Origin of the sequence: Oenococcus oeni, assembly GCF_020510245.1 — a bacterium.
Taxonomy (GTDB): Bacteria; Bacillota; Bacilli; order Lactobacillales; family Lactobacillaceae; genus Oenococcus; species Oenococcus oeni.
In genome coordinates, this window is the sequence record NZ_CP084701.1 from 115343 (window position 1) to 230685 (window position 115343).

A 115343-nucleotide genomic window follows, 5' to 3' on the forward strand; every position below is an offset into this window, starting at 1 on the left:
TTTTACCGTCGTCAAAAATGCTTTGATTAAAAATACCCACTTAATAGTTCTACTCAGTTTTTTTGCTTGCTTTTCTTTGATTTTAATTGCTTTTAACAGCAGTGATATTCTCGTGCATTTATCGGCTTTTGTTTTTGGTTTTACAGCAGCCGGAGGAGTTATGCAAGTTGCTCTGAATCTTTTGGTTAGTCTTTTTCCGGGGATGAAAGGCCGTGCGACTGCGATTTTTTTCACTCTCGGCAGCTTAGCGACTTTTTCGGTTCCTTTAGTAACTGGTATTTTATCGAGAATCAGCATTGTTCTCACGATGCGAAGTATTGTCGTGACGGCTTTATTGAATTTGATTATTTCTATTTTTATTAGTTTTGCTGCTTATACAAAAAAAGAAAACTCATTGAAACTGGAGACAAAATATGTTGAAAACTAATTTAAAAAAAGAGCGCCGACAGATTAATATAATTAATTTTTTTCTGATCAAACTGCTTCATCGACGTTTATTAATTGTGAAAAAAATTGGTCTCAAAAAACAAAAAACGGGCCAGGAAATTTTTGATAAAAACAGAGAAAAAGAAATCAAGAATCATTTGCTTAAGGAAATTCCCGATCAGGAGAACATTGAATATTATCAAGAAATTTTTGACATTATTCTAAAGAGTTCAAGAGAAGTACAAAAGAATTTGAAGAAAGGAAGAGCTTAATATGATTTATTTAACTGCCGGCGAATCCCATGGAAAAGAATTATCAGGGATTATCGAAGGGATTCCAGCCGGATTAAAATTATCGATTGAAGAAATCAATAGGAAGCTGCATATGCGTCAGCAAGGATACGGCCGAGGAAACCGCCAACGCATTGAAAAGGACGAAGCCGTTATTACCGCTGGTGTTCGTCACGGCCTGACATTAGGATCACCGATTTCTCTAACGATTAAAAACTACGATCACAATAATTGGCTAAAAATTATGGATCCATTCGGAGACGATGAAAGTGAGAGCTCTTCACGACAGGTTAAGTTTCCTCGTCCAGGTCATGCTGATTTGGTCGGTGGCATGAAATACCGTCACCGGGATTTAAGGAATGTATTGGAACGGTCTTCAGCTCGTGAAACAGCCATACGGGTGGCAATTGGGGCGATTTGTATTCAGCTTCTTGAACAGCTTGATATCCAAATTATTGGTTATGTCCGTCAGATTGGTCCAATTAATCTTGATAAGAAAAATTGCTTGGCTGCCAATGAAATAAATGAACTTGTCGTCAAAAACGATTTACAGGTAATCGATAGTGAAAATGTCGATGCTGTCCATAAATTAATCGATCAAACAAAAAAAGATGGCGGCACTCTTGGTGGGATTATCCGAGTGGTTGCCAATAATTTGCCTGCTGGCCTAGGAAGTTATACGAGCTGCAACGAGAAATTGGATGCAAAATTGGCCTCCGTGGTCATGGGTGTCAATGCATTCAAAGGCGTTGAAATCGGCGATGCTTTCGCTAATTCTTCTAAAACCGGCAAGGAAGTTATGGACCAAATCTTTTAGGATGAGAAACAAGGCTGGTATCGTAATAGCGATCACTTAGGCGGTTTTGAAGGAGGAATGACTAATGGAATGCCGCTTATCATCAACGCTGCAATGAAGCCGATTCCGACCCAGTATAAGCCTCTTCATAGCGTCGATATAGATAACAAAACCGAGAATCATGCCAATGTCGAACGCTCCGATGTAACCGCGATTACTGCGGCTTCGATCGTTATTGAGTCGGTCGTAGCGATCGAGTTAGCAAAAATAATTTTGGATACTTTTGACTCCTCCAGTTTTACTCGTTTGAAAGAGCAGCTTTATAGCTACCGCAAAGAAATTAAGGAATATTAAATTGGAAAGGCTCATAAAAATTCACACTCTTGGTCCCAAGGAAACTGATAGTTGCTCAGCGGCTTATTATTTTTCTCAGCAGCGAACAGGAGATGGAGATATTTCGATTATTCTTCATGATAGTTTTGAAACAATTTTCAGACATTTGGCCGAATATTGTGATGATTTATTACTTTTGCCGGTCGCTTTCAAGTCAAAAAAAATCCACTCCGCTTGGGCTGATATTCATTATCGTTTTTTAACAGAACTGAAATTAATCGATGGTTTTATCTACCCGCTTTCGGATCTGGCTCTAATAGGAAATCAAGAATATTCAGTTAATCAAACTTTTATTCACCCAGCAACCGAGAGTCTTCTAAATGCTTATCTAAATGAAAAAAAGCAAACGACAATTGTCCGGTTTTCTTCCAGCAAATATTCTGCATATCGCGATTATCGACTAAAGAATGCACGCTATGTAATTACAAACTTGAAAAATGTTCAGTTTAGAAAAACCGAAGTTATTCAAAAAAAATATCAAGTGAATATGTTGTGGAGTGTTTATAAAATTCAAGCAAAGGAATTGATCAAGTGATGAAAAATCTTAAAACAAAACAATTTCAGGGGCTGAACGGCAGCCTGCTGTTACCTGGCGACAAAAGTATTTCCCATCGATCAATTATGGTAGCTTCGATTAGTCGGGGAATTAGCCGGATAAAAAATTTCTCCAACTCCACTGACTGTCTTTCTACTTTAAATGCTTTTTTGGATTTGGGTGTTGAAATTAAAAAATACGGTCGGGATTTAATTGTTTATGGTTCTGGTTTAGATGCTTTTAAGGACCCAAAAAAACCTCTGAATATGGGAAACTCTGGCACGACAACCAGATTGCTTCTCGGCTTGTTGGCTGGACAGAGTTTCAATACCTGTTTGGTTGGAGATGCTTCTTTAAGTAAGCGGCCAATGTACCGGGTCACGAATCCAATCACTGAAGTTGGAGGAGAATTCTCGCTTACCGGGAATGGTACTCTCCCGATCACGGTGATTGGCCATCCGAGCCTTAAGGCCTTTGATTATCATTTACCGATTGCCAGTGCCCAGGTTAAAAGCGCTTTGATTTTTTCTGCCTTGCAAGCTGACGAGCCTTCGATAATTTTTGAAAAAGAAGCAACACGCAATCACTTGGAAATAATGTTGAACGATTTTGGAGCCGACATTAAAACAAATGGATTATGTATAACTGTTATGCCAAGGCCGAAACTTTCGGGTCGGACGATCTCGATTCCTGGAGATATTTCTTCGGCAGCCTTTTTTATGGTCGCTGCGAGCCTTTTGCCAAACAGTTGTATCTGCCTCAAAAAAGTTGGTTTGAATCCAACGCGTATCGGTATTATTTCTGTTTTAAAATGAATGAATGCCAACATCGAGGTTAAAAAAACTTCAAATGAAGCCGAAGCTTATGGAGACATTATTGTCCATTCTTCTAATTTACACGCTGTCGAAATTACTTCTAAAGAAATTCCGAATGTCATTGATGAATTACCAATTCTGACTCTTGCTGCGAGTCTTGCTAAAGGGCGGACGATTATTTCCGGTGCGGGAGAATTGCGAGTCAAGGAAACCTATCGAATCTCAGTGGTGGCAGCTGAACTAAAAAAATTAGGGGCTCGAATTCAGGAAAAGAGCGACGGAATGGTAATTGACGGATGTCCAAAATTACAAATCCCGGAAAATAACTTGGCTACACACGGTGATCATCGAATCGGTATGATGCTGGCTGTCGCGGCTTTATTGGTTGATACTTCAAAAACAATTACTTTAAATAATCCGGAAGCAATTAAAATTTCTTATCCAAACTTTTTTAGGGATCTTGATTATTTGTTGAATAATCCCGATATGAAGGGATGAAAATCAATATTATCGAATGAAGTTCGTTTCATGATTTTTATTTTAGTAAGCTGTCAGTCCAGGAAAATTATTCGAGGTAATTAAAAATGGCCAAATTAATTTTAATTGGTTTTATGGGAAGCGGGAAAACAACAATTGGTCGTTTGCTTGCTGAAAAACTTGCTATTCCTCAGTTGGATTTGGATGCTCTGATCGTCCAAGAAAACAAGCAGTCGATTAATGATATTTTCACAGAAGTTGGTGAAGAGCATTTTCGAAAAATGGAAACAGTTGCTTTGAAAAAAGCGATCAATCAAAACGTTATTTTATCAACCGGTGGAGGTGCGCCGATTAAAAAGTTGAATCAAACTATTTTAAAATCAGTTGATGCACCAATTGTTTTTTTGAATGCAGAGTTTAAGACAATTGAAAAAAGAATTAATCGTGACGCCAGTTGGCCCTTGCTTAAAAGAATTGCGGAGCTTAAGCAACGTTATATAAAACAGAACTTTATCTACCGGGACTTGGCCGATATTGAAATTACTACCGATCGAAAAAGCCCGGATTTGATAGTTGAAGCCATTCTAGAAAAATACGATGAAATCTGAGTTAAAGCTAAAATTTTATTTTTTCTTTATACTTAAATTATTATGAAAGTAATTATTGATATGGATCCCGGCATCGATGATGCAGTTGCTTTGTCAGTTCTTTTAAACAATAAAAATTGTCAAGTTGAACTGATCACGACTGTTGCCGGGAATGTAACGGTTGATAAGACAACTAAAAATGCATTGAAAATCGCCAACTTTTTTAATTCTGAAGTTCCTCTTGCAGCCGGGGCCAGTCAACCTTTGGTCAAGGCTTTCGAAGATGCTGCCAGAATTCACGGCGAATCAGGAATGGAGGGTTACGATTTTCCGGAAGGGAATTCCCATCTGCTTAAACAGCCTGCTGTCGAGGCTTGGCATGACGTTCTTAATAAAACAGAAAAGAAAATTACTTTAATTTTAACCGGATCATACACGAATTTCGCTCTGTGGTATCGTGAATACCCGGAAGATGTCCTTAAAATCGAACGTGTAATTGTAATGGGTGGCTCCTTATCCGGCGGCAATATGACAAGTGCTGCCGAGTTTAATGTTTTTACCGATCCGGAAGCGGCAAAGATTTTGTTAAGCTCTAATCTGTCAGTTACGATGATTGGTTTGGATGTAACTTTAAAAGCGCTCGTTGATCGAGATTGGATTCAAAAAGTCGCTGCTCTAAACGAGTCTGGCAAAATGCTTGCCGCTTTGATCTCCCACTATAACGATTGGCATGCCGACGGCTGGCCGATTCACGATGTGAATACAGTTGCTTACTTACTCCATCCTGAATTTTATAGTTCCAAGAAATTATGGGTTGATATTGCGACCGATGGACCAGCAATTGGAGAAACAGTTGCCGACATTCGAGCTGCATATCATCAAGGCAGGACAAACGCAACCGTTGCCACCGATATCGACGCCGATGCTTTTCGCAACTGGTTAAAGCAAGAAATATCTTCAATGACAAGATGAAGATAATCGTTTAAAGATCTGGCATTAAAGAAGTTGTATTTGGAAGATTAGATTAATTTTTAGGAGGTTTTTTGGCAGCTCAATTATTTGATACGAAAAAAACAAAAGAAAGAGTCATTTTAACTGCGATTGAAAATCAAAAAAATTCGCAGAATTTTGATTATGCGATTGAAGAATTCAAGAATCTTGCTGTTGCTGATAATTTGGAGGTTGTAGATGTTTTAACGCAAAAATATGATCGACCCAATGCGGCAACTTATTTTGGCAAAGGCAAAGTGGAAGAATTAAAGGAACTTGTAAATGCCAAAGAAGCCCGATTGGTCATTTCAAATGATGATTTGACAGCGACTCAAATTAGAAATCTTGAAAAAATGATTGCTTCCGACGTTCGAGTTGTTGATCGGACCGGTTTGATTCTTGATATTTTTGCTGCCCGGGCAAAAACAAAAATTGCCAAATTACAGGTTCGATTAGCTCAAAAACAGTATCAGCTACCTCGTCTGCATACTTCTTTAGCCAATGAACTCGATCAACAGGCTGGAGCCGGTGGAGCTTCTTTTACCAGTCGTGGGTCCGGTGAAACCAAACTCGAACTTAATCGACGGACAATCGAAGAACAGATTTCACAAATCAAAACAGAATTAAAATCTTTGTTGTCCTCTTCAACTGTTCAACGCAAGCGACGTGATAATTCCGGCCTGAAAAGAGTTGCTTTGGTTGGCTATACCAATGCTGGGAAATCGACTTGGATGAATCGAATCGTAGAACGATATTCTCAAATTGGCAATGATTCGGAAGAAAAAAAAGTCTTTGAAAAAGATATGTTATTTGCCACGCTGGATTCAACGGTTCGATCAATTCGTCTGCCCAATAAAAGACAATTTTTGCTGTCCGATACAGTTGGGTTTATTTCAAATTTACCGCATAATTTAGTTGCAAGTTTCCAATCTACTTTGGAAGAGGCAAGCAATTCCGACCTGCTTGTCCAAATTGTCGATGTTTCCGATCCTCATTATCGGGATATGTTGACAACAACATCAAAGACTCTCCGGCAAATCGGAGCCGAGCAAATTCCGATGGTGACAATTTTTAATAAAGCCGATAAGGCTAAATTGAGTTATCCGGAACGTAGTGGAGAGGATTTAATTGCCAGTGCTCTGGATAAAAAGTCCTTGGAAGCATTTATTGATTTGTTGAATAAAAAGCTCTTTGCCGATTTAAAAAAAGTCGAACTGCTTATACCTTTTGATCAAGGATCTGTCCTCAGCGAATTAATTGAAAATAACCAGGTTTTGCATCAGGAATACAACGATAAGGGAACAAAGATTGTTCTGGAATTATCGGAAGCAAAGATTAAACAATACCAAAGATTTGTTAATATTTGAGTGACAAAAACGAATGAATGCTGATTATTTATTCGTTTTTTTATTATTTGTTATAAAGTTAACTTGGGTGGTAATATGACAACAATTTATATTTCTTCAAAACAAGCACACAACTTTGATGACTATACCATCAATAAAATTGGTGTTCCATCATCGGTTTTAATGGAGCGGGCGGCTCTGGCAGTTTGCCAAAGACTGTTGGAGAGCAGGAATTTTAATCTAAAAAAGGTCCTTGTTGTTGCTGGAATCGGAAATAATGGCGGAGACGGAATTGCTGTCGCTCGAATGCTGTATTTAAAACAAGTACCGGTAAAAATTTATCTGCTTGGCGATCGCGAAAAAATATCCAAGGATAGTCGAATACAATTAAAAATTGCCGAAAATTATGGCGTTCCATTTGTTTCAAATATAGATGATCTCAGTTCATATACGACAATCGTCGATGCTGTTTTCGGGGTTGGTTTATCAAGGGATGTAACTGGCGAAATAGCCGGGATTGTTGATTTTATTAATAATAGTCCAGCTTCTGTGATGGCTGTCGATATGCCTACCGGTCTTAATGCCGATAATGGCAATATCATGGGAACCGCTGTGAAAGCCGCAGAAACGGTTACAATGTCCTATAACAAACTGGGTTTAATTAGTGAAACTGGTCGCAAATTTGCCGGAGTAGTGACGGTTGCCGACATTGGTATTTATGAACCCTAGTTGTTGGGATAAAATTTTCATTGAAAAATATTAATCATTTTTAAAATAAAAGAAGTGGATAATTTTCATTATGTATCAGGCATCCAACAATAGATATGACAAAATGCTTTATAGACGGGTTGGTAACAGCGGCCTTGAACTTTCGGTACTGGGCTTGGGCCTGTGGCACAATTTTGGTAGTGTTGATTCTTTTGAGAATCAAAAATCTATTGTCCATGAAGCTTTTGACTTGGGTATTACTTATTTTGATTTGGCAAATAATTATGGTCCAGTTCCGGGGAGTGCCGAAAAGAATTTTGGTCGAATTATCTCAGAAGATATGAAACCTTATCGAGATGAAATGATCATTGCCAGTAAAGCCGGATATGATATGTGGCCTGGTCCCTATGGGAATTGGGGATCTAAAAAAAGTATTATTGCCAGTGCTGATCAAAGTCTCAAACGCTTGGGTATTGATTATATTGATATTTTTTATTCTCATCGTCCTGATCCAAAAACACCATTCGAAGAAACAACTCTTGCTTTGGACCAGTTGGTAAGGGAAGGCAAAGCCCTCTATATTGGAATTTCCAATTATAACGGCGAACAGACGAAAAAAATCTGTGAAATTTTTGAAGATCTTAAGACACCTTTTATCATCGAACAACCGAGATACAACATGTTTAACCGTCAGGCCGAACAGGATTTATTCCCAATTCTAAAAGAAAAACATAAGGCAGCTGTTGGTTTTAGTTCTTTGTCGCAGGGACTTTTAACGGAAAAATATTTAAACGGCATTCCAAAAAATTCTCGAGCCGATAAAGCTTCCAGTCCTTTCCTTCAGGAAAAACAGGTTAAGGCGACAATTGAAACTGTCAAAAAATTAAACCATATAGCAGCTGTCCGACAACAAAGCCTGGCTGAAATGGCTCTCGCTTGGAACTTAAGAATTCCTGAAATTGCCTGTGTTTTAATCGGTGCAAGTCGTCCGGAGCAATTGCTGGACAATATAAAAGCACTCGATAATCTTACTTTTTCCGATTATGAGTTATTGGAAATTGACCGCGTTTTAGCTAAACAAGACAAAATTGATTGGTCTCATAATTAATTGATTTCATGCATTTATATCAATAAATTTGAACTGATCAAAATCAAATAATCCCTGATCGGTAATTTTAAGACTAGGAATAACTGGCAGAGCCATAAATGACAATGTTAAAAATGGATCGAAATCAATTCCCTTTGAAATTTTGGCAAAGGCGCCTTTTAGGCTTTTTTGTTTGGCAATTACTTCTTGATAAGGCTTATCAGACATGAGACCGGCAATTTCAAGCGGCAGTTCACGGGTAAAACCGTTTTTATCTACCAGAATCATGCCTCCACCCATTCTCTTTAGACGATCATAAGCTATGATCATTGGTTTATCGTCGACTCCGGCGATAATCATGTTATGCGAATCATGAGCGATCGTTGATCCAATTGCTCCTTCTTGCATGTTGAAACCGTGAATAATTCCCAAACCGTGTCCAAGGTTATGGTAACGTTCAGCAACTATAATCTTGGCGTAATCCTGATCGGCAACAAAGTTCCCCTGTTGATCGCGGTTAACCGATTCAATCGTATGCTTGGTCGTAATATGTTCTGGTTGAATATTGATTACATGCGCTTTGTCTGATTTCAATGGTAATTTTAAATCGTTTAATGAGAGTTCGGCATTAACTGCCGGGCTGGTAAAGGTTGTGACTTTTGATTCTAATTTATCGACCCAATTTCCTTCAGTCATGACTTTTTCCGTAACGAAATTATCAAGATTAGAGATTATTACAAGGTCTGCAATAAAACCATCAGTCAGAGCTCCAACGTTTTTAACGTGTTGGGCAACAGCTGCATTATAACTGGCCATTGTAAAAGCTCTTTCTGCAGGAATTCCTTTGGAAATTGCCAGACGAACATTATTGTCGACCGAACCTTCTTTTTGGATGTCGATTGCCGATTTGTCGTCAGTACAGAAGGAAAAGTATGATTGATTATTTTTACGAACGACCGGTAGAATTGATTTTTCATCGCGTTCAACTGTTCCTTCGCGAATGAAAACTTTCATACCAGCTTGAATACGCTCCAATGCCTCTTTTCCAGAAGTGCTTTCATGATCGGTATCGATACCGACTGCTCGGTAGACTGCCAGTTGTTCACGAGTTAAACCGGCACCGTGTCCATCAGCATGATGGCCAGCCGCTTGAGCATCTCTAATTTTTTCCAGCATATCGGGATCACCATTTGCCACAGCTGGAAAATCCATCACTTCGGCCAGGCCGTTAATTTCTGGAAAACCATAAAAAGGTTTTAAAGCATCGGCATGTAAGACCGCTCCGGCGTGTTCGAAATTAGTTGCCGGGACGGAACTGGGCAGCATGTAATGAATATGCAGAGGTGTATTTCTGGCTTCTTGAATCATATAAAAAAGACCGGAAACTCCCGATACTGAACCAATCTCGTGTGGATCAGCAAAAATGCTCGTTACACCGTGTCTTAATTCTAATTTGGCTAATTCCGATGGCGCTAATAAAGATGATTCTATGTGCAGATGGGCATCAATCAAACCAGGAACGATGTAATTTCCTTCAGCGTTGAAATTATTTTTTGCGGTTAAATCTTTTGACTTCCCACGAAAATATATAGAGCCGTTATCAATCCAAAGTTCTGTATCTTCAAACCTCTGGTTGAAGACGTCTAAAATTTTTGCATTAAATATATGTAAATAAACTTGCTTTCCCATGTTGAAAGTAATTATCACACAAGTTTATTGATAAAAAAAGAAAATGTTAGGAAAGTTAACCAATATTTGGGTTGACCAATATTTCCGGTTGTCCTTCTTTGCCGACAACAACTTCGCTAACCATGTTTAAAAACAAGCCATGTTCGACAACGCCGACCGTCTGAATTAGATTATCGGCAAGTTGGGTTGGTTCCTCGATCTTATGCAGGTGCAAATCAATTATTAAATTATTGGAATCCGTCTTGAAAGGTTTTCCTTCTTTATCAAGACGAAGAACCGGCTCATAACCTGCCTTATCGAAGTTTTGCATGACATGTTGGCTTCCAAAAGGAATAACATCAACAGCCAGTGGAAAGGCACCAATCGTATCGACGACTTTTGATTTATCAACGACCCAAACGATTTTTTTTGAATTTATCGCAACAATTTTTTCCCAGAGCAGATTACCGCCCCCACCTTTAATGCCGTTGAAATTACTATCTACCTGATCGGCGCCGTCAATTGTTAAATCGATTGAGTCGACCATGTCCAAATCAACGATTTTAATACCCAAAGACTTTGCCTGCTGGGCCGTAAAAATCGAGGTTGCCACCCCGGTAAACTGCAAGTCCTCTTCTTTGACGCGGCGACCGAGTTCGTCAACAAGCATTTTGACAGTTGAACCACTTCCGAGACCAACAACCATCCCGTTCTTAACGTAAGAGGCAGCCTTTCTGGCAGCCTCTTTTTTTAGTTTGTTTTGAAGTTCTGCGTCCATGCTTTCATTATAGTCTATGTAGTTCTATCAATTTAATTGGCTGATATACTTAAGAACAGAGGAATTTATTTTATGACTGCTAATGAACATCATATGGTCTTGATGTCGCTTTCTGCTAATAGACCTTTGGCTGAAAAAATTGCCAAGCGTCTCCACCAACCGCTGGCCGACGTCAATTTAGACCGCTTTGCCGACGGAGAGATTCGTTTAAATATTACAAATTCAGTGCGCGGAGACAATGTCTTTGTGATTGCACCGACTTCGGCTTCTCCGCATGGAAGTGTCAATGACAATATAATGGAACTTTTCATTGCTGTTGATGCGCTTCGACGTGCTTCTGCTCATGCGATCAATATCGTTATGCCTTATTACGGTTATGCGCGCCAAGATCGAAAAGCTCGCAGCCGCGAATCGATTGCGGCTCGGGTTATTGCCGATCATCTCGAACAGGCCGGAGTTACCAGAGTAATTGCTTTTGATTTGCATGCTTCGCAGATTCAGGGATTCTTTGATATACCGGTCGATCATTTAATGGGAGCACCGATTCTGGCCGATTATCTGATTTCTCATCATATTGTAGATTTGGATAACGCGGTTGTTGTTTCGCCAGATCACGGAGGAGTCCGCCGGGCTCGGGAACTTAACCAGTTTTTGGGCCTGCCCGATTCCTATGCCGTTATCGATAAACGCCGCCCAGTAGACAAGAAAAATGCGGTTGAGGTCATGAACCTGATTGGGGATGTTTCTGGTAAAACGGCGATCATTATCGATGATATGATCGATACCGGCCACACAATCGTTGAAGGTGCTAAACTGTTGCGTGCCAAAGGCGCTAAAAAAATTATTGTTGTTGCCAGCCATGCATTACTATCAGGCGATGCATCCAAACTTTTGCAAAAATCCGATTTCGATCATGTAATCGTAACTGATTCGATTGACATTCCGGAATCTAAAAGATTCGATAAACTGCAAATTGTCAGTGCTGATGATTTGTTTGCCAAAGCAATTACTGCAGTTCAAGAAAACGGCAGTGTGAGTCCTCTCTTCCAAAATAAGTATCATCGTGGATTTGAAAACGATTAAATTAATACTATTTTAATAATTTTTCCATCCGCCGATGTTGGATGCCTGCATCGAGAAAAATGTTTCCAAAAGCTTCGTAGCCAAGGCTTTCATAAAAAGAGATCGCATGAACTTGAGCTTCCAACTCAAGTTTTTTTATATTTTTTGACTCGGCATTTTTTTCAATTCTTTTTAAAATTTGTCGGGCGTAACCACGACCACGAAAAGTTTTTAAAGTAGCGACGCGGCCGATATGCCAAACGTTTTTGCCAATCAAATAGATTCGTGCTGTGCTGACAGGGTACCAATTATCTACGTAAAATACATAGTGCAGACAGCGATCGTCCCGGCCGTCGATTTCGTCTTTTTCACTCACATTTTCTTCAATCATGAAAACTTTTCTACGAATCGTCATAGCGTCGGTAAGGACCCTGCCTGTTCCGAATTGGCTGGCGATTACTGGTCTTCCTTGTTTTTCCATTAGTTGATTTTTTTGTCCCTTTTTATATTGAAATTTATTAATATCTTTTTAATTTGCATAAAGCCTCCGAAAAAACTTACTTCATTATATAATTGCCTTTATGGTAGAAGCTATTCATCGATCAACGCGTATAGAATTTTCTAAATCATCATTAGCGTATAACGTTCAATATACCAAACAGGTCTCCGGTGCCAAGACGCTTTGGCTGGCTGTTAAGTCCAATGCATATGGCCACGGTCTGCTTCAGGTATCTAAAATAGCCAGAGAATGTGGTGTAGATGGTTTGGCCGTATCTGTTCTTGACGAGGGAATTGCGATTCGCCAAGCCGGAATTGATGATTTTATTTTGATCTTGGGTCCAATTGATGTCAAGTACGCACCAATTGCTTCCAAGTACCATTTTTTAACAACTGTCTCTTCACTGGATTGGTTAAAATCTGCCGATAAGATTCTCGGTAAGGAAAAACTTTCTGTAAATTTGGCTGTCGATACCGGAATGAATCGGATTGGCGTTCGTTCAAAAAAAGATTTAAAGGATGAAATCGAATTTTTGCAGGAACATTCCGATCACTTCTCTTATGATGGAATTTTTACTCATTTTGCCAGTTCCGACAATCCTGACGATCATTACTTTCAAAGGCAAAAAAATCGTTGGTATGAGCTAATTGACGGACTAATAATGCCACGCTATGTTCATGTCATGAATTCCGGAGCTGCTATGTACCATTCAAAAGAATTACCTGGATGCAATTCGATTGCCCGTGTCGGAACAGTTGTTTATGGTGTTGAACCTTCCGAAGGTGTATTGGGGCCGATTGATAAACTAAAACCGGTTTTTGAACTTAAATCTGCCTTAACATTTGTTAAAAAAATTCCTGCCGGTGAAGGAATAAGTTATGGATCGAAGTTTGTAACAAGCAGGGATACTTGGATCGGTACTCTTCCAATTGGCTATGGCGACGGCTGGCTTGCGGAATACCAGGATTTTCAGCTTTTAATTGATGGCCAAAAATGTCGACAGGTCGGTCAAATAGCGATGGACCAAATGATGGTGGCTTTGCCGCATGAATATCCGATTGGAACAGAAGTAACTTTAATTGGAAAAAGTGGAAAGTATGAAAATACTCTTTACGATCTTCATAAACATTCCGGAGTTCCGCCGTGGAAAATTACAGTCGCTTTTTCTGATCGATTAAAAAGGATGGTGGTCGATTAATGGATAATGAAATATTTGATATTGCAATTATCGGTGCTGGTCCGGCTGGCTTATTTGCACAATTCTATGCTGGACTTCGAGAATTAAAAACAGCTCTAATTGAAGCAACACCCAGAATCGGCGGCCAGATTACAGCCTTATACCCAGGGAAAACAATTCTTGATGTTGCTGGTTTTCTCGGTATTTCTGGACGTGATCTTGTTAACGAATTAAAATTGCAGACCGATTTGGTTGATAGCAAAACTTTTCTGAATTCCGAGGTGACGAATTTGAAGAAAATTGCTTCCCACTTTGAAATAGAAATTAATCATCATGCTTCCTTTTTAGCGAAATCCGTAATTATCGCCAGTGGCAACGGTTCCTTCAGCCCACGTAAAATCGATGTTCCCGGAAGCAGTGAAGCCGAACAGTCGGGAATGTTAACCTACCTTTTACCGGGTTTAAGCGAAGTTGCCGATAAAGATTTCGCCGTTGTTGGCGGCGGCAATACAGCTGTCGACTATGCAGTTGAATTGATTGACCATGATTGCCACGTTAGTTTGATTCATCGGCGTGATAATTTTCGCGCTATGGAATCGTCGGTTACCAAACTGAAGAACAGTAGGAGAACGAATTTCTTGACGCCAATGAAGATTACCGGCCTTAGTCCTAAAAAAGAAAAATTAGAGATCGAGCTTCAATCGGTTCCGGACGGTGCTGTAAAAAGAGTATCAGTTGATCGATTAATTGGTGGATTTGGTTTCACGGCCTCATCAAGAACGATTAATCAATGGGAAGAGTTTCCTGAACAGTTTAATCAGGGTTTTTTAACCAATGAAGCGCAGATGACATCGATAGCGGGAATCTTTGCTATCGGCGATGCCAGTATTTATCCGGGCAAATCTGATTTAATCGCAACTGCTTTTGGGGAAGCTCCAACTGCTATTAATCAAGCAGTCAATTATTTTGATCCTGACCGTGGCGGTCCGCAGCATTCAACGAGTCTAAATAAAAAAGAGGTTTTCAAACATGACAGAATTAAAAGCAGATACAACTCTTAGCAAGATATTTTTGGCAGCTCATGAGACAGAAAAAGACAAAATTGCAAATCTAGCCAATGCAGCGGCTGTGTTGATGCAGTTCGTTCCCGATATCAATTGGGCTGGTTTTTATTTATTGGAAAAGGGAAGCGGCGATCTGGTTCTTGGTCCCTTCCAGGGTTTATCGGCTACTCCACGGATTAAACAGGATAGCGGTGTTGTTGGTACGACTTTTACCAAACAGACTTTAACAATTGTTCCCGATGTTCATCAATTTGCAGGTCACATAGCTTGTGATCCAGCTTCCAATTCTGAAATAGCTCTGCCGATTACAAGGAAAAACGGCGAAAAAATTGGTATTTTAGATATTGATTCGCCGATTACTAATCGTTTCGACCAACAAATAGCGCTTGATTTAGAAAATTTCATTCAGACTTTACTGGCTAATATTTAATACGGTTCTTGAACATCGGCGTTATAATTGAAAGCAATGATTTTAGCTTTAAGAAATTTTTGGAAATGGTCTTTAAAACGTTTTAATCCAAATAATAGAGTTGGTTTTCTTTGGCTTTTAACGCTTTTTTTCTGGGCAAAAACCTTACTGGCTTATTTTCTTGATTTCGGCGGTTTAGGTGCCTCTGATCCAATTCAATTTTTTATTATGATTATCAATCCCTTTGCGGTGATGATCATTGTTTTTTCTTTGTCTTCTTTTATTAAACGGAAATTGCCTTTTTACATTACTGCGATTGTAATTGATATTTTATTGACTTTACTGTTGTATGTGAACTGTATTAGTTACCGGGAAATGACTAGTTTTGTTTCTGTTAACCAGATGCTTGGATATTCGAAAATTAATCAGGGATTGGGTGGTGCTTCAATATCTTTGATGCGTATTCAAGATTTTTTTTATTGGCTTGATTTAGTCGTTATTACGATTTTATTGGTTATCAAAAAAATCAAAATGCAGGAAACGCCTATTACGAAACACAATTCGATTTTAGGTCTCTCTTTGGGCATTTTGGCTCTATTTTTCAATCTTTTTTTGGCTGATTGTTCACGACCGCAACTTTTAACCCGTGGCTTTGATGATACCTACATGGTCAAGTACATGGGCATTAATTTTTATACGATTGAAGATGCGGTTAATACAGTTCAAATCGATGCACTGAGGAGCTCGGCTAAACCGAACGATATTAGTAAAGTCAGATCCTATGTTAAATCGCATTATGCAAAGGCAAATTCCAAGTATTACGGAATTGCAAAGGGCAAGAACGTTATTATTATTCATTTGGAATCCTTCCAACAGTTTAGTATCGATCAAAAGATAAATGGTAAAGAAGTTACACCATTTTTGAATTCCTTATACCACGGCAAAGATACGATTTCTTTTTCCAACTTTTTCAACGAGGTTGGTCAAGGGAAAACATCGGATGCCGAGAATATGCTTGAAACTTCTACTTTCGGCTTACCATCTGGCTCGGTCTTCACAAAATATGCTTCGAACACTTTTCAAGCGATGCCGGCAATTATTAGTCAGCGTCTTGGTTATTCTACGGCCGTTTTTCATGGCAACGTCGCTTCTTTTTGGAACAGGGACACAGTTTACAAGTCAATGGGTTATCAGCATTTCTTTGATGCTTCTTTTTACGATGTCAGTGGGGAAAAATCTGAAAGTTGGGGCTTAAAGGACAAACTTTTGTTTAAAGATTCGGTTGCTTATCTGGAAAAGCTGCAACAGCCTTTTTACGTTAAGTATCTAACAGTTACAAATCACTACCCATTTACTTTGGACACCGTTGATCAGGATCCTAATTTCAAGACGAGCGATACCGACGATCCGATTATCAATAATTATTTCATCACCAACCATTATCTTGACCAATCGGTTAAAGAATTTTATTCCTACCTGTCCAAGGCAGGATTATTGAAGAATTCTATTATTATTATTTACGGAGACCATTATGGAATCTCCGAGTCCGAAAATAAGACATTGGCTTCGGTAATTGGAAAAAATCCAACTACTTGGACAGCAAATGACGATGTTCAATTACAGCGTGTTCCATTTATGATTGATATCCCCGGATCTAAGCTTGGTCATATAGACAAGACCTATGGCGGCGAGATAGATGTTTTGCCAACGCTTGAACATTTGCTTGGGATCTCGACTAAACGTTATATTCAGTTTGGGCAGGACCTTTTCAGTAAACAGCACAAGCAATTGGTTGCTTTCCGCGATCAAGATTTCACTACGCCGAAATATACCTACACTGCTGGCAAACTTTGGGACAATAAGACTGACAAAGTTATCCCAACTTCAAGTATTTCAAAGGCATTGGCCAAAAAAGTATCAACTTGGCAGAAAGCGGTTAATAAAGAATTGAATCTCTCTGACGAACTGATTTATAAAGACTTATTGCGTTTTTATAAACCAAAAGGATTCAAGACAGTTAATCCGAAGAATTACGATTATGGTGTCAGCGCGACCAAACGAGCTTTAAATAAGCAAAATCGAATTCTCGGTAGTAAATCGACTTCTCTTTGGTCCAGGAATGGCGATAAATCGACTGCTAGCCTTTATAAAACAGATGCTCCGGAACAATATTATCCGCGGGTCAGCTGGGGCAGAATTCAGATCCGCAACCCTGATGATAACGGTGAGTGACTTTTCGGCAGAAATTATTTCTGCCTTTTTTTATTTTCTTGAATAATTATGATCTTTTATCCAACAACTCTATCAATTAAAGAAAAAACTGCCTATTTAAAAAACAACTGTTTTTAATATCGGCGGTTATTAAATACCTGATTCCAGATTGGGCCGGTTTTTTCAGGATTATTGGGCCGTGCCACTTTGAAGATGTTTTTGATATATCGATCGTGAATTGATCTTCCATGTTCATCAATATAGCCATGAAAATTAAGTTTTCCATTTTTGGAGAACTTGTTTAATACGCGAAGTAATTCTTTTTCATCCAAACCACAAAATTTAAGCAAATCATCGTAACGCATTTGGTAGTAACTATTTCTATTTGTATCGCGAGTTGCATTGACAAGATCTCTCATTTTTAAAGCAACTAATTCCTCGTTAGTAATCATCAAATTGATTATACGAACATATGTTCGTATAATCAAGCAATAAAAACCACCTGAATAAAATTAGAATGTTTTTTATAAATTATTTATTTTTTCGTAATCCTAAACGCAGCCCAATTAATGCGAATACCAATAAGCAAAATCCGTTAGCAATTCCGATAATTGCACTTTGATCGACATTAAAATAATTAGCTAGAGGATGAGCAATAATTGTCATAAATAGCATAATTCCGCCCAATACAAACAAAGAATAATCTCTGAAGACAAATTTAAGGCCGAAGAAATGGATTGCGACAACAAAACTTATCCAAAGAGAAATATAATTTATCTGATTTTTTGAAATCAAAAAGACTGCACCGATTAGGGCTAGAACAAACTCGCTGATTAGGAAAATCAAATACCATTTCCAAGAACTGTTCTTGTCTAGGGCTGAAGCTTTGTGCCAGTTGCGAAAACTTAATATTCCACCGGCGAAACTGACCAATAGGGCAATTCCGTCCGCTAAAGCTATCCAGATACGCCAATCGGCGCGTGGATCTGCCTGGGCCCACCCGAACCAGCAAAAGCTGAACCAGCCCAAAATAGCTGCGTACATCATCTGATCGCGCTTGTATTTCATTGCATCTCTCCCAATTTATCCCTGATAAGATGTATCTAAGAGAATAGATATTTAAATACTTTTTAAATTCTTAGATACAGGCAAAGAATTAATATAAATGAAAAAAGGAATATTTTTAGAAAAATATTATGTAGGGATTGATTTCTTAGCAGCATCATAAATCTACCTTTAACCAGTCTTTAAAAACAGCTTAATCATAACATGCAAGCTAATTTTTCCTTTATCAATAGCCATAATGGCTATAGTTCCTCGAAAAGATTTTTTTGTATATCTATAATGATAATATTAATTATATCAAGGTTTATAAGATGACTGTTTTTGGAGTTTGTCCATGAATTTTATCAAGAAATTTAAAAACAAACATGTCTTTAACCAAGAAAGTAAAGACGAGTTACCTAAATTTAAAAACAATGATCTTGTTCGTTACCGAATTGTTTTTTCCGGAATTGTCCAGCATGTTGGTTTTCGTTTTGAAGCTGAACAAATGGCTGTTAAATTGCAGTTGACCGGTTGGGTTAAAAATCTTGCCAATGGTACTGTGGAAATGGAAATTCAGGGTAGTGACAAGAAAATCGATTCTCTTTTGCAATATATGAATTCGTTGAAATGGATCGAAATTGATCGAATGAGTAAAGATCCTCTCCTGGTTTTACATGGTGAAAAAAATTTTGATGTTCGACAATAGTGCTTTATTTAAAAAATATTAATTGGAAAACGATTTTTAATATCGTTTTTTGTTTTGTTGAATATTTAAAGTTAATATTTTTCAGCTGTTTTGTAATAGACTTACTTAAGATAAGACTTGTTAATTAAGCAAAACATTATTATCATGTTCTTCGTTAGTTTTTTACTTCTGTTTTAAAAATATTTTTCAGGAGAAGGTGATATGAGATGCCCTTGTTCACTACTTCTTTGCGTCAGTCCAAGCGTCCGGAGTGGAAACGAAATTTGCTTGTGCTTTGGTTTGGTACTTTTATGGCCGGGATTGGTTCTAGCTGTGTTGCACCATTTATAGCATTATTTATCGATCAGTTGGGAAGTTTCTCCAATTCGGAGAATGCCTTTTGGAGCGGCTTGGCCTTTTCGGCTCCTTTTTTAACAAAAGCAGTTATTTCACCCTTTTGGGGACATCTATCCGACAGATATGGACGTAAGCCGATGCTAATTCGTGCTTCTTTGGGAATGGCACTTGTAATGGCAGCAACGGCCCTTGTCGGCAATGTATATGAATTGATTGGTTTGCGTTTGCTTTTAGGGGTATTTAACGGTTTTGTTAGTACTGCCAATGCTTTAATTGCTATCCAAGTTCCTCGAAACCAAAGTGGCCAATCACTTGGGACGCTGGCTACCGGAAACGTTTCAGGAACTTTGATTGGCCCTTTGGTTGGTGGGACAATTGCCGATTTTGTTGGTTACCGTTATACCTTTTTTATGACCGGCATATGCCTATTTATTTCTTTTCTTTTGGTCGTCTTTTTTGTGCATGAACATTTCACTCCGGTAATTCAAAGAAAAGATCAGCCATCGGCCAATTTCTTTAAAGTTCTACCAAATCGAAGAATTATTTTGGGAATGTTTTTGACAACAATGATTATTCAGGCATCGAATAATTCGATTGAACCGATTCTGAGTCTTTATGTGCGCCAGTTAATGAACGGTGCTGGCCATGTTGCTTTAGCCGCAGGAGTAATCGAAGCAATTAATGGAATTGCGACTTTATTTGCGGCCCCTTTCTTTGGCCGCTTAGGGGATCGTTGGGGCACTCATTGGATTTTATTAAGTGGATTGATTTTTTCAATGCTTGTTTTTATTCCGATGGCCTTTGTTCAGAATATTTGGGAGCTAGGTGCTTTACGTCTGTTGATCGGCGTATCGGATGCGGCATTGATTCCAAGTGTCCAAACAATTCTTGCCAAAAATTCTCCTCACAAAATGATGGGAGAAGTTTTCAGCTGGAATCAAAGTTTCCAGGCAGTTGGAAATGTTGTTGGTCCACAGATTGGTTCTAGTGTGACAGAATTTGCTGGTTATCGAGGAGTTTTCCTGTCGACCTCTCTTTTGGTACTAACAAATTTCCTTGTCGTTTTCAAAAATACAAAGAGTCTTCATCAACGATCAAAAAAATGAATTTTTATTAAAACAAAAATTTCAATCACAATCAAAATTAAGGTAATGCCAAAAGTGATAATCCAGGAGTATTGAAGGCCGGCAAGCGGTAGATGCATATTCATGCCGTAAAAACCTGTAACAACTGTCGGAACAGCCATTAAAGCCTGAAGCATTGTCAAAGCCCGCAAAGATTTGTCCAATCTCTGATTATTCAAATTGGAGTAAGCACCGGAGATTGCCGTAATTACTTCGGCAGCTTGATTAGCCATATCGATCGCTTGTGTGTTTTCAACGAGTAGATCCGCAAAGTATTCTTTTTGATTATCATTGACCCGATTTCCGAGATAAGCCTGCAAACGAGAAATTGCCGTCCGGTCGGTTCTCAGCGAATCAAGTATATAGATCATTTGTGTTTCCAATTCCATTAAAGAAGAAATTGCACCGGATTGGATTTTATGGCGTAAATTGGATTGAATAATATTTCTTTGTCGGTTAGCCGTGCTGATAGTACTAATGTATTCCGAAACCAGTGCCGAAACAGCATTAATGAAAATATCGATTGCGGTTAAATCCGTTGGTTCCAAATGATTTTCTCGACCGACAGCAAAAAGTTTTTCGGAAATTCGAGCTGTTGTCGCACGGGAAATTGTGTAGAAATTTCCTTTTTTGTCAATTAACATGCTAACTGGTTCGGTGGCAGCCAAGCTTGAATTAGGCGTAATGATATCAAAGACAATCAAAACATTTCCGGTCGGTTGATCGATCTCGGTTCGGGCTGACTCATTAGGATCAAGGGCATAAAAAAGCAGTTCTCGGGTAATTCCGAGTTCGACTAATCGATCTTGTTCGGCTTGGTTGGGTTCCTCTGCCTCATACCAAGTTATTTTTTCATTAATTTTATGTTCTTTAAGCATTAGTTAATCCAGGAAAACAAAGCCAAACCAAGGCTGATAACCAACAACAATACTAGCACGAACAAATGCTGATGTTTTTTGATTAACAGCATTGCGGCGAATTCTCTGAACCAGCCCAAGGCTAGATAGTTCCGGGTGGTTTTTGCCGGAATGCCGAAAATTTTTAGATTATTGGAAAAAGCAATGTAATTAGCTCTTGTTAAATGATATGAATTTGTTACGAAGACCATACGGATTTGTTTGCCGAGATTGTTAGTTTTCTGGTCTTCTAAGATTTTTTCTGCTGATTTTTGAAAATTTTCTTTTGTATTAGTGGAACGATCTTCCAAAATAACTTTCGATGGAGAGTAATTGTGTTTTATAATCCAAGTCCGCATGGCTTTGGCTTCGCTTATTTTTTCGTCATATCCCTGGCCGCCTGACATTATCAATTTTGGATTGTGATGTCTTTTGGCGAAATCAAGGGTCCTTTGTAAACGACTCTCTAAATTTTTTGAAACCCGTTTTCCCTGGATTAAACCAGCTCCGAGCGTAATTGAGTAGTCGAAGCTTTGTCTATTTTTAAGGAGTTGTTTTCCCTTTAGATTAACGATAATTGTTTGCGTTATGAAGTTGGTAAAGACAAAACCAAGGTAAATGACAAATGCGGGTATAAAAGCAAAAAGATATCCGATAACCGGTGGCAAAGATATTTTGAAAAGTTTGAACAGAATCATTAAACAAAGCAGCGGAAAAATTATTGTTACCAGTCTGGTTGAGAAACGATAACGGGAACGATACTTAGTATCGGCCGACATTTGAAAACTCCAAATAACCAGAGTAATTCCTGAATAAAAGGCCAAAGCAACAATTAAAGCAACAAAGAGAAATATGATGAATCTAAAAAAGACAAAAAAATTTCCGCCCAATCTTGCTGAAATTATTAAAAGACCCAATAAAAAGCTTTCGCCAGCAAGATTGAGAGTGAAAGCAGTTTTTAAATTACGATAATCTTTGATTAGATAATAGACAAAAAGAAGCAAAAAAATTAGGCTTATTGAAAATAAAAATAAAATTGCTTTATTCGTTAAAACAAAACTCGTCTCTAGATTCTTCAACACATTCTTATTTTATCAGTGAGGCAATAATACTTAAAATTATCATGAATAAAAATTCAAGAATCTCTTTACAAGTTAATGGCTTCTGTTGATAATGGGTCCTTTTTGCATCTTCTAAAAAACCGTGTGCATACATTGCCTGACTCAAATTGTTTGACCAGACAAAAGAATTATAAATTGCTTTTACATATAATTGTGGAGAAAAGATCGTTAAGCGAACGCCACGCATTTTTCCGGAAGCCCTAATAATTTTTATTTGTCGATTCATTTTTGGCAAAAAATTCAATGCACCCAAGATGCCATAGACAAAAGTAGGATTCATATGAAGGTCTTGTTCAAAACTGCGCATCAATTGAGTTGTTGTCTGACTGTAAACGACGACTCCACCGAGAAACATATAGGCATAAACGCGCAAAGCCATAATCCAGGCAAAAGGAGCTGAATGATCGATGCTCAAATTAAAGTACATAAACCAGCTGCCTACAAATGGAACGAAACCAATCAAACCAATCCAAATAAATTTTTTGATTGAAACGCGTTTGAATAATAAATAAATCATCGCTCCAATGATTGTAAAAATATTCAGCCAAAGTGAACGAATGAAGGCTAATTCAAGACCGATAAAGAAAACTAAAATAAATTTTAAAGCTGGTTTCATGAGATATTTTCCATTTTAATAAGTTTTTTGTTCTTGATTAAATAAGCGGAACTGATGATTTTATCCAATCCAAATAGTTGGTGACTAATAAATATTTTGGTTGATCTCGATTCTTGTAAAAGACTAATTAAGTTCAAGACAGATTTTTTATCAAGACCGGAAAAAGGTTCGTCAAGCAAAACGATTTCTGGAGCCTGAATCACTAATAGCAGAATTTGTAATTTTTTTTGTTCGCCGCCTGAAAGAGTATAAACAGATGATTCCAGCAGTTTGTCTAATGAAAGTTTTTTTAACCATCTCTCAATCTGTTGTTGATCGTCTAAATAATGGTTAAAGGCTTTTTTTTTGCTTAATTGAATTTCTTCATCAACAGTGGTTTTTAAAAAACTATCGCTGGAATTTTGAAAAGCCAAGGAAAGACGACCGTATGTTTTAATTTTTCCTTCATATTTTTGCAATCCGGCAATCGATTTAAGCAGGGTTGATTTACCTGAACCATTTTCTCCGGAAATTAAAACATTTTCTTGATTCAAAATTTCTGTTTTTAAGTTATCCAACAAAAGTCGATTGGAGAAACCTACTGACAAATTTTGAATTTTTATTCTTGGATTCCCGTGAGCTTGTTTTAGATGAAAATTATTTCTATATCGAAAACCTTGGTAAAAATCATCAAAATTATTTTTTTCTAAAATTTTTACTTTTTGATTTTCGAACAAAAAAATTCGATTAGCTAGTCCTTGATAAATCAAGGGATTGTGATCGGCAACAATAATTGTTTTGCCAGCTTTTTTCAGGTCTTTGACTTTGTCCAACAGAAATGCGATATTTTTTCGATCGACACTTGCAAATGGTTCGTCTAAAATCACTAAATCGGATTTCAAATTAGCAGCCTCGGCCAAAGCCAAACGCTGTTGTTCGCCACCTGAAAGTGTGTAAACGAACTGGTTCTTTTTATCTAATAAATGAAATTCCCTTAAAATTTCGTCGATTTTTTGTCCAATTTTTTGACTGGGAAAGCGAAGGTTTTCCAACAAGAAGACTAATTCCAGCAAAGGCGTTTCCATTGTGAATTGTTGATCGGGGTTTTGAAAAACACGAGCAGCTGTCTGTTGGTATTCATCAACGATTTTATTTATAAAAGTCGTTTTCCCCGAACCGGAAACGCCAGAAAGCAAAATAAATTCCCCGGCATCGATTGATAGATTGACTTTTTTGAGAATTATTTTTTTTTCAACGTTTATGTCTTGATTGTGAAATTCTATGACTGCCAATTATTTTGCTAGCTTTGCCTTTTGGAGGATTTTGTAAATAATAAAGATGATAATTCCTGAAAAAATAAAAATTGATACAAACCAAATTACAAGGAGAGCTAAAGTGAAATTAACAGGGAATTTATTGTAAGAAGCGTTGAAGTAATTATAGCCAAAGGAAATAATCGTTGAGGTAATTGTTGAAAACCAAAGTCCGAGCATTGGCTTTTTATAACCAGTTAGAGCAAAACCAATTTCTGTACCGGCTCCCTGCATAATTCCCCAAATTAGATCTGAGACTCCCCAAGCGGAACCGATAGCCATTTCGATAATCGCTGCCAATAATTCTCCGAGCAGCGCTGAACCCGGTTTCTTAATAATTAAAGCTGCAATCGGTCCGGCCATGACCCATAAACCAATTGTTGCGGCGGTAGCTACCTGCTGGGAAATTTGTGAAGCGCCAACCGCTGCCGTAATCGAATGGGAAGCCAGAAAACTGATGATTGGTCCGCTCATTGAAACAAAAGCATTCCAAGGAAGTCCGAAAGCGAAAAACAAGGCTCCAAAAATTACGCCGATTAGTCCGACCATGATGACATCTTTAATCTTCCAAACATTTGTTGTCGTTCTCGCTGCCATATAACGAATTCCTCCTAATTCCGAATACAGAAATAATAAAAAGAGCCGAAAGATAACGACTCTTTTCGCTATCTCCCTACGCAGGTATTAACCTACAGGTTCGATGGGTAAATCTCAGCCTTAAAAGTAAAGGCACCCCAGATAGAAGTATTCAGCTCTTCATTGATTTTAGCATATGATCATTTAACCAACTTGGCTTTTTTCAAAACCTTGAAAATGATCAAATCCATTAATCCCGCAAAAATAAGAATCGACAGAAACCAAATCAAGAAAAGAATCATCACATAAGCAAAATCGAATTTATAATAAGATTTTTCGAAATAATGATAAACGAAACTTACAATGCTGCCGGTTACAATTGATAGCCAAAGACCTAATCTTGGCTTTTTATACAAAGTTAATGCAAACCCAGCTTCGATTCCAGCCCCCTGTACAATTCCCCAGATTATATCCAAAACTCCCCAAGCGGAACCGATAACCATTTCAACAACCGAAGCGATTAAATTAGATAGAAAGGCGGAACCCGGTTTTTTTAAAATTAAAGCTGCAATCGGTCCGGCCATCATGAACAAACCGGTTGTCGCAGCAGTTGTGACTTGAGCCGCGATCAGAGAAGCCGAAAGAGAACTTGCCAAAGAATGTCCAGATAAAAAGCTCGCCAACGGAGTAAACAAGCTGACAAAAGCGTTCCACGACAATCCAAATCCAAAATATAGAACTCCAAAAATTACGCCGATCAACGCGGCCAAGATAACATCAATTATTTTCCAATGCTTATTATTATTCATTTCCATCCCAACGTAAAAATTATTCAAGCGCTAAAATTTTAACATAATGCCATTCTACCAATATAGTTTTATAATCCCGAACAATTTTGTCAGTAAAAGTGTCAAGGAATTACTAACCGGTTTGCTATTTCCACGGTCGATTCGTGGTCTTTTACGGCAAAAAAAACGTCTGCTTCTTAATGGACGAAATATTCCGACTTCAGAACTTGTTTCACCGGGAGACAAATTATCTTTTTCTCTGGAAACATCTGATTTTTCCAAAGGGCAGAACTATCTCCCGAACAACGATCGGCGGTTACGAATATTATCCGAAAAAGAAGACTATTTGCTTGTCGACAAACCGGCCGGTATGAAAATGCATCCGCATTCGCCGAATGAAACGGATACACTTTTAAATTATGTTGAAGCTCAGTTAAAAGGGCACCTATCTCGATCCTGCCCGGCGCATGCTTTTATGGTGCATCGAATTGATCGAGATACTTCTGGAGTTGTGATTATAGCTAAGAATCCACTGGCAGTGGGCATTTTGGATCAACTGCTTGCTAAAAAAAGAATTAAACGAACTTATTTGGCTTGGGTCTCCGGGAATCTGGAAAATAAAAAAGGAAGCATTGATCAAGCAATCGCGGTTGATCCGATTAATCCTTATAAGAGAATTGTCGACCAAGCAGGTCAAAAAGCAGTTACTCATTGGACTAAAATTCATACTGTTTATCAAAACACACTTGTGCGGGTTAGCTTGGAGACCGGTCGAACTCATCAAATTCGTGTTCATTTTGCTGCGATTGGCCATCCGATTGTTGGGGACCATCTTTATAATGGATTGGCTTATAGCAGATTGCTGCTGCATTCGGCAACGATCGAAATTCCAGAACTTTTTTCAGAGTCACGGCAAAGCCATACTATTACGACTGCGATTCCAAAGGACTTTCCCAGACAACTCAAACTCGATTAATTTTTCCGGTTCCTGTTAAAATATTCTCCAGATTATCTCGCCTTTCGGGGAGGGATTTTTCTTTTAAGTTGGCAGTGAAGCCCGATACGACAAAAGTTAGGAATACTTTCGAGTGGCTGATTGATTAGAATTTATTTAACTTAATTTATGTTTAATTGCTTGGGACTTATACTTTAATTAATGGCTAAACGAGTTCCACCTTTTTTAACACCGCCCGCGATTGTTTCAATTGTAATTGCTTTGGGAGCGGTCAATGTTGTGACAAATGCAACGACGCATACCTCGGAAGGCGCGCCGGATGCTAAATATAGTTCAAGTTATAGTTCTTCTTCAAGTTCTGTTTCGATGTCTTCGGATTCAAAGTCGAAAAAATCCTCCAGTTCCGATTCAAGCTCTAATTCTGATCAATCCAGTTCCGATTCGAATTCCGATCAATCAGGTCCTTCTCAATCTTCGCCAACAAGTTCGAACGATCCCGACTCTTCGACATCTTCGTCGGCGGCAAGTTCGACAAGCACTTCTTCTGTTTCGAGTTCGAGCACTTCTTCCAGTGCCGCTGACACTAATACGAACACTAATACTAATACGAATACAAATACAAACAATACGAATACTACCGGTACCAATACGACAGGAGGCCAATAATGGGAGGATTAAGTTTACTAACGATCATTAATCAGTGGCTTGGTTTTTTCAGTGTACGCAATCAAGCCCGCGGCCGAATTTATTCGATAGTCGGTTTTATCGCAAATTTCTATCTTCTTTATGTCGGCGTTCGTCTTGTAATTAATAAACAACTCTGGGGCTGGCTCATTTTATTAGCCTTTTTGATCTTGTTTTATTTTTCGATTTTAAATATTATTTATTACTTTACCGACAAAGTTGTTAAGTGGGATATTTCACCTTTTATCGACAAAATTTTAGGTGGCGCAAAAGAAGAAGAGGAAGCTTTGAAGACTGTTCCCGCCAATGGTCTGTATTCCCGTGACCGGGTTTTGGACACTACTATTTTTGCGGATTATGAGCAGCGTCAGAATCTGGATCGTCTTTTTCAACAGTTGAAAGAAGCGAAATTGGTTTCCAGCAATTATGGACAGATGTCGCATTTTAAAATTAAAGATTATTTGGCCGAACATAGTTCAATCGAAGCAAATTACCCCGGGACCCTTTTGCCTTATTTTGATATAAAGTACGCTCCTAATGGATTGGTTATTTATGGTGGAATAAATGAAATATCTGCTCGGCCAATCGGCTTGATCACAAAAGTTGGTTTAAGTGATGCGATTTTAGCGGTTAGAGAGTATCACTTGTCATTGGCTTCGGTTGTTTTGCACGGCGGTGAAGGTTTGGTAGTCGACCAAGCAACCGGGAAAGCTGTTAAAAGAAATCTTCCGATTTATCTGACTGCTGAGGTTGCTTATGAAAAACGGATAAACAATAACATTTGACATCTGTATTACAGGTGTTATTATTTAAATCTATACGGAATGAATAATCATTCCGAGAGGTAAATAAATTATGCCTGAGACAATTAAAAATATCAGTAAAAAAGATGCAATTCTCAAAGCAGCTTTACAACTTTTTTCCCATCGTAGTTTTGATGGAACAACGATTCCGGAAATAGCTCGCGTTGCTAACGTTGGTGCGGGCACTATTTATCGTTATTTTATTTCCAAAGAAGATTTGGTGAACGAACTATTTGTAAGAGTTCTTGATGATTTTACAGAACATCTTCAGGTCGGTTTACATGGACAGATGGATACAAGGACCCGTTTTCATCACTTATTTAATAACGCTTGGAACTATGTTATGAATAATGTTGAAGCTTTTCTTTTTATTAATTTAAATGACGAAGCGACTTATTTAAATGATCGAAGTCGAAAAAGTTTTTCTCGAATGTGGGATTATATTGCTGAAATGGTTGAACAGGGAGCCGATAAGGGTGAATTAATCAAATTGGATCCCAAATTTGTTGCCAGCCTAGTCTATGGACCGCTAATTCCAATCTCAAAGCGTTTTAATAATGATAATCGCCAAGCATCTCAGGCACTTGCAAAGGCTTTGGAAGAAGCAACTTGGAGGGCAATCAGCACAGATTAGTTTTTTTGTTTCATTAGGAATGATTGTTCATTCCGAATAATTTTGTTTTTATTAGGGAAAGGAATTTTTGAATGAAAGAGTGGAAACGAGTATTTAGAAATAAAGGTTTGGCATTTTTGTTAATCGGAATTATGTTTGTGCCGGCTTTGTATGCCGTTATTTTCTTGTCTTCAATGTGGAACGCTTATGGGAAAGCCGGTAACTTGCCGGTTGCAGTTGTTAATAACGATAAAGGAGCAAGCTACCAAGGCAAGAAAATCAATCTCGGCAGCAAGATTAAGAAACAATTGTTGAAAAACAGCGAACTTGATTTTCGCTCTGCAAATGAAAAACAGGCGAATAAACGTTTATCAGACGGAAAATATTATATGTTGATCACAATCCCGAAAAACTTTTCCGCCAGTTCGACGACCGTTCTAAGCAAAAATCCGCAAGCTATCTCAATTAAATATGTACATAATTCTGGTCTAAACTTTATCGCTGATAAAATGACGGAATCGGCTTCGCATGAAATTACAGCAACGGTTGAAAGCCAAATTCAAAAAACTTATTCCAAGCAGCTTCTTTCCGGTTTGAAGAAAAGCAAAAACGGCATGAATAAGGCAGCCAATGGCGGTCAGACTTTATCGAATGGTCTTGGTCAACTTTATTCAGGGACAACGACTGCAACGAATGGAAGCCAAACAATTACAAACGGATTGAATCAAGCTTCCAACAATTTGCCAACCATGAGTTCGGGCGCTTCACAACTAGCATCGGGTAATTCGGAGCTTTCGAGCAGTTTGGCAGCTGTCGCAGAGTCGATTGACAGCAAACAAGCTGCCAGCAAATCACAAATTGATCAATTAACTAGCGGATTAAATCAATTAACTGCCGGACTTAAACAATTATCATCATTGCCAACAACTCTGCCACAATCTCCCGATGAACAAAAAATCGAAAACAGTATGAATCATATCAAAAGCAGTCTGACAACTACCGGTACAGCAACAAAATCGGCCGCTGCCTCGATTCAAGCAGCTGGAGCTTCGGCCACTTCGGCTGGAAGCGATATTCAAACGGCTGGGACCTCTGCGGCAAAAATAGCTGAACTAATTCCCAAGATAGCAGAAACGAATCCTCAATTGGCTTCTGAGCTTAAAAAAGATTTGGAAGATATTGATTCTTCTCTGACCTCTGCAGGAAACAATATCAAAGCGGTTGGTCCCTCTCTTTCCAGTGCCGGCAACCAATTGAGTTCAATCGGCAACAGTACAAGTTCAGCTGGTAGTTCTTTACAAACTGTCGCGACGCAGTTAAATACTTTGCAGCAGATGCTGCCTTTGCTAAAAGAACTTGAAAATAAATTGCCTGAACTAAAAAAATTAGGTACACAGGGACCGACAGCCACTTCCGGAGCAGTGTCGGCAATTGAGAACCTTGAGAGTAGTCTTTCTACAATTTCCATTGGAATAAAAACCCAGGCTGTTCCTGCAAGTAATAAACTCGCCAATGGAGCCAGCCAATTATATTCTGGTTTCAATACACTACAGTCTGGCGTTGATAAACTTTCAAGTGGTTCAAACAATTTGACAAGCGGCTTGAAGACGCTGGCTTCAAGTACGCAGACCGCTCAAAGCGGTAGCCAGAAATTGACTTACCAGCTGCGTAACGGTACAAAGAAACTGGCGACAATTTCCACTAAACAAGTTAATGTCAAGCATCTGTCCAAACCTTTGAAGGCCAAGGATTCGGATACGCATAAAGTTCCGAACATGGGAACCGGTTTATCTCCTTACATGATTGCCGTTGGTTTATTCGTCGGGGCCTTAGCAACCGGTATTTTCTATAACTTAAACGAAGTCGAATATAAACCACGTACGGTTCGCGAATGGTTTTTCCAAAAAGCCGCTGTTTTCGTCACAATTGCAGTGGCTCAGGGATTAATTGTGATTGGCGGTTTAATTATTTTTGATGGTTTAAAACCGAATCAGATAGGAATGACTTTCTTGGTTGCGATTATTTCTGCCTTGGCCTATATGCTCTTTGTTTTAATGATGAATTTGTTCTTTGGCCATGTAGGCTCGGCAGTTGCTTTAGTCTTGTTAGTCCTCCAACTTTCCGGATCGGCTGGGACATATCCGATTCAGCTCTCCAATGCTTTCTTTGAAGCAATTCATCCTTATCTGCCAATGACATATACGGTCGAGGCTTTAAGAAAGACTATTTCTTTAAATGGAAACCCTGCTTTCGATCTGATCTTATTATTGATTTTTGGCCTTGTCAGTCTTGCTCTAATGTTGATTGGTATGACGATCAGACGAAACAGATTGGTTGAAACATCCTTGGTAAATTAATGTTTTATTAAAAATTGCCAATTATAAAACAGGCGCGGGGATCTCGAATAACCGCGTCTGTTTTTATTGAAATAAACTTTCAACTATTTGAATAAATTGATAGACTCTAGCTATGAAGGAAAATTTGCTCCTCGATACCGATGCTTACAAATTGACGCATCATTTACAGTATCCAAAGGGTCTGACAAAACTGTATTCTTACGCTGAGGCACGAACGGGCAGCCGGTTTAATACTGTTTCCTGGTTCGGCCTTCAAATGATCATTGCCGATCATTTATTAGGGAAGGTTACCAATGAGATGATTGACGAAGCCGAGGAATTCAGTTTTTTGACCTTTGGTAATCATAATTTTTTCAATCGAGAAGTTTGGGAACGAGTTCGCGATTTGGGTTACCTGCCAATTAATATTATGGAATTGCCCGAGGGTATTGAAGTTCCGATCTCGACACCTTTATTAACGCTTGAATCGACCGAGCCCTGGTTTGCAACAACTTTAAATGCTTTAGAGTCGGTCCTGATGCAGGTCTGGTATCCAACAACGATTTCGACTAATTCTATGTATATCAAAAAAGCTTTGCTGCCTTTATTTGAAAAATCCGGAAGCGTGACTGGCCTTGATTTGGCAGTAAATGATTTCGGTTTGCGCGGAGCCTCTAGTTTACAATCGGCACAACGCGGCGGGGCGGCACATTTACTCCATTTTCGCGGTTCCGATAATTTAGCTGCCGATAAGGTTATCGCTGATGTATATGGCCTTAAAGGCCGTGCTTTGTCGGTTTGGGCAACCGAACATTCTGTGGCGACTTCCTATGGACCTGATCGTGGCGAAATTGATTACGTAAACAGCCAGCTGGATCGGGCAGGCGATAACGATATTATTTCAATCGTGATTGATTCTTACGATTCGATTAATTTCGTTCGCAATGTGATCGGTTCTAAAGAAATTAAGAATCGGATTATTAGACGCAGCGGAAGAATAGTTTTGCGACCGGACTCCGGCGAACCTCAGGAAATAGATCTGCAAGTACTTGATATTCTTGCCGATATTTTCGGTACCGATGTTAACGATAAAGGCTACAAAGTAATTAACCATAATGTTGGAATTATTCAGGGAGACGGTATGAACCGACAAACAATTATCGAACTATACCGCCATATTCTTCATCAGGGATGGTCGGCTGACAACTTAATCGTTGGTTCAGGCGGCGGTTTGTTACAGGAGGGTTTTGACCGCGATACGGAACGTTTTGCAATCAAAGCATCCTATGGCGAGCTTGGCGATGGCCATGGTTTTCTTATCCAAAAGCATCCCAAACAGGATCCGACAAAAAACTCCAAGTCGGGACGTTTTAAAGTAATTCGCGATTCTAATCGTCGGATTAAGACTGTCGCTATTGATGCTGAAGGCAATAATTTATTAAAGACAATTTACGAAAATGGTAATTTTTATCCTGACAGTTTTCAGGAAATTTTAAAAAGAGCAAATATTTCACTCGATTAATAATTAAAAGGGAGCATATGAAGAAAATAGTAGTTGGATTAGGAAATATTGGCGCGAAGTATGCTCATAATCGACATAATGTTGGTTTTATGGCAGTTGATGAGTTGGCGGCACGTTTGCAGGCTAATTTTTCTCTCAAGCAAAATCTGCATGCTTTTGTCGCTTCTACACATGTTGAGGAAGAGAAGGTTTATCTTGTTAAACCGACAACTATGATGAATGATTCCGGTATTGCGGTAAAAGCTGTTTTGAATTATTTTGGTGGGGATGTAAATGATTTGATTGTCTTTGTTGATGATATTGATCGTGATTATGGACAACTTCGAATTAAAAAAAGTGGTGCTTCTGGTGGCCATAACGGATTAAAATCGATTGTTTCACAAATTGCCAGCCAGGAATTTCTTCGAATTCGCATCGGGACCGGTCGCCCGGCTCATAATCCACAAGCCGTCATCAAACATGTACTTGGGGATTTTAGCCCTTTGCAATTAGAATTAGTCCAACCTGAAATTGACAACGGAGTGTCGGCAGCTCTGGATATAATTAATGGAACAGCTTTGAATGTTGTCACGAATCGCTACAATAATTGATGATGCACTCATTAACAGATTTTATTAGTCGTTTGCCTTTAATTGAGAAGATCGTTTCCAACCAGGCAGACCAAACTTCAACACAATTGATTAGCGGAGTTAACGATACCCCTAAGGCTGCTTTAGCCGCTGGGGTTTTTGTGCGTTTAAAAGCAGAAAAAAATTCGAAAAAAATTCTTCTTTTGACTGATACCCAATTTCGGGCGGATCAGTTAACAAGTGATTTGGAAGCCCTGCTTGAAGACGAAAATGTTTTTGAAATGCAGTCCGAGGAATCATTGGCAACGGAAACGGCTGTCGCATCGCGCGATGCAGATTTAAGCCGTGTTTTAGCCTTGCGAGCTTTATTATCCAAGGAAAATTCAATTGTGGTTGTCCCGCTCTCTGGTCTATCACGTCGTTATCCAGACCCTGAATTCTTTCAGCAGGCCGTTTTGGACTTTAAGATTGCAAATTCCTACCCACAAGAGCAACTGGCAAAAAAACTGATTGAAATGGGTTATAACAAACAGACCTTGGTGGCCAATCCCGGCGAATTTTCGGTTCGGGGTGAAATTGTCGATATTTATCCAATTAATTTCGATGAACCGATTCGACTTGATTTCTTTGATGATGAATTGGAATCGATGCGAACTTTTGATGCTGATTCGCAAAAATCATTGAACAAGATCAAACAGGCTTCTGTTTCGCCGGTTTCTGATTTTCTTTTGCCGCGAGCCGAGTTCAGTGATGGCCTCAAGCAGCTTGAGCAGGCTTTTGTCGATTATCTAAATAAGTTGAAGGGTGCCGAAAAGAAAAAACTGACGGAGTTTTTTAATCCTTTATTGGAAGCAGCCAAGCATTTTTCTTATGGTCATGAACTCCTGCCATTTTCTGAGTTTTTTTTGAAACATTCTATATTTGAATATCTGCAGTCTGAAGATTTGATTTTGATTGATGATTTTGCTCGAATCAATGATCAAACAAATATTCAAGAGAAAAAAAACGCCGAATGGATTACCGATCGTTTGCGTGAATTTAAGCTACTTCCTGATCTAAAAGTAAAAATCGACGGAATCAATTTAATTAAAAAATCCCAACAAAAACTTTCAAAAAAAATCCAGAAATTTGTCAATCCAAAAATATATCTCAGCAATTTAACACGTGGCTTGGCAGGAATTACATTCACCAGCCGAACTCAATTGATTACTCGACAGATGCAACAATATTTTGGCCAAATGCCGGCTTTGAAACTCGATTTGGAGTCCTATCGAAAACGCGATTTCACGGTTTTGCTCCAAGCTAGCAATCGCGAACGTTTATTATCCTTACAGAGAACTTTGCATGATTTCGGAATGAATTTTGCAATCACTGACGATATTCTTACCGGAACTGCCCAATTGCAGATTGGCAGTTTGTCTCACGGTTTTGAACTCCCGGAAGAGAAAATTGTTGTCATGACCGAGACGGAATTATTCGCCAAAGTAAAAAAACGGGTGCCTCGTCATCAAACTTTTTCCAATGCCGAAAAAATCACCAGTTACACAGAATTAAAAACAGGTGATTATGTTGTTCACGTAAATCACGGGATTGGCCGTTACGAGGGGCTAACAACGCTTGAAGCTAATGGCGGCAAACAGGATTACATTACCATCGCCTATGCTCAAAAAGCGAAAATTTTTGTTCCGGTGACACATTTGAATTTGGTGCAAAAATACATTGGTGCGGCTGACGGCAGGCCGAAGGTCAATTCTCTAAACTCAACTGATTGGGCTAAAACAAAACGTCGAGTGACCGCTAAAGTAGAGGATATTGCTGATGAATTAATCGCTTTATATTCGAAGCGCGAGGGAGAAGTTGGTTACGCATTTTCAGTCGATGACCAAAGACAGCAGGAGTTTGATGACGGCTTTGCTTACCCGGAAACAGTCGATCAGCTTCGTTCGATTAAGGAAATAAAATCAGATATGGAAAATAAGAAACCAATGGATCGCCTTTTGGTCGGCGATGTTGGTTTCGGTAAAACGGAAGTCGCTTTTCGAGCAGCCTTTAAGGCAATTGAAGACCACAAACAAGTCGCGTTTTTAACACCGACAACAATTTTGTCCCAACAGCACTATCAAACCGCAATCGAAAGATTTTCGGATTTCCCGGAAATTAAGATTGCTATGTTATCGCGTTTTAATACTGCTGGACAGAATAAAGAGGTTATTAAGAAATTAAAAGCCCATCAACTTGATATGGTTATTGGCACACACCGTTTATTGTCCAAGGACGTTGCTTTTGACGATCTTGGCCTGCTTATTATTGACGAGGAACAGCGTTTTGGCGTTAAGCATAAAGAGAAAATCAAACAGTTAAGAGCTAATGTCGACGTTTTGACTTTAACCGCCACGCCGATTCCGAGAACCTTGAATATGGCATTGGTTGGAGCCCGCGATTTATCGGTTTTGGAAACGCCTCCTGCCAATCGTTTTCCGATTCAGACTTACGTTTTGGAGGAAAATTGGCCGGTTATTGCCGATGCAATCGAAAAGGAATTGTCTCGTGGTGGCCAAACTTTCTTTTTGCATAATCGGGTTCAGGATATCGAGCGGACTGTTGGTGAAATTCAAAGAATTGTTCCCGACGCCAATGTGGGCTATATTCACGGGCAGATGAACGAAACTCAATTAGAAGATGTCCTAATGGATTTTTTGAATGGTATTTACGATGTTTTGGTTACAACGACAATTATTGAAACGGGGGTCGATATTCCCAATGCCAATACTTTGATTGTTGAAAATTCGGAACGTTTCGGCCTGTCGCAACTTTACCAGTTACGTGGCCGAATTGGTCGTTCTAATCGATTAGCTTATGCATACTTTACTTATCCAGGCGATCGTCAACCAACTGAGGATGCTCAAAAACGTCTGGAAGCGATTCGCGATTTCACAGAACTCGGTTCCGGTTTTAAATTAGCGATGCGTGATTTATCAATTCGTGGTGCCGGTGACCTTCTAGGGAAACAACAGCACGGTTTCATTGATTCGGTTGGTTACGAGCTTTATCAACAGATGCTTCAAGAGGCGGTTTCTCAAAAACAGGGAAAAGACAAAAAAGTTATGCAGACAAATGCAGAAATTGTTCTTAATATCGAGGCCCTTTTGCCGGACAGTTATGTTAATGATTCTTCTCAAAAAGTCGAGCTTTACCAGCGAATCAGAAAATCGCGGACTGACGAACAATTCAACGAGGTTCGTCAGGATTTGATTGACCGTTTTGGTCCGATTCCTGAGGTGGTAGATAATCTTTTCGCTTTGGCTCACCTGAAAAACGCAACCGATGCAGCCAACGTCATTAATCTTCATGGTGATGATTCCCAAATCAGAATTATCTTTAGTAGACGGGTCAGCCAAATTCTGGCTGGGGAAACAATCTTCAAAACCTTAAAGGGACTTCCATACAAGGTTCGTGTCAAAGCCGTTGACGATCAAAAACTGCAATTGACAGTTATTTTAAACGAGGATGAAAAACTCGTCTATATTGATAAAATAACCAAATATCTTGAATTGGTTTATAAGGAGCTAAAAAATGCGCTTGGATAAATATTTAAAAGTCAGTCGTTTAATTAAACGTCGGACCTTGGCAAAAGAATTTGCTGACCAGGGTCGGGTAACGATTAATGGAAAAATTTCAAAATCCTCTGGAAATGTCGGCGTTGGTGATATTTTGGTTTTGGGTTTTGGTGGGAAAATTGTCACAATTAAAGTCACCGATGTTTCAGAAATTGTTAAAAAGAATGATGCCGGAGAAATGTATGAATTGATTTCTTCGGAAAATCGCCAACAATGAAGTTGTTTTTCTAATTAAAGAATCTTTTATTTTTGTGGTAATTTATTAAGATTTATTTTTGATTTCATTAAGATATTTTTATCCTCCAAATCATATGAGATATTGATTTTAAGTGATGGCAACAAATACGGCGCGACAACAGAAAAAAAATGTAAAAAGGGAAGAAGGTAACCGTCCTAATTTGCATTTGGTTCAGCCGAACACTTCCGCCCAAATTCGTTCTGCACAGGCCTATAATAAAGTTCGTGAAAAACATTATCATAAAGAAATTGCCCGTCGGCGTCGTTTGATCGCCTGTGTTGGCGCGTTTCTGTTCATTTTCTTTTCTTACAACTTATTCTCTTCAGCGGCCAAGTTGTATAGTGCTTCGTCACAATTAAATCAGGTAAATCAGCAGTTGGCAAAGACCAAGGCTGAACATAAACAATTAAAAGAAAATTTAAAACAATTAAAACAATCTGATTATTTGACTCAGTATTTGCGTGACAAATATCAGTATTCCAAATCCGGGGAAGTTATTTTTAATTTCACCAATTCGAACAGCAAGAAATAGTTTTTTGGACTGCTATTTTGTATTAATGTGAAGACTCTTTATCGACAATTTCAGTTAAATGTTCAATCGCATAAACTTTTTTCTGGTAGACAGAAACTTCTTTTAGCTATCTCTGGAGGAGTTGATTCAACGGTTTTAGCAGATCTTTTGTTTAAATACGAAAGTAATCCACGATCGCATTTATTTTTGGCCCATGTTGATCATCAGCTGAGAGTGGACTCGGCAAACGAGACAAAGCTAATTGATGATCAATTCGCCAATCGGGGTCTTTGCGTTTTTCATGAAAAATGGCCGCTTGAAAAACATCCTCATAGCGGAATTGAAGATGCTGCTCGGAAGTTTCGCTACGATTTTTATAAGCGAATGGCCCTTAAGGTTGGCGCTCGAAAAATTATTCTGGCACAGCATGCAGATGATCAGGCTGAAACGACATTGTTGAAAATTATCCGTGGTGCCGATTGGCAGACTGTTTCAGCAATGGAATGGTCGCGTCCACTGGAAAAAGATTCACCAATCGAAGTTGTTCGTCCTTTGTTAAATGTTGAAAAATCGGAAATTTACGATTATGCCGAAAAAAATCATTTAAAATGGATTGAGGATTCAACTAATAAGGATCCGGACTATACGAGCCGGAATCAGATTAGAAATGTTGTTTTGCCCGCTTTGAAACAAATTAATCCAAATTCCGCTAGGAACATTGCTTCCTTTGCCGAGCAAATTAGGGAAGTCAATGAAAACCAACTGATTGAAATGCTAAAAATTTGGTTGCATGATTCAATCGGTTTTCTACCAATCAAAAGATCCCAGTTGGAGCAGTTCGAAAGGCTTTTGAAAAATGAGAAAGAACCACATGGAAAAATTGATTTGACCGACGGCTTTTCTCTAGTTAAAAATAAAGATGAAATTAAAATAAAAAAAGAAAGGTAAATATACGATCACTGTTGTAGCGGTAATATTCGTGTTAACATTAAATACAATCAAATGACTGATACAGACCCCCGTTTTTCTAAAATCCTTCATGATCATCGAGAAATTGAAACAGCCGCTAAAAGAATCGGTGCTCAAATCGATCGTGATTATGCCGGTAAAACTCCTATTTTGGTTGTGGTTTTAAAAGGAGCTGTTATGTGGGCAGGTGATCTCTTTAGAAATATTTCAATCGATGTTGAAATGGATTTCATTGATATCGCCAGTTATCATGGCGGTATTGCTTCAAGTAATGAAATCACTTTAAGGACTGACCTCACTAGCGATGTTAAAGATCGGGATGTAATCATTGTGGAAGATATTGTTGATACTGGTTTATCATTACGTTATCTAGAGTCTTTACTGTCTAGACGTGGTGCCAGATCTGTGAAAACAGCAACAATGCTTAATAAACAAAAGGGCCACAAAGTCGATATTAGAGCCGATTACGTTGGTTTTGAGATTGATAATGAATTTGTTGCCGGTTATGGATTGGATTATCAGGAAATTTGGCGTAATTTGCCTTTCATTGGTGTGGTTAACCCCGATATTTATTCATAATGTTACAATATTGTATTGGCGTGAACGAGGTATTATATGAAAAATAAGAATCGCGGTTTCTTCCGCAGTTCATTATCATATGCATTCGTAATACTGGCAGTTATATTCTTAATTTACAGTTTTTTCGGACGTAGCGATGGTAGTGTCAAGTACCTTTCAACAACTACTTTTTTGAAGGAGTTGAAGAATAATAAAATTAAAGATTTTACGATTCAACCTGGCGATAGCGGTGTTTACACGATTGCCGGAGATTTTAAAAAAGCTCAAAAATCCAGCTCAAGCAGTAGTAGTACAACAACGCTGCTTTCCGGCTACCAAAGTTCGGTAACTAAATTTACTGCTTACGTTTTACCGAACAATTCTAGTTTGAAACAGATTACAACCGCGGCTCAAAAGGCCGGTGTTGCTGTTAATCCAAAACCGGCTGCCTCCAATTTCTGGGGATCGGTGTTGACAATGATATTGCCGACTCTAATTATGTTTGCCTTGCTTTACTGGATGCTTATCGGCAGCCAGCGTGGTCAAGGCGGTTCAGGCGGACCTGGTGGAATTATGAGTTTTGGTCGTTCGAAGGCTAAGCCTGCAGACCCTAAACAGAATAAAATCCGCTTTGCTGATGTAGCCGGAGAAGAAGAGGAAAAACAAGAACTTGTCGAAGTTGTCGAGTTTTTGAAAGATCCAAAGAAATTCACAAAACTCGGTGCCCGAATTCCAAAGGGCGTTTTGTTGGAAGGTCCTCCGGGAACCGGTAAAACTTTGCTCGCTAAAGCCGTCGCCGGTGAAGCAAAGACACCATTCTTCAGTATTTCCGGATCGGATTTCGTTGAAATGTTTGTTGGTGTTGGTGCCAGCCGTGTTCGTGATTTGTTTGAAAATGCGAAGAAGTCTGCACCTTCAATTATTTTTATTGATGAAATCGATGCAGTTGGTCGTCGTCGTGGAGCCGGCATGGGTGGTGGAAACGATGAACGCGAACAGACTCTGAACCAAATCTTGATTGAAATGGATGGATTCGAAGGTTCGGAAGGCGTAATCGTTCTTGCTTCAACTAACCGTTCTGACGTTTTGGACCCGGCTTTGCTTCGTTCTGGACGTTTCGACAGAAAGATTTTAGTTGGTGCTCCTGATGTAAAAGGGCGTGAGGCGATTCTGCGCGTTCATGCAAAAAACAAACCTTTGGCGGCAGATGTCGACTTGAAAGTCATTGCCCAACAAACTCCTGGTTTTGTTGGTGCGGACCTTGAAAACCTTCTTAACGAGGCTGCTTTACTGGCCGCTCGAAATGATGAAAAAGCTGTTACAGCAGCTGATATCGATGAAGCCGAAGACCGTGTTATTGCTGGACCGGCCAAAAAGGACCGCAAAACGACTCAAGATGAACGTGAGACTGTCGCATATCACGAAGCCGGCCATGCAATTGTTGGTTTGGTTCTAAATGATGCTCAGGTTGTTCGTAAGGTTACGATCGTGCCACGTGGACGAGCTGGTGGTTATGCCTTGATGATGCCAAAGGATGAGCGTTATCTCATGTCGGAGAAAGATGCTAAAGAAGAACTTGCCGGATTAATGGGTGGCCGTGCTGCCGAAATTTTGATTAATCATGTTGCAAGCTCTGGCGCTTCCAATGACTTCCAGCAAGCTACCCAGATTGCCCGGGAAATGGTTACCCAGTATGGTATGTCCGATAAGCTCGGTATGGTACAACTGGAAGGTAGTTCGAATGTCTTTGTCGGAGATCCTAACAATCCAAATCCTCCGTATTCGCAAAAAACCAGCGAGCTGATCGATGAAGAGGTTCGACGTTTGACGAATGAAGCTTATAAGAGAGCTGTTGATATCATTAAGAGCCATCCTAAGCAGCACAAGGCAATCGCCGAAGCTCTGTTGAAATACGAGACTCTTGATGAAGCTCAGATTAGATCTTTGTTTGAAACCGGTGAAATTCCTAGCGATTTGGTCAAAGACAGTCAAAGGCCTGCTCGTCCGCTCTCATATGAAGAGTCGAAAGCTGCCTTAAAGAAAAACGGCTCTGTTGATAATAAAGAGGCCGAGGACGAAGTTAAAGAGGACAAAGATGATAAGGAAGATGAAAATGATTCCAAGTCGGGTTCCGATTCAACTTCAAAAAAGAAGACAACCAAGAAGACTTCAACTACTCGACGCAAGTCAACAACAAGTTCGACTAAGAAAAAACCTACTACAAAACGAACCAAAAAAGATGACGATAACAAAGAGAATTAAGGAAAAACGCGACTTTAGCTGGTCGCGTTTTTATAATAAATTATGGATTATTTAGCAAAAAGTATTACTAAAAATGGTCATTTTCGTGCCTATGTGGCTGATGCATCAAATGTTGTCAAGCAAATGACTGAAATGCATAAAATGAGTCCTGATGTAACAGTCGCTTTCGGACGAACCTTGATTGCAACTGCTTTGGTTGGAAGCTCTTTATTAAAGGAAGACGATCAAATGCATATCAGCATTAATGGTCGTGGGCCGATTGGACAAATTGTTACTGAGACCAATTCCAAATCAGAACTTCGTGGTTATGTTACCAATCCGAAAGCAATTGCCAAAACCAATACAAATGGTGAAGCAGATATTTCTAATCTTGTAGGTCTAAACGGCACTTTAAGGGTAACAAAGGTTCATCCGGGATTAGATCCCTATACCGGCGAAGTAAAATTAGTGACTGGCCAAATCGGTGATGATTTTACTTATTATTTGGCCCAATCCGAGCAAATACCGAGCGCTGTTGGTGTTTCGGTTTTTGTCGATTCAAAAGGTTTGGTTAAATCTGCCGGTGGTTTTTTGCTTCAAACTTTGCCTGGAGCTAATGATACTGAATTGGATTTACTGGAACAACATTTAAGAAAAATGCCGAATATTTCTTCAATGTTGGCCGAAGGGCTGAGCGCAAACCAGATTTTGGCACAATTGTTTGCCAACCTGAAAGTTGATATCCTTGAAACAATTCCATTAAAAACAGCTGATGAATTGCCAAAGAAATGGTATGCCGATGCAATTGGAACATTGCCAAAAAAAGAGATTCAAGCGATGATCGATGAAGATCACGGAGCGGAAATCGTTAGTCGTTTCACGGAAAAAAAATACAATTTTTCTAAAGAAGAATTAAAAAAGATTTTAGCCTTGAAAATGGATAAAAAATTGGGTGAAGAATAAGTTTCTGCTACACTATATAGGTATTGTTTAAGGGATTTTATGACAGAAAAAATAGATACAGAATTAAATGATCAACTCCGAGTTCGCCGCCAAAAGCTCCAAGCTTTGAAAGATGATTTAGGGATTGATCCTTTTGGTCATCGTTTTGAACGAGATTCATATGCAAAAGATATTCATTCTTTTGCTGATAACAAAAGTAAAGAAGAATTAGATGCTGCAAAAAAACATGTGATTATAGCTGGAAGAATCATGGCCAAACGTGGAGCAGGTAAAATTATTTTTGCCGATATTCGAGATGTTTCCGGAACGGTTCAGATTTATGCACGTCGTGATGATTTGGCAGATAACTATGCCTTGATTCGTCGGGCCGACCTTGGCGATATTTTAGGTTTTTCCGGTACAGTTATGAAGACCGATGCGGGCGAGACAACCATTTTAATTGATAAATTGACCTGGCTGTCAAAGGCACTTCGACCTTTGCCGGATAAATATCATGGTTTAACAGACATTGATACTCGCTACCGTAAACGCTATTTGGATTTGATTTCGAATCCAAAATCTTTTGAGGTTTTTATTAAACGCTCTAAAATTGTTAAAGCAATCCGAAATTACATGGATTCGATTGGTTTTCTAGAAGTGGAAACACCAATTTTACAAAATTCAGCTGGTGGCGCTGCTGCCCGCCCTTTTGTTACTCATCATAATGCACTCGATATCGATATGTATCTGCGGATTGCGACGGAGCTCTATTTAAAACGTTTAATTGTTGGTGGAATGGAACGCGTTTATGAGATTGGCCGTATCTTTAGAAATGAGGGTATGGACACGCGTCATAATCCCGAATTCACAACGCTTGAGTCTTATGGAGCTTACTGGGATTTGTCGGATGTGATGATAGAGACGGAAAATATTATTCGTGCCGCTGCCAAATCAATCAATGAAGATGGTTTCATTGACTATCAAGGCCATAAAATTGACCTTAGTAAGGATTTTGCCAAGAGGTCAATGACTGAATTGATTAAGGAAAAAACCGGAATTGATTTTGATAAGAAGATTGATTTAGAAACAGCGCGAAAATTGGCTAATGAAAATAATGTTAAATATGAAAGCTTCTGGGGCGTTGGCCATATCATTGCTGAATTCTTTGATACTTTTGTTGAAAAAAGTTTAATTGAGCCAACCTTTGTTTATCATTTTCCTTTGGAAGTCAGTCCGTTGGCTAAAAAAGAGGATAATAATCCAGATTTTGTTCAACGTTTTGAGTTATACATAGCCGGCGGCGAGTATGGCAATGCGTTTACTGAATTGAATGATCCAATTGATCAGCGCCAGCGTTTTGAAGCACAAGCAGCTGAGCGTGAAAATGGTAATGACGAAGCTGAATCAATTGATGAAGACTATATTGAAGCCCTTGAACACGGAATGGCGCCGACCGGTGGCCTAGGAATTGGGATCGACCGTTTAACAATGTTACTGACAAATCAGACTTCAGTTCGAGATGTTCTTTTATTTCCAACGATGAGAAACTAAAAACTTGCTTAGGCAAGTTTTTTTAATTGCTTTAGAATTATCTACATGCAAAATAATGAAAAAAAATCCGAACTGAATATTTTTTTAACCTCGATCCCAAAAGTCCTTTCAAGCAAAACTTCAATTATAATTTTTCTGCTTTTATTCGTTTATTTGGTTGTTTTTGGAATAATCGGCTTACTTCCGGCTTTGAAAGTACTTGAACCTTCTAATACGGCTCAATTAATTCTTGGTAATTACACAAACGTTCTTTCGGCATTAGGCGCTGCTATCGCTGCTGGCGTCGGTACTAGTGTACATAAACATGTTCGTGCTCATCGCCAACAGACAGCAGATTTACAGACAACCGTCGATCGTCTGGAAAAAGAAATTAAACAATTGTCAAAACAAATTGCTGATTCAAAGTAATTTGTTTGCTCGCCTATTCTTTATCCTCAGGACTAGAATTAACAGGATGGCAGCTAAAATTGCGCTGACAGCAAAGCTAGCGAGCATACCTTTCATTGACACCTGAAGTGGTTTTGAGACAAGAGTTAAGACCTGACTAATAATTAGAACGCCAATTACTCCGGCAATTTGGCGAACCGTTGTGATTAGGGCCGTCCCATGTGGAATTAAGTCTTTTTCTAAAGCATTATTTGCGTAAGTTACAGCTGGCATCATCATAAAAGCATTACCAGATTCAACAAGAGCGGCAAAAATGATTGCTAAAAGCCATAATTTTATTTGGCACGTGATTAAGAGGCCGAAAAACCCGATTAAAATCATTGCAGAACCAATCAACATTGTTGTTTTCAAACCGAATCGCTTCATTACTTCGACCGAGCGGCGATTCAAAATGCTTAAACTAATAGCAGCCGGGACCATCATTAGGCCTGACCAAAGGGCGTTTACTCCAAGGATTTTTTGGAAGTAAATTGGCATTAGAACCGTTGTTACGATTAGAGCAATATATGACCCAGCCGTTAGAAACATTCCTAAGCGAAAGGCAGCATTTTTTAAAACTCTTAAATCAAGCAGCGGTTCTTTAATTGAAAACTGTCTTTGAACAAAATATCCAAATAAAAGTAAACCAACAAAGAAAATAAAAAGCAATGAAATTGTGATTTTTGTAGTCATTGTTTGTAGGGCATAGAGAAGCATGACGAGTCCCATCAGACTTATTGAAGAAATAACATCGAAATGGTATGGCTCGTGCGGCATAACGTTTTTTATGAATTTTAAGGATAATAAAAATAAAATGATTAAAATAAGCAAAAAGAAACTGAAAACAGCCTGCCAATCAAAGATTTCCAGTATCACACCGGAAACGATTGGGCCGACGGCTAAGGCTGAACCCATTACCAATCCAACCAAACCCATTTGTGTCAAACGTTTTTCTTCCGGGGTAATTGACAGAATGACTGATTGAAAACTTGGAAAAAGCAGGCCGACGGCCGCCCCTTCCAACAGCCGGCCAATTACCAGCAGACTAAAGTTTCCAGCCGTGATTGCAACTAAGGTTCCAAAAAGGAAAATAATTTGCAAGCTCAAAAGAAAAGCCTTAAAAGGAACGTTTTTTAAGAACCAAGGCGATAAAGGCATCATCAAGACCATGACAAGCATGAAGCCGGTTGTCAGCCATTGGACGCTAGAAACGGCTACAGAAAAATGTTTCATTAGTGTCGGATAAATTGTTGTCATTGCAGATTGGCTAATTGAAAAGGTAAAACTGGTCGCCAGTAAAACGTTTATAAAAAATTTTTTTTGAATATCAGATAAATTGGACATACTCTCTCTCGTTTTCCCTGCTCAAAGCAGATAGATAACTAATTCGATTATATGACTTAGATTAAAGACTGTCTCTATCTGCTTGACCTTCATATGAAGATGTCATAAACTTAAATAGTTGTTTATTTCATACTATTCCGACTTAGCTCAGTTGGTAGAGCGCCTGACTGTTAATCAGGTTGTCGTCGGTTCGAGCCCGACAGTCGGAGTTTGCGGTCGGTCGATTTACGTCGGCTAACCGTTTTTTATTGAAAGATATAAAGTTATTTCAATTAGCCGACTTAGCTCAGTTGGTAGAGCATCGGTATCGTAAACCGGGGGTCGACGGTTCGAACCCGTCAGTCGGCAAAATCTTCGTGAAACAGCGTGATATTAAGCGAAACAAAGCTTGATATGACGCTGTTTTTATATACTTTTTGATTTGGTTTCGAAGAATATCTATAAAATTGTCTTCAATAGCATGTCTAAAGAATATAATTGTCGTTATTTTCCTTTTGTATAATAATATGTAATAATTTTAACAATGCAAAAGGCAGAAACTTTTAAAAAAGCCGGCCTGGTTTTCAAAAAGATTAGGAAGCAACGCAAGATATCGATCTCTTCTTTGTCTGAAGGAATAATTTCTCCTTCTTCGATTAGCAAATTTGAAGAAGGAAGAACGCAACTTAGTTTCATCAATTTGTCTCAATTGCTTATGCGAATGCATGTGAACTTGGATGAATTTTATTGCAAAGTTTATGCTGGACAAGTTGATAGTTATACCAGTTTTCTCAATCAAATTAATTATATTTATCAAAACAACGATCTTCCTGCCTTGAAAAAGATAGCAAATGAAAAAATCTCTCATTTTAAAGTCGATAGCAATTTTGATAATCTGATAGAATCATCTTCCGTTTGTGCCTTGATAAGAAGAGCTGATCCGAGTTTTCATGTTGATAGCGAGATAAAAAAGAGCTTATTCGATTATCTAGATAAAGTCGAACACTGGGATTTCATTGAATTTTCTGTTTTTAATAACTGCATGCTTATTTTCGATAATGAGATGATTGAGTCCGCCCTAAAAGAAATGCTTTATTTGAATTTGGATAATAATCCTAAAAATATTAGTAGAATAGTATCTGCCTTTTCCAACGCAATTGACATTTTTTATAGAAGGAAAGATTATCAAAAAGCTAAATTGTTGCTTGGACAAATTGAAAAAATTGTGGATGATCAATCCGATTTAATCAATAGATTCAAGCAGAAATTTTTTGATAATTTATTATCTTTGAATGAGAAACAGGCAGAGGAGGACAATTGTTTTTTGATTGAATTTCTTAGGCTTGTAGGATCCAATAGCTTGGCCACTTCATACGAAAAATACATTGAAAAGTATTCTTTTCGACAAAATTAGCATATGGGAAATATTAATCGCTTACATTTATAAAAAGTGGCTAATTTAGCGTTTTTTTATTTTTGCTCTAATTATCTATTAGACTTTAGTTACTAATTTGGAAGAAAGAATTGCTGCATAAAATTCTTTGATAATTAGTAAGAATTAAAAAAATTAGGAAATAAAATCAGCTTTGGAAAAAAACATTCCAGTTGGAAAATATTTTATTCCTAATAATTCTTTAAGCTTCTCACTGATTTTTTTGGATTATTATACTTGGGTTATTTGATTCGCCTATGATCATCCAATCATCGTAAAAACGTGCATATCGTATAGGATGAATTAAATGCATTTTGTTGCTTATGCTATGGTTAGTTCTCTTAAATATAATAAAAGCTGTTTAAATTGGCAATGTCTTAATTTGTTTAAAAAAAGTTATCTTTATTTACATTACCAATTCAATAGAATTGTGTCTTTCAAGCAAATAAATACTAAAAAGAGAAAAGTAATTTTATACTCTTTCGATCGTGATTTTTTGAACTCAATAAAATTGTATAAGTTGACAGTAATGTGTATTTGATAGGTTTAAATGCTTTTCTATAGTCCGTTTTGTGTTAACTGATAAATTAATAGATATTTATTAATTTATTGCTTTCTAAGTTAGCCATGCGCTTTTGGCTTTTTTTGCTTTTTCATTAGCTAAAAATTCAAATAAAACTGTAGAACTTTTACGGCTGTCTCTTTTACTCTAATGGTCACCTATGATTGCATACCCCCTAAAATCAAGCAAAGAAAAATAAATTAATTAAGGAAATATTCATTAAGGACAAATTTTATGTTAAACGCTTATAAAAAATACTGGAAGAATTATTTTAACTTTAAAGATAGTAGCAGCCGTTCCGATTACTGGTGGCTGATCTTGGCTAACGTGATCATTTTCACAATTTTACTTATTTTTTCAATCATAGCTATTATTGCTGTTTTTCCAAGTTTCTTGGAAGCGATTAGCGGAAGCAGCATTGCCAGCAAGAGTTCTTCTAATTCTTCTTCCGTTTGGATTTTTGGATCTTTATTAATTGCCGTTATTTTATTTGTTTTTGCCAATATCATTCCTGCGATTTCGCTCGGAGTTCGTCGGGTTCGGGATACCGGTCTTAGCCCTTGGTGGTATTTGATTAGTGTCTTAGCAACAATTCTTTATTATCTTGAACAGAGTACAAAACAAAGCTGGCTCTCTGGACTGTCGATTATTCTGCAAATTATTATGTTGGTTATTTTTCTGTTTCCTACTAAATATTTTCATAAGAACAAGTAGAAATCTTTTATTACGCTCAAATTTTCAGAAAGGGCCTCCATGTCAACGAAGCAAAATAAGTTTAAAAAAACGCATATCCTTGTAGCTGCTGTCCTATTATTAGCAGTTTTGATCTCTTTGATTGGGGGAGCTTTTATTAGTGGGGCTTTTAAAGTAAAGACCACTGAAACTAAAGATAGTAATCATAATTATCGGTTTTTGACTTTGTCTAATGATTCTTTATCATTAACCGGCAAAATCGTTGCAAGCCAATCGCAAACACTTGATCGACCGAATGGACGTTTAATTGCCTTAAAGATCAAAACTGGTGATACCGTCACTAAAAATCAGCTTTTAATGACAACTTACGATGGTAGCTATCATAATGTCTATGCGCCTTATAACGGTAGTGTCGTTGTAAAAGACAGTGAAGGTAACGCTAATATCGAAATTTATTCTGATCAATTGTTGTTATCGGCAAGTGTCTCTGAATATGACTATAGCAAGGTTCAAGTGGGGCAAAGCGTTCAAGTTGCTTCCATTGCAAATGGCTATGAACAGACGACGCAAATTTCCAGTTTGGCAAAAGACTCTCAGGTTTCTTCTCTTTCAACGACTGCTAAATATGCTTTATCGGCTAATTTGGATCGGGGATTTATTGATGGCCAATCAGTTAAAATCACTGTTTTAAGTAGTCAGTTTAAAATACCTACCGGAAGCGTTAAGAAGAATACTGTCTACTTGCTTAAAAATGGCAGAGCAATTAAACGAAGGATTAAAGCCGATAAGGAAAGCAGTTATTATTTGGTGACCAGCGGTCTTAAGACTGGTGACCGATTAATCCTTAATCCTGATAAGCGATTAAAAAATGGTTGCAAGGTGAATGAATAGTGATTTGCCTGTCGAATATTAACAAATATTATCATCAAGGGAAGAACGCTTATCACGTTTTAAAGAATATTGATCTAGTAGTTCGTGCAGGTGAATTTGTCGCTATTATGGGTCAATCGGGTTCCGGTAAATCAACTTTGATTAACATTATCGGTTTTTTGGATGACCATTTCGATGGTGACTATACTTTTGAAAAGAAAAATATCGCTCAAATGTCCCGCCAAGATTGTGCCCACTATCGCAATAGAAATGTTGGTTTTGTTTTTCAAAATTTTAAATTAATTAATAATTTAACAGTTAAAGAAAATATTGCCATTCCTTTGCTTTATGCAGGTCAAAGCTTTAGTCAAACTGAAGTCAAAATTGAACAGGCTTTGAATCAAGTTGGTTTGCACGGCTATCAAAATCAGTATCCCTTAAACCTTTCTGGTGGCCAGCAGCAAAGGGTTTCGATCGCCCGCGCTTTGATCAATAAACCAAAATTTTTAATTGCCGATGAACCTACCGGTGCTTTGGACAGCCAAACTTCAAAAGAGATTATTAGCTTGTTTACTCAACTGAATTTAAAAAGCAGTATGACAATTATTATGGTTACTCATGATTTAGCAGTAGCCCAAAAAAGTCAACGAATTATTCGCATTATGGATGGCACGATTGCCTCCGATCAGGAGACTGGTTATGAGAGTCGGTTAATTAATACGAACGGCACTTAAATCGCTGTTGACAAATAGAAAACGCAGTTTGTTAACTATGTTGGGTATTATCATTGGTATCACTTCCGTGATCACGATTATTTCTTTGGGAAACGGTGTTAAAAAGGCTACTTTAAAAAATCTTCAAGCCACAAAGACAGGCAAACAAACTGTAACAATCGATTACTATGTAAATGATAGCAATGATTATCAGGCTGGTTTTGACCAAGCAGACCATACTTTGTTAAAAAGCAAAAACGATTTAGGCGTGAGCAATGTAAAAATTCAAAGAGTAACCAAAGAATTCCAGATCACGGCCGTTATTTTTGATACGAACAAAAATTTAACTGCGACAGCTGTCAAAGATCGGCCAGGTGTCAGGCTGATTGCCGGCAAAAATATTAGTAGCTATGATAATAGTGTTCAAAATCAACGATTGTTGATTTCTAAGCAAACCGCTCTGAAAAACTTTAAAAGTATAAAAGGCACTCTGGGCGCTTCAATTCTAATTAACGGTCTTTCCTATACGGTTGTCGGTATTTATGCAAATAATAACGAGTCGCCTTATGACACTAATTTGATTCTGCCACAGGAAACCTATTTTCAAGGACAGGTCAACGATCAGGGCAACAGTGTTCAGATCACTTTTTCTAAGGGCAGCAAAATTTCCAAGAATACGGAGCACTTAGTTACACTCCTAAAAAAGAAAGGCAGCCATCGAAATAAAGGGGAGTATTCTTTTACCGACATGGGCGAACTCTTAAGCGGAATCGGCAAAGTTATTTCCGCTTTGACCTATTTTGTTAGTGCGATCGCCGGGATTTCCTTATTTATTGCCGGTATCGGTGTTATGAACATGATGTATATCTCGGTTTCTGAAAGAACCCAGGAAATTGGTATTCGGCTAGCAGTGGGCGCCAGTCCAAGAGATATTATGAATCAATTTTTACTGGAAGCCGTGCTCCTGACAACGTTTGGTGGCCTAATCGGCTTTGGGTTAGGTGTTGGGAGTGCCTGGCTGTTCTCACTGCTCTTGCCTTTTAAGGCTGTCACAACTTTTGGATCTTTCATTTTGGCTTTTAGCGTTTCCACGATTGTTGGTATAATCTTTGGTATTTTGCCAGCCAAACAAGCTGCTAATAAAAATTTGATTGATATTTTGAAATAAAGTTTTTTCAAAAAATTAATATTTTTCTCTCAATTTCCGTCTAATTACTATGAGTCGATCTTTATAATCTTTTTAAAAACGGTCGTCTCACAAATAAAACGAATAGAGGTTTTTATGTATAAATTGTCAATCGGAATTTTTGCTTTGACTGGAACTTTTGGAATATCTGCACAAGCCGCGAAAATGATTTATCCAGTTATTTATGCAGCTTTCGCAAGGGGATCACTCAGTATTGGACGATCAATTGCTTTGATTGCTGCAACTGGGGCCGGTTGCTTAATTGCAGCAGCAGTTATTGGAGCAGGTGGAATATTTATCAGTCGAAAATTGAAAGCGGGCAGAGGGGCAACTTTGGCTTGGTAAATAAAAAAATGTCACGTGGCCAAATTGATTTTGTGAATGCCTTTGAGGAAAAAAATGTTTAAAATTATTTATTTGGAATTGAAGGCCTATTGGCGAGAAACTTCATTTGATAAACTCTCTTTGCGATTAATTTTTCTTGTTTCTTTGACTTCTTTTTTTATTGTTTACGGAGCAGGTATTTTCTTTCAAAGTTATATTGCTTCGCATTGGATTTTTCTTTGCAATTGTTTATTATTTTCGACTGCTATTGGATGGAATGGCGGATTTGATCTTTTTAAATATTTTATTTTTTCTAAAAATAATAAATATATAGAACTTTGGCCGAGAAAAAAATATAACCTATTGATTTTAAAGTCTTTTAAATATGAAATTTTAGGCAATTCGGCTTACTTTGTTTTTCTACTAATTCTGTCGACCCCGTTATTCCATAATTTTCGTCCCTACCTACTTTGGACTATTTGCTTATCTTTGATCATTTATAATAGCGTTCGGAAATTCAGTCAGATTATTAATTTATGTTCGAAAAGTAAAGTGACTATCGTTTTTTGTTTCTCTGGAATCGTATATTTAGTCGAACTGCTAATGCTGAAGGATACTTTTTCGAATAATTCTGCTTTTGAAATTAATAATATTTTGAATGTAATTATCTCAATCGTTGAAAGAACGAGAAATCATTTTGACAAATATATTGACTATTCTTTTCTTTTTCCAATTGTGATGATCCTTCTTTCAATTTTAATATTTTTTTATTATGCCTTTGCTTCTAAAACAATAAATATTTTTAAGGTCAAGGAATTGTCAAAGCCTTCAGTTTTTTATAAAATTTTACTTTATAGTCAATTGACTAAAACTCCGCTTCATAGGAGAACGATTGAAAAAATAGAAACATCGGGTTATTGGAAAGAGATCCAGCAAGATTCACTTATGATTTTTCTAGTTGTCTTTTTTTCCTATTTGATTTCTTTTTTGCTTGGAGATTCTTTAGCGTATTCAGAGTTTGCAGTTATTTTTTTTACTGGAGTTTTTTTAATTAAAAGAATCATTTCTTTTCGAACGAATTTAAAAGGTGACTTATCCAATGAGATAATTGCACATGTTTTATCGCCTGGTTTTTTAAAAATATTAATAAAAAAATATGATTTTATAGTTTCTGTTACCGGAATCGCTGAAATTTTTGTGCTGATACTGGGAATGAATTTATTCAATTTTTCATTTACTATCTTTTTAAGAGAATTCTTTTTGCTGTCATTCCTTTTATTGGCCAATGTAAAAATTACTGGTTTATTTTCCGGACTTTTTTCAAGTTATAAAAATGAAGATTCTCTTTTGCCAATAATTGGTCTATTAATTTGTGGGGGATTTGTATCATTAATTACTGAATTTTTGGTAATGACTATATATTTTGTTCAAATAATAGATGCTAGCAATAATTGGATATTTTTCGCTCAAATGGTTTTTCTTTCTTTTATTTATTTAATTTCAGTTTTTTTGATCAACAGATACCAACGGTTTTTCTATGGAGAATACAAAAAATATGTTGCAAAATAAAATATTCATTAGACCGGATCGGGTGTTCAACATTTCAATGATTATCAGCTTATTTGTAGCGATTTTCTCTTTTATCATTGGAACTCAAATGACCGGTTTATTTCAACCGGATTTGTCTAGTGCCCAACTTACGATTTTTGAGGTATTCATTCATAATACGACGATATCCTTACTACTGCTTGTAGGAGTTTTTAGTTATGGATTTATCTCTTTTATTTTGATAATTTCAAATTTTGCTATTTTTGGCATGCAAATTAATACGATGATATCGCGCGTTGGTTTCCTTTTGATGGCTAACAAAATTATCTGGCATATTTTCTTGGAACTGCCGGCAATTATTTTGGCAGCGACTTTTGGTTTTTATTTATTTGTGTCGCAAATTATCCTGGAGAAAGATTTTAATTGGAAAAATCTCGGCCAGCAATTAAGAACGGTAATAATTTTAGTAATGCCTTTAAATTTTCTGGCAGCAGTGATCGAAACATTAGTCAGTAATCGGATTGGTGATTTATGAAAATTGATTGGCAAAAACACAAGATAAATATTTTTATTTTTGCTGTTGCTGCAATTTTTCTGCACTCAATAATTTTTGTTAGCTACGGCAACATTGGGAATACTTTTCTAGAGAATGCAATTTCGGTATCTAAGAATAGCGACTCTTCTTTGACTCAATTCTTCATAAATATTCACCGTGTTTACAATAATTTTTTAATTCAAGCTATTTTTCGTTCATTTTTATTTTTTATAAATTTCTTTTTAACTGGTCTATTTTTGAGATTGTCTTTTATATTTGAAAATAAACTAAGAAAATCTCTGCTTAAAAAAATAGTAGCCTAGAAAAAGATCTATTATTAAAGCTTGTTTTAATCAACGCTTTTGGTGAGTTATTTTTAACGTTAATAACGTTTTTATTCAAAAATCAATTAATTAATTTTTCCATTTTTGGTTACGATATATATTTACTCTTATTATTGCTAGTCAAATTAATTTACGGATTTATTCCTTATGCAAAAGAATCGAGAGTTTGTTCTTCTTTTGTTTTATACACTATTTTTAAAACAACTATTCTAATAGGGGCAATTGTTTAATGGCTTATTTATCTTTAAAAGAAATCAATAAAAGCTACGGCAGTAAAGTTGCGTTTCATCACCAGGATTTTTCATTCAGTAAAAACGAAATTGTTTTCTTTGTTGGAAAAAACGGTGTTGGGAAGACTACTTTAATGGAAATCATTGTTGGTTTGAATCAGATTGATGAAGGAGAAATCATTTTGGACAAGCGAGAGCTAAAAGTTCCATATGATTTATCGTCACGAGAAAAATTCTCTTTTCTACCTACGGAGGATCAACTAATTGATTTTTTGACTGCTAGGGAGAATCTTTCTTACTTTGCTGAGATATATCGGATAAAAAAATATCAAGATAAAATTGGTGATCTGATCAAGGACTATCAATTTTCTGATCAAGAGGGAAAACTGATCAAGGGTTATTCCAAGGGAATGAAACGCCGACTCAGTCTTGCCCTGATTGATTTGATTAATTCTCCAATCATTGTCTTGGACGAGCCTAGTCTTGGATTAGATATTTATAATGTTAATTTTTTGCGGAAGAAGTTGCCTGAATATAGAAGTGAAGGAAAGTTGGTAATTGTTACTAGCCATGATTTGCTCCTATGCCAACGCTTGGCAGATCGAGTCTATTTGTTTTCCGATAACAAAATAATTGAGTACCAAACTGGTGAGATCGACAAAATTGAACGGGGGATTTTGGATAGTTATGAAACAAACTCTTACTAGACTCTATTTCAGTGCATAAAGATAATTTTGATGAATTAAATATTACTCAATTTGAATTGGTTTTTATATCTAATAATTATTATTTTTATTAAGGCAATCTTTACATAAATAATACAAAGCCTTTCTTATTTCCTAAATCACGGTATGAAGCAACTATAATTAACCTAAAAACGTGATCGTGGCTTTTTGGGTGGGACAATAATTCTTTATGACAAGTAAATTCGATGTTTTTAAAAAAATAGCCTTGGTTTTATTCCTAAATTTTTTAACATTCTTTGTAGTTATCCAATTGCAGGGTAACTTGGATCAGGCAAATGCAGCAACAACTACAAACTCAACAGACTATGCTTCGATAGTTTCGAAAACATCTATCAATAAAACAGCAACTATTCTTGATTCAAAAAGAAATGATGGCGTTTATTTTAGTGGCCCGGCTTTGACCTCTGCATCGACGATGACAGCTAACGCTTCCGGCAATAGTTATAACGGCGATACTATTACGGTCGAGGAAATTAATCTCACCAAGAGAAGTAATGGCATTGAATACACCTATGCAGAAGTTTATGACTCAACCGCCAAAAAAACTTATTGGATTGACCAGAGAGCTATTTTGGCTTCAATTTCTTCGCAAACAACGGTCAATTATCAAGCGACAATTAATGATTCGGCAAGAAGTGATAAAACTTATTCTGCTCCAGCATTATCCTCATGGTCTTCTTTGACCGGCAGCACAAATAGTTATGATGGCGACAAAGTAACTGTTATTGCCTCTGCTGTCACTACAAGAGGAAACGGTACAAGCTATACATATTTAGAAGTTAAGTATGGTAGTTTAACATTTTGGATCGATAGTCGAGCAGTTTTGGCACAAATAACTTCGTCAATAATCGAAAATTATTCGGCAGTGATCGAAGAAGGAAATAGAACTGATGGGATTTATACCAATGGTCCAGCCTTGACCTCTGCATCAACGATGACGGCTAATGCCAGTGCGCCAAAATACGAAGGTGATCGGGTAACGGTGATTAAAAAAGATACAACCACTCGCGGGGATGGGCTTTCTTATATTTATTTAGAAGTTCAGTATGGCAGTTCAACATTTTGGATTGACTCGCGTGCTGTTTCAACGACTACTTATGATACGATCACAGCGACAAATACAACGCCTAATGAGTATGCGACGGTTATCTCCGGCAGAGCTGATGGGATTTATACCAACGGTCCCGCTCTAACCTCTGCGTCGACTTTGACTGCTAATGGTTCAATTACAGCTTATGTTGGAAACATAGTCGCGGTAACGCAAATCGATACAACCAAACGAACTTCCGGGGCAGTTATCAATATGCGAGAGTAACTGACGTGACTGCCGGGAAAACTTATTGGGTTGATGTGAGATCATTGAGTATGTCTAAATATGCCACGATCATTTCCAATTCAACGATGAATTCAACCTACAAAATTGCCGATTATGCGCGGAATGATGGTACCTACAGCAGCCCTGCTTTAACGTCTTCAAGCGCTTTGGTATCGACAGTCGGTGGAAGAGTTTACGATGGAGATACGGTCACTGTTACAAAAGAGGATGTCACTAAACGGTCCAATGGAACAACCTATACTTATGCTTATGTAACCGACCCGAAGGCCGGAAAATCTTATTGGATTGATTTTCGAGCATTGGCAGCGACAACTATGAATGGTTATGATGAGTCCTCTTATCAATCAGGCATTTCTAATGGAAGCATTTCCGGAAGCTTTGTAATTGTCAAGGCGACCCAGGGAACTGATTATGTTAATCCGGCTGAGGCTAGTGAAGTTGCATCAACCGTAGCCGCAGGCAAAAAATTGGGATTATATTCCTATGCGGAGACAGGCAATGCAATTAGCGAAGCGGAATATTTCGTTAGCAACATTAAATCTTATTTAAAAGATAATCCGATTCTAATACTTGATTGGGAGGGAAGTGCCTTAACTCAAGGCCCGACTTGGGCAAAGCAATGGTTGGACGAGGTTCATAATTTAACGGGTATCCGACCTTTGATTTATATGTCTAAATCTGTGACTAGCGAATACAATTGGAGCTCTGTTGCACCCAACTATGGCCTTTGGGTTGCTGAATATGCCACGACGGCATCAACTGGTTATCAAAGCAATCCCTGGACTAATAATGATGATTATGGAGCTTGGAGTACACCGACAATTTTCCAATATACGGATAATGGTAGTTTGAGTGGTTACGGCGGGGCTTTGGATTTGGATCTCTTTTATGGAGATTTCGAGGATTGGGATCGGTTAGCCGGTTTAGCTTATTAAATTGATAAAAACCTGCCGTGTATCAGTGTTTATATTCGTTTTTACTAGATTGCCATAGCCCTTTAACATTTGTTTAGAAATGTTAAAGGTATTATTTGAGTATTCTTGTATTATTGTGGTCTTATCGGAATAAAGGAGTTATTTTTATACATGTTTGTTTTAAGTAGTTTTCAAATTGGTCAGCAAATGATTAAACTGGTTTTTCCTGAAGAAAAACAAGCTGAAGAATTGTTTGAAATTATCGAAACTGATCGAAAAGCTCTATCTGAGTGGATGCCTTGGACTAAAAATGTCAAAAGCAAAAAAAGATGAAATTGAATTCATCAATTATGCCAGAGAAAAAAATGCTAAATATCAGCTGTTGGAATTAGCAATTATTGCTGGGAACCAACCAATTGGAATGATTGATTTACATAGTATTGATAGAGATGATCGCCGAGCAGAGGTTGGATATTGGATGTTTAGCAAGTATCAGGGAAAAGGTATTATGACTGAATCTTTAAAACATTTATTGAGTATCGCTTTTAATGAGTTAGATTTAAACAAGATAATCGTAATGGCCGATTCTAAAAATGAAAAAAGTAGAGCAATTCCTCAACGACTAGGTTTTAGACAAGAAGGTACTCTTAAAGAAGAAATTTTTATGAATAAACAATTCAGGGATCTTGATGTCTTTGCCATCACCACTAGCGAATATAAAATTAAAAATAGTTAGTTGAATAAATAGCAATATGTCAAATGGAGCTGAATATTTTGGAAGCGGGTCCGATTACTTGTTTTGCTTAAGAATTTTAAAAACTTATCTATTTGTATGGACTGTCTTCACTCATAAATAAAAACGGAACCGCATTGTATTCAGTAATAATTCCAGTGATCCATATCAACTAGCTGATATTTCTCATCAAAGGATGTGATCTTATTAGTTTCAAGGCGAGATATTTAATAGTATCAAATCCTTTGATTCGACAATTTTAGATAGAAATATAAATAATATATTTTTAATTTAACATAGAAGCTCTAGAATTGGATTAACAAAAGATTCGATTTATTTTAATTGTTTTTGAGCGAAAATAAGCCAAGTTTTATTGCATCAAATATGATTAAGGTATCTTCATGTAGGAGCGTTCAATCATGAAAAATAAAGGTTTGTTATTAAAAGTTTCAACCGGTCTGGCAGCTGTTTCTTTTTTATTCAGTGAATATTTATTCAAAATTTCATTTAAAAGAGTTGATCATGTGCCGGAAACATCACAAGAGAAACAAAAATATGCGGCAAGTTATTGGGAATACGTTGACTGGTTCAGAAGAATAAATAAAGAGCATTGGACTTTCCAAACAAAAAATGAAACGGAGCGAATGTCGGCTTATTTCATTCCTTCAAAAGAGGAAAACTCAAAAAAAGTTGTGATTATCGCTCACGGCTACAAAGGCAACGGAGAAACTATGTCTAGTTATGCCAAGATGTTTTATGAGATGGGGTTCAATGTGCTTCTGCCTGACGATCGTGGTCACGGACAAAGCATGGGTGAATATATAAGTTTTGGCTGGCTTGATCGTCTCGATTATTTGCAATGGTTGAAAAAAATAATTAAACGAGTCGGTCCAAAAAGCGAAATTCTTTTGTTCGGTGTCAGTATGGGCGCTTCAACAGTTGAAATGTTGAGCGGCGAAGATTTGCCATCACAGGTTAAATGCGTTATTGCAGATTGTGGTTATTCCAGTATTGATGAAGAAATGACTTTTTTGTTGAAACATCATTATCATCTTCCCAAGTACCCTTTTTATCCGCTGGTGAGCACGATCAATCGTTATCGTTTGGGATATTATCTCGGAGATGTTTCTTCGGTTGAACAATTAAAGAAAAACAAATTACCTATATTTTTTATCCATGGTGAAAATGATGATTACGTACCAAGCTATATGTCATTGGAAAACTACGAAGCAACAACGGCAGCCAAAGAATTGTGGATTGTTAATAATGCAACTCATGCCGAAAGTTATTGGCTCGATCCTTTAGAGTATAAAAAACGTATTAAAGATTTTTTGAATAAATATTTTAATGATAAAAATTAAAGAGTAATAAATTAATTAATATTTAATTTTTGCTTATCAATCTATAAACGTTTTATTTTTTATGTAATATCTATTATTATTTTTTCACCAAGAAGTCATTTTCTTTAATATTTCCATTCTCTGGAATGAAGTCAATTGAATCAGCAATATCCTTAGGTATTGGTATTTGAGGATCTATGTGTGGATTATTTAAGTGAATCAGATGATATGATTTACGATATTCAGTTGGAGAAAGGCCAAGTTCCTGATGGAACTTTCGAATGAATACTTTTGAGTCGTTAAAGTAAGCTCGACTAGAAATTTGTTTTACTGACATTTCGGTTCTAACCAGTAATGTCGTTGCTACTTCGATTTTAAGATGATTTAGATACTGTAACATCGTCATACCGGTACATTTTTTGAATATTCTTGTTAAATAATCAGGATTCAATTCGAGCTGTTTAGCAATTCCTGGGACAGTTAATGTTGATGATATATGCGCTCTTATCCACTCTTTAATAAAACTGGCCCGGCTGTCCTCTTCATTTATATAGCTATTGGAAATATACGAATTAAATAATTGAATTAACAACGCCGAAGTTAGATAATCTCTCATTTGCAAATATGAAGACTCGCTTCGAGAAGACAAAATTTGATGTATTAAGATTACTGACTGCTCATAATCTGCCAAGGTGAATTTATTGGGAAGAAGAATTTTTCGATCTTTGGAAGGATTATTTTTTACACTGTCAATCAAATCACTTTCTTTGAGATTAATTTTTGATTCTTTGAATCTTGAAAAAAATGTAACCAATAGAAGTCAACACCTTGAGTTGAGTTTTTGTATCCAAAAAAATTTATAAAAGGTGGGATTAATAAAACTTCTCCGGCATTTATAACATATTGCTCTTGGTCTAATTGAATATAAATTGGTCCTTTGACACATAGAATGATTTCATAATCTCCCTTATGAAACATTCTTTTGTGTTTCCAATTTTCATGAGCTGTAAATTCCCCTCCTTTATAAAATAGAACCGTTTTTTCAAGTATTACTGAATAGAAATTCATCTTTTCCTCCTCTTTTCGGTCTATATATTTAAGTAGGAAATGGTCACCATTTATACATAAAAATGCCATCTTAGCCAATAAAATAATTTTATATTAGTCGGAAATAGCAACCATATTATCAATTATAGGACTTTAATCATTTTTAGAAAGCGCTTACTATTAAATTGTTTGAAAAAGAACAAATTTAAATTATGAATCAAACCTGGAGGTTTTTAAAAGATGGACACTGTTTCAGATCAAAAAGGGAGCGCCACCAAAGTACAAAAACTTGATGAACGGCTTCCTTTTCATAGAAAGTTGACTTATGGTTTTACTGACATTTCGGGTAATCTTCTTTATTGTATTATCAGCGGATACATGCTTTATTTTTTTACAAACGTTTTTGGTATGAGCATTGGAACTGCTGGTGTTTTACTTTTGATTGGTAGAATTTTTGATGCTGTCGGAGCCCCTGTAATGGGAATACTGGTTGATCATACGCATAGTAAATATGGTAAAAGTCGCCCTTGGTTTTTATGGATGTCATTACCCTTTGCAATCTTTGTTTGGTTGCTGTTTACTACACCAAGTTTGACCGGCACAGCAAAAATTATGTATGGAGCGATTATATATATTGGCAGATTTATCTTATACTGCTGTTTCTACTCCAATCACTTCTGTGCTTCCAAACTTAACTTTAAATTCTGATGATCGTCAAGTTGCTAATTCTATTCGTCTAGTTTTAGGGAATGTTGGCAATTTCTTTGCAGTTACATTTATTTTGCCCTTTGCTAATTTCCTTGGTGGCTCTAATCACCAAAAAGGCTGGTCTCTTGCTGTTGGAGTTTATGCGATTGTCGCTTTCGTATTCTTGATCATTGCCTTTTTTGACATGCGAGAGAAGAATATTGAAAATGACAAAATTATCACGATTAAAGAAAGTTTCAGGGCTGCTAGAGGGAATTGGCCATGGATTTTGATTGTTTTGGCAAATTTAATTTATTGGACTGCTTATATGACGAGAAGTTCCACTTTAGCTTATTATTTTCAGTACAATATGCACAACGAAAATTATATTTCGCTTTTTAATGGTTTTTCAATTATTCAGGTTCTTGGAATGGCTTCCGTTCCATTGTTCGTTAAGTTTTTAAGAAAGTGGGGGACAACAGTTTTTATGCTTGTACTCACATGTTTAGGACAAGCTATTATGGGATTTTCCGGTAATAATCTTACTGGTTTGTTGATCGGCTGGTGCATTGCATGTATCGGGTCCGGAAGCGCCTGCACGATGTTCTTTGCAATGGTTGGAGACACAGTTGATTTTGGAGAATGGAAGAATGGAATTCGGGCAAATGGTTTCTTAACGGCAATTGGAGCATCGTTTTGTATTCAGGTTGGCTCTGGATTCGGCTCATTTATTCCGGCTGAGGTTCTCAAGGCTTTTGGCTTTCAATCCGGTGCTACTTCTCAATCGACGAATGCTATGAATGGAATTTCTTTTAGCTTCTTATGGTTACCAATTATTATTTATATTTTTAGTGTTCTTCTTATGATCGTTTATCGTAAGTGGGAGATGCATGAACCTGTCGTTATTGCTGATCTTGAAAAAAGGCATACTGTTTAATGTTTTTAAAAACTCAGTCTGTATCTTTTAAGACTAGATTTAAAAGGAGAATTAAGAATGCAAACAAAAGTTTCTGAAATTACAGTGAATAATATAGATATTACATCCGACTTTTGGAATCGTTATCGTAAGTTGGTTGTTAAAGAGGTCCTTCCTTACCAATGGCAGGTTATGAATGATCAAGCCGATATCGATATTTCTGATGACCCGCAAGGCAATGGATCAACGAAAAATAGTCATGCCATTGCTAATCTGAAAATCGCTGCTGGATTGATGAAAGGACACCATTATGGATTTCCTTTTCAAGATACTGACGTTTATAAATGGTTGGAGGCAGCTGCTTATTCACTCAAATATAATCCGGATGAAGATTTGAAAAAAATAACAGATGGATTAATTGATTTGATTTCCGAAGCGCAAGAAGATGATGGATATTTATCGACTGAATTTCAAATTGATTATCCAGATCGAAAGTTTAAGCGTTTGAAACAGTCTCATGAGTTGTACACGATGGGACATTATATAGAAGCTGGAGTCGTTTATTATCAGATAACTGGTAATGAAAAAGCATTAAATATTGCAAAAAAAATGGCTAATTGCATTGATAGCAATTTTGGTTTGGAAAATGGAAAAATTCCTGGATATGATGGGCATCCGGAGATCGAGCTCGCTTTGTCTAGACTATACGAAACAACTAGAGAAGAAAAATATCTAAAACTTGCTTATTATTTTCTTAATCAACGTGGTAAAGATAAGAACTTCTTTGATAATCAGATTAAAGAAGACGGCGCATCATCTGATCGGGATCTGATTGATGGAATGCGTGATTTTCCTTTAAGCTATTATCAGGCGAGCAAACCGATCGAAGATCAAAAGACTGCCGATGGTCATGCTGTTCGTGTGGTATATCTTTGCACAGGTATGGCGTATGTGGCTCGTTTGACTGGAGATCAGCAATTATTGGAAGCCTGCCACCGTTTTTGGAAAGGCATTGTTCATCGCAGAATGTATATAACGGGTAATATCGGTTCAACGACTACTGGTGAAGCTTTCACTTACGACTATGATTTGCCTAATGACACGATGTATGGAGAAACCTGTGCATCTGTTGGGCTTTCTTTCTTTGCTAGGCAAATGTTAGCAATTGAGGCCAAAGGAGAATATGGCGATATATTAGAGAAGGAACTTTTTAACGGAGCTTTAGCTGGGATGGCGTTAGATGGAAAACATTTTTTTATGTCAATCCATTAGAGTCTGATCCAATTGCTTCTAAATATAATCCAGGAAAAAAACATGTTTTAACAAAAAGAGCTGATTGGTTTGGCTGTGCTTGCTGCCCAAGCAACGTGGCTCGTTTAGTTGCCTCTGTTGACAAATATATCTATACAGTTAATGGCGATACTATACTATCTCATCAATTTATTTCTAATAATGCTCAATTTGGAAATGGAATAGAGGTTTCACAAGATAATCATTTTCCATGGAGTGGCGAAATACATTATGAAATTAATAATCCTAACCAGCTTGCATTCAAACTAGGAATACGAATTCCTAGTTGGTCGCGAAATAAATTTGGTTTGAAGATTAATGGCAAAAAAATAGACTTAGCTAGTGAAGATGGTTTTATTTATATTAACGTTAATGACGAGTCGTTAACCGTTGATTTGTCCTTGGACATGAATACTAAATTTATGCGTTCTAGCAATAAAGTTAGTTCCAATTATGGAAAAATTGCAGTTCAACGTGGACCGATTGTTTATGCAGCGGAAGAAACGGACAATAAAGCACCTCTCTGGAACTATAAAGTGGAAACTGATAAAGAACCGAAGTACCATTACAACAAAGATTTGTTGGAAGGGGTCGGTACTATTACGGTCAAATCAATTGCCGAAGAAATTAGTCCTGAAGATGGTCCTTTATATTCAACCATTGATGAGGCTACAGCGAATTATGAAACAGATTTAAAATTAATCCCCTATTATGCTTGGGCTAACCGCGAGGAAGGCCAAATGCAAGTGTGGTTAAATAAATAAATTTTTAATAGACAAAGGTGAAATACCTTGTCGTACATAGCTACATTATGGATCTCAATATGGATCAGATCTATAAAAAATAGTTGATGGGAATATCTTTAAGTTATTGACTTTAAAAGATAAGGTGGAGAAAAATTATGAACCTTCTAAAAAAAACAATTTGCTGGTCAACCGATTATAGCTTGGATTTTCCAAATATTATTAATGATACTGGCTTTGCTTATTATGAACCATTTTATTGTAGATAATATAATTGTAATTGTGGCAGCGGGTATTTTAGTTATTCTGACATTTGTTTCTTTGGCATTAAATAATCACGATAGATAAAAAATATTGGATCATTTTTTCTTTTATAAATAATAATTAATTCAAATTCCGGTTATTAGACTTACACCCATGGAAAAAGGGGCTTTGTTGCACCAAAAATTGCATGTTCGGTTCCTTTGTTATAGGCCCAATTTTGGTTGCCATAATCAAAATGCCACCATTCTTCTATATAATTGGTAAAACCAACTTGGGTCATTACGTTATATAAAAATCGCCGATTTTCTTGGACGTGAACTGCTTCTTTTATATTCACTTTACTTTCATTTTCATAAAAAGCGGTTTTAGCTGTCTCTTTAATATCGTCAAATGGGCCTCCCATATCCAACAAACGGCCAGAATTATCTGCGATACTCAAATCAATCGAACCGCCGGTATTGTGGGGCGATGGTTTTTCTATATCTGTTGATGGCAGAGCAACAAGTCTCAACGTAGCAGTCAAAGTTTCTTCTTCGGTAAAATTTGGGTGATCTCTTTTCACAAAATCTTTCATTTTGTAAAATAACGCTTTTTGTGTTTCAATACTTCTCCAACCATCAAAGATCACAAACTTATATCCATTTGGCAGAAGCTTTGCTGCTTCAATAAGTTTGTGCTGCACTTGGTTTCGAATGTATAGATCCGGAAGAGCGCCAGGTATATTTTGTATAAAATATTGGGGACTAACAATTAACTTTTCCGGTATATAACTGACTGAAACTAAGGGATCATTTGATTCTTGAATAGAAACTTTACCGATTTTATTCCATTCCCAAACAGAAGGTGTGGTTTTTATGGAATTTTTTTTAAAATCTTTCATGGCTATTACCTCTAAAATCCAATCACCGCTAAAAGTTTTCAGATTTCTTAAAATAAATTATTAGTCAGAAGATTACCATTATAAAAAATGCTTATGTTTTTCCTTACTATTAATTATATTATTTACTTCGAGTCGTTGAGTAAATTGCTAATTATCTTAATTTGTAATTTATCTTTACTTATTCTTTAAAATCAAAGGCATGGAATTTATTAATATCGCTGCAATTTCTTTTTCTTTTTCTTGGTAATCATTATCCGACCATCTCTTTAAAATAAAAGTGAAGCTTGATTGGAAGGCAATAAAATAATAAGCAAGTTCATTGTCTGTTAATTCTGGTCTTTTCTTTTTTAAGGGATTGATCAGTACTTTATATAATTCTTCAAATCCTTCAGTGATAGGGAAGTCTTGTCTGCTTTTTAAAACGATTGAATATATCCAACCGTTTTCTTTTATAAAAGTTAGGAATTGTGTTAACGATTGAAGGTCGTAAAAGTTGAATTTATCTCGTGGATTCGATTGTTTGATAAAACTTTCGAATAATTCTTTTCTTTTATTTAGTTGAGTAACGTCGAATAATTCATAGATATCTTCAAAATGATCATAAAAAGTCGATCGATTGATATTCGCTTTTTTGCAAACCTGACTAACGCTGATTTCTTTTATTGGGTGCTCTTTGAGCAAATGAAAAACGATTTCTTGAATTTTTCTATGAGTGATTTGCCATTTTTTGTTATGTGTTTCTTCATTCATCTTAATTTTCCAATATTTATCCGGAACACTTTTAATTTACTTTATTTATAAAGCAGTTATTGGTATTTGTATAAACTTTTCTATTTTTTTAAAATTTTGGATAGCTGTAAATCAAAAAATAAAGGCTGTTTCATAAATCCAACACTTGTCTGTAAATTGATGGCTGACATTAACCGACTCTCTTTATAGAATTTAAAGTATAGGAGGCATTTAAATGAAAGCAGCAGTTTATGAAGGAAAAAAAGCAATTAAAATGACTGAGTTGCCAACTCCGAAAGCCGGGCCCAACGATGTTGTGATTCAAAATATTTATGCAGGAATTTGTGGTTCTGATGTCGCTGTCTATAATCACGGATCAGGAACCGGCCACAAAATCGAGACCGACCATGAGTTTGGTCATGAAGCTGTCAGTAAGGTTGTTGAGGTTGGCGACGATGTTCATGATTTTAAAATTGGGGATCGCGTATATCCTTATCCTCTACTTGCTCGTGGAGATCCCAGCCGGGCAGGAAGTATGGGTGGCTTTTCGGAATATATTTTAATTCCTAACGCTAAGTTAAATAGGCAACTTTATCTTGTTCCTAAAGAGATTGATAATCATGTTGCTGCGATGATTGAACCCTTTACCGTTGGTACACGGGCTGCAAAACAGACCAGGCCGGATAAAAATGATAATGCGATTGTCTATGGCACAGGGACGATTGGAATGGCTGCGGCAGTCGCTTTGAAGCATCTTGGGGTCAAACAAGTCATGTTGGTCGATCTTTCAGACTATAGATTGAACGTTGCAAAAGAACTCGGTTTCTTGACTGTTAATTCATCAAGAGATGATGTCAGGAGTCAGGCAATTGAAGCTTTCGGGAAAGCAGAATATTCTTTGCACGGAGAGGCACCAGATACACAGATTTTTCTTGATGCTGCAGGACATAATAGTATTCTTGAGGATTTTCTTCAGTTTGGGCCGGTTGGTAGCCGTTTTGTCACCGTTGGAGTCAATAATAGCAAACCGCAAATTGATTTTCTTGAATTAATTTTTGGCAGCAAATCAGTTGGGGGTTCTGGTGGATATCGTCCTGAAGATGTTCAAACCGTTTTTGAAATCATGAAAGAGCGTCAATCCGATCTGCGTAAGATGGTTAGTCAAGAATTTGATTGGCAGGATCTTGAGAAAGGGATCCAGACTGCTACTGACACAACAATCTCAGAGAAGGTCTTGATCAATTACCATCTATAAAAAGTCAAAACTCTATTCGAATTAATTTTTTGAAAAAAATAAAAAACAGTTCACTAGCTATCTGTGAGCTGTTTTTTATTTATTTTGTTCAAATGGCAAATATAAAGATATACGAAAAATAAAAATAATCGTCATTTGATATCTAGTAATTTATTTAAAATAAAAGACTTTTCATGCTAATCTTTTAAATTAATTTTAATATTCATTACTCTATAATGAAAAAGCAATGGATAAACTTGTTATCGTCATTCCGGCGTATTTCGAAGAAGAGGTTTTGGATTCTACAATTTCAACGCTCACTCAGATTCTTGAACAATTATCTGAAGAAAAGAAGATTAGCGGCGGATCGACATTATTAGTAGTTAACGATGGTTCAACCGATCAGACCTGGTCGATTATCGAAAACTATCATAAGAGCAATCACTTTGTCAGTGGAATCAACCTGAGCCGTAATTATGGCCACCAGAATGCTTTGTGGGCTGGAATGACGGCGGCCAGTGTCGATGCCGATCTGCTTATTACAATCGATGCCGATTTACAGGATGATCCAAAATCGATTATCGAGATGGTTGATAAGTATCATGCCGGTTACGATGTTGTCTATGGCGTAAGGAACAATCGTGAAAGCGATACATTCTTTAAACGGGCCAGTGCCAATTTATTTTACAAATTGATGAATAAACTGGGGGTTAATATAATTCCCAATCACGCGGATTTTCGTTTAATCGACCGGCGTGTCTTAAAGCAGCTTCTGCAGTTCCCGGAAAGAAATCTTTTTTTACGCGGCATGCTTCCGCTGGTTGGCTTTTCGAGTACGAAGGTCTTCTATAAGCGTCGAGCCCGCCAGGCCGGAAAATCGAAATATCCTTTGCATAAAATGCTTTTGCTTGCTTGGGATGGAATCACTTCTTTTAGCGAAGTTCCGATTCGATCGATTATTGTTTTTGGTTTTTTGTTGGTCTTTTTGTCGGCCTTTTACGTCTTGTACGGTCTGATCCGCTGGGCAACCGGTCATACCGAAACCGGCTGGACCTCTTTGATGGTTTCAATCTGGCTGCTTGGCGGGATTCAATTAATCGTCATTGGAATCGTTGGCGAATATATCGGCAAGATTTTTAAAGAGGTCAAACGTCGGCCGCGTTTTATTATCCAAGATGATCTTTATACAAAACCAAAGCCTCCAAGAATGAAGAATTCAGATAGTTCGTCAAATGTTTAAAAGATTAAAAGTTATTTTCGCTTTCAAACAATTACTAATCGTTTTATTGTCAATTGCGATGTTGATCGGGGTTGCTTGTAATCTGGTCTATCCCTTTGAAAATACTAGTTCGCTGATCCTTTTGCCAATTGTTTTTATCGGTCCGCTGTTGGTCTTTTTTCTTTATCGCTATTTAAAAAAACTACCGCCGTTCTTGTTAAAAAGAATTATCCTGATCGCTTTTTTAATCATGGTGCTAGTTCAGATTTACGTTTTTTCGGCAATGCCGGCGACGATTTATCATGACCCCTTTCGGGTTATTCAGGAGGCCGAACAGGTCAGTACCGGAGATATCGACTGGACCAGTGATTATTTTTGGCGTTATCCGAATAACGTTCCGCTAACGGCCCTGGTTGGTTTCTGGTTTAAGTTAACCAACCTTCTGGGCTTGACGCCTAATCTGGCCATTCACATCCTGAGCCTGTTGTTTCTCGATTCAATGATAATCATTTTATTGATGACGGCAGAAAATTACTGGTAATTTGGCTTTGCCGTTTATCGGTCAACTTTTTTTCTTATTGAGCCCCTATGCCTATACCTATAATCTTCAGGTCTTTTATTCCGATTTGCCAATTTATTTTTCGATCTCGGCGTTGTTGTTAATTGTCTTAAAGTGGCAAAAAGCGGATTTTAAATCAAAGAAATGGCGTTTTTTGAGCTTGGTGCTTCTATTCTTGATATGCCTGTTCGCCCAAATCATCAAGCCTAATTTTTTAATCGTTGCCCTGGCGGCTTTCATTACTATCCTGGCGGCTTGGCTTGCAAAAAAGAAAATGATTAAGGTGATCACGATTCCTTTGATCACGATTATCTTGGCGATTCTGATAGCCTTCCCGGCGACGAAATTTTTGGACAATTCAATCAATTTTAAGAATAATGAGCAATATGAGTTACCGATTACACATTGGATATATATGGGGCTGAATCTGAAGAGGGATGGCTCTTATAGTGGGCGCGACACGAAGTCGGCAGTTAAACGGGTGAATATTAATGCTCGAGAAAAAGCCGATATTAAAGGAATTTCTAGGCGCCTGAAAAAAGCCGGAATTTTTAATCTAATTAAATTGTGGACCAGTAAAGTCGCTATTCTGCTGAATGTATCGAAATATAATCATGCGTATACCGGCGGTTATGTATCGGCACCGGCTTGGTTCCAAAAAGGACAAGCTTGGTGGTCGGCTACCGCTTCTTTGGTATTGCGGTTAGCTTTTATCACGATTTATTCCCTGGCATTGATAAGCCTCTATCGCTTATTTAAGGTTAAAGAGGTCAACTACCTGTTGTTGTTCTCTTTATTGATAGCTGTCGGCTATGTAGCTTTCCATACTTTTCTTTGGGAGGTCGAGGGCCGTTATGGCCAGGCGATTACACCGATCCTTTTCTTGCTTATTGCCAACACATTTTCTAAAGCAGCGATTGCAGAAAAGAAAAAAAAAAGATTGGAAGATCCCGCTCTTTATCCTGGCTTTTCTCTCACTGGGTGGTATTTACCTTAAGGCCAACGCCCGTTTGATTAATTCCAGAGGAATTGCCACAATTGCTCAACGCAGTCAGCTTTCCAACCAGTACAATCCTCAGGTTACTTGGCTGGCAGCCCATTCGTCGGTAACGCAAAATGTTTCGATTGCTGCGACAAATGATTATTTTTCAATTTTAAAGGTCAAAGGGAGCAAGGCTGTGGCGACTTTGACCAACCGCACCACAAAACAAACATTCAATATTAACGCCGGCCATACAAAGTACAGCATTCTTAATCAATTAAAACCCGGCGAATATCAAATCAAAGTCACTAATCCAACTGACGATCAACAAGCTATCTGGCTAGTCAAGACCCATAACTACCAGCTCGGACAGGAATCGGCAACCACGCCCGAGCCAACCTGGGGCAAGCGTTCATTTGTCTACATGTTCTCCCAAAACCGGGTTCATGACGACCAGGGTACCTTTAGAATAGTTAAAGTTAAAAAACCTTATAAATGAATTATTAATTTCAGATAGTTTATTTTTAATGATCATCTTCTAATTTTTAATTAACTTGAACAAAAAAATGTCTAGAAATTATATATTAGAATATATATACATTACTAAAAAAGAAAGTTGGCAGACTTATGATTTTTGGTCACATTTTGTTTGGAACAATTTCATTGATTGGAGTTCTTTTACTTGATTATGGTTTTCGTGATGAGTTTAACAGTTTAAATCTTATTCAGAAATTAGCAATTTTCTTCTCTATATTTGGAATCTTCGCAACGGTTGCTTTCGGCTTATTCATGGTTGGCAATTTATTAGCGGGTGCCGTCGTTTCCATAGTTGGTCTTGTGCTTTTGGTATATTTAATCCGTCCGACGGTTAAGGAAAAAAATAGCAATAAGTAAGTTATTTTCAAGGGAAACTGATGGAAAAATAAAAAGGTCTTCTAAATTTGGAAGGCCTTTTTATTAAATTATCAATCGGGAAGTTAGAATATAAAGGAATAAGGAATAAGGAATAATGAAACGGCATATTACTACTTAATTTCCAGGACATTTTAAAAATAAGACCCGCTCTTAGTATCAACTAAAAGTAGGCCTTTAATTAGATAATTTTTTCTAATATTTTTTCTTTGAAAAATGAGAATGCTAAATTTTAGCTGCTTTTTCTTTTTCTTGTTTGAGCAATACATTATCGTAGTGTTTTATAAATGGATACCATACAAGAAAGGCGACAATAGCATCGACAATTGAAAGAACAGCTCCTTTCCAACTAGCTGTTGCAATGAAACCACTTAAACCAACCGGAGTAGGCCAAGGCTGTTGAAGAATAACTTTCGGCACTAATTTGGATGTTATCGCGACGTAGCTGACAATACCTGAGGCTAGAGGGGCACAGATAAATGGAATAATTAGATTAATATTATAGACAATCGGCAAACCAAATAAGATTGGCTCATTGATATTGAAAATAGCAGGGACAATTTCTACTTTTCCAATTTCTCTTAATTGGGTTGAACGGGATCGGAATAACAGCCAGATTGCCAAACCCAAAGTTGCCCCGGATCCTCCGATAATAACGAAAGCGTTCAATGGATCACCGGCAAAGAAGTGAAAACCTCCTTTGGCATTCGATGCCATGTTGGCCAAGACGATTGGTGTGTAAAAGGAACTCATAATAGTTGCTCCATGGACACCAAACCACCATAGGAAGTGAATCAGAAAGACGATAATCAAGAATCCCCACCATGTATCAGCGATGTTGCTAACAAATGAAAATGGAATATAAAGAATTTTGAATATGTCGGTTCCCATAATGATCAAAATGAGATCGATTGCCGCGATCACGAAAGCGACACAAAAACCTGGAATTAATGCGCTAAAGGAGTTAGACACGCCAGCCGGTACTGAAGCTGGCATTTTTATCTGCCAATTGTGTTTTATGGTAAAACGATAGACCTGAACCGTAATCCAGCCAACAATTAGTCCGGTAAAAATACCCACGGCAGCAATTCTTGTAATTCCTGAAGTTGAAACGGCGTAGCCACCACCAATAATATTAACGGCTTTTAGAGACTGAACAAATTGGATACTACCGTTCTTCCAAACTAATTGTGGAACAGTGATGAAGAATGCCATTAAAAACATCAACAGGGCGTTCATTGGAACAACATTTATATGTTCTTCCTCTTGATATATTTTGGTGTACGAATAAGTAAATGTACCAGCAAAAACCAATGCTAAAATACCCATTGTCGAATTATAGACAACCTGGAACAGATTGATAAATCGACCAAGAGTATCAGCATAAAGCGCCGCGAATCCTGGAATTGGAAAAGCCTGCGGCAACACTGTCAAAATTAAAAAAATTGCTCCTATGATTGTAAACGGGATAACACTAAAACCAGCCTGCATAATTGCTCGGACAAATCGCGACCCAGCAAACTTACCAGCTGCTTTTGTCATATTATCTTTAAAGGAGCTTGTTTGTTTATTATCCATGTTATTTCTCCTCAAACTTTGAACTTTCTGTCAAAATAGGACAAATATATTAATAACAAAGAAGCATTCAATCTATAATTTATCCCAATAAATTTATTTTTATTTCAGGATCGGAAAACTAGCGAGTTTATTTTTATCAATTCATTTTATTTCAATCTGTATATCTGCTCGTTATCATTTATCCTCGATCCTTTTATACAGCTCAACTATCTCACCGGCCAGATCACGAAAGGTAATCGCGGTCATGACATGGTCCTGGGCATGGACCATTAACAGACACATTTGGGCGTGTTCTCCGTTTGCTTCTTTAGTCAACATATCAGTCTGGGCGTTATGGGCCTGGGCTAGAAAACGATCGGCTTCTGTTAGTTTTAGTTCGGCTTCTTTGAAGTCTTTTTCTTTTGCGGCCTTAATGGCTAAGAAGGATGCTCCTTTGGCATTGCCGCCGGCGATGATCAGGCTCATGATGACCTTTTGGTTTTCAATCTCTTCACTCATCTTAGCCGATCTCTTTTAAAGCCTGGTTTAAAACTTTTTCTCCGTTCATCAGCCCATAGTCCTGCATGTTAATTACTTCAACTGGGATTTTGACCTTTTCTTTAAACTGGGAGAGCATATAGCTGACCTGGGGTCCGAGCATTAAAATATCCGGCTGTTCGCTTTCTAGTTTGTTATCGGCATCGGAAGCAGCCGTGGCAAAGATATCAACATCTTCTCCCTGCTCTTTAGCCGCCTTTTGCATCTTGCTTACCAGTAGGCTGGTCGACATCCCGGCCGCACAAACCAACATTACTTTTTTCTCTGCCATTATTGTTCCTTTCACTATTAATCTAATTGACTGCCGTTTGACTGAATAACCTGTTGATACCAGAAAAAGGAATCCTTTTTCAGTCTTTTTAAGCTGCCTTTGCCCTGGTCGTCTTTATCGACATAGATAAAACCGTACCTTTTGGACATCTGTCCGGTTCCGGCGGAAACCAGATCGATACAACCCCAGGGCGTATAACCAATGACCTTAACCCCGTCTTCTTGAACCGCATCGATCATTGCCTGGATATGAGCTTTTAGATAAGCGATTCGATAAGGGTCATGGATCTGTTGGCTATTTTCGACTTTGTCATAGGCTCCCAGACCGTTTTCAACAATGAACAAGGGCTTGTGATAGTGGTCGGCCAGCCAGTTTAAAGAATACCTAAGTCCCAACGGATCGATCGGCCATCCCCAATCGCTTTTTTCAACATTTGGATTATCAACGGTCAGTTCCGGACCGATGAAATGAAAGCCCGGGTTGCTTTCTTTTGATTGAACGGTCATTGAATTGTAATAACTCAATCCAATATAGTCGACAGTTCCTTCTTTTAATACTATTCGGTCCTCGCTCGTGATATCCGGGCGAAAATTGTTTTGTTTCAAAAATACTTCCATGTTTTCCGGATATTTTCCCAGAGCGTGAATGTCGGAAAACCAGTAGCGCCTTTGCATTGCTTTTTCTGCTTGAAAGATATCAGCTGGTTTTGAGGAAGCCGGGTAAACTGGCGTCATGTTGATCATGCAGCCGATCTGAAAATTAGGATTAATACTGTGGCCAAGCTTGACGGCTAGAGCACTGGCAACCAATTCGTAATGAGCCGCCTGATACATTAAGCTTTCCGCATCACTTTGATCATTTTTTAATATCAAACCGGAATTAGTAGCCATTAAGAAGCGATTTGTATAATCGGTTTGGTTGTCGATCTCATTAAAAGTCATCCAGTAGCTAACTTTGTCTTTATAACGTTTAAAGACCGTCTTGGCAAAGCGAACAAAGAAATCGATTAGTTTTCGGTTACGCCAGCCGCCGTAGGCTTTAACCAAATGATAGGGCATTTCAAAATGTGAGAGGGTAATGACCGGTTCGATACCATACTTGTGGCATTCATCAAATAGCTGGTCGTAAAACTTCAAGCCGGCTTCGTTGGGTTGCTCTTCGTCTCCATTGGGAAAGATCCTCGTCCAGGCAATCGATGTTCGAAAACATTTAAAACCCATCTCGGCGAATAACTTGATATCTTCTTTATAGCGATGATAAAAGTCGATGGCCTCATGATTGGGGTAATACTTGCCTTTAACAATTCCATCGGTAATCTCCCGTGCTTTTCCATTGGCTCCGGCAGTCATAATGTCGGCTACACTGAGACCTTTGTTGTCTTGGTCCCAACCGCCCTCTAATTGATTGGCCGCTACGGCACCTCCCCACAAAAAATTTTTCGGAAAAAAAGTTTATTCAATATATATCTCCTCTTTTGAAATTAATAAATTACAAATTTTATGAAGATAACCCAAGTATTTCCTTTCCCACCTCTTTTCTCCCATGGGCCGAGATCCTCTCCCTTTCATTGAACATTATATAATGAAATCGCTAACATTAATTTCTTTAAGCCAAAGATGATTTAGGGCACATTATTGTAACTTGTTCCAAAATTAAAATTATGTAACAATTTAATTGTTTTTTAGTTTAATTGATGTCTCATTAAGAGAGCTTTATGTCACAAAGAAATATTTTTAATTTCACATCGACAGAAACAGATATCTACGATTTTTTGATGTCGCATAAAGATGAAGTCATTAAATCAAATCTTCGTAATCTAGCGAAAACGATTCACGTTTCTCCTGCTTCTGTTCTAAGATGCATTAAAAAAATGGGTTTTAATAGTTTTTATGAACTAAAATTTGATTTTAGAAACAAATTACAAGCAATTCAGGTGTATTGCCAGAGCGATCATTTAATCGATATTTCACGGGATTTTTTTAATCGTCCTTTATTGGATCAATATCAAAACACAATTACGGATATAAAAAATGTAATTGAAAACAGCAAAATGGTCTTCTTTTTCGGAATTGGAACTTCAGGAATATTGGCAGAATATGGATCGCGTCAATTTGCTAATTTTGGAATAAATTCTTTTTACAATAAGGATCCATACTATCCTTTTCAGTTAATTGAAAAGGATATTAGTTCCACAGTTATGATTGTGCTTTCGGTTAGTGGTGAAACACATGAGGTTATCAAACAGATTACTAGTTTAAAGAATTTAAAGTGCAAAATAATCAGTATCACCAATACAAGCTATAGTATGGTTGCAAAACTTTCTGATATTAATCTTTCTTATAATATCGGCGAGGAAGTGTTTCCTGATGAGATAAACGCAACATCGCAGATCCCGGTAATTTTTTTGCTTGAACTTCTAGCGAGGGAATTGAAGAAAAAGTAAGTTGCTTTTTTTTCAATTCTTTTTAAACCCATTTCAACAACGTTTAAATCGAAATGTAATTAGTATTTCCAACAGGTTGTAGAATAATAATTAATATGCCGGCTAATAAAGCAAAGTACAAAATAATCAAACAGCAGATCAAGAATAATATTCTGTCTGCGCGATACAAAATTGGTGACAGATTGCCAACGGAATCTGATTTTATGGCGGAATTCGATGTCAGTCGTTTTACTATTAGACGCGCAATCGATGAATTGGTTAACGAAAATTTTGTTCGCCGCGTTCAGGGTAATGGAATGTATATTAAAGATTGGCACAAAGTAAACAAGGCTGATGAGGACTTACGAACAATCGCCGTTATCACCACACATGTTGCTGATTATATTTTTCCAAATATTATTAATGCTATTGATGAAGTTATTTCTGATGCCGGATATTCATTAATTTTGGCTAATACGCATAATGATCCCAAGCGTGAAAGAGATAACCTGTTGAGATTGTTGAAACTAAAACCATCGGCTTGGATAATCGAGCCAACTCAAAGTGCTGTCAATCGAGAAAATCTCGATCTTTATCAACAAATAAAAAAACTTGATGTACCGGCTGTTTTTATCAATTCAAGTTATCCGGGAATCGGTTTTCTTTGTTTGAAAACGGACGATAGAGGAAGCCTTTTTGAATTAACCAATTATCTTTTTTCAATTGGTCATCGACGTATTATCGGCGTTTTTCAAATTGATGATATTCGAGGTGTTGAACGAATGAAAGGTTTTGCGGACGCTTATCTAGGACATCCTTATTTTTCTGATCGACAAACAACTATCATGTATAAATCAACAGATGATTATGACAAAATTTTTACTCGGATTACTAATTTTTACAAAAATCAAACTGTTGATAAGCCCGACGCAATTATTTGTTACAATGACCAACTCGCAATAGCTTTAATCGATAATCTTAAAGAACAAGGATGGAAAATACCGGAAGATATCTCAATTATTGGTTTTGACGATTACAATATCAGCCGTTATATAACGCCAACTTTAACAACCTTATCGCATCCTAAGTCTCAAATGGGGAGGGATGCTGGTAAGATGATTCTTAATTTAATCGATAATAAAGCGGTGAAATCGATTACCTATTATCCGGAATTAGTTTTGAGAAAATCAGTTATGCCAATTTAATAATTTATTTAAACGGTTTTATTAACTGTTTTTTTATTTTTACAAAAAATTCATACGTAAAACTAAATTAAGTAATTGATTTATATGTACGAATGTTTTATCGTTTCTTGTGTAAGCAATTACAAGAATGTGTTAAAAAGTGCTTACAAAAAATCTGCTCTAAATATTTTTTGATTTAGTCAAGCGTTTAGACTTCAGATTCTTATTAAAAAGGAGGCGGATTGTGAGCCGATTAGATAGTTTAAAGCAAGGACAGACAGCTCTTGGCGTTGAGTTTGGCTCAACCCGGATTAAATCTGTATTAATTGATGCAAATAACTTTGAGGTTTTGGCCTCCGGTAGCTTTGAATGGGATAACCAATTAGTTAATGGTATTTGGACTTATTCCTTGGATGATGTTTGGAAAGGGCTTCAAGCCAGTTATACCGATTTAAAAGCCGAAGTTAAAGATAAGTATGATTTTAAGCTTTCTAAAATTGGTCAGATCGGAATTTCGGCTATGATGCATGGCTATTTGGTTTTTGATCAAGCAGACAAACAACTGGCGGAATTTAGAACCTGGCGTAATGCGATTACCGAACAAGCTGCTGGAGAGTTGTCGAAACTATTTAATTTCAACATTCCACAACGCTGGTGTATTGCTCATCTTTATCAGGCAATTCTAAATCAAGAAAAAAGTGTTTCTCAAATTGATTTTATGACGACTTTAGCTGGATATGTCCACTGGCGATTGACCGGCGAGAAAGTTACCGGAATTGGGGACGCTTCTGGGATTTTCCCGATTGATTCAAACAGCAAAGATTATGATCAAAAAAAGCTTGATCAATTTTCTGATTTGGATGGAGTTGAAAAACAGCCTTGGGATATTAAACGAATTCTTCCCAAAGTTCTTTTGGCTGGACAAAATGCCGGTCAGCTGACCAAGGAAGGCAGCTTATTAATTGATCCAAGTGGCGATTTACAAGGGGGCTCTGTTTTCTGTCCTCCAGAGGGCGATGCTGGGACCGGGATGGTTGCGACTAATTCGGTTAATCAGCGCAGTGGCAATGTTTCAGCCGGAACTTCTATTTTTTCAATGGTTGTGCTCGAACATCCTTTAAAAAAGGTTTATCCGGAAGTTGATGTTGTTTCAACACCGACTGGGGATGATGTCGCGATGATTCATGCCAATAACGCGACTTCCGATATTAATGCCTGGATGCATTTATTTGAAGAGTTTTTGGTATTGGCCGGGAAAAAGCTCGATAAGGAGACAGTTTTCAGGTCTTTGTTTTTCAGCGCTCTAACAGATGCCGATGCCGATGCCGGCAATCTCTTGACTTATGGCTATTATTCCGGTGAGAACATTACCGGGCTTAAAGAGGGTCGTCCTTTATTAGTCCGCAGTCCTGAGAGTAAGTTTACTATTGCAAATCTGATGCGGGCACAAATTCTTTCGGTTTTCGGTGCTTTGAAAATAGGCATGGATATTCTCAAAAAAGAAGAAGTTAAAATTGATCGCTTAACCGGTCATGGTGGTTTGTTTAAAACGCCCAGAGTTGCTCAACAAATTTTGGCTGATGTTTTGGAAACACCGATTTCGGTAACGGAGAACGCGGCTGAAGGCGGCGCTTGGGGAATTGCGATTCTGGCTGCCTATGTCGATAAGGCTTCAGAGCTTTCCCTGGCAGAGTATTTGAAGAGCAAAGTCTTCTCGGCTTCTTCGACAATTACGATTGAACCCAATTATGATGATCTGCCTGGAACTCATAAGTTTATGGATCGTTATCAAAAGGGTTTGGATGTTGAACAAGCCGCAATAGAACATACGGAGGTTGATTGATGCTTGAAGATTTAAAAGAAAAGGTTTATGAAGCAAATATGTTGTTACCCAAGTATGATCTGGTCACTTTTACCTGGGGCAATGTCAGCCAAATTGATCGGGAATCAGGTTTATTTGTTATCAAACCATCCGGTGTCGATTATGACAAGCTAAGTCCAAAAGATATGGTTGTTGTTAATTTGAAAGGTCAGGTTGTAGAAGGAGATTTGAACCCCTCTTCCGATACACCTACTCACGCTTATTTGTATAGTGCTTTTCCTGAAATTGGTGGTATTGTGCATACTCATAGTCCATGGGCTGTCTCTTTTGCTCAGGCTGGTATGAGTATTCCGGCTCTTGGTACAACTCATGCTGACACTTTTTATGGTCCGGTGCCAGTAACACCTGCTTTAACTAAAGAAGAAATCGAAAATGATTATGAATTAAATACCGGTAAGGTAATCGAACGTAAATTTAAGAATGACAAGATTGATCCAATGGCAGTACCAGCCGTCTTGGTTCGCCAGCACGGTCCATTTTCCTGGGGGAAAGACGCTGCTGAAGCAGTTCATAATGCCAAAATACTCGAAGTCGTTGCCGAAATGGACTATCATTCTCTGACACTTACAAACGATGACATCAACGTTCCTCAGTTTCTTTTAGACAAGCATTATTACCGTAAGCATGGAACAAATGCCTATTATGGGCAAAATAATGCTAAATCAACCGGTCACGCTCCAAGAGCGTGAAGTTTTATCAATGATTAAGAAGGAAAAAATAAATGTTAAAAACTAATGATTATAAATTTTGGTTTGTTACCGGTTCACAATTTTTGTACGGTCCGGAACAATTACAGCACGTTGAAGATGATGCACGCGATATTGTTGAAAAATTAAATAATTCGGGTAAACTACCATATCCAATTGAATTCAAATTAGTGGCTACCACGGCCGATAATATTACCAAATTTATGAAGGATGCTAATTATGATGACTCTGTCGCTGGGGTAATTACTTGGATGCACACTTTTTCGCCCGCTAAGAACTGGATTCGTGGGACTGAATTGTTGCAGAAACCTTTGCTACATTTGGCAACCCAATATTTGGATCATATTCCGTATGACACGATTGATTTCGATTATATGAATTTGAATCAATCAGCTCATGGCGATCGTGAATATGCGTTTATCAATGCCCGTCTGCGCTTGCATAATAAGATTATTTTTGGACACTGGGCCGATGAAGGCATCCAAAAACAGATTTCTAAATGGATGGATACTGCGGTTGCTTATAACGAGAGCTACAAGATCAAGGTTGTAACATTTGCAGATAAAATGCGCAATGTTGCAGTCACTGATGGTGATAAAATCGAAGCTCAAATTCAATTGGGATGGACAGTCGATTATTGGGGCGTTGGCGATTTGGTTGAATATGTCAATGCTGTTGATGAAACAAAAATTGACAAAGTTTATGCAGAATTGCAGGATAAATACAATTTTATTTCTGGAGACAATTCACCTGAAAAATTTGAACATAATGTTAAATATCAAATTCGTGAATATCTTGCAATTAAAAAGTTCATGGATGAAAAAGGCTATTCTGCTTTTACCACCAATTTCGAAGATTTGGTTGGTTTGGAACAATTGCCAGGTTTGGCTGTTCAAATGTTGATGGCCGAAGGATACGGATTTGCTGGTGAAGGTGATTGGAAGACGGCTGCTCTTGATCGTTTGCTCAAAATTTTGAGTCATAATGAAGCCACCGCTTTTATGGAAGATTATACCTTGGATTTCCGTTCTGGACATCAGGCAATCCTAGGTTCGCATATGTTGGAAGTCGACCCAACAATCGCTTCCGATAAACCACGTGTTGAAGTTCATCCGCTTGATATTGGTGGAAAAGCTGATCCAGCCCGTTTGGTATTCACTGGTCGTAGTGGGGATGCTGTAGATGTTACTCTAGCTGATTTTGGTGATAAGTTCAAACTAATCAGTTATGACGTAACAGGTAATAAACCTGAGAAAGAGACACCACATTTGCCGGTTGCTAAGCAACTTTGGACACCGAAGGTTGGTTTAAAGAATGGTGCCGAGGCTTGGCTAACTGCTGGTGGTGGCCATCATACTGTTTTGACTTTCGCTGTTGACAGCGAACAACTGACTGACTTAAGTAGAATGTTCGATTTGACCTATATAAATATTAAATAGATTTTTTCTTTATTTTATTCCCGCAAATTAAAAGTTAAGAAAGGATTGGGTCATGAATGAAGAAAAAATTTCAAGTCGTTTTATCTATTTCTTTGGAGCGTTCGGAGGCATTTTATTTGGTTACGATATCGGTGTGATGACCGGTGCTTTACCATTCTTGGAAAAGGACTGGAATTTATACAATAGTGCCGGTATCGTTGGCTGGATTACCTCGGCTGTCATGTTTGGAGCCATTTTCGGAGGAGCCTTGGCAGGACAATTGGCTGATCGTTTGGGTCGCCGGAAAATGATTCTAATTTCCGCAATAATTTTTGCAGTATTTTCAGTACTATCTGCAATTGCTCCTAATAATGGTTCTTACTACCTTATTATTATGAGAATTTTTTTGGGTCTGGCAGTTGGAGCCGCCTCTGCTTTGGTTCCGGCATATATTTCTGAATTAGCGCCTGCGGCAATTCGCGGTAGGCTCTCTGGACTGGATCAAACAATGATTGTTTCTGGTATGCTGATTTCTTATATCGTCGACTATATTCTTAAAGGGCTTCCAAATCAGATTGCATGGCGTCTAATGCTTGGATTCGCTTGCATACCTGCGATCATTCTTTATTTAGGAGTTATGAAGTTACCAGAATCTCCTCGTTATTTGATTAAGAATGGCCGCCCTGATGAAGCCCGAAAAGTTATGAGTTATGTTCGTTCTTCTGAAGGAGAAATTAATAACGAAATTAATCAGATCAAAGAAACCGCTCATAAAGAGCAAGAAGCTCAAAAGACATCATGGAGCGCATTGTTCAGTGGAAAGTATCGTTACTTAGTAATTGCTGGCGTTGGTGTTGCAGCCTTTCAACAATTTCAGGGTGCTAACGCGATTTTCTATTACATCCCGTTGATTGTTCAAAAAGCAACCGGTCAGGCAGCTACTTCCGCATTAATGTGGCCTATTATACAAGGAGTTATTTTAGTTATCGGTTCGCTTGTATTTATGTGGATTGCTGAAAAATTCAATCGTCGTACATTACTAATGTTTGCTGGTACGATTATGGGATTATCTTTCATTTTGCCTGCAATCATCAGGTGGATAGATCCTCATGCAAGCCAAATGATGATCGTTGTTTTCCTCTGTATATATGTAGCTTTTTATTCGGCAACTTGGGCTCCATTGACCTGGGTATTGGTTGGTGAAATATTCCCATTAGCCATTCGTGGTAGGGCAGCCGGCTTGGCTTCTTCTTTTAATTGGATTGGATCTTGGGCAGTTGGACTTTTATTCCCAATTATGACGGTTTCCATGTCTCAAGAAGTAGTTTTTGCGATTTTTGGAGTCATCTGTTTATTCGGTGCCTTGTTCGTTAAGACTTGTGTCCCCGAAACTCGTGGCCATTCATTGGAAGAAATAGAATCAAGATATTCTAAAGCAAAATAAGATTATGCAGCTCAAATATTCATGTTATTCCGTATAAATTGATTTTATTGTTTATACGGTTTTTTGTAGGCGGGCTTCATCCACCAAGGAAGCCTGCCTACTTCCCCTTGTTCTATTTCAATCATTCAAAGGAGTTCACTAATGCGTACACTAGAAACAGATTTCGGCCAATACAAAAAACAAAGAGTCGTCAAATATACTTTAGAGAACCAGTCCGGCACCAGGATCAGTGTTTTAAACTTCGCCGGTATCTGGCAGGAGTTTTCGGTTTTAGAAAAAGGACAAAGAAGACAACTATTGTTACAGGGCGACAGGATTAAAGACTATATAAATAACGACTTGTATTTAAACCGGGTGATTGCCCGCACGGCCGGCAGAATCGATCAGGCTCGTTTTGTTTTAAAGCAAAAGCTGATCCAAACGCTGCCAAACGAAGAGGCTAATTCCCTGCATGGCGGTCCAAAAGGTTTTGCTCAGCAGTTCTTTAACGTAACCGTCAATCAAGAGCAGGGACAGATTATCTTAAAAAAGACTTTAAGCGAAACGGATGATTCCTTTCCTGGTACTTTAGAATTAACAGTCAGCTATACCTTAACGGAAAACAACCAGGTCATAGTCAGCTTTTTAGGCCGTCAGTCCAAAGCCGACGGTGTCTTCAACCCGACTCTGCATGCCTACTTTAATCTGGGCCAGTCCGATGATATCTTGGATCACAGTCTCTTGATCAACAGCCAAAAGCACCTGCAGTTGAATGCTGCCAAGATTCCGACCGGGCGCTTAGTTGATAACCAGGGTCCCTTTGACCTGGCCCAACACCCGAACTTAAAAGCACCCTTAGCCCGGTTAAAAAAGACCAGTAAAGAACAGGGCTTTGACGATGTCTTTGTGATTAATTGTCCCCACACCGGACCGATTGCCAGACTGAAAGATCTAAACAGCAATTACGAACTGACGATCACTTCCGACCGGAATGCTTTAGTCGTCTATACGGCCAACCAAATGGCATCTAACCTGCATTTGAACCATTCGGCTAAACCTTGGTCCGCTGTGGCCCTAGAAGCCCAGACTCTCCCCAACAGCGAGAACCTGACCTCTTTAGGCAATGTAACTTTGCTTAAAGACAGTTATCGAAAGGAAAGCATTAGCTACCAGTTTCTAAGGGGATAGAACCGGGAAAAAGGGTATTTAAAGAATTGAAGATAATTAAACGCTTTACAGATTACGATCTGTAAAGTTTTTTTATTTGAAACTTATATATAATCGATTAAATTATTTTCAATTATTTTGGGTGACAATGTCTCTTGTAGAGGACATTAGAAAATGTAAACCCTTACTAGATAAGGATTATTATTTTATTGGGAGGTAGTTAATGTGCAGTTAACAAAAAATCAACAAGCTATTATTAATCTTTTGTTGCAGTCACGTGACTACGTTTCCGCTGATCAAGTTTCTAAGAAACTTGGTTTCTCCACCAAAACTATTTTAAGAAATGTTAAATCGATTAATGCTCAGTCGAATAAGAAAAACTTGATTATCTCCGAAAGAGGAAAGGGCCTAAAGCTGGATTATTCGAGTTACATTTTAGATCGAAATAACCAGGATACCGATTTATCAAAAGACTCTATTGTCGAGCGTCGGAATAATGTTTTGTTAGAAATATTATTCAGATCACCTTATTTTATTGATCTGGATAAAACTTATGACAAATATTACGTTAGCAAATCGGTTATTGAAACAGATATTAAGGCAATAAAAGAATTATTGATAACTTATGATGTTAATCTTCAACGCGAAGGGTATCATGTTTCCGTCTATGGCAATGAACGCAATATTCGTCAGGCTTTAAATTCAACGATTATTAAGTTAAATTTAATGAATTCTGATAACATTCAGGAATTAAGCACTGATTTTCCTGGTCTTGATTCAAATGATGAAGAATTTTTAGTTTCTAGAATTGAATTTATCGAACGTCGATTGAATATCGCTATACCATATCCTTACAATATTAATCTTTTCTCACATATGTATATTATGATGAATCGATTTAAACAAGGGGCGGTCAAAAATTCAACCAGTAAATCATTGACCGAACAGCAAGAAAAAATAAAAGAAAAATATCAAAATATTTATCGTGTTACTTCGCAGGTTATAGATGATATTTCAAATTATTTGCACATTCGGGTTCCTCTGGGAGAGGAATTTAACCTACTGCAATATTTGGTTTCTGTTCATTATGATCGAGATGTTATTTTCAATGGACAGACGCCCAAAATTGTTGAAAAAATTGTTTCCTACTCACTCGATTATTTTTCTATCGACAAGAGAACGAAAGCCGCAGTTTTATTAGCAGAAGATCTGACTAATCACATTAAACCAATGATGAATCGCCTGAATAGCGGCATTGTGGTGGCCAATCGATTATTAAGTGATATTCAGGTCACTTATCCAAACATTTTTGATAAAGTTAGAATACTTTTTCAAAAAATCAGTCGCAAATTCAAAATTCCGGATGTCCCGAATGACGAAATTGGTTTTATCACTTTATACTTTGCAAAATATAAAGAGCAGGTTATTCGCAGGAAAAAGGTTTTGATTATGTGTACAAGTGGTTTTGGAACTGCACAACTTCTAAATACAAAAATCAGCAAAGTTTTTCCGGAATTACAAATTGTGGATGTTATTGGCACTTCCGAGTTGAACAGTAAATTAAAAGATAACCCAGACATCGATATGATTATTTCGACAGTTAACGTTAAAAAAACTTCTAAGAAAATTATTTTAGTCAGCGCTTTATTTAATTCACAAGATCGTGATCGGATTGAAAGAGAATTAGAAAAACAGAGCAATGAAAATACTATTTAGAGAATTAAATTCCGTTGATAAAATTACTTCGATTAAAGAGCTGTCATCGCTGCTGTCTGAAAATAGGCTGTTAAAAGAAAAACAGGATTTTTTAAGGTTGATTTATGAGAGAGAAAAACAAGGTAATACGCTTATCGCTCCGCGGATTGCCATGCCGCATGCTGAAGGTATTTCCGTTAGAAAAACCAGTATTGCAATCGGCAAGTCGACAAAATTAATCAATTGGAACAATAATCAATTTGTTGAAATGATCCTACTTGTCGCAATCAATCCGGCAGACGAAATCAATAATGAGAAATTAATTCGAATAATAAGAGAATTAGGCAAGGAAGAAAAAACAGTTCATTTGATTGATTCTACGAAAACTAATATTTTGAGGGAGCTTCAAAAAATTTGAAAAAAAGGGGGGACAGGACAAAATGTATTTTGACAAAAGGGTGATCTTATTTGATCAAGTTTTTCCCAATCAAATTAGCGTTTTAAAAACTCTAACACGTTTTTTAGAAGAAAAAAATTGTGTCAAAAGTAGTTACCAGCAGGCGATTATAAATCGCGAATCTCAGTTTCCAACCGGGCTCAATACCACGACTGTTGGGGTTGCTATTCCGCACACTGACGCTAAGTATGTTAATGAAACACAAATTGCTTTTATGTCTTTATCTAAACCGGTTGAATTCAAACAAATGGGGGACAACGCAAAAGTCGAAGCAAAATTCATTTTCATGTTGGCCCTGGATAATCCACATAAACAACCACAAATGTTACAAAGGTTGATGGCTCTTTTTCAAAATGAAAAAGCAATGAAAAAACTGGAAACAATTAAAGACGAAAAGGATTTTATCGAAATTATGAAAAAAGAGGGTATTGAGGAGGGACAATAATGGCTATTCTACAATGGTTTGTTAATACCGGAGCAAGTGTAATGTTACCTGTATTATTGTTTATTTTTGCTTTGGTATTGGGAATTAAGCCAGGGAGGGCATTCAAATCCGGTTTGACTGTCGGTGTTGGTTTTGTTGGTTTGAACCTGGTGATCAATTTGTTAACAGAAAATCTGGGGCCAGCTGCACAAGCAATGGTTAAGAATTTCGGTTTGAATTTGCATTCAATCGATATTGGTTGGCCGGCAGCATCGGCGATTGCTTATGGAACAGTTCTTGGCAGCATCGCAATCCCAGTCGGAATAATTGTCAACGTAATTTTGTTATTTGTTGGATTGACAAAAATTTTAAACGTCGATATTTGGAATTATTGGCATATTGCTTTCACGGGATCTTTGGTTTATGTTGCAACAAATGATTTTGCTTTAGGTATATTAACAATGATTGTTCATTCGATGTTGATTTACTTAATGGGAGATATGGTTGCGCCACTTGTCCAGAAACATTATGGGCTACCAGGGATAACTTTCACTCAAGGAGCTTCCCTGCCCGGTTTCGCACTTGCCTTACCTCTAAATTGGATTTTTGATCGTATTCCTGGTATTAGCAAGATTAAATTAACTCCGGAAACGATTCAAAAACGAATGGGCGTCTTTGGGGATTCAACGGTTATTGGTCTTGTTATTGGTCTTGTTATTGGTTTTTTGGCCAAATATTCGTTGGCAAAAACGCTTCAGCTTGGAATTAACACGGCCGCTGTTTTAGTAGTAATGCCAAGGATGGTTTCTCTGTTAATGGAGGGCCTAACCCCAATTTCTGAGGGAGCCAACGAGTTTGTTAAAAAACGCTTTCCTGGACGTCAGTTATTTATCGGAATGGATTCTGCTTTAGCTGTTGGCCAAGAAGCTGTTCTTTCTGCTTCCTTGATCTTGGTCCCTGTGACGATTTTCTTATCAGTAATTTTACCGGGAAACAGTGTGCTTCCTTTTGGCGATTTGGCTACGATTCCATTTATGATTGCGATCATGGCGGCTGTTTTTCGTGGAGACATTTTCAGAACGATTATCGGCGGAATCGTTGACATCGCAATTAGTCTATATATTGCCAGTTGGGTAGCCCCGATGTTAACTCAAGCTGCGAAACTTGCCAAATTCAACATGCATGGTAATAGTTCTATCTCGGTTCTTTCGGATGGCGGTTCATGGACAACACTTTTAATCGTCGGATTGGGTAAGACGATGACTTGGACTGGAATTTCATTAATCGGTATTGCAGTGCTAGCAATCATGATTTGGCAGAATAAATTTCGCAAACCAAAAATTGAAAAAAACGTTTAAGACAGGAGCAAGAAAATGAAAACATTAATGATTGTTTGTGGAACAGGTATTGCAACTTCTACTATTGCAACCGGCAAAATTAAGAGCTGGCTTGATAAAGACGGATTTGCAAATCAAGTAACGATGTACCAAAGCAAGATATCCGATGTAATCAATAGTATTGACGATTATGATGCCGTTGTCAGCACGACAATTGTGCCTGAAAATATCAAGAACAAAGTCATCAACGGTGTTCCGTTATTGACCGGTATTGGTGTTGATCAAGTATATAAGGAAATTAAGGATAAATTGGCTTTATAAATAAAATTAGGAATTCTACATCGAATTTTAATTGTTTAAATAAAAAACGTCTATTTAAAAATGGACGTTTTTTATATGTATAAATTGAAAATTTTTATTTTTTCTTTAACGAAATTATCATTTGAAAAAGTAATACGAAAACATTGTTGCCTTTATCTTCTCTTTGTATAAATCGACTGACCGCCATCAATTATTTTGCTGATTTCTTTGGCTAGAGTCACTCGCTTAATTGGCAGATAACCAATAATTACTTTATTTAAAAGTGGTATATGGGTGAGAATTCTCAGTGGCAGGGTAATCACGATCGAAGAAGTTTTTACCGAATCAAAGACGAGTCCGGGATAGACGATTAAATTATTCTTGTTTTGTCTTTTAGTTATTTTTTCGGCCAAGTATTTGGCTTCCATATATTTTCTAAAAATAAAAGGACCTTTATTGGCAGATATAAATAAGAACCTATTTTCGCTTTTATTGTTTTTCAAAAAATCAGTTATTTCGCGAACCGGCTGAACAATAAAACGATCATAAGTAATATTTTTTTTTGGATTTTCAAACAAAATGCCAACAGAATCGATTATCCAATCCGCATCTTTGACGTATTTTTGCCACTCATGGTCATTTAAAATATCGGAGCTAACCCAGGTGATCTTATCGGCCCATTTTTCTGTCAAGCTATCGGGCCGGCCATGTCTTGAAACACTGATAATATCGTGGCCCCTTTTCACTAAAATTTCCAGTAATTTTTGACCGATGAACCCGCTGCCACCAAAAACAACAATTTTCATTTTCATTCCCCTCCGTGGAAAATCATCCGATCGTTAATTTTTTATAGTCGAACTGCAATACAATACTGGCCTTCCGTTTAAAGATTGCAGTTGGCGATTATTATATGGATAAAGTTTATGAAATTCTGCTAATTGTTGTCTTGAAATTTCAACCGGGTTGGCTAAAATATACCATTCGACATTCTCTGTTAATGGTGGTGTTGTTAAAGAGCCCAAATAATGATAATAAGATTTATTTTCCGGTATTAAATCAGTTAGGTCGCAAACAAAGTTTTGATCCTGATTCAAGTGATTGAATATCTGAGAAAAAGTTTTAGAAGTTTTTCCGGCTTTTAAAAAGACAGCGATAACTGCTGTTCTTCCGTCTTTGGCCTGATGAACGAAATGAATTTCACCGTCGAATCTATAATTATTCAGCAGATGTTCACTGGGAGCATGGATGTGAAATTGTTGTAACGAGAAAAACCGATTATCAATAATTGCTTTGCCGCTTAATCCAATCTCAATTCCCTGCCCATTATCGTGAACATAGGAAGCATTTGTTGAATAATTCAGTTTTAAAGTCGCCTGTTTTTCGATTTTCTCAGCCTTATTCAATTCTAAAGCAACTGGTGATTGCATTTGTCCTGTTTTAAACAACCAGTTATTTTGATTATCATAATCAAGTTTCGGCATCGTAATTCTCCTTTTTTTGAGTAACTACTACTATCTACTATTATGGATGCTATTGAAAAATATTTTTAAATATTAAATCAACATTGTTATATCTTGACAAAAATACCTTTGGTATTTAAAGTTTACTAACAAATGGTAATTAGAGATGAAAACAGATTTAGGAAACTATAGACAGCCAATTCTAAATTATATAATCCACTATTCGCAACCCATTTTTTTGGGTTGTGTTTTTTTATATATAAGTTCGTTGGAGTTTTTTAAATGAGTCGTTTAAGAATTCATACGACAATCAGTTGGTTACTTCTTTGGCGGGGCGAAGGATTGGTGCAGACGCGAATGCGATAAAAGCAAACGTTTTTTAATTTAAATATTCAAACTAATAAAAATATGATCGAGGTAACTACATTGGAAAATAATTATCATTTTGAAACAGAACAGATTCATGCTGGCCAAGAAAATCCCGATCCGGCCACTGGCGCGCGGGCGGTACCGATTTACCAAACATCTTCGTTTGTTTTTAAGGATGCCAAAGAGGCTGCCGGACGTTTTGCTTTAACAGAACCGGGAAATATTTATGGTCGTTTAACAAACCCAACCAATTCGGCTTTTGAAACACGGATTGCCGCTTTAGAAGGCGGAAGCAGTGCGATTTCTTTGGCTTCGGGGGCCGCTGCCGTTACCGCGGCAATTTTAAATGTTGCTGGGGCCGGCGACCACATTGTTTCGGCATCGACACTCTATGGCGGTACCTATGAATTATTCAGTGAAACTTTAAAAAAGCTTGGAATTGAAACAACTTTTGTTGATCCTGATGATCCGGCAAATTTTCAAGCAGCTATTAAAGAAAACACCAAAGCGATTTTCTTTGAAAGCCTTGGTAATCCAGCAATTAATATCGTTGATTTTCAAGCTGTTGCAGCAATTGCGAAAAAATATAAAATTATTACGGTTGTTGATTCGACCTTCGCAACTCCTTTTCTGGTTCGTCCCTTTGATTATGGCATTGATATAGTCGTCCATTCGGCTACGAAATTTATCGGCGGACACGGCACAACAATTGGCGGCGTTGTCGTTGAGAAAGGCGATTTTGATTATCAGGCATCGAATCGTTATCCCGATTTTGTGAATCCGACTGCTTCATATAACGGCCTGATTTGGTCCGATCTAAAGGGTGCGGCTTTTACAACAAAAATTCGGGCGGAACATCTGCGCGATACCGGAGCAACTCTATCGCCACAGTCCGCTTGGTATTTTTTGCAGGGGCTCGAAACACTTTCTTTAAGGATTGAACGTCATGTCTCGAATACTCGTAAAATAGTTGATTACTTGCAGCAGCATTCGAAGGTTGCATGGGTTTCCTATCCGGAAACCGAAAACTCAAAATACAAAGCGTTGGCGAAAAAGTATTTTCCCAAAGGGAGCGGATCAATCTTTACTTTTGGTTTGAAGTCCGGTGAATCAGGAGCGGAAACTTTAATCGACAATCTGAAAATTTTTTCTTTACTGGCAAATGTTGGCGATGCAAAATCACTAATTATTCATCCGAAATCAACGACTCATGCACAGTTAAATGATCAACAATTAAAAGCTGTTGGGATTACACTGGATTTAATCAGGGTTTCGATTGGCATTGAAAATGTCGAAGATTTGATTGCCGACTTGGATCAAGCTTTGACAAAAGTTTAAAAAATCGAACAAAATTTATTCGTTTAAGGATGATGATTGTTTATTTGACCTTTACTGACTATTGTTTATTATATGAGGTATGGAGGAAAACAAATGGCATTAGCAGAAGCAGAAGCAGAGAAATTAAATGTTGAAGGTTTGTCCATTATGTTGGCCAAGAATATCGATTCATTGAATGCCGATGAAGACAAAAACGTTGAAAGGTATTTGCTTAAATCGATCTATGATAACGCAGATGTTCACAAATCAGAAAAGATTGACGAGTATCCAAAGGTTGATAGCAAAAAGGTTTCCGCTCGAATTGATGAGTTGGAAAAGGATGAACCACAGGATGCGAAGAAGACCTTTAGTGATTTGAGAACTTGGGCTAAAGTAAAATAATTAGCAAAATAAAAAATTTGAATAAATCTCGAATTATCAAAAGTTCGGGATTTTTTATTAAATTTTATTCTTTTTTTATTATGCTTAATGTATGAAAAATGGCACACATATCTTAACCCTTACAAGTGGTTTTCATCTTTGGTCGCACACTGAAAATTCTGGTAAAAAAAGTAAAATAATTGCTGTTCATGGTGGGCCCGGAGAAACTCATGAATCTTTTGAAACGCTGCCCTTGGGCGTTCCGAATGCTGAAATAACTTCTTATGACCAACTTGGTTCTTGGTATTCTGATCAACCTGATTTTAGCGATCCTAAATTAGCGAAAAAGTACTTAAGAATTGAATATTTCGTCAATGAATTGGAAGAAGTTCGCCGCCAACTTGAATATGACAAATTTATTCTGCTTGGTTATTCATGGGGTGCAATGATTGCTTTGGAATATGCACTTAAATATCCGGGTAATCTTGATAAATTGGTGATTGTAGGGATGTCTGACCGAGAAAGCGATTTTACCGATCGGATGAAGGATGAAGTGGCCAAGGTTTTGTCAAAAGACGAAGCCAAGTATGTTTTTACTGAAGCAAAAAAAGGCGAATTAGACGATCCACTTTTTAATCAATTTATGGAAAAATTTTATAATGATTACTATTCTCGTTTTTCCAAAAGTCAAAGCAAGCATGCGATTGATATCAGCAATTACCAAGTTGCTAATTACATGATGGGAACGAATCCTTTTCATACAGAAGGCATGATGAGCGGTTGGAATGTTTCTGATAAGTTATATCGAATTAAAACACCAACTTTGATATTGGTTGGCGATCAAGATATGATCAGTCCCAAGAAAGCTCGAGTGATGGCCGATAAACTGCCAAACGGGAAACTTGAAATTATTCCTGATGCGACACACGTGTCGCTCCGCGATAACCCTGAATATTTCTTTCAACAACTGAACCAATTTTTAACCAATTAAGCGCTTCGTTTGATCTTTTTGCTGATAGGCTATATGATGGAAGTAAGGGAAAGAAGGTTAAGCCTATTACATTCGGAATATATGATATCAAAAACGATTGGTTTATTAAGGAAAAGAAACCAGGACTGGCTAACAAGGAGTTCGATAGTATCGAGCATGCCTCCGATTTTGCTAATAAATACTTTAAAAATCATGATCAAACAGCGATTTACAGTATTTACGAGATTAAAAACTAATCAGATATCAAAAAAACACCGGTAAAAATTGAACCGGTGTTTTTTTTATTTTTAATCTTTATTTATTATTAATTGTTTACTTTTTAACAAATAGATTGTAAAATTATTCACAGAAAGAATTTGGAGGTATTCAATATGGTAGATCGTTTAAAAGGAAAGGTCGCCATCGTAACCGGCGGAACGCTAGGAATCGGTTTATCGATTGTCGATTTGTATTTAAAAGAGGGGGCCAAGGTAGTCTTTACAGGTCGTCGCCAAAAAATTGGTGAAGAAGCATTCAAGCATTTGAGCAACCCTAAAAATGCTAAGTTTGTTGTTCACGATGCTTCTAACGAAGAGGGCTGGAAAAAATTGTTCGCCGACGTGATTGCGGAATTTGGGAAAGTCGATATTCTTGTGAATAATGCCGGAATTGGTGTTCCCGGCGATGTTGAACACACCGATTATGCCCAGTGGCGGCAAACGATGGCAGTTAATCTGGACGGTGTCTACTTTGGTACTCATTATGGCGTTATCAATATGAAACATCCGGTAAGCGGAGACGCCTCTATAATTAATATGTCGAGTATCGAAGGCTTGGTTGGCGATCCGAATTTGTTTGCATATAATGCGACCAAAGGAGCTTTGCGGATCATGACTAAATCAGCTGCAATCTATTGCGCACAAAATGATTACAACTTGAGAATTAATACCATTCATCCAGGATATATTAAAACCCCTTTGGTTGAAGACATGGATGGTTTTGAAAAGGCTATGAGTGAAAGGACCAAGACGCCAATGGGCCATATCGGTGATCCTGAAGACATCGGTTGGTTAGCGGTTTATTTGGGATCGGAAGAGGCTAAATTTGCAACCGGTTCTGAATTCACGGTTGACGGTGGTTATACTGCTCAATAATTTAAACAGATAAAACATTTGTTTTAAAAAAACTCCAGCGTTTTTAACCGCCGGAGTTTTTTAAAATTCCCGAAATAACTGATCTATTTGTTGGAATTCCTGATTGCTTAAATTAATTTTTAAAGCCTGAGCGTTGCTTTTGACCTGTTCAGCTTTTCTTGCGCCTGGAATAACAACGCCAATATTTGGATTCGCAATATACCAAGCTAAGATTATCTGAGAAATCGTCGAGTCGTGTTCCTTGGCTAGATCCCTAACTTTATCGAGAGCATGAATAATTTTTTCGTATTCTGCTGTTGAGAATTTTTTAAATTTTGGTTGATCATTTATTGTATATTTTCCAGTTAAAAGACCGGAAGCCAAAGGAAAATAGGGAACAAAAGAGATGCCCTCTTCTTTAAGATAGGGAAAGAGATTTTTTTCGGCATCTCGATGAACAAGGCTGTAGTTATCTTCTACAATATCAATTTGATGATTTTTATTTGCTTCTTTGATTTGCGTCAAAGAAAAATTCGATACACCAATTGCACGAATCTTGCCAGCCTTCTTTTCCTCGGCTAAAGCTTCGACGGCTTCGTCTTTTGGTGTTTTTTCATCTGGAAAATGGATATAGAAAATGTCGATATAATCAGTTTTTAAACGTTTTAAAGCACTATCCACAGACGCTTTTAAAAAGTCCGGTTTGTTATTTAAATGCAAGCCATCGTTCGGGTCTTGAGCAGCTTTTGTAGCTAAAATAACTTTGGAGCGGTCATGTGCCCGTAATACCTGACCAATAATTTCTTCGGATCTACCTAATCCGTACATAAAAGCAGTGTCCAGTAATGAAATATTTTCCTTCAAAGCTTCCTCGATTATTTGGCTTCCATCGGAATCCTGCAAATCGTTGAAAAGATTATGGCCACCGACTTTATTTGTACCGAGTCCGAGTTTTCCGGTCTTTACTTCGCTTTTACCAATCTGTATCTCTTTAGTCATCAGATGCCTCCTAAAACGTTAGTTAATTTAATTATACGCCCGAGTTATGAAAGCCTTTTCTGGGAATAAACATATCATTATTTTTTATTTCATTTATTCAATTTTTTCGACAATTCTTTTTTATCGACTGTTAATCCGAAAACAGGTCCGTCGGCTTGAATAGTAAAACTATTTTTCAAATTACCAGCATCATAAGCATTAAATCCAATTTGGTCGATTAATTCGGCAACTATGTTTTTAAATTTAACATCATCGCCGGCGATCGGAATTGCTATTCGTTCACTTTTATTTTCAAAGTTGGCCAAGCCTTCCAATTCAGAAACCGGTATCGTATTAAAAGCCTTGACAATTGTGGACACCTTAAAGTAATCAGCAAGCATTTGAGAGCTTGAAATTTCATGATTAATCAGCTTTGGAATCCGTCCGTCACGCTGGGGAAAATAATTGCTTGCATCAATTACTTTCTTTCCTTTTAAGAGATTGTCATCAAGATCATTAACTCCATTAAAAGGAATTGCTAAAACAAACAAATCTAGATCGTCTCCCAGTGAGTTGATATCGGCTGCTTGTGCAGCAGACCCTAATTTACTAGTAACTGGAAGCAGACTATCTTTTCCATGACGATTTGTGAGAACGACAGAATGTCCTGCCTTAATAAAAAGTTTGGCAAGGACCTGTCCTACGTGGCCGCTGCCGATAAAAGCAATTTTCATAATAATTACCTCCAATACAGAATATATTACCCATTTTCAAGTCTCATGATTAGTGAATAATTTTCATATGAAGAAAAGATGTTATATTATTAAATTGAATGGTCAATGAAAAAATGAAGAAAAGCAACAAAGGGGATTTACAAAAAGAAAAATTGTTATCGGCTGCCCGTCAATTATTTGCCAAAAAAGGCTACGAAGCAAGTTCGACCAAAGAAATTAACCACCAAGCCGGGGCTTCGGATGGCCTGCTATATTATTATTTTCCTGGCGGGAAAGAACAGCTTCTCAATGAAATAATCAGGCAGACTACCGATAGTAAAGCTTCGGAATTCATAATTCGCTTTGATAAAATTGTTAGCATTGGTTGTTCTACTGAGGAAACGTTGGTAAATATCTTTCTTATGATGTGGAACCTTTTAACGAAAAAGGAAAACTATCAGGTCCTTTTAATTATGATTCGGGAACAGGCAGCGATTGATCGAAAGCAAATGACTTGGATATGGAAATTGGATAGCGTGATTCAAAGGAAGATTTTCGACTACCTAAGCGACCAATTTTCTACTCGTATGATTCATGGAAATGATCCGAAAACAATGGCCGATGTGATTTCGTCAATCTATGAAAGTTTTATATACTGCCAATTGGTTTTAAACAACGATACAAAGTTTACAGATGATTCAAAAGAACGTCTGATTCGGGAAATACATTTAGTTTTAAAGGGATAAAAAACGAATTGTCGAGTTGACAATTTCGCAAAACGATTTTTTAAAGAGAGGCACTGTCTATGAAAACCGATCAAAAACAAGACAATCAACAAAAAAGTTTGGATGAGGTCAATGGGAGTATCAAGGTTCCTAAAAATGCCGGTTTTTGGCGAACTCTGCTGGCTTATACAGGTCCAGGTTCTTTAATTGCCGTCGGTTATATGGATCCGGGGAATTGGATCACTTCTATTGGCGGTGGCGCTCAGTTCAAATATGCTCTTTTGTCGGTAATTCTTCTTTCCAGTTTAATCGCGATGTTGTTGCAGTCTATGGCAGCCAAACTTGGAATTGTTACTGGGAAAGATTTGGCTCAATTGACGCGGGACCGGACTTCTAAAAGAGTCGGTTTTGTTTTGTGGATAATTACCGAATTGGCGATTATGGCAACTGATGTTGCGGAAATTATCGGTTCTGGAATAGCGATAGAACTGCTTTTCGGAATTCCTTTGATCGTTGGCATTTTGATTACTTCGGCTGATGTTTTGATTCTGTTATTGCTGATGAGATTAGGTTTTCGAAAGATTGAGGCAATCGTCGCAACTTTGGTTGCAGTTGTTCTTTTTGTCTTCTCCTATGAAGTGATTTTATCGCAGCCAAATATTCCGGAAGTTTTGAAGGGATATCTTCCCACCTACAAAATCGTTACAAATACACCGATGCTCTACCTGGCTTTAGGGATTGTCGGTGCAACGATTATGCCGCATGATTTGTATTTGGGATCCTCGATTTCTCAGACCAGGCGAGTTGATCGTTCAGATAAAAATTCTGTTAAAAACACGATTCGTTTTACGACGATTGATTCAAACATTCAATTGACAATTGCCTTCGTTGTTAACTGTCTGCTGCTGGTTTTAGGGGCGGCATTGTTTTATGGCACGAACAGCAGCTTAGGACGTTTTGTTGATTTGTTTAGGGCTTTGAACAACAGCCAGGTGGTTGGCGCAATCGCCAGCCCGGTTCTGAGTATGCTTTTTGCAATCGCTCTGCTGGCTTCCGGCCAAAGTTCAACGATTACCGGTACTTTATCGGGGCAGATTATTATGGAAGGTTTTATTCACTTACATATGCCACTGTGGATTCAGCGCTTGCTAACTCGATTGATCTCTGTCACCCCGGTACTAATTTTTGCCATAATTTATCATGGCAATGAAGCCAAAATCGAACAGTTGCTGACTTTCTCGCAGGTATTTTTGAGTATTGCTTTGCCCTTTGCGGTTGTTCCACTGGTTATTTTCACAAATGATGAAAAGTTAATGGGAGAGTTTAAAAACCATGCTTGGGTTAAGTGGACATCTTGGCTGATTACGGCTGTTTTAATTGTTTTGAATATTTATTTGATTTTACAAATTATTTAATTTTTTAAATATGCCAAGAGAAAAATCGAATTAAAAATCCTTATGTTTGAATTACTTGATTTTTTCTAATTAATTTCTAGTTTGTTAAGAAATGTGTAAAACTTAATTTATGAAGATTACAAATCCAAAATTAATTATTTCGGCCGTTTCAAAAAAACAATACCCGGCTGGCAATTTGTCGGAGATAGCTTTTGTCGGTCGTTCAAATGTTGGGAAATCATCTTTAATCAATACTTTGATTGAGCGTAACGGGCTTGCACATACAAGTGGCCAACCCGGCAAAACGCAAACACTGAATTTTTATAATCTCGACGAAAAGTTATTTTTTGTCGATGTTCCGGGTTATGGGTACGCTAAAGTAAGCAAAGCTCAACGTGAACAATTCGGTTCGATGGTCGAAGAATATTTAAGCAGTCGTGATCAATTGAAAGGAGTTATCAGTCTGATCGATGCTCGTCACGAGCCAACCGAGGATGATAAATTGATGTACAATTGGCTCGAATATTATCAAGTACCAATTCTGATTGTTGCAACGAAAGCTGATAAAGTTGCTTCCGGCAAGTTTAATGCCGTTGAATCCCAGATCAAAAAAACATTAAAATTCAATTCAACTACTTCATCACTGATTTTGTTTTCGGCGATTAAAAAATTTGGTGCCAAAGAAATTTGGAATTGGATCAAAGGACAAGCGGAGTTACAAGAATGACCGACGCAATGATTATTTGGATTCTGATTGCTGTTTACGGAGTTTTAATGCTTTTAACATCTTTGTCAAAAGCAGCGGTCCCTTTAACGAAGTTTTTCGGTTTCCTTGGAAGTTTTGCTTTAATATTTGCGACCGTTATCGGTATTTTTCATCGTGGCAAGCTATTCGCTTTTATTCTGACCTTAGTCGGTTTTGTTTTTGTTTCGACCGGCGCTTTTATCCAAGGAAGACAGACGACTTTTCATTGGCTGCATCATTTTGTTCGGGGAATCATGGAAGCAGTTGTTCTTGTTTTATTGTTTATTTTTTTAAAACTATAGTTTGATAAGTTCCTGATCTTTTTAGTTTTCTTTTTATAGGTGTTTAGAAGAGGCTCTTAAAAAGCCTCTTTTTTACAAAGAACTTTGTCAATGCTATAATGATAACTCTTACATTAGGAGCGCTAATAATGATCGAACCGTTATTTTTAAAGCCTTATTTTCAACCGAAGATTTGGGGCGGCCGAAAACTTGAAAAAGAGTTTTCCTATCAATTACCAACTGGAGAAATTGGCGAATGCTGGGCCATTTCAGCTCATCCCCATGGGCCAAGCGTAATAACAAATGGTGAATTAAGCGGGCTTAGTTTAGCTGAGGCGTATCAAAAATATCCTGAATATTTTGGTAATCCAAAGGCGAAAGTATTTCCTTTATTGACGAAAATATTAGATGCCGAAGCGAGCCTTTCGGTGCAGGTTCATCCTGACGATAATTATGCCGAGAAACATGAACATGAATTAGGCAAGACTGAATGCTGGTATATTCTAAAAGCTGATCCTGGCTCATACCTGGTCTATGGTCATCATGCAAAAACACGTCAGGAATTATCCGATTGGGTTTATCGAGGAGATTGGGATAAGTTATTACGAAAAGTTCCCGTAAAAGCTGGTGATTTTGTATACGTGCCAAGTGGGACGATTCACGCTCTCAATAAGGGCATTATGGCTCTTGAAACTCAGCAGTCGAGTGATACTACTTATCGTCTTTACGATTACGATCGTATTGATCGGGTAAGTGGGAAAAAGCGTGAATTGCATCTCAAACAATCAATCGATGTAACAACCGTTCCTTTTCGGGAACCGGAATTAAATATCCAAACAAGGCATATTGCTTCTTCTAAAATAATCTCTTATTTAAAACCTCCTATATCACCTTTTTTTGCCGTTTGGCAGTGGCAGATCAACGGAGAAACAACTCTTCACCATGAAATTTCTCCTTATACATTGGTCTCGGTAATTGAAGGAAACGGATTGATTAAAATCAATGGAAAAAGTTATCCGCTTAAAAAAGGTCAGCACTTTATTTTGCCAGCCCAGATTGTTTCCTGGACGTTGGATGGCAGGATGAATTTGATCGCTTCGGAAGCTGTAGAAGTTTAAATAACTTTTAAAATTAAATATTTTCTTGTTTGATTAAGAATGGGTCAAAGGCTTTTATGAAAGCGTTTACATTAAGCCTTTTTTGGTCTACAATGAATTTGCTAAAACGTTTTAGAAGTGGAAGGAGCCTTCAATTATGGAGCGTCACATTCAATTGGCTGTCATTCGAATTTTGGCGAGCATGATTGATTTAATTGTTGTGTATTTGCCCTTTCAAATCCTCTGTTTCTTTATTTTTAAAGATCAGTTGCTTTTAGCGATTTTTTTCGGTCAATTATTGTTTGTTAGTTATAATGCGGTTCTTGTCAGTATGAAAAACGGCCGGACAATCGGAAAGTACTTTGCTAAGCTCAGGGTTGTTAATGATAATAGTGAAAAGAATTCGGCAAAGGCGCTTCGAGAGTTTTGCAAACTGCTTTATTTTGTGACCTTTCCTTTTGGACTGTTTTTTCTGCTTGTTTCTATTTTTCTTCTTTTAACAACTGGCAGAGCTCTTCATGATTTTCTTGGTCAAAGCCGAATTGTTTCGGATGCAGAATATAAAAGGATTATTTCGGCAAATGAATGATCTTATTGATAAACAATACTTAGCTCATATTCCAACTCTGCCTTTATTGGCTGTGCTATTTATTACGATTTCTCTGGCTTATTATTTGCCCTATCATTTTCGCAATGTTTACGACCCGATTCCAATTACTAAATTTTATTCTTTATACTCGATTGTAATTTTTCTTGCAAATCTAACCATTTTTCATGTTCGTTGGATTTTGGTATTGGGTATTTATTTAACGGGAATATTGATTCTTGTTTTTCGTTCCAACCATTATTTTTACAAGCGATAATTTTTTGATTAAAATCTAAAACGTTTTAGTAAAAGTATCACAAGGAAGTTGATTATGATGAAAACCTTAATGGAATATCAACAAAATCAGCCTTGGATTATCAAAGAGAATTCATTTGATAATAATTTTTTGAGTAAGTGTGAGTCCGTTTTTGCCCTTGGCAATGGTTATCTAGGCGTCAGATCTGCTTTTGAGGAAAACTATATCGGTGAAAAACGAGATATGTTTGTTTCCGGTACTTTTGACAGATTTGATAAAAGTGAGGTGACAGAATTACCGAATGTACCCGATTTTATTCAAATGGAATTTGTTATTAATGGTCGAAATCTCGATTTAAATTTAGGAGAAATTACTCAATATTCGTTCAGCCTAAATTTAAAAACCGGCCAGTTAATTCGTCATTTTATCTGGAAATTTGCTGATATTCATTTAGAGTTTAATTTTCGTCGTTTTGTTAGTTTTGATGATCTTCACTTGCTTGGTCAGGAAGTGACAATCAGAAATCTTGGCGCTGATACAAGCTTTCAGTTAAAATCTGGGATTGATGGACAGCTTACAAATTCAGGAAGCCAGCATTTTGCCGAAGGCACAAAAGATCAAGAAAAAAACAGAATTTTGCAGATGGTATCAACAACTGCACAATCGAGAATCGATTTTGTCCAGTCGACAATTCATGATTTTTCTGATCGATCGTTGATTGATAAAACGCGGATCGAAATTTCCCGTCGGCAAATTCATAAACTTTATTGGTTCCATCTAAAAAGCAACCGAAGCATCAAAATTAGTAAACTTTCCAATGTTTACACCTCAATAGATCGTGATTTGAATCAAAAAACAGTTGAATATATGATTAGTGTTTCTGCCAACGTACTAAATTTTGATGTTCAAAAAGGTTTTGATTACTTGCTTAAAAAATCTGCTTTGGCTTGGGAAGAAAAAGTTTGGCGTGATTTCCCGATTGAGATTAAGTCAATCGATTTTACAGATCAACTGGCTTTGAATTTTGCAAGATATCATCTGCATATCATGGTTCCGAAACATGACGGACGAATGAGTATCGCGGCAAAAGGATTATCCGGAGAAGGTTATAAAGGTCATACCGCCTGGGATACAGATATTTTTATGCTTCCATATTTCACAATGACTTATCCGGAAATTGCGAGAAAATTGCTTACTTATCGTTATCTGGGTTTGAGTGGCGCTCATAAGAAGGCCGCTCTAAACCACTATCAGGGTGCCCAGTATCCTTGGGAGTCGGCTTGGCCCTCAAATGGGGAAGTCGCTCCAGTTTGGGGCGCAGCAGATATTGTTACCGGTAAACCAACAAAAATTTGGTCAGGTTTTATCGAACAACATATCAGTAGCGATGTTGCTTTTGGTGTTAAACAATATATTGATGCGACTTCTGATCTTAGATTTGCTAAATTCGAAGGTTATGAAATGATTTTTGATACCGCAAAATTTTGGGTCAGTCGTTTAGAATATAACGCGGTTAAGGATCGTTATGAGATTAATAATGTCGTTGGTCCGGACGAATATAAAGAACACGTTAACAACAATGCTTTTACAAATTATTCGGCCGCTTGGAATATTTCTACTGCCATTAAAGTGTATGAAAAAATAAAGCAGCAGGATAGCAAAAGTTTTGATCGGTTAAACAAAAAACTTGGTCTTGATAAAACTTATCGCCAATGGAAAGAAAAACTGCCAAAGCTTTATTTGCCCAAAGCGAATAAAGACAAGATTCTTCCTCAGGATGATAGTTACCTTTCAAAAAAATTTTGGATTTAACGCCCTACCTAAAAGACGACGCCGTTGGAACTTTATTTCATGATTATAATTTGGACCAGGTTAATAATATGCAAATAACCAAGCAAGCCGATGTTATCTTATTATTCTGCTTGTTTGAAAATATATTTTCTCTAGGTATTCAAGAAGCAAGTTGGGATTATTATCTTCCCAAAACGATGCACGATTCTTCTTTATCCCTTTCGACTCATGTTGTTTTAGCAGTTGATTTAGGAAGGAATTCGGAAGCTTATCAACTATTTCAAAAAGCAAAAAATATCGATTTAGGGCCTTATATGAATTCTTCAAACGATGGAATTCACGCTGCTTCTTTGGGTGGAATTTGGAATTCTGTCGTTGAGGGCTTTGGTGGTCTGCGAGTAATTGACGGCAAACTAAGAATTGAACCTCATTTACCCAAAGAATGGGATTCATTGGATTATCGAATTAACTGGCATGGTGCGAAGTTGCAAATTAGTGAGACAAAGGAAGACTTTACAGTTACATTTCTCAATTCGAATCATTTAAATCAGATAGTTGAATTTATGTCAAAGGGTCAAAAGTATCAAGTCAAGGCGAAAGGTTCGCTTCGAATAAAACTTTGACAAAAGAGGGGATTTAATTATGAAAAAGTTTTCGAAATTTATTAATCTTGGAGCGGTTTCTTTAATGACCGCGGCTATATTTTCAGGCACAGGACTTTTGTTTAGGCAGGATGCTTTTGCAGCCCAGCCCTATAAAGGCAAAACAATTAAAATCGGCGTATGGATTGGTTCTGATTTAGAGCAAACCGGTTTGAATAAATTGATTAAAGGATTTGAAAAAAAAGAAGGCGCAAAAGTAACAGAAAAAGTTTATACGAATTTTCAGACTCAAATTCAAGCTGATTTTTCAGCCCGAAAAGCACCAGATGTTTTCTATATGGACTCATCCCTTTATCCATGGTTTATCAGCCAGGGAGTTTTAGCTCAGTTGCCTAAAAAACAAATGCAGTCAACGAAGTTTTACAAAAATTTGATTGCCGCTTTTACCAGCAAAGGGAAACTATATGGTGTCCCAAAGGACAATTCGACTTTGGGTTTGCTGATCAATAAAGATATGTTTAAAAAAGTTGGCGTTGATCCGAAAACAATTCCAACATCCTACGCTGGTTTAATTAAGTGGCTTCCGGGATTTCAAGCTAAACTTAATAAAGCTTATGGCAAAGGAAAAGTTACAGCGATGACTTATGACCAGGATATGGCTAGAAATTTGGCAATCATGATTGCCAAAGGCGGCAAGCCGGTTAAAAATAATGGGAAAGCCAATTTGGCGTCGGCTCAAGTTGTTAAAAATCTTGGCCTTTATAAAAAACTTGTTAATACGGGAGCCGTCGCAACAGCGAAAGATTTAGGGTCAGGAGATAACGGAACAGCTTTTGGAACCGGTAAAGTAGCCATGACCGAAGAAGGAAACTGGACTTACCAAGTGCAAAAAAAGCAATATAAGACAAATTTTGAAGTTTTGCCAATGCCAACTTATCAAGGCAAACAGCGCGGAATGATTTTTACAGTTGGTTGGGGAGAAAATGCCGAATCGAAAAACAAGAAGCTTGATAATGCCTGGATTGCTTATGTAACGAGTAAAAAAGAAATGTCTGTCTGGGCTAAAACCGTTGGTGTTATGCCGAGCCGTCCCGATGTTGCCAAAGCGATTAAATTAACCAAAGACTCCAATCTGGATACCTGGTTAAAGGCTACTAATTATTCAACTGTATGGCAGGAAGGCAATACATTAACGACAATCAATACTTCTTACCAGAATTTTATCAGTGATGCTATGAATGTGAAAATGACGATCAAGCAGGCAATGATAAAAGCTGACAAGCAAGCTAATGCTGCGATTTCGAATTCAAAGTAAAATCAGTTCTCATTAAAAAATCAGAATTATATTCAGGAACGCTTTGAAAAATGTTTTGACAAAAAACATTTTTGGAAAGGACAGCAAATGGCTTCTAACCTCGAGTATCGTAAACCGCAAAAAACTGGGCAGAAACGTCGCAATCGAGAAACAAGGCAAGCTTATTTATTTCTAACACCGGCTTTGATTATTATCATAATATTCTTTGTTGCCGCAATTGCCTTTGCTTTATTCATGTCTTTTAACAAGGTTAATATGTTTTCCCAGCAGTTCAGATTCACGGGTTTTAAGAATTACTTAAACGCTTTTTCAGATAAGGTTGCTTTGAAGGCTTTATCAAATACAGCTTTATTCAGTTTTGTTGTTGTTCCTCTGCAAACTCTCATTGCACTGGTTATAGCCTATGTTTAAGCTCACACGCTGTTAAATTTAAAAAAACTTTCCGCCTGATATACTTTTTACCAACTTTAACGTCAAGTGCTGCTTTGACATTGATTTTTATGTTTATTTTTAATGTTGCGGGACCACTGAATAATTTCTTTATGTCGATTGGATTTTATAACAAACCGATTAATTTTCTGCAAAACCCAGCTTACTCTTTGAAGGTTATTATGGTTATGAATATTTGGTCGACGGTTCCCACTTATATGACTATTTATCTTGCTTCTTTAGTTGATTTACCGGAATCCTTTTATGAGGCAGCTGAAATGGATGGCGCGACTTCTTGGGATAAACTACGCTATATAACTGTTCCCTATTTACGGCCAATTACAACCTATGTTCTTTTAACTGGTATTATAGGAACTTTTCAAATGTTTGATCAGGCTTTCATTTTTTCGAACGGTTCCGGTGGACCGAATAATTCGACCCTAACACTTGCTTTGATGATTTATAACTATGCTTTTGGTTCCCTAAATACGATGGGATATGCTTGTGCTCTGGCAATTTTGTTGACAATTATTATTTTCGCGGTCAGCCGATTGGCAGAAAAAATTAATGGAGGAAACGGATTGCAATAGGGGGGCGGTTAGCATGAGAGAAAAATCTAAAATTTTAAAAGTGATTTTATATATTGTTTTAATCTTATACGCGATTATTACTTTTTATCCTTTTCTTTGGGCGCTGGCCGCCTCTTTTAAACCGCTAAAAGAGATTGTTTCCGGCAATCCGAATATTATTCCAAAACATGCTACTTTGGCTAGTTATGAATATATTTTCGGTGCTTCGTCTTTGTTCACACGTTGGTTTGTTAATTCGGTGATTGTTTCTACTATTGGGACCGTAATCAATATTTTTTTAAATACGATGGCGGGATATGCCTTAGCCAGGTTGGATTTTCCCGGACGCCAGCGAATTTATTACGCTTTTTTGGCTTTCATGATGGTTCCCGCGCAAATCTTATTGATTCCTAATTTTCTGATTTTATCAAAAATGGGATTACTTGATACATTGACTTCTTTAATTCTTCCAGCTGCTATTAATATCGGCAACATTTTTATGATGCGTCAATTTTTCCTTAGTTTTCCGAAAGACATCGAAGAAGCAGCCGAAGTTGATGGCCTTGGGCGTTTTGCTACTTTTTTTAGGATCGTGATGCCTTTAGCTCGCCCTTCGATTGCCACTCAGGCAGTTTTTACTTTTATGGGTTTTTGGAATAATTTTATGGCGCCAATGCTTTATATTTCAACGCCGTCAAAATACACTTTAACGCTCGGTCTACAAACTTTCGTTAGCCAACAATCCGGCATTCGTTGGGACCATTCAATGGCAGCTAGCATTATTTCGATACTGCCGATTATTGTTCTTTATATTATTTTCAACGGTTATTTCCTGCAAGGCATTAGGATGGACGGAGAAAAATGAATTGCTGCTTTTGGTTTTAACGGATTAAAGTATTTTTAATAATGTTGAATATTTTTGGAAAAAGGGGTATTTGTGTATAGAAGCACAAGTTATAGTAAGCTGTTAAATACCGATGAATAAAAAAATCACGATTAAAAACGTGGCAAAGGCAGCCGATGTTTCCGTGGCGACTGTTTCTCACGTTCTTAACAATTATCCTGATATTAGTGAAAAAACAAAAAGAAAAGTTAACCAAGTCGTTGAAAGACTGGGTTATTCTCCTAATATCGCTGCCAGATCTTTGGTTTATAAAAAACAAAAAACAATTGCTTTAATTTTGAATGAAATTGATATTTCAAAAAAGTTTCTTTACCTGCCGAGGTATCATTGGGAGTTTTTGATTTTTGTGATGAAATTGCTGCTCAGTATGTTTTTTATGCTACGACTTTAAAAGAACAGAAAGAAAAAAGTTTCAAACAATTTTGTCAGGAACACAATATCACAGGAGCAATTGTCCAGGGATTGAAAATAACCGATCCTTACTATGAAGAAATTCAGTCGACTGATTTTCCAACCGTTTTGATTGATTTGGAAAATAAAAATCCAAAAATTGGTTCGATTGGAATTGATAATCGTGCGGCTGGGATGGAAATTACTGATTTTTTAATTGATAACGGACACCAACAAATTGGAATGATTAACGGTTCAAAATATGCCAGTGTTTCTTTGCAGCGTCAGCTTGGTTACCAAGATGCTTTGATAGAACATGATATTGCTGTTAAGGAAGATTTTATTGAGTTTGCTGATTTTAGCGAATCATTAGCTTATGAAAAAGCCAAACAACTTCTGTCATCGCATCCTGAAATCACGGCAATTTTTTCTGCCAGTGATTTGATGGCGCTTGGGGTAATTAAAGCGGCCAAAGAGTTAGGCCGTATTTTGCCTAGAGATTTATCAATTTTTGCTTTTGACAATATTGCTGTTTCTGAATTCTTGTCTCCAAGCCTTTCGACAGTCGAACAGAACATGCGCGGAGTTGCCTACCGAGCGGCTAAATTATTGGACGATATTATCGATCGTAACCATGAGAATTCTTGGAATATCAAATCCGATTATGAATTGGTGATTAGGAATTCGGTTATTAATAGATTTAAAACAATTAATTAATATTTCTCAAGTTTTTTTGTGTTTCTTTTAGCCTTCCCCATGTATGACGTGTCTTATTTTTGCTATTGTGTCTTTACTATTTGTCTTGCGAGGAATAAATAAATCTTAAAATGTTTGCAAGTTCCTAATTTTCTTTTAGAATAGAAGAATGGCACAAACACGTAAACAAGAAATTCGCAAACAAATACGCAGAGCGCAAAACAAACCAACTCCTGAAGAAATTCTCGCACAGCGTTCTATTACTGCTCGTCGACGGGTTGCCGACACAAGCGCAAAGTCAAAAAAGAAAAGTCGTTTTGATTATATAACAATTACAATGGCGATTTTAATGGCGACTATTACTGTTTTTGGAATCGCAATCGGATTGTTGACCGTCTTCTAATTTTGTGTATAATTCTTAATGATGCTAGCGCATTGCAAACAAACAATTAATATCAATTCGTTTCGGAAAACAACTTCTAAGTCTTCGTTGATTTAGGAGTTGTTTTTTTATGCACGAAAAAAGGAGAATAAAATGGCAAATGTTTTTGTGAACATTAACGACTTATCGAATCAGGAGTTGTTATCAATGATTCACCAAGCTTTATTATTTAAAAGCGGTCAATTTATACCCGTGATAAATCGGCAGGTTGTTGCCAATCTCTTTTTTGAGAATTCAACCAGAACGGCGACCAGTTTTCAAATGGCAGAAATGAAATTGGGTTATCAGCGAATTGTGATCGATCCCAACAAGTCCTCGGCAACAAAAGGTGAAAGTCTTGAAGATACTCTGAAAACACTTAAAGCAATCGGCATCGATACAATCGTTATTAGACACAGCCTTCGTGACTGGTACCAGCCTTTTTACGAAATGGCCGGCAAAGAAGTTCCTAAGTTGGTGAATGCTGGGGATGGCAATGGCCAGCATCCCTCACAAAGCCTATTGGACTTGATGACGATCGTCGAACACTTTGAGAATTTTGTTGGATTGAGAGTTCGTATTATTGGCGATATATACCATTCGCGTGTCGCTCGATCAAATGCAGAAATATTAAATCGTTTAGGTGTCGAAGTGACTTTCTCCGGTCCCAAAGAATGGCAGGATCAATCATTGGAACAATTTGGGTCCTTTGTTGATATCGACAAAGATCTTGGAAAACAGGACGTAATTATGTTGTTAAGAGTTCAGCATGAACGTCTGACAGACGAAGAAAATCAAGATTTTACAATTGATAAATATCATGAAGACTATGGTTTAACACAAGATCGTTATCGAAAGCTAAAGAGTAATGCGATTATTATGCATCCAGCACCGGTTAACCGGGATGTTGAAATTGATAGTGATTTGGTCGAGTCTGATAAATCTCGTATTTTCCAACAAATGAAAAATGGCGTTTATGCTCGAATGGCAATTTTGAATTCGCTAACCATTCCATCTTTAATAAGCGGGGTCGGTAAATGAATTCGACTTTAATTAAGAACGCCCAAATTTTGGTTGGTGAAAATAGCTTTCTTAAACGCGATCTTTTTATTGAGAAAGGAAAAATTTCTGCAATTGGCGATGGGCTTTCCAATAAAGCGGACTTTATCGTCGATGCAAAAGGTGCTTTGTTGCTGCCAGGATTAATCGATGTTCATGTTCACTTCAGGGAACCGGGTTTTCCGGAAAAAGAAACAATTGCCAGCGGATCCAAAGTAGCAGCTCGTGGTGGTTTTACGACGGTCTTTGCAATGCCTAACTTAAATCCGGTCATTGATAATGTTGAGGTTTTTAAACAGGTTCAAGCTCTTAACCAACAAGACGGAATCATCAAAATTAAACAATATGCAGCGATTTCAACTGGTCTAACAGCTAATAAAATCGACAACATTCCTGCATTGTCAGCCCTTGGAGCAATTGCTTTTACCAACGATGGCAAAGGTGTCCAGACCGCCGATACTATGTACCAAGCAATGTTGGCTGCTAAAGCAGCAGGCAAAGTTCTTGTGGCACACGTTGAAGATAATTCTTTAATACACGGCGGAGTGGTCAATGCCGGATTAGCCTCCAAGAATTTAGGTTTTCCGGGCGCGAAGAAATTAAGCGAAACTTCTCAACTGGCACGTGATTTAATGATTGCCAAAGCAACCGGGGCACAATACCATATGGCTCATGTATCAGCTGCCGAGAGTGTCGAATTGATCAGAATTGCTAAGGAACACCGGATTGATGTCACTGCCGAAGTATCGCCACACCATTTATTGCTGGACGACAGTATGATTACAAATGACAATTCCTTGATGAAGATGAATCCGCCGCTTCGTTCTCCTGATGATCGGGCGGCTTTATTGGCTGGTTTATTGGATGGCACGATCGATATCGTTGCAACTGATCATGCTCCGCATACCAAAGAAGAGAAAGCACAGAGTATTTTAACAGCTCCAAATGGAGTTACCGGAATCGAAACTAGTTTTCAACTTTTATATACCCATGTGGTCAAACCGGGAATTATGAGTTTGCGCCAATTGTTAAAGGCTATGAATCAACGGCCGGCGGACATTTTCGCTTTAAAAGATGTTGCCAGGGAAATAGCCATTGGACAAGTTGCTGATCTGGCTTTGTTTGATATTCGTCATCTTCATGAAATCAAGGCCAATGAGTTTGCTTCAAAGGCCAGCAACAGTCCTTTTATCGGCTGGAAGGTTTATGGACAAACAGAAAGAACCTGGGTTAATGGGCAACAAGTTTATGCAAAAGGAGATGAAAAATAATGGTCAAACGCTACCTTCTTTTGGAGAATGGTTCGATATATTCCGGTCAGGGATTTGGTTCTCTTAAAAAAGCCAAAGGGGAATTGGTTTTTAATACAGGGATGACTGGTTATCAGGAGACGATTACCGATCCTTCCTATCATGGTCAGATAATTGTCTTTACTTATCCACTAATTGGTAATTATGGAATTAATCGTGATGATTTTGAAAGTCTTAATCCAACGGCCTCGGCGATCGTAGTTCATGAACTAGCCAGGCGGCCAAGCAACTGGCGTATGGATATGTCTTTAGGCCAGTGGGCTGAAAATGTTGGGATGCCGATTATCAGTGGGATCGATACACGAGCTTTGACCAAAGAGATCAGAGAGTTCGGTGTTATGAAGGCTTGTATTATTGATCAGGTAAACGATAGTAGTTTAAAGGAATTACAAGCCAGTCGTTTTTCAGACCAACAAGTTAAAGAGGTTGCCAGTCGGACCGCCTACCAGGACCCTTCCAATGGACCAACGATCGCCGTGATTGATTTTGGTCTGAAGAATTCCATTTTGTTTTCTTTGGCAAAACGGCATTGCAATGTAATTGTTTTTCCACCGGACACCTCGGCAAAAATTGTTTTAAATGCCAATCCGGATGGAGTCTTGCTATCCAACGGACCAGGGAATCCCGATTCGGTAGCTTATGCTCTTCCATTGATTAAAAGATTGCAGGAAGCAAAACCACTGTTTGGAATTTGCTTAGGCCACCAGCTTTTTGCTCTGGCCAATGGAGCTTCAACTTATAAGATGAAATTCGGTCATCGTGGTTTTAATCATGCGGTTAGATCGATTGATTCCAAACGTTTGGATTTTACGGCCCAAAATCATGGTTATGCCTTTGATGAAAAATCCCTAGCGAACACCGATCTACTGGTCACTTACAGAGAGGTCAACGATCAAACTATTGAAGGATTGAAGTCAACTAAATATCCGGCCTTTTCGGTTCAGTTTCATCCGGATGCTGCTCCTGGACCCCACGATACAGACTATCTTTATGACGATTTTATTCAGTTGATTAACGAAAACAAAGGGAGACAAAATGCCAAAAAGAGCTGATATTAAAAAAATACTCGTAATCGGTTCCGGGCCAATCATTATTGGACAAGCGGCCGAGTTCGATTATTCAGGAACCCAAGCCAGTTTGTCTTTAAGAGAAGAAGGCTATTCGGTGGTTCTCGTTAATTCTAATCCGGCAACAATTATGACCGATACAGAAATTGCCGATCAGGTTTATATCGAACCGTTAACGCTGCCTTTTATTAAACGAATTCTTCGTAAAGAGCGTCCAGATGCACTGTTGGCAACGATTGGCGGTCAGACGGCTTTGAACCTTGCCAAAGAATTGGCCGAGGACGGAATCTTAGAAGAACTGAAAATCGAGTTGTTGGGAACCAAACTAAAGGCGATTGAAGCAGCCGAAGACCGGGAAAAATTTAAACAATTAATGGAAGCCTTAAAAGAACCGGTTCCCGAATCAAGGATTGCCAGAACGCTTGAACAAGCTGTGCATTTTGCCGATCAAATTGGTTACCCGATAATCGTTCGTCCGGCATATACTTTGGGCGGCACCGGTGGCGAAATTGTTGAAAATAGCGAACAATTAACAGAAGTTGCCAAAAACGGTTTGGAGTTATCACCGGTTACCCAAGTTTTAATTGAAAAATCAATTGCTGGCTATAAAGAAATAGAATTTGAAGTTATGCGTGATGGCAATGATAACGCTCTGATCGTTGCTTCAATGGAAAACTTCGATCCAGTTGGTATTCATACCGTCGATTCGATTGTTGTCTCTCCAGTTCAGACTCTTTCTGATCGGGAATATCAAATGCTTAGAGATGCTGCTTTAAAAATTATTCGTGCTTTAAAAATTGAAGGTGGCGTCAATATTCAACTTGCTTTGGACCCTGATAGTCTTCGTTATTACATTATTGAAGTTAATCCACGTGTTTCGCGCTCTTCAGCTCTGGCCAGCAAGGCGACCGGCTATCCGATCGCGAAAATGGCTGCCAAGATCGCCATTGGTTTGACTCTGGACGAGATTGTTAATCCTGTTACCGGAACAACAAAGGCCGAATTTGAACCGGCTTTGGATTATGTGGCCGTAAAAATTCCTCGTTGGCCTTTTGACAAGTTTACCGAGGCTGACCGAGAACTCGGTACACAGATGAAGGCGACTGGCGAAGTAATGGCGATCGGCAGAAATTTTGAAACTGCCTTGATGAAAGCTATCCGTTCTTTAGAGATTGGCACTTTCGCTCTCGATGACTTAACTTATAGCGATTTAAGAAATCAAGATTTGCTCAATCGCTTAATGCCCGCAACCGACGAACGGCTCTTTATGGTCGCTGATTTATTGAGAAGGGGCATCACGATTGGGCAAATTCACGAGAAAAGTCAAATTGATGAATTCTTTTTGGACAAGATTCTGCATCTAATTGAAATCGAAAAAGAATTAAAAATGCATGTTCTTGATTTCAAAATCCTTAAAATCGCTAAAGAAAACGGTTTTCCCGATGTGACGATCGCCCGTTATTGGCAGCTTGAAGAAAAAGAACTGCGTCATTTAAGAAAAAAGGAAGATTTATTTCCTGTTTATAAAATGGTCGATACGGTTGCCGGTGAATTTTCTTCAAAAACTCCCTATTATTATTCAACCTACGAGTTGGAAAACGAATCGTTGAAAGAAAAACGCCCAAGTGTTTTGGTAGTTGGTTCCGGACCGATCAGAATCGGTCAAGGAGTTGAATTCGATTACGCCACCGTTCATTGTGTTAAGGCAATTCAAAAAGCCGGTTATAAAGCAATTGTAATTAATTCCAACCCAGAAACTGTTTCAACCGATTTTTCCGTTTCCGATAAACTCTATTTCGAACCATTAACTTTGGAAGATGTTTTAAATGTTATTGATTTGGAAAAACCAATTGGTGTCGTGGTTCAGTTCGGCGGGCAAACAGCGATTAATTTGGCTGGGCGTTTGGAAAATAACGGTGTCAAGCTTTTGGGAACCAGTCTAAAAGATATTAATCGATCTGAGGATCGAGAAGACTTCAATCAGGTAATTAAAAAACTCGATCTATCCCAACCTTTCGGGAAAACAGCGACGACGGTCACTCAAGCCTTATCTGTAGCAGAAGAGGTCGGCTATCCACTTTTGATTCGTCCTTCTTATGTTCTGGGCGGTCGGGCAATGGAAATTGTGACAAATCGCCAAGATCTATCCGACTATATGAAAAGAGCTGTGAAAGTTTCTTTAAAACATCCGGTTTTAATTGATTCCTATTTAACCGTTCGGGAAGCTGAAATCGATCTATTAAGCGATGGACAAACGATTATTGTTCCCGGTATTATGGAGCACATCGAACGGGCCGGTGTCCATTCCGGAGATTCGATGTCGGTTTATCCGTCTCAGTATTTGGACCAGAATGTGCAAGAACAGATGTTGGATGCGGCTTTTAAATTAGCCAAAGAACTTCACACAATTGGTTTAATGAATGTTCAATTTGTGATTCACGAACAACAGGCCTATGTAATTGAAGTCAATCCTCGAGCCTCCAGGACTCTTCCTTTTATTTCCAAAGCAACCGATCTACCTTTGGCCCAATTAGCAACTCGGGTTATGCTTGGTGAAAAATTAGCCGATCTGGGTTTTAAAAGCGGTTTGATGGCACCCAAAAAACTTGTCTATGTGAAAGCCCTGGTCTTTTCTTTTAATAAATTGCCTAAAGTCGATTCTTCTTTGGGTCCGGAAATGAAATCGACCGGTGAAGTTATGGGAGTCGATCGAAATCTGGCCAAGGCTCTTTATAAAGCTTTTGTGGCAGCCGGCTTTAAAGTTCACGAACACGGCAATGTCCTTTTCACAATTGCCGATCGGGATAAAAAAGAAGCGCTTGCTCTAGCAAAACGTTTTGATGAATTAGGTTATGTTCTTTGGGCGACCGCTGGGACAAGCAGTTTTCTTCATGAAAACCATTTGCCGGTTAGACAACTGGGTAAAATATCCGAAGATCAATTGAATCCGGTCACGGCCATGCGCCAGGGCAAATTACAAATTGTTATTAATCGATTGAAAACAGACGAACCGCTGGAATCTGATGGCCGGGCTATCAGAGCAGCCGCGATTGAAAACGGCGTCCCCCTCTTTACTTCACTGGATACGGTAGCAGCCTTTTTGCAGGTTCTTGAAAGCAGATCCTTCAATGTTTCGGCAATTAATAAAGGAGATAAATCATGAACAAACCCGTTTTTATCGCTTTGGATTTTCCTAATTTAAAAACTGCTTTCGATTTTCTGAACAAATTTCCTAGTCATGAAAAACCAGCTGTTAAAGTCGGCATGGAACTTTTTTATGCCGAAGGACCGAAAATTATTCAACAGTTAAGGCAAAAAGGCTACAAAGTTTTCCTTGATTTAAAACTATACGATATTCCTCATACAGTGGCCGCAGCGGTTAGGTCTTTGCTGGCTTTGGATGTTCAGTACTTAACGATCCATAGTCTTGGCGGATTAAAAATGATGGAAGCAGCTGTCGATGCCGCTGAGGGTAAAATAAAATTATTAGCTGTCACTCAATTGACTTCTATAAGTGCAAACGAAATGCGTGGTACTCAATTAACCAGTGCAACAATTGAACAATCCGTCAAACATTTGACGCAATTGGCTTTATTGGCGGGGGTTGACGGAACGATTTCTTCGCCTCTGGAAGCAAATATAATCAAGCAAATAACGCCGGATGATTTTCTGAAAATTACACCGGGAATCCGCTTGTTCAATGATCAAAATGGCGATCAAATTAGAATTACGACGCCTAAGAAAGCTAAAGAGTTCGGAGCAAGTGGATTGGTTGTCGGGCGATCAATAACTCAGGCAGCAGACCCCTTGTCTGTCTATCGAAAAATTTTGGAGGAATTTGAATAATGGAAATAAACTACTCAAAAAAAGTTGCCAACGATTTGCTTGATATATCGGCAGTTAAATTTTCGCCGAAGGACCCCTTCACCTGGGCTTCCGGAATTATCAGTCCGATTTATACCGATAATCGAATGACGATTGCTTATCCCACTATTCGCAAAAATATCGCTGATGGTCTGTCAGAATTGATTATTAGCAATTATCCCGATGTTGAAATCATTGGTGGAGTCGCGACAGCTGGAATTCCTCATGCTGCTTTTGTCTCTGATCGAATGAATAAACCGATGATTTATGTTCGTTCAAAAGCCAAAGATCATGGTTCCAAACATCAAATAGAAGGAGCACAGGTCGATAACAAAAAACTTGTTTTAATCGATGATTTGATCTCGACCGGAGGTTCTGTATTGGCAGCGGCTCGGACTGTTCAGGAAGCCGGCGCAAATGTGCTTGGAATTGTATCGATTTTTTCTTATGAATTGTCAGCAGCTGAGAAAAATTTTAGCGCAGCCGGTTTAAGTTTTAAATCATTAACGACTTACTCCCAACTAATCGAAGCAGCAATCGATCGTGGCGAATTGAAAGAAACTGAAATTGAAACTTTGCGCGAATGGCAAAAAGATCAAAATAGCTGGAGGAGTTAAGATGGACTATACGACAAAAATTGCTAATCAGGTTTTTCATCATTTATTTATTAACGCAGCTGGTGTATACTGCCAAACATTTGAAGAGCTGGAACAAATTCAAAATGCTCCCTGTGCTGGGGCAGTCATTACCAAATCTGCAACTGCAAAAGAGAGGTCGGGTAATTCTGAGCCCCGCTATTTTGAAAATTCTGTCGAACACAACACAATAAATTCGATGGGTTTGCCTAATCTTGGAATTGATTATTATTTGAATTATGTTTTAAAACACAGTTTGAAATTGCCGACGCTTTTCTCGATTGTCGGTCTTTGTCAAAAAGAAATCATCGATAATTTAAAAAAATTACAAGCCAGCGATTTTTCCGGCCTGACCGAATTAAATTTGTCTTGTCCCAACGTTTCCGGAAAGCCGCAAATTGCTTATGATTTTGCTGCTACAAGAGAAATTTTAGACAA

The 115343-nt window shown here is 37.7% G+C and carries 113 protein-coding genes, 2 tRNA genes, 5 pseudogenes and 1 riboswitch (2 of these 121 running past the window's edge); of the genes and pseudogenes, 96 read left to right on the top strand and 24 right to left on the bottom strand.

Features of this window, described 5'->3' with window-relative positions; translation table 11 throughout:
- The 10 genes and pseudogenes from J3U91_RS00605 to J3U91_RS00650 all read left to right on the top strand — a co-directional run.
- Nucleotides 1-427, top strand: partial view of an MFS transporter gene (locus tag J3U91_RS00605; protein WP_002820705.1) — the end only. Its footprint begins 791 nt before the window's first position; only the last 427 of its 1218 coding nucleotides appear in the window; its start codon lies beyond the left edge, outside the window; it ends in the stop codon at nucleotides 425-427.
- Nucleotides 414-698: a chorismate mutase gene (locus J3U91_RS00610; protein WP_002817406.1), complete on the top strand. Its 285-nt coding sequence runs from the start codon at nucleotides 414-416 to the stop codon at nucleotides 696-698. Before J3U91_RS00605 ends, J3U91_RS00610 begins: the two co-directional genes overlap by 14 nt.
- A 1-nt stretch (nucleotide 699) precedes the next feature.
- A pseudogene (gene aroC / locus J3U91_RS00615) lies at nucleotides 700-1866 on the top strand (chorismate synthase).
- Between the two features lies 1 nt (nucleotide 1867).
- Nucleotides 1868-2440, top strand: coding sequence for a hypothetical protein (locus J3U91_RS00620; protein WP_002818064.1), 573 nt, complete (start codon nucleotides 1868-1870; stop codon nucleotides 2438-2440).
- Nucleotides 2440-3753 (top strand): annotated as a pseudogene (aroA, locus tag J3U91_RS00625) (3-phosphoshikimate 1-carboxyvinyltransferase). Before J3U91_RS00620 ends, aroA begins: the two are co-directional and overlap by 1 nt.
- Nucleotides 3754-3839: 86 nt before the next feature.
- Nucleotides 3840-4340, top strand: coding sequence for a shikimate kinase (locus J3U91_RS00630; protein WP_002818069.1), 501 nt, complete (start codon nucleotides 3840-3842; stop codon nucleotides 4338-4340).
- Nucleotides 4341-4382: 42 nt separating this feature from the next.
- Nucleotides 4383-5291 (top strand): ribonucleoside hydrolase RihC, encoded by a 909-nt coding sequence (rihC, locus tag J3U91_RS00635; protein WP_002817413.1) that lies wholly within the window; start codon nucleotides 4383-4385, stop codon nucleotides 5289-5291.
- Nucleotides 5292-5362: 71 nt separating this feature from the next.
- Entirely contained in the window at nucleotides 5363-6676 is a 1314-nt protein-coding gene (gene hflX / locus J3U91_RS00640) for a GTPase HflX (RefSeq protein WP_002818070.1), read from the top strand.
- A 75-nt stretch (nucleotides 6677-6751) separates the two neighbouring features.
- On the top strand, nucleotides 6752-7384 hold the full coding sequence (locus J3U91_RS00645; protein ID WP_002818071.1) for an NAD(P)H-hydrate epimerase: 633 nt from the start codon (nucleotides 6752-6754) through the stop codon (nucleotides 7382-7384).
- Between the two features lie 70 nt (nucleotides 7385-7454).
- Nucleotides 7455-8471: an aldo/keto reductase gene (locus J3U91_RS00650; protein WP_002818072.1), complete on the top strand. Its 1017-nt coding sequence runs from the start codon at nucleotides 7455-7457 to the stop codon at nucleotides 8469-8471.
- A 6-nt stretch (nucleotides 8472-8477) separates the two neighbouring features.
- On the opposite strand, the gene ade is transcribed toward J3U91_RS00650, so the two are convergent.
- Together ade and rpiA are read right to left on the bottom strand one after the other, a co-directional pair.
- A complete protein-coding gene (ade, locus tag J3U91_RS00655) occupies nucleotides 8478-10139 on the bottom strand; it encodes an adenine deaminase (protein ID WP_002818073.1) in 1662 nt (553 codons plus the stop codon).
- 55 nt (nucleotides 10140-10194) lie between these two features.
- A complete protein-coding gene (rpiA, locus tag J3U91_RS00660) occupies nucleotides 10195-10896 on the bottom strand; it encodes a ribose-5-phosphate isomerase RpiA (RefSeq protein ID WP_002817418.1) in 702 nt (233 codons plus the stop codon).
- A 72-nt stretch (nucleotides 10897-10968) separates the two neighbouring features.
- Between rpiA and J3U91_RS00665 the strand changes: the two genes are divergently transcribed.
- Nucleotides 10969-11979 (top strand): ribose-phosphate diphosphokinase, encoded by a 1011-nt coding sequence (locus J3U91_RS00665; RefSeq protein WP_002818074.1) that lies wholly within the window; start codon nucleotides 10969-10971, stop codon nucleotides 11977-11979.
- A gap of 7 nt (nucleotides 11980-11986) precedes the next feature.
- Here the strand turns inward: J3U91_RS00665 and J3U91_RS00670 are convergent, their stop codons facing one another.
- Nucleotides 11987-12439 (bottom strand): GNAT family N-acetyltransferase, encoded by a 453-nt coding sequence (locus tag J3U91_RS00670; protein ID WP_002817420.1) that lies wholly within the window; start codon nucleotides 12437-12439, stop codon nucleotides 11987-11989.
- A 100-nt stretch (nucleotides 12440-12539) separates the two neighbouring features.
- Between J3U91_RS00670 and alr the strand changes: the two genes are divergently transcribed.
- From alr to J3U91_RS00690, 4 genes are read left to right on the top strand one after another with little or no spacing between them, the layout of a single operon-like run.
- Nucleotides 12540-13655: an alanine racemase gene (gene alr / locus J3U91_RS00675; RefSeq protein WP_002818076.1), complete on the top strand. Its 1116-nt coding sequence runs from the start codon at nucleotides 12540-12542 to the stop codon at nucleotides 13653-13655.
- Nucleotides 13655-14695: an NAD(P)/FAD-dependent oxidoreductase gene (locus tag J3U91_RS00680; RefSeq protein ID WP_002818077.1), complete on the top strand. Its 1041-nt coding sequence runs from the start codon at nucleotides 13655-13657 to the stop codon at nucleotides 14693-14695. The genes alr and J3U91_RS00680 overlap by 1 nt, the downstream gene beginning before the upstream one ends.
- Nucleotides 14664-15128, top strand: a complete 465-nt coding sequence (locus tag J3U91_RS00685; protein ID WP_002818078.1) for a GAF domain-containing protein — start codon at nucleotides 14664-14666, stop codon at nucleotides 15126-15128. The genes J3U91_RS00680 and J3U91_RS00685 overlap by 32 nt, the downstream gene beginning before the upstream one ends.
- Before the next feature lie 27 nt (nucleotides 15129-15155).
- Nucleotides 15156-17339 (top strand): LTA synthase family protein, encoded by a 2184-nt coding sequence (locus tag J3U91_RS00690; RefSeq protein ID WP_002818079.1) that lies wholly within the window; start codon nucleotides 15156-15158, stop codon nucleotides 17337-17339.
- A gap of 113 nt (nucleotides 17340-17452) precedes the next feature.
- Here the strand turns inward: J3U91_RS00690 and J3U91_RS00695 are convergent, their stop codons facing one another.
- Complete coding sequence (locus tag J3U91_RS00695; RefSeq protein WP_002818080.1) at nucleotides 17453-17770, bottom strand: hypothetical protein; 318 nt, start codon at nucleotides 17768-17770, stop codon at nucleotides 17453-17455.
- Between the two features lie 79 nt (nucleotides 17771-17849).
- Nucleotides 17850-18386, bottom strand: coding sequence for a hypothetical protein (locus J3U91_RS00700; protein ID WP_002818081.1), 537 nt, complete (start codon nucleotides 18384-18386; stop codon nucleotides 17850-17852).
- A 331-nt stretch (nucleotides 18387-18717) separates the two neighbouring features.
- Between J3U91_RS00700 and J3U91_RS00705 the strand changes: the two genes are divergently transcribed.
- Complete coding sequence (locus J3U91_RS00705; protein ID WP_002818082.1) at nucleotides 18718-19071, top strand: acylphosphatase; 354 nt, start codon at nucleotides 18718-18720, stop codon at nucleotides 19069-19071.
- 206 nt (nucleotides 19072-19277) lie between these two features.
- Nucleotides 19278-20513 carry a multidrug efflux MFS transporter gene (locus J3U91_RS00710; RefSeq protein ID WP_002818083.1) on the top strand — a complete coding sequence of 412 codons (1236 nt, stop codon included), beginning with the start codon at nucleotides 19278-19280 and terminating at the stop codon, nucleotides 20511-20513.
- On the opposite strand, the gene J3U91_RS00715 is transcribed toward J3U91_RS00710, so the two are convergent.
- The 6 genes from J3U91_RS00715 to J3U91_RS00740 all read right to left on the bottom strand — a co-directional run bounded on the left by J3U91_RS00715 (nucleotide 20495) and on the right by J3U91_RS00740 (nucleotide 25841).
- Nucleotides 20495-21409 carry a magnesium transporter CorA family protein gene (locus J3U91_RS00715; RefSeq protein ID WP_002818084.1) on the bottom strand — a complete coding sequence of 305 codons (915 nt, stop codon included), beginning with the start codon at nucleotides 21407-21409 and terminating at the stop codon, nucleotides 20495-20497. The two genes, J3U91_RS00710 and J3U91_RS00715, sit on opposite strands and share 19 nt — an antisense overlap.
- Nucleotides 21409-22506, bottom strand: a complete 1098-nt coding sequence (locus J3U91_RS00720; RefSeq protein ID WP_002818085.1) for a YdcF family protein — start codon at nucleotides 22504-22506, stop codon at nucleotides 21409-21411. The genes J3U91_RS00715 and J3U91_RS00720 overlap by 1 nt, the downstream gene beginning before the upstream one ends.
- 7 nt (nucleotides 22507-22513) lie before the next feature.
- A complete protein-coding gene (locus tag J3U91_RS00725; protein WP_002818086.1) occupies nucleotides 22514-23164 on the bottom strand; it encodes an energy-coupling factor transporter transmembrane component T family protein in 651 nt (216 codons plus the stop codon).
- Nucleotides 23161-24435: an ATP-binding cassette domain-containing protein gene (locus tag J3U91_RS00730; RefSeq protein WP_002818087.1), complete on the bottom strand. Its 1275-nt coding sequence runs from the start codon at nucleotides 24433-24435 to the stop codon at nucleotides 23161-23163. Before J3U91_RS00730 ends, J3U91_RS00725 begins: the two co-directional genes overlap by 4 nt.
- Complete coding sequence (locus J3U91_RS00735) at nucleotides 24436-25053, bottom strand: ECF transporter S component (protein ID WP_002818088.1); 618 nt, start codon at nucleotides 25051-25053, stop codon at nucleotides 24436-24438.
- Nucleotides 25054-25109: 56 nt separating this feature from the next.
- Nucleotides 25110-25203, bottom strand: a riboswitch (TPP riboswitch).
- Between the two features lie 29 nt (nucleotides 25204-25232).
- Nucleotides 25233-25841 (bottom strand): ECF transporter S component, encoded by a 609-nt coding sequence (locus J3U91_RS00740; RefSeq protein WP_002818089.1) that lies wholly within the window; start codon nucleotides 25839-25841, stop codon nucleotides 25233-25235.
- Nucleotides 25842-25887: 46 nt separating this feature from the next.
- Between J3U91_RS00740 and J3U91_RS00745 the strand changes: the two genes are divergently transcribed.
- The 16 genes from J3U91_RS00745 to J3U91_RS00820 all read left to right on the top strand — a co-directional run bounded on the left by J3U91_RS00745 (nucleotide 25888) and on the right by J3U91_RS00820 (nucleotide 44337).
- Nucleotides 25888-26796, top strand: coding sequence for an RluA family pseudouridine synthase (locus tag J3U91_RS00745; protein ID WP_002818090.1), 909 nt, complete (start codon nucleotides 25888-25890; stop codon nucleotides 26794-26796).
- Between the two features lie 180 nt (nucleotides 26797-26976).
- A complete protein-coding gene (locus tag J3U91_RS00750) occupies nucleotides 26977-27441 on the top strand; it encodes a hypothetical protein (RefSeq protein WP_002818091.1) in 465 nt (154 codons plus the stop codon).
- Nucleotides 27441-28244, top strand: coding sequence for a DUF6681 family protein (locus tag J3U91_RS00755; RefSeq protein ID WP_002818092.1), 804 nt, complete (start codon nucleotides 27441-27443; stop codon nucleotides 28242-28244). The genes J3U91_RS00750 and J3U91_RS00755 overlap by 1 nt, the downstream gene beginning before the upstream one ends.
- A gap of 70 nt (nucleotides 28245-28314) precedes the next feature.
- On the top strand, nucleotides 28315-28896 hold the full coding sequence (locus tag J3U91_RS00760) for a TetR/AcrR family transcriptional regulator (protein WP_002817439.1): 582 nt from the start codon (nucleotides 28315-28317) through the stop codon (nucleotides 28894-28896).
- 71 nt (nucleotides 28897-28967) lie between these two features.
- Nucleotides 28968-31232 carry a YhgE/Pip domain-containing protein gene (locus J3U91_RS00765; RefSeq protein ID WP_002818093.1) on the top strand — a complete coding sequence of 755 codons (2265 nt, stop codon included), beginning with the start codon at nucleotides 28968-28970 and terminating at the stop codon, nucleotides 31230-31232.
- Between the two features lie 112 nt (nucleotides 31233-31344).
- On the top strand, nucleotides 31345-32733 hold the full coding sequence (locus J3U91_RS00770; protein WP_002818094.1) for a nicotinate phosphoribosyltransferase: 1389 nt from the start codon (nucleotides 31345-31347) through the stop codon (nucleotides 32731-32733).
- 17 nt (nucleotides 32734-32750) lie between these two features.
- Nucleotides 32751-33323: an aminoacyl-tRNA hydrolase gene (gene pth / locus J3U91_RS00775; protein WP_002818095.1), complete on the top strand. Its 573-nt coding sequence runs from the start codon at nucleotides 32751-32753 to the stop codon at nucleotides 33321-33323.
- Nucleotides 33323-36889, top strand: coding sequence for a transcription-repair coupling factor (gene mfd, locus J3U91_RS00780; protein WP_002818096.1), 3567 nt, complete (start codon nucleotides 33323-33325; stop codon nucleotides 36887-36889). Before pth ends, mfd begins: the two co-directional genes overlap by 1 nt.
- The gene (locus J3U91_RS00785; protein WP_002817443.1) at nucleotides 36876-37136 is read left to right on the top strand and encodes an RNA-binding S4 domain-containing protein; all 261 of its coding nucleotides are present in this window, start codon (nucleotides 36876-36878) and stop codon (nucleotides 37134-37136) included. The genes mfd and J3U91_RS00785 overlap by 14 nt, the downstream gene beginning before the upstream one ends.
- 115 nt (nucleotides 37137-37251) lie before the next feature.
- Nucleotides 37252-37689 (top strand): FtsB family cell division protein, encoded by a 438-nt coding sequence (locus J3U91_RS00790; protein ID WP_002818097.1) that lies wholly within the window; start codon nucleotides 37252-37254, stop codon nucleotides 37687-37689.
- A 27-nt stretch (nucleotides 37690-37716) separates the two neighbouring features.
- Nucleotides 37717-38616, top strand: coding sequence for a tRNA lysidine(34) synthetase TilS (gene tilS / locus J3U91_RS00795; protein ID WP_002818098.1), 900 nt, complete (start codon nucleotides 37717-37719; stop codon nucleotides 38614-38616).
- Between the two features lie 54 nt (nucleotides 38617-38670).
- Nucleotides 38671-39216, top strand: coding sequence for a hypoxanthine phosphoribosyltransferase (gene hpt, locus J3U91_RS00800; RefSeq protein WP_002817447.1), 546 nt, complete (start codon nucleotides 38671-38673; stop codon nucleotides 39214-39216).
- A 36-nt stretch (nucleotides 39217-39252) separates the two neighbouring features.
- Complete coding sequence (gene ftsH, locus J3U91_RS00805; RefSeq protein ID WP_002818099.1) at nucleotides 39253-41457, top strand: ATP-dependent zinc metalloprotease FtsH; 2205 nt, start codon at nucleotides 39253-39255, stop codon at nucleotides 41455-41457.
- Nucleotides 41458-41499: 42 nt separating this feature from the next.
- Entirely contained in the window at nucleotides 41500-42399 is a 900-nt protein-coding gene (gene hslO / locus J3U91_RS00810) for an Hsp33 family molecular chaperone HslO (RefSeq protein WP_002818100.1), read from the top strand.
- A 39-nt stretch (nucleotides 42400-42438) separates the two neighbouring features.
- Entirely contained in the window at nucleotides 42439-43929 is a 1491-nt protein-coding gene (lysS, locus tag J3U91_RS00815) for a lysine--tRNA ligase (protein WP_002818101.1), read from the top strand.
- Between the two features lie 45 nt (nucleotides 43930-43974).
- On the top strand, nucleotides 43975-44337 hold the full coding sequence (locus J3U91_RS00820) for a hypothetical protein (protein ID WP_002817450.1): 363 nt from the start codon (nucleotides 43975-43977) through the stop codon (nucleotides 44335-44337).
- On the opposite strand, the gene J3U91_RS00825 is transcribed toward J3U91_RS00820, so the two are convergent.
- A complete protein-coding gene (locus J3U91_RS00825) occupies nucleotides 44329-45699 on the bottom strand; it encodes an MFS transporter (RefSeq protein ID WP_002818102.1) in 1371 nt (456 codons plus the stop codon). The two genes, J3U91_RS00820 and J3U91_RS00825, sit on opposite strands and share 9 nt — an antisense overlap.
- Before the next feature lie 136 nt (nucleotides 45700-45835).
- Between J3U91_RS00825 and J3U91_RS00830 the strand changes: the two genes are divergently transcribed.
- From J3U91_RS00830 to J3U91_RS00910, 17 genes are all read left to right on the top strand, one after another.
- Nucleotides 45836-45908, top strand: a tRNA-Asn gene (locus tag J3U91_RS00830).
- Between the two features lie 66 nt (nucleotides 45909-45974).
- Nucleotides 45975-46047, top strand: a tRNA-Thr gene (locus J3U91_RS00835).
- A gap of 175 nt (nucleotides 46048-46222) precedes the next feature.
- Nucleotides 46223-47092 carry an Rgg/GadR/MutR family transcriptional regulator gene (locus J3U91_RS00840; RefSeq protein ID WP_002818105.1) on the top strand — a complete coding sequence of 290 codons (870 nt, stop codon included), beginning with the start codon at nucleotides 46223-46225 and terminating at the stop codon, nucleotides 47090-47092.
- 814 nt (nucleotides 47093-47906) lie between these two features.
- Nucleotides 47907-48386, top strand: a complete 480-nt coding sequence (locus J3U91_RS00845; RefSeq protein ID WP_002817453.1) for a DUF805 domain-containing protein — start codon at nucleotides 47907-47909, stop codon at nucleotides 48384-48386.
- Nucleotides 48387-48425: 39 nt separating this feature from the next.
- Nucleotides 48426-49256 (top strand): efflux RND transporter periplasmic adaptor subunit, encoded by an 831-nt coding sequence (locus tag J3U91_RS00850; RefSeq protein WP_002818107.1) that lies wholly within the window; start codon nucleotides 48426-48428, stop codon nucleotides 49254-49256.
- Nucleotides 49256-49969, top strand: a complete 714-nt coding sequence (locus J3U91_RS00855; RefSeq protein ID WP_002818108.1) for an ABC transporter ATP-binding protein — start codon at nucleotides 49256-49258, stop codon at nucleotides 49967-49969. Before J3U91_RS00850 ends, J3U91_RS00855 begins: the two co-directional genes overlap by 1 nt.
- A gap of 37 nt (nucleotides 49970-50006) precedes the next feature.
- Nucleotides 50007-51116, top strand: a complete 1110-nt coding sequence (locus J3U91_RS00860; RefSeq protein WP_002820711.1) for an ABC transporter permease — start codon at nucleotides 50007-50009, stop codon at nucleotides 51114-51116.
- A gap of 114 nt (nucleotides 51117-51230) precedes the next feature.
- Nucleotides 51231-51479, top strand: a complete 249-nt coding sequence (locus J3U91_RS00865; protein ID WP_002817457.1) for a hypothetical protein — start codon at nucleotides 51231-51233, stop codon at nucleotides 51477-51479.
- Between the two features lie 54 nt (nucleotides 51480-51533).
- Nucleotides 51534-53027 carry a hypothetical protein gene (locus J3U91_RS09915; RefSeq protein ID WP_002818110.1) on the top strand — a complete coding sequence of 498 codons (1494 nt, stop codon included), beginning with the start codon at nucleotides 51534-51536 and terminating at the stop codon, nucleotides 53025-53027.
- Nucleotides 53014-53541: a stage II sporulation protein M gene (locus J3U91_RS00875; RefSeq protein WP_002818111.1), complete on the top strand. Its 528-nt coding sequence runs from the start codon at nucleotides 53014-53016 to the stop codon at nucleotides 53539-53541. The genes J3U91_RS09915 and J3U91_RS00875 overlap by 14 nt, the downstream gene beginning before the upstream one ends.
- Nucleotides 53538-53864, top strand: coding sequence for a hypothetical protein (locus J3U91_RS00880; RefSeq protein ID WP_002817462.1), 327 nt, complete (start codon nucleotides 53538-53540; stop codon nucleotides 53862-53864). The genes J3U91_RS00875 and J3U91_RS00880 overlap by 4 nt, the downstream gene beginning before the upstream one ends.
- A 250-nt stretch (nucleotides 53865-54114) precedes the next feature.
- Complete coding sequence (locus tag J3U91_RS00885; protein ID WP_002818112.1) at nucleotides 54115-54822, top strand: ATP-binding cassette domain-containing protein; 708 nt, start codon at nucleotides 54115-54117, stop codon at nucleotides 54820-54822.
- A 208-nt stretch (nucleotides 54823-55030) separates the two neighbouring features.
- Nucleotides 55031-56176, top strand: coding sequence for an SH3-like domain-containing protein (locus tag J3U91_RS00890; protein WP_002818114.1), 1146 nt, complete (start codon nucleotides 55031-55033; stop codon nucleotides 56174-56176).
- A 50-nt stretch (nucleotides 56177-56226) separates the two neighbouring features.
- Nucleotides 56227-57132 (top strand): GH25 family lysozyme, encoded by a 906-nt coding sequence (locus J3U91_RS00895; RefSeq protein ID WP_002818115.1) that lies wholly within the window; start codon nucleotides 56227-56229, stop codon nucleotides 57130-57132.
- A gap of 150 nt (nucleotides 57133-57282) precedes the next feature.
- Entirely contained in the window at nucleotides 57283-57444 is a 162-nt protein-coding gene (locus J3U91_RS09965; protein ID WP_002818116.1) for a hypothetical protein, read from the top strand.
- Nucleotides 57422-57847: a GNAT family N-acetyltransferase gene (locus J3U91_RS00905; protein ID WP_002818117.1), complete on the top strand. Its 426-nt coding sequence runs from the start codon at nucleotides 57422-57424 to the stop codon at nucleotides 57845-57847. Before J3U91_RS09965 ends, J3U91_RS00905 begins: the two co-directional genes overlap by 23 nt.
- A gap of 416 nt (nucleotides 57848-58263) precedes the next feature.
- Complete coding sequence (locus tag J3U91_RS00910; RefSeq protein WP_002818119.1) at nucleotides 58264-59205, top strand: alpha/beta hydrolase; 942 nt, start codon at nucleotides 58264-58266, stop codon at nucleotides 59203-59205.
- 76 nt (nucleotides 59206-59281) lie between these two features.
- Here the strand turns inward: J3U91_RS00910 and J3U91_RS00915 are convergent, their stop codons facing one another.
- Complete coding sequence (locus J3U91_RS00915; RefSeq protein ID WP_226489960.1) at nucleotides 59282-59998, bottom strand: helix-turn-helix domain-containing protein; 717 nt, start codon at nucleotides 59996-59998, stop codon at nucleotides 59282-59284.
- A complete protein-coding gene (locus J3U91_RS00920; RefSeq protein ID WP_226489994.1) occupies nucleotides 59938-60321 on the bottom strand; it encodes an AraC family ligand binding domain-containing protein in 384 nt (127 codons plus the stop codon). The genes J3U91_RS00915 and J3U91_RS00920 overlap by 61 nt, the downstream gene beginning before the upstream one ends.
- Before the next feature lie 288 nt (nucleotides 60322-60609).
- Here J3U91_RS00920 and J3U91_RS00925 point away from each other — a divergent pair.
- Nucleotides 60610-61855, top strand: a pseudogene (locus tag J3U91_RS00925) (MFS transporter).
- A gap of 57 nt (nucleotides 61856-61912) precedes the next feature.
- Nucleotides 61913-63888: pseudogene (locus J3U91_RS00930) on the top strand (glycoside hydrolase family 127 protein).
- Nucleotides 63889-64276: 388 nt separating this feature from the next.
- On the opposite strand, the gene J3U91_RS00935 reads toward J3U91_RS00930, so the two are convergent.
- Nucleotides 64277-65011, bottom strand: coding sequence for a M15 family metallopeptidase (locus J3U91_RS00935; protein ID WP_002818127.1), 735 nt, complete (start codon nucleotides 65009-65011; stop codon nucleotides 64277-64279).
- A 174-nt stretch (nucleotides 65012-65185) separates the two neighbouring features.
- The gene (locus tag J3U91_RS00940; protein WP_002817482.1) at nucleotides 65186-65761 is read right to left on the bottom strand and encodes a TetR/AcrR family transcriptional regulator; all 576 of its coding nucleotides are present in this window, start codon (nucleotides 65759-65761) and stop codon (nucleotides 65186-65188) included.
- 214 nt (nucleotides 65762-65975) lie between these two features.
- Between J3U91_RS00940 and J3U91_RS00945 the strand changes: the two genes are divergently transcribed.
- The 6 genes from J3U91_RS00945 to J3U91_RS00970 all read left to right on the top strand — a co-directional run bounded on the left by J3U91_RS00945 (nucleotide 65976) and on the right by J3U91_RS00970 (nucleotide 70628).
- Nucleotides 65976-66995, top strand: a complete 1020-nt coding sequence (locus J3U91_RS00945; RefSeq protein WP_002818129.1) for a zinc-dependent alcohol dehydrogenase — start codon at nucleotides 65976-65978, stop codon at nucleotides 66993-66995.
- A 226-nt stretch (nucleotides 66996-67221) separates the two neighbouring features.
- A complete protein-coding gene (locus J3U91_RS00950) occupies nucleotides 67222-68214 on the top strand; it encodes a glycosyltransferase family 2 protein (RefSeq protein WP_002818302.1) in 993 nt (330 codons plus the stop codon).
- Nucleotides 68207-68734 (top strand): hypothetical protein, encoded by a 528-nt coding sequence (locus J3U91_RS00955; RefSeq protein ID WP_226489961.1) that lies wholly within the window; start codon nucleotides 68207-68209, stop codon nucleotides 68732-68734. The genes J3U91_RS00950 and J3U91_RS00955 overlap by 8 nt, the downstream gene beginning before the upstream one ends.
- Before the next feature lie 7 nt (nucleotides 68735-68741).
- Complete coding sequence (locus tag J3U91_RS00960; RefSeq protein ID WP_226489962.1) at nucleotides 68742-69749, top strand: glycosyltransferase family protein; 1008 nt, start codon at nucleotides 68742-68744, stop codon at nucleotides 69747-69749.
- A gap of 13 nt (nucleotides 69750-69762) precedes the next feature.
- Nucleotides 69763-70233, top strand: coding sequence for a hypothetical protein (locus J3U91_RS00965; protein WP_226489963.1), 471 nt, complete (start codon nucleotides 69763-69765; stop codon nucleotides 70231-70233).
- A gap of 128 nt (nucleotides 70234-70361) precedes the next feature.
- Nucleotides 70362-70628, top strand: coding sequence for a hypothetical protein (locus J3U91_RS00970; protein ID WP_002821003.1), 267 nt, complete (start codon nucleotides 70362-70364; stop codon nucleotides 70626-70628).
- Between the two features lie 243 nt (nucleotides 70629-70871).
- On the opposite strand, the gene celB is transcribed toward J3U91_RS00970, so the two are convergent.
- The 4 genes from celB to J3U91_RS00990 all read right to left on the bottom strand — a co-directional run bounded on the left by celB (nucleotide 70872) and on the right by J3U91_RS00990 (nucleotide 74462).
- Nucleotides 70872-72224: a PTS cellobiose transporter subunit IIC gene (gene celB / locus J3U91_RS00975; RefSeq protein ID WP_002821005.1), complete on the bottom strand. Its 1353-nt coding sequence runs from the start codon at nucleotides 72222-72224 to the stop codon at nucleotides 70872-70874.
- 174 nt (nucleotides 72225-72398) lie between these two features.
- Nucleotides 72399-72722, bottom strand: a complete 324-nt coding sequence (locus J3U91_RS00980) for a PTS sugar transporter subunit IIA (RefSeq protein ID WP_002820083.1) — start codon at nucleotides 72720-72722, stop codon at nucleotides 72399-72401.
- A gap of 1 nt (nucleotide 72723) precedes the next feature.
- Nucleotides 72724-73032 (bottom strand): PTS sugar transporter subunit IIB, encoded by a 309-nt coding sequence (locus J3U91_RS00985; RefSeq protein WP_002820084.1) that lies wholly within the window; start codon nucleotides 73030-73032, stop codon nucleotides 72724-72726.
- Between the two features lie 17 nt (nucleotides 73033-73049).
- On the bottom strand, nucleotides 73050-74462 hold the full coding sequence (locus J3U91_RS00990; protein ID WP_002820159.1) for a 6-phospho-beta-glucosidase: 1413 nt from the start codon (nucleotides 74460-74462) through the stop codon (nucleotides 73050-73052).
- Between the two features lie 284 nt (nucleotides 74463-74746).
- Here J3U91_RS00990 and J3U91_RS00995 point away from each other — a divergent pair, with 284 nt between their 5' ends.
- The 12 genes from J3U91_RS00995 to J3U91_RS01050 all read left to right on the top strand — a co-directional run bounded on the left by J3U91_RS00995 (nucleotide 74747) and on the right by J3U91_RS01050 (nucleotide 87469).
- Nucleotides 74747-75475, top strand: coding sequence for a MurR/RpiR family transcriptional regulator (locus J3U91_RS00995; RefSeq protein ID WP_002820160.1), 729 nt, complete (start codon nucleotides 74747-74749; stop codon nucleotides 75473-75475).
- A gap of 95 nt (nucleotides 75476-75570) precedes the next feature.
- Nucleotides 75571-76659, top strand: coding sequence for a GntR family transcriptional regulator (locus tag J3U91_RS01000; protein ID WP_002820161.1), 1089 nt, complete (start codon nucleotides 75571-75573; stop codon nucleotides 76657-76659).
- A gap of 223 nt (nucleotides 76660-76882) precedes the next feature.
- Nucleotides 76883-78481, top strand: coding sequence for a xylulokinase (locus J3U91_RS01005; protein ID WP_002820162.1), 1599 nt, complete (start codon nucleotides 76883-76885; stop codon nucleotides 78479-78481).
- On the top strand, nucleotides 78481-79209 hold the full coding sequence (locus J3U91_RS01010) for an L-ribulose-5-phosphate 4-epimerase (RefSeq protein WP_002820163.1): 729 nt from the start codon (nucleotides 78481-78483) through the stop codon (nucleotides 79207-79209). The genes J3U91_RS01005 and J3U91_RS01010 overlap by 1 nt, the downstream gene beginning before the upstream one ends.
- A 32-nt stretch (nucleotides 79210-79241) precedes the next feature.
- Nucleotides 79242-80666: an L-arabinose isomerase gene (gene araA, locus J3U91_RS01015; protein WP_002820164.1), complete on the top strand. Its 1425-nt coding sequence runs from the start codon at nucleotides 79242-79244 to the stop codon at nucleotides 80664-80666.
- Nucleotides 80667-80718: 52 nt separating this feature from the next.
- The gene (locus tag J3U91_RS01020; RefSeq protein ID WP_002820165.1) at nucleotides 80719-82089 is read left to right on the top strand and encodes a sugar porter family MFS transporter; all 1371 of its coding nucleotides are present in this window, start codon (nucleotides 80719-80721) and stop codon (nucleotides 82087-82089) included.
- A 141-nt stretch (nucleotides 82090-82230) separates the two neighbouring features.
- Nucleotides 82231-83256, top strand: coding sequence for an aldose epimerase family protein (locus tag J3U91_RS01025; RefSeq protein WP_002820167.1), 1026 nt, complete (start codon nucleotides 82231-82233; stop codon nucleotides 83254-83256).
- A 204-nt stretch (nucleotides 83257-83460) separates the two neighbouring features.
- Nucleotides 83461-84951, top strand: a complete 1491-nt coding sequence (locus J3U91_RS01030) for a BglG family transcription antiterminator (protein ID WP_002820168.1) — start codon at nucleotides 83461-83463, stop codon at nucleotides 84949-84951.
- The gene (locus J3U91_RS01035) at nucleotides 84935-85348 is read left to right on the top strand and encodes a PTS sugar transporter subunit IIA (protein WP_002820169.1); all 414 of its coding nucleotides are present in this window, start codon (nucleotides 84935-84937) and stop codon (nucleotides 85346-85348) included. The genes J3U91_RS01030 and J3U91_RS01035 overlap by 17 nt, the downstream gene beginning before the upstream one ends.
- Before the next feature lie 22 nt (nucleotides 85349-85370).
- On the top strand, nucleotides 85371-85832 hold the full coding sequence (locus J3U91_RS01040; protein WP_002820171.1) for a PTS sugar transporter subunit IIA: 462 nt from the start codon (nucleotides 85371-85373) through the stop codon (nucleotides 85830-85832).
- On the top strand, nucleotides 85832-87169 hold the full coding sequence (locus tag J3U91_RS01045; RefSeq protein ID WP_002820173.1) for a PTS galactitol transporter subunit IIC: 1338 nt from the start codon (nucleotides 85832-85834) through the stop codon (nucleotides 87167-87169). The genes J3U91_RS01040 and J3U91_RS01045 overlap by 1 nt, the downstream gene beginning before the upstream one ends.
- A 15-nt stretch (nucleotides 87170-87184) precedes the next feature.
- Nucleotides 87185-87469: a PTS sugar transporter subunit IIB gene (locus J3U91_RS01050; RefSeq protein WP_002816915.1), complete on the top strand. Its 285-nt coding sequence runs from the start codon at nucleotides 87185-87187 to the stop codon at nucleotides 87467-87469.
- A gap of 152 nt (nucleotides 87470-87621) precedes the next feature.
- Here the strand turns inward: J3U91_RS01050 and J3U91_RS01055 are convergent, their stop codons facing one another.
- Both J3U91_RS01055 and J3U91_RS01060 read right to left on the bottom strand, forming a co-directional pair.
- Nucleotides 87622-88254, bottom strand: a complete 633-nt coding sequence (locus tag J3U91_RS01055; protein ID WP_002820174.1) for an NAD(P)H-binding protein — start codon at nucleotides 88252-88254, stop codon at nucleotides 87622-87624.
- Between the two features lie 33 nt (nucleotides 88255-88287).
- Nucleotides 88288-88929, bottom strand: a complete 642-nt coding sequence (locus J3U91_RS01060) for a carbonic anhydrase family protein (protein ID WP_002820175.1) — start codon at nucleotides 88927-88929, stop codon at nucleotides 88288-88290.
- A 405-nt stretch (nucleotides 88930-89334) separates the two neighbouring features.
- Here J3U91_RS01060 and J3U91_RS01065 point away from each other — a divergent pair, with 405 nt between their 5' ends.
- The 4 genes from J3U91_RS01065 to J3U91_RS01080 all read left to right on the top strand — a co-directional run bounded on the left by J3U91_RS01065 (nucleotide 89335) and on the right by J3U91_RS01080 (nucleotide 93099).
- On the top strand, nucleotides 89335-90615 hold the full coding sequence (locus J3U91_RS01065; RefSeq protein ID WP_002820176.1) for an O-acetylhomoserine aminocarboxypropyltransferase/cysteine synthase family protein: 1281 nt from the start codon (nucleotides 89335-89337) through the stop codon (nucleotides 90613-90615).
- A gap of 93 nt (nucleotides 90616-90708) precedes the next feature.
- The gene (locus J3U91_RS01070) at nucleotides 90709-90996 is read left to right on the top strand and encodes a hypothetical protein (protein WP_002820177.1); all 288 of its coding nucleotides are present in this window, start codon (nucleotides 90709-90711) and stop codon (nucleotides 90994-90996) included.
- Nucleotides 90997-91087: 91 nt separating this feature from the next.
- Nucleotides 91088-91966 (top strand): proline iminopeptidase-family hydrolase, encoded by an 879-nt coding sequence (locus J3U91_RS01075; RefSeq protein ID WP_002820178.1) that lies wholly within the window; start codon nucleotides 91088-91090, stop codon nucleotides 91964-91966.
- 371 nt (nucleotides 91967-92337) lie between these two features.
- Entirely contained in the window at nucleotides 92338-93099 is a 762-nt protein-coding gene (locus J3U91_RS01080) for an NADP-dependent (R)-specific alcohol dehydrogenase (protein ID WP_002820179.1), read from the top strand.
- A gap of 60 nt (nucleotides 93100-93159) precedes the next feature.
- Here J3U91_RS01080 and J3U91_RS01085 read toward each other — a convergent pair whose 3' ends face one another.
- Nucleotides 93160-94077 (bottom strand): aldo/keto reductase, encoded by a 918-nt coding sequence (locus J3U91_RS01085; RefSeq protein WP_002816906.1) that lies wholly within the window; start codon nucleotides 94075-94077, stop codon nucleotides 93160-93162.
- An 89-nt stretch (nucleotides 94078-94166) separates the two neighbouring features.
- Nucleotides 94167-94790, bottom strand: coding sequence for an NADPH-dependent F420 reductase (locus J3U91_RS01090; protein WP_002820180.1), 624 nt, complete (start codon nucleotides 94788-94790; stop codon nucleotides 94167-94169).
- 98 nt (nucleotides 94791-94888) lie between these two features.
- On the opposite strand from J3U91_RS01090, the gene J3U91_RS01095 reads away from it, so the two are divergent.
- The 22 genes and pseudogenes from J3U91_RS01095 to J3U91_RS01205 form a co-directional block, all read left to right on the top strand.
- Nucleotides 94889-95515 (top strand): TetR/AcrR family transcriptional regulator, encoded by a 627-nt coding sequence (locus J3U91_RS01095; RefSeq protein ID WP_002820181.1) that lies wholly within the window; start codon nucleotides 94889-94891, stop codon nucleotides 95513-95515.
- A 59-nt stretch (nucleotides 95516-95574) separates the two neighbouring features.
- A complete protein-coding gene (locus tag J3U91_RS01100; RefSeq protein ID WP_002820182.1) occupies nucleotides 95575-96909 on the top strand; it encodes an Nramp family divalent metal transporter in 1335 nt (444 codons plus the stop codon).
- Nucleotides 96910-97018: 109 nt separating this feature from the next.
- Nucleotides 97019-97615, top strand: a complete 597-nt coding sequence (yihA, locus tag J3U91_RS01105; protein ID WP_002820183.1) for a ribosome biogenesis GTP-binding protein YihA/YsxC — start codon at nucleotides 97019-97021, stop codon at nucleotides 97613-97615.
- Nucleotides 97612-97935 carry a hypothetical protein gene (locus tag J3U91_RS01110; RefSeq protein ID WP_002820184.1) on the top strand — a complete coding sequence of 108 codons (324 nt, stop codon included), beginning with the start codon at nucleotides 97612-97614 and terminating at the stop codon, nucleotides 97933-97935. The genes yihA and J3U91_RS01110 overlap by 4 nt, the downstream gene beginning before the upstream one ends.
- Before the next feature lie 128 nt (nucleotides 97936-98063).
- Nucleotides 98064-99032 (top strand): mannose-6-phosphate isomerase, class I, encoded by a 969-nt coding sequence (gene manA / locus J3U91_RS01115; protein ID WP_002826795.1) that lies wholly within the window; start codon nucleotides 98064-98066, stop codon nucleotides 99030-99032.
- A gap of 136 nt (nucleotides 99033-99168) precedes the next feature.
- Complete coding sequence (locus J3U91_RS01120; RefSeq protein WP_002820186.1) at nucleotides 99169-99600, top strand: RDD family protein; 432 nt, start codon at nucleotides 99169-99171, stop codon at nucleotides 99598-99600.
- A complete protein-coding gene (locus J3U91_RS01125; protein WP_002820187.1) occupies nucleotides 99593-99874 on the top strand; it encodes a hypothetical protein in 282 nt (93 codons plus the stop codon). Before J3U91_RS01120 ends, J3U91_RS01125 begins: the two co-directional genes overlap by 8 nt.
- 54 nt (nucleotides 99875-99928) lie before the next feature.
- Nucleotides 99929-101665 (top strand): glycoside hydrolase family 65 protein, encoded by a 1737-nt coding sequence (locus J3U91_RS01130; protein WP_256207075.1) that lies wholly within the window; start codon nucleotides 99929-99931, stop codon nucleotides 101663-101665.
- Nucleotides 101656-102267 (top strand): glycosyl hydrolase family 65 domain-containing protein, encoded by a 612-nt coding sequence (locus J3U91_RS09835; protein ID WP_004164838.1) that lies wholly within the window; start codon nucleotides 101656-101658, stop codon nucleotides 102265-102267. Before J3U91_RS01130 ends, J3U91_RS09835 begins: the two co-directional genes overlap by 10 nt.
- Nucleotides 102268-102286: 19 nt before the next feature.
- Nucleotides 102287-103561, top strand: a complete 1275-nt coding sequence (locus J3U91_RS01140) for a sugar ABC transporter substrate-binding protein (protein ID WP_002820188.1) — start codon at nucleotides 102287-102289, stop codon at nucleotides 103559-103561.
- Between the two features lie 87 nt (nucleotides 103562-103648).
- A pseudogene (locus J3U91_RS09920) lies at nucleotides 103649-104580 on the top strand (carbohydrate ABC transporter permease).
- Nucleotides 104581-104593: 13 nt separating this feature from the next.
- Nucleotides 104594-105424 carry a carbohydrate ABC transporter permease gene (locus J3U91_RS01155; protein WP_002816894.1) on the top strand — a complete coding sequence of 277 codons (831 nt, stop codon included), beginning with the start codon at nucleotides 104594-104596 and terminating at the stop codon, nucleotides 105422-105424.
- Nucleotides 105425-105536: 112 nt separating this feature from the next.
- Nucleotides 105537-105854: a LacI family DNA-binding transcriptional regulator gene (locus tag J3U91_RS01160; protein WP_004164842.1), complete on the top strand. Its 318-nt coding sequence runs from the start codon at nucleotides 105537-105539 to the stop codon at nucleotides 105852-105854.
- Entirely contained in the window at nucleotides 105791-106570 is a 780-nt protein-coding gene (locus J3U91_RS01165) for a LacI family DNA-binding transcriptional regulator (protein ID WP_049752549.1), read from the top strand. The genes J3U91_RS01160 and J3U91_RS01165 overlap by 64 nt, the downstream gene beginning before the upstream one ends.
- Before the next feature lie 148 nt (nucleotides 106571-106718).
- Nucleotides 106719-106952, top strand: a complete 234-nt coding sequence (locus J3U91_RS01170; protein WP_002816893.1) for a DUF4044 domain-containing protein — start codon at nucleotides 106719-106721, stop codon at nucleotides 106950-106952.
- Nucleotides 106953-107084: 132 nt separating this feature from the next.
- Nucleotides 107085-108011 (top strand): aspartate carbamoyltransferase catalytic subunit, encoded by a 927-nt coding sequence (locus tag J3U91_RS01175; RefSeq protein ID WP_002820190.1) that lies wholly within the window; start codon nucleotides 107085-107087, stop codon nucleotides 108009-108011.
- Nucleotides 108008-109300, top strand: coding sequence for a dihydroorotase (locus tag J3U91_RS01180; protein WP_002820191.1), 1293 nt, complete (start codon nucleotides 108008-108010; stop codon nucleotides 109298-109300). Before J3U91_RS01175 ends, J3U91_RS01180 begins: the two co-directional genes overlap by 4 nt.
- Nucleotides 109300-110391 carry a carbamoyl phosphate synthase small subunit gene (locus J3U91_RS01185; protein WP_002820193.1) on the top strand — a complete coding sequence of 364 codons (1092 nt, stop codon included), beginning with the start codon at nucleotides 109300-109302 and terminating at the stop codon, nucleotides 110389-110391. The genes J3U91_RS01180 and J3U91_RS01185 overlap by 1 nt, the downstream gene beginning before the upstream one ends.
- Complete coding sequence (gene carB, locus J3U91_RS01190; protein ID WP_002820195.1) at nucleotides 110375-113569, top strand: carbamoyl-phosphate synthase large subunit; 3195 nt, start codon at nucleotides 110375-110377, stop codon at nucleotides 113567-113569. The genes J3U91_RS01185 and carB overlap by 17 nt, the downstream gene beginning before the upstream one ends.
- On the top strand, nucleotides 113566-114252 hold the full coding sequence (gene pyrF, locus J3U91_RS01195) for an orotidine-5'-phosphate decarboxylase (RefSeq protein ID WP_002820197.1): 687 nt from the start codon (nucleotides 113566-113568) through the stop codon (nucleotides 114250-114252). The genes carB and pyrF overlap by 4 nt, the downstream gene beginning before the upstream one ends.
- Complete coding sequence (gene pyrE, locus J3U91_RS01200) at nucleotides 114252-114887, top strand: orotate phosphoribosyltransferase (protein ID WP_002820199.1); 636 nt, start codon at nucleotides 114252-114254, stop codon at nucleotides 114885-114887. The genes pyrF and pyrE overlap by 1 nt, the downstream gene beginning before the upstream one ends.
- Nucleotide 114888: 1 nt before the next feature.
- Nucleotides 114889-115343: the beginning of a dihydroorotate oxidase gene (locus J3U91_RS01205; protein ID WP_002826792.1), read on the top strand. It continues 484 nt past the right edge of the window; 455 of the gene's 939 nt are visible here — the first part of the coding sequence; its start codon is at nucleotides 114889-114891; the stop codon falls past the right edge of the window.

Excerpts from the sequence above, each read along its gene's own strand:
- J3U91_RS00610 (WP_002817406.1), top strand. The coding sequence starts at position 414 with ATGTTGAAAACTAATTTAAAAAAAGAGCGCCGACAGATTAATATAATT.
- J3U91_RS00630 (WP_002818069.1), top strand. The coding sequence starts at position 3,840 with ATGGCCAAATTAATTTTAATTGGTTTTATGGGAAGCGGGAAAACAACA.
- rihC (WP_002817413.1), top strand. The coding sequence starts at position 4,383 with ATGAAAGTAATTATTGATATGGATCCCGGCATCGATGATGCAGTTGCT.
- J3U91_RS00645 (WP_002818071.1), top strand. The coding sequence starts at position 6,752 with ATGACAACAATTTATATTTCTTCAAAACAAGCACACAACTTTGATGAC.
- J3U91_RS00650 (WP_002818072.1), top strand. The coding sequence starts at position 7,455 with ATGTATCAGGCATCCAACAATAGATATGACAAAATGCTTTATAGACGG.
- ade (WP_002818073.1), bottom strand. The coding sequence starts at position 10,139 with ATGGGAAAGCAAGTTTATTTACATATATTTAATGCAAAAATTTTAGAC.
- rpiA (WP_002817418.1), bottom strand. The coding sequence starts at position 10,896 with ATGGACGCAGAACTTCAAAACAAACTAAAAAAAGAGGCTGCCAGAAAG.
- J3U91_RS00665 (WP_002818074.1), top strand. The coding sequence starts at position 10,969 with ATGACTGCTAATGAACATCATATGGTCTTGATGTCGCTTTCTGCTAAT.
- J3U91_RS00670 (WP_002817420.1), bottom strand. The coding sequence starts at position 12,439 with ATGGAAAAACAAGGAAGACCAGTAATCGCCAGCCAATTCGGAACAGGC.
- alr (WP_002818076.1), top strand. The coding sequence starts at position 12,540 with ATGGTAGAAGCTATTCATCGATCAACGCGTATAGAATTTTCTAAATCA.
- J3U91_RS00680 (WP_002818077.1), top strand. The coding sequence starts at position 13,655 with ATGGATAATGAAATATTTGATATTGCAATTATCGGTGCTGGTCCGGCT.
- J3U91_RS00685 (WP_002818078.1), top strand. The coding sequence starts at position 14,664 with ATGACAGAATTAAAAGCAGATACAACTCTTAGCAAGATATTTTTGGCA.
- J3U91_RS00695 (WP_002818080.1), bottom strand. The coding sequence starts at position 17,770 with ATGATTACTAACGAGGAATTAGTTGCTTTAAAAATGAGAGATCTTGTC.
- J3U91_RS00700 (WP_002818081.1), bottom strand. The coding sequence starts at position 18,386 with ATGAAATACAAGCGCGATCAGATGATGTACGCAGCTATTTTGGGCTGG.
- J3U91_RS00705 (WP_002818082.1), top strand. The coding sequence starts at position 18,718 with ATGAATTTTATCAAGAAATTTAAAAACAAACATGTCTTTAACCAAGAA.
- J3U91_RS00710 (WP_002818083.1), top strand. The coding sequence starts at position 19,278 with ATGCCCTTGTTCACTACTTCTTTGCGTCAGTCCAAGCGTCCGGAGTGG.
- J3U91_RS00715 (WP_002818084.1), bottom strand. The coding sequence starts at position 21,409 with ATGCTTAAAGAACATAAAATTAATGAAAAAATAACTTGGTATGAGGCA.
- J3U91_RS00725 (WP_002818086.1), bottom strand. The coding sequence starts at position 23,164 with ATGAAACCAGCTTTAAAATTTATTTTAGTTTTCTTTATCGGTCTTGAA.
- J3U91_RS00735 (WP_002818088.1), bottom strand. The coding sequence starts at position 25,053 with ATGGCAGCGAGAACGACAACAAATGTTTGGAAGATTAAAGATGTCATC.
- J3U91_RS00740 (WP_002818089.1), bottom strand. The coding sequence starts at position 25,841 with ATGAATAATAATAAGCATTGGAAAATAATTGATGTTATCTTGGCCGCG.
- J3U91_RS00745 (WP_002818090.1), top strand. The coding sequence starts at position 25,888 with ATGCCATTCTACCAATATAGTTTTATAATCCCGAACAATTTTGTCAGT.
- J3U91_RS00750 (WP_002818091.1), top strand. The coding sequence starts at position 26,977 with ATGGCTAAACGAGTTCCACCTTTTTTAACACCGCCCGCGATTGTTTCA.
- J3U91_RS00755 (WP_002818092.1), top strand. The coding sequence starts at position 27,441 with ATGGGAGGATTAAGTTTACTAACGATCATTAATCAGTGGCTTGGTTTT.
- J3U91_RS00760 (WP_002817439.1), top strand. The coding sequence starts at position 28,315 with ATGCCTGAGACAATTAAAAATATCAGTAAAAAAGATGCAATTCTCAAA.
- J3U91_RS00765 (WP_002818093.1), top strand. The coding sequence starts at position 28,968 with ATGAAAGAGTGGAAACGAGTATTTAGAAATAAAGGTTTGGCATTTTTG.
- J3U91_RS00770 (WP_002818094.1), top strand. The coding sequence starts at position 31,345 with ATGAAGGAAAATTTGCTCCTCGATACCGATGCTTACAAATTGACGCAT.
- pth (WP_002818095.1), top strand. The coding sequence starts at position 32,751 with ATGAAGAAAATAGTAGTTGGATTAGGAAATATTGGCGCGAAGTATGCT.
- mfd (WP_002818096.1), top strand. The coding sequence starts at position 33,323 with ATGATGCACTCATTAACAGATTTTATTAGTCGTTTGCCTTTAATTGAG.
- J3U91_RS00785 (WP_002817443.1), top strand. The coding sequence starts at position 36,876 with ATGCGCTTGGATAAATATTTAAAAGTCAGTCGTTTAATTAAACGTCGG.
- J3U91_RS00790 (WP_002818097.1), top strand. The coding sequence starts at position 37,252 with ATGGCAACAAATACGGCGCGACAACAGAAAAAAAATGTAAAAAGGGAA.
- hpt (WP_002817447.1), top strand. The coding sequence starts at position 38,671 with ATGACTGATACAGACCCCCGTTTTTCTAAAATCCTTCATGATCATCGA.
- ftsH (WP_002818099.1), top strand. The coding sequence starts at position 39,253 with ATGAAAAATAAGAATCGCGGTTTCTTCCGCAGTTCATTATCATATGCA.
- hslO (WP_002818100.1), top strand. The coding sequence starts at position 41,500 with ATGGATTATTTAGCAAAAAGTATTACTAAAAATGGTCATTTTCGTGCC.
- lysS (WP_002818101.1), top strand. The coding sequence starts at position 42,439 with ATGACAGAAAAAATAGATACAGAATTAAATGATCAACTCCGAGTTCGC.
- J3U91_RS00820 (WP_002817450.1), top strand. The coding sequence starts at position 43,975 with ATGCAAAATAATGAAAAAAAATCCGAACTGAATATTTTTTTAACCTCG.
- J3U91_RS00825 (WP_002818102.1), bottom strand. The coding sequence starts at position 45,699 with ATGTCCAATTTATCTGATATTCAAAAAAAATTTTTTATAAACGTTTTA.
- J3U91_RS00840 (WP_002818105.1), top strand. The coding sequence starts at position 46,223 with ATGCAAAAGGCAGAAACTTTTAAAAAAGCCGGCCTGGTTTTCAAAAAG.
- J3U91_RS00845 (WP_002817453.1), top strand. The coding sequence starts at position 47,907 with ATGTTAAACGCTTATAAAAAATACTGGAAGAATTATTTTAACTTTAAA.
- J3U91_RS00850 (WP_002818107.1), top strand. The coding sequence starts at position 48,426 with ATGTCAACGAAGCAAAATAAGTTTAAAAAAACGCATATCCTTGTAGCT.
- J3U91_RS00860 (WP_002820711.1), top strand. The coding sequence starts at position 50,007 with ATGTTGGGTATTATCATTGGTATCACTTCCGTGATCACGATTATTTCT.
- J3U91_RS00865 (WP_002817457.1), top strand. The coding sequence starts at position 51,231 with ATGTATAAATTGTCAATCGGAATTTTTGCTTTGACTGGAACTTTTGGA.
- J3U91_RS09915 (WP_002818110.1), top strand. The coding sequence starts at position 51,534 with ATGTTTAAAATTATTTATTTGGAATTGAAGGCCTATTGGCGAGAAACT.
- J3U91_RS00875 (WP_002818111.1), top strand. The coding sequence starts at position 53,014 with ATGTTGCAAAATAAAATATTCATTAGACCGGATCGGGTGTTCAACATT.
- J3U91_RS00880 (WP_002817462.1), top strand. The coding sequence starts at position 53,538 with ATGAAAATTGATTGGCAAAAACACAAGATAAATATTTTTATTTTTGCT.
- J3U91_RS00885 (WP_002818112.1), top strand. The coding sequence starts at position 54,115 with ATGGCTTATTTATCTTTAAAAGAAATCAATAAAAGCTACGGCAGTAAA.
- J3U91_RS00890 (WP_002818114.1), top strand. The coding sequence starts at position 55,031 with ATGACAAGTAAATTCGATGTTTTTAAAAAAATAGCCTTGGTTTTATTC.
- J3U91_RS00895 (WP_002818115.1), top strand. The coding sequence starts at position 56,227 with ATGTCTAAATATGCCACGATCATTTCCAATTCAACGATGAATTCAACC.
- J3U91_RS09965 (WP_002818116.1), top strand. The coding sequence starts at position 57,283 with ATGTTTGTTTTAAGTAGTTTTCAAATTGGTCAGCAAATGATTAAACTG.
- J3U91_RS00905 (WP_002818117.1), top strand. The coding sequence starts at position 57,422 with ATGTCAAAAGCAAAAAAAGATGAAATTGAATTCATCAATTATGCCAGA.
- J3U91_RS00910 (WP_002818119.1), top strand. The coding sequence starts at position 58,264 with ATGAAAAATAAAGGTTTGTTATTAAAAGTTTCAACCGGTCTGGCAGCT.
- J3U91_RS00920 (WP_226489994.1), bottom strand. The coding sequence starts at position 60,321 with ATGGCATTTTTATGTATAAATGGTGACCATTTCCTACTTAAATATATA.
- J3U91_RS00935 (WP_002818127.1), bottom strand. The coding sequence starts at position 65,011 with ATGAAAGATTTTAAAAAAAATTCCATAAAAACCACACCTTCTGTTTGG.
- J3U91_RS00940 (WP_002817482.1), bottom strand. The coding sequence starts at position 65,761 with ATGAATGAAGAAACACATAACAAAAAATGGCAAATCACTCATAGAAAA.
- J3U91_RS00945 (WP_002818129.1), top strand. The coding sequence starts at position 65,976 with ATGAAAGCAGCAGTTTATGAAGGAAAAAAAGCAATTAAAATGACTGAG.
- J3U91_RS00950 (WP_002818302.1), top strand. The coding sequence starts at position 67,222 with ATGGATAAACTTGTTATCGTCATTCCGGCGTATTTCGAAGAAGAGGTT.
- J3U91_RS00955 (WP_226489961.1), top strand. The coding sequence starts at position 68,207 with ATGTTTAAAAGATTAAAAGTTATTTTCGCTTTCAAACAATTACTAATC.
- J3U91_RS00970 (WP_002821003.1), top strand. The coding sequence starts at position 70,362 with ATGATTTTTGGTCACATTTTGTTTGGAACAATTTCATTGATTGGAGTT.
- celB (WP_002821005.1), bottom strand. The coding sequence starts at position 72,224 with ATGGATAATAAACAAACAAGCTCCTTTAAAGATAATATGACAAAAGCA.
- J3U91_RS00980 (WP_002820083.1), bottom strand. The coding sequence starts at position 72,722 with ATGAGTGAAGAGATTGAAAACCAAAAGGTCATCATGAGCCTGATCATC.
- J3U91_RS00985 (WP_002820084.1), bottom strand. The coding sequence starts at position 73,032 with ATGGCAGAGAAAAAAGTAATGTTGGTTTGTGCGGCCGGGATGTCGACC.
- J3U91_RS00995 (WP_002820160.1), top strand. The coding sequence starts at position 74,747 with ATGTCACAAAGAAATATTTTTAATTTCACATCGACAGAAACAGATATC.
- J3U91_RS01000 (WP_002820161.1), top strand. The coding sequence starts at position 75,571 with ATGCCGGCTAATAAAGCAAAGTACAAAATAATCAAACAGCAGATCAAG.
- J3U91_RS01010 (WP_002820163.1), top strand. The coding sequence starts at position 78,481 with ATGCTTGAAGATTTAAAAGAAAAGGTTTATGAAGCAAATATGTTGTTA.
- araA (WP_002820164.1), top strand. The coding sequence starts at position 79,242 with ATGTTAAAAACTAATGATTATAAATTTTGGTTTGTTACCGGTTCACAA.
- J3U91_RS01020 (WP_002820165.1), top strand. The coding sequence starts at position 80,719 with ATGAATGAAGAAAAAATTTCAAGTCGTTTTATCTATTTCTTTGGAGCG.
- J3U91_RS01025 (WP_002820167.1), top strand. The coding sequence starts at position 82,231 with ATGCGTACACTAGAAACAGATTTCGGCCAATACAAAAAACAAAGAGTC.
- J3U91_RS01035 (WP_002820169.1), top strand. The coding sequence starts at position 84,935 with ATGAAAATACTATTTAGAGAATTAAATTCCGTTGATAAAATTACTTCG.
- J3U91_RS01040 (WP_002820171.1), top strand. The coding sequence starts at position 85,371 with ATGTATTTTGACAAAAGGGTGATCTTATTTGATCAAGTTTTTCCCAAT.
- J3U91_RS01045 (WP_002820173.1), top strand. The coding sequence starts at position 85,832 with ATGGCTATTCTACAATGGTTTGTTAATACCGGAGCAAGTGTAATGTTA.
- J3U91_RS01050 (WP_002816915.1), top strand. The coding sequence starts at position 87,185 with ATGAAAACATTAATGATTGTTTGTGGAACAGGTATTGCAACTTCTACT.
- J3U91_RS01055 (WP_002820174.1), bottom strand. The coding sequence starts at position 88,254 with ATGAAAATTGTTGTTTTTGGTGGCAGCGGGTTCATCGGTCAAAAATTA.
- J3U91_RS01060 (WP_002820175.1), bottom strand. The coding sequence starts at position 88,929 with ATGCCGAAACTTGATTATGATAATCAAAATAACTGGTTGTTTAAAACA.
- J3U91_RS01070 (WP_002820177.1), top strand. The coding sequence starts at position 90,709 with ATGGCATTAGCAGAAGCAGAAGCAGAGAAATTAAATGTTGAAGGTTTG.
- J3U91_RS01075 (WP_002820178.1), top strand. The coding sequence starts at position 91,088 with ATGAAAAATGGCACACATATCTTAACCCTTACAAGTGGTTTTCATCTT.
- J3U91_RS01080 (WP_002820179.1), top strand. The coding sequence starts at position 92,338 with ATGGTAGATCGTTTAAAAGGAAAGGTCGCCATCGTAACCGGCGGAACG.
- J3U91_RS01085 (WP_002816906.1), bottom strand. The coding sequence starts at position 94,077 with ATGACTAAAGAGATACAGATTGGTAAAAGCGAAGTAAAGACCGGAAAA.
- J3U91_RS01090 (WP_002820180.1), bottom strand. The coding sequence starts at position 94,790 with ATGAAAATTGCTTTTATCGGCAGCGGCCACGTAGGACAGGTCCTTGCC.
- J3U91_RS01095 (WP_002820181.1), top strand. The coding sequence starts at position 94,889 with ATGGTCAATGAAAAAATGAAGAAAAGCAACAAAGGGGATTTACAAAAA.
- J3U91_RS01100 (WP_002820182.1), top strand. The coding sequence starts at position 95,575 with ATGAAAACCGATCAAAAACAAGACAATCAACAAAAAAGTTTGGATGAG.
- yihA (WP_002820183.1), top strand. The coding sequence starts at position 97,019 with ATGAAGATTACAAATCCAAAATTAATTATTTCGGCCGTTTCAAAAAAA.
- J3U91_RS01110 (WP_002820184.1), top strand. The coding sequence starts at position 97,612 with ATGACCGACGCAATGATTATTTGGATTCTGATTGCTGTTTACGGAGTT.
- manA (WP_002826795.1), top strand. The coding sequence starts at position 98,064 with ATGATCGAACCGTTATTTTTAAAGCCTTATTTTCAACCGAAGATTTGG.
- J3U91_RS01120 (WP_002820186.1), top strand. The coding sequence starts at position 99,169 with ATGGAGCGTCACATTCAATTGGCTGTCATTCGAATTTTGGCGAGCATG.
- J3U91_RS01125 (WP_002820187.1), top strand. The coding sequence starts at position 99,593 with ATGAATGATCTTATTGATAAACAATACTTAGCTCATATTCCAACTCTG.
- J3U91_RS01130 (WP_256207075.1), top strand. The coding sequence starts at position 99,929 with ATGATGAAAACCTTAATGGAATATCAACAAAATCAGCCTTGGATTATC.
- J3U91_RS01140 (WP_002820188.1), top strand. The coding sequence starts at position 102,287 with ATGAAAAAGTTTTCGAAATTTATTAATCTTGGAGCGGTTTCTTTAATG.
- J3U91_RS01155 (WP_002816894.1), top strand. The coding sequence starts at position 104,594 with ATGAGAGAAAAATCTAAAATTTTAAAAGTGATTTTATATATTGTTTTA.
- J3U91_RS01160 (WP_004164842.1), top strand. The coding sequence starts at position 105,537 with ATGAATAAAAAAATCACGATTAAAAACGTGGCAAAGGCAGCCGATGTT.
- J3U91_RS01170 (WP_002816893.1), top strand. The coding sequence starts at position 106,719 with ATGGCACAAACACGTAAACAAGAAATTCGCAAACAAATACGCAGAGCG.
- J3U91_RS01175 (WP_002820190.1), top strand. The coding sequence starts at position 107,085 with ATGGCAAATGTTTTTGTGAACATTAACGACTTATCGAATCAGGAGTTG.
- J3U91_RS01180 (WP_002820191.1), top strand. The coding sequence starts at position 108,008 with ATGAATTCGACTTTAATTAAGAACGCCCAAATTTTGGTTGGTGAAAAT.
- J3U91_RS01185 (WP_002820193.1), top strand. The coding sequence starts at position 109,300 with ATGGTCAAACGCTACCTTCTTTTGGAGAATGGTTCGATATATTCCGGT.
- carB (WP_002820195.1), top strand. The coding sequence starts at position 110,375 with ATGCCAAAAAGAGCTGATATTAAAAAAATACTCGTAATCGGTTCCGGG.
- pyrF (WP_002820197.1), top strand. The coding sequence starts at position 113,566 with ATGAACAAACCCGTTTTTATCGCTTTGGATTTTCCTAATTTAAAAACT.
- pyrE (WP_002820199.1), top strand. The coding sequence starts at position 114,252 with ATGGAAATAAACTACTCAAAAAAAGTTGCCAACGATTTGCTTGATATA.